108 protein-coding genes and 2 tRNA genes (2 of these 110 cut by a window edge) are annotated in these 113,464 nt (G+C 54.8%); 68 read left to right on the forward strand and 42 right to left on the reverse strand.

The features are described 5' to 3' along the window. Positions 1 to 157: the end of a polyprenyl synthetase family protein gene (locus tag CSR02_RS11230; protein WP_042786648.1), read on the forward strand. The gene continues 914 nt to the left of window position 1, outside the view; the window shows 157 of its 1,071 coding nt (coding positions 915–1,071); its start codon lies beyond the left edge, outside the window; the stop codon is at positions 155 to 157. A 26-nt stretch (positions 158 to 183) separates the two neighbouring features. Here CSR02_RS11230 and CSR02_RS11235 read toward each other — a convergent pair whose 3' ends face one another. Further along, entirely contained in the window at positions 184 to 1,038 is an 855-nt protein-coding gene (locus tag CSR02_RS11235; protein ID WP_244176954.1) for a glutamate racemase, read from the reverse strand. Positions 1,039 to 1,042: 4 nt separating this feature from the next. Next, a complete protein-coding gene (locus tag CSR02_RS11240) occupies positions 1,043 to 1,798 on the reverse strand; it encodes an orotate phosphoribosyltransferase (protein ID WP_042786647.1) in 756 nt (251 codons plus the stop codon). A 246-nt stretch (positions 1,799 to 2,044) separates the two neighbouring features. On the opposite strand from CSR02_RS11240, the gene CSR02_RS11245 reads away from it, so the two are divergent. After that, on the forward strand, positions 2,045 to 2,284 hold the full coding sequence (locus tag CSR02_RS11245) for a hypothetical protein (protein WP_042786645.1): 240 nt from the start codon (positions 2,045 to 2,047) through the stop codon (positions 2,282 to 2,284). A gap of 178 nt (positions 2,285 to 2,462) precedes the next feature. Here the strand turns inward: CSR02_RS11245 and gltA are convergent, their stop codons facing one another. From gltA to CSR02_RS11265, 4 genes are all read right to left on the reverse strand, one after another. Then, positions 2,463 to 3,773 carry a citrate synthase gene (gltA, locus tag CSR02_RS11250; protein ID WP_099541676.1) on the reverse strand — a complete coding sequence of 437 codons (1,311 nt, stop codon included), beginning with the start codon at positions 3,771 to 3,773 and terminating at the stop codon, positions 2,463 to 2,465. Positions 3,774 to 3,925: 152 nt separating this feature from the next. Beyond that, a complete protein-coding gene (locus CSR02_RS11255) occupies positions 3,926 to 4,450 on the reverse strand; it encodes a SixA phosphatase family protein (RefSeq protein ID WP_099541677.1) in 525 nt (174 codons plus the stop codon). A gap of 9 nt (positions 4,451 to 4,459) precedes the next feature. Continuing rightward, complete coding sequence (locus tag CSR02_RS11260; protein WP_042786642.1) at positions 4,460 to 4,789, reverse strand: chorismate mutase; 330 nt, start codon at positions 4,787 to 4,789, stop codon at positions 4,460 to 4,462. Between the two features lie 66 nt (positions 4,790 to 4,855). Then, positions 4,856 to 5,587, reverse strand: a complete 732-nt coding sequence (locus CSR02_RS11265; RefSeq protein ID WP_042786641.1) for a metallophosphoesterase — start codon at positions 5,585 to 5,587, stop codon at positions 4,856 to 4,858. Positions 5,588 to 5,893: 306 nt separating this feature from the next. Here CSR02_RS11265 and CSR02_RS11270 point away from each other — a divergent pair, with 306 nt between their 5' ends. Further along, positions 5,894 to 7,411 (forward strand): acetyl-CoA hydrolase/transferase family protein, encoded by a 1,518-nt coding sequence (locus CSR02_RS11270; RefSeq protein ID WP_099541678.1) that lies wholly within the window; start codon positions 5,894 to 5,896, stop codon positions 7,409 to 7,411. A gap of 80 nt (positions 7,412 to 7,491) precedes the next feature. On the opposite strand, the gene CSR02_RS11275 is transcribed toward CSR02_RS11270, so the two are convergent. The 8 genes from CSR02_RS11275 to CSR02_RS11310 form a co-directional block, all read right to left on the reverse strand. Then, entirely contained in the window at positions 7,492 to 8,250 is a 759-nt protein-coding gene (locus CSR02_RS11275; protein ID WP_042786639.1) for a hypothetical protein, read from the reverse strand. Further along, entirely contained in the window at positions 8,237 to 12,784 is a 4,548-nt protein-coding gene (locus CSR02_RS11280; protein ID WP_099541679.1) for an AAA family ATPase, read from the reverse strand. The genes CSR02_RS11275 and CSR02_RS11280 overlap by 14 nt, the downstream gene beginning before the upstream one ends. Before the next feature lie 39 nt (positions 12,785 to 12,823). After that, on the reverse strand, positions 12,824 to 13,444 hold the full coding sequence (locus tag CSR02_RS11285) for a thioredoxin domain-containing protein (protein WP_042786837.1): 621 nt from the start codon (positions 13,442 to 13,444) through the stop codon (positions 12,824 to 12,826). A gap of 69 nt (positions 13,445 to 13,513) precedes the next feature. Continuing rightward, positions 13,514 to 14,458 carry a hemolysin family protein gene (locus CSR02_RS11290; RefSeq protein ID WP_042786637.1) on the reverse strand — a complete coding sequence of 315 codons (945 nt, stop codon included), beginning with the start codon at positions 14,456 to 14,458 and terminating at the stop codon, positions 13,514 to 13,516. After that, positions 14,455 to 14,961, reverse strand: coding sequence for an rRNA maturation RNase YbeY (ybeY, locus tag CSR02_RS11295; protein WP_099541778.1), 507 nt, complete (start codon positions 14,959 to 14,961; stop codon positions 14,455 to 14,457). Before ybeY ends, CSR02_RS11290 begins: the two co-directional genes overlap by 4 nt. Before the next feature lie 16 nt (positions 14,962 to 14,977). After that, positions 14,978 to 16,075 (reverse strand): PhoH family protein, encoded by a 1,098-nt coding sequence (locus CSR02_RS11300; RefSeq protein ID WP_183172559.1) that lies wholly within the window; start codon positions 16,073 to 16,075, stop codon positions 14,978 to 14,980. Then, on the reverse strand, positions 16,060 to 17,478 hold the full coding sequence (gene miaB, locus CSR02_RS11305) for a tRNA (N6-isopentenyl adenosine(37)-C2)-methylthiotransferase MiaB (RefSeq protein ID WP_099541680.1): 1,419 nt from the start codon (positions 17,476 to 17,478) through the stop codon (positions 16,060 to 16,062). Before miaB ends, CSR02_RS11300 begins: the two co-directional genes overlap by 16 nt. 171 nt (positions 17,479 to 17,649) lie before the next feature. After that, the gene (locus tag CSR02_RS11310) at positions 17,650 to 18,741 is read right to left on the reverse strand and encodes a lysophospholipid acyltransferase family protein (protein WP_099541681.1); all 1,092 of its coding nucleotides are present in this window, start codon (positions 18,739 to 18,741) and stop codon (positions 17,650 to 17,652) included. 250 nt (positions 18,742 to 18,991) lie between these two features. Here CSR02_RS11310 and CSR02_RS11315 point away from each other — a divergent pair, with 250 nt between their 5' ends. Then, complete coding sequence (locus tag CSR02_RS11315) at positions 18,992 to 20,914, forward strand: autotransporter assembly complex protein TamA (protein ID WP_042786635.1); 1,923 nt, start codon at positions 18,992 to 18,994, stop codon at positions 20,912 to 20,914. Then, complete coding sequence (locus tag CSR02_RS11320; protein WP_099541682.1) at positions 20,914 to 25,143, forward strand: translocation/assembly module TamB domain-containing protein; 4,230 nt, start codon at positions 20,914 to 20,916, stop codon at positions 25,141 to 25,143. Before CSR02_RS11315 ends, CSR02_RS11320 begins: the two co-directional genes overlap by 1 nt. A 55-nt stretch (positions 25,144 to 25,198) precedes the next feature. On the opposite strand, the gene CSR02_RS11325 is transcribed toward CSR02_RS11320, so the two are convergent. Further along, positions 25,199 to 26,011, reverse strand: coding sequence for an exodeoxyribonuclease III (locus tag CSR02_RS11325; protein ID WP_099541683.1), 813 nt, complete (start codon positions 26,009 to 26,011; stop codon positions 25,199 to 25,201). Between the two features lie 105 nt (positions 26,012 to 26,116). Between CSR02_RS11325 and CSR02_RS11330 the strand changes: the two genes are divergently transcribed. From CSR02_RS11330 to CSR02_RS11355, 6 genes are all read left to right on the forward strand, one after another. Beyond that, positions 26,117 to 27,178, forward strand: coding sequence for a dipeptidase (locus CSR02_RS11330; RefSeq protein ID WP_099541684.1), 1,062 nt, complete (start codon positions 26,117 to 26,119; stop codon positions 27,176 to 27,178). Positions 27,179 to 27,435: 257 nt separating this feature from the next. Next, entirely contained in the window at positions 27,436 to 29,349 is a 1,914-nt protein-coding gene (gene uvrC / locus CSR02_RS11335; RefSeq protein ID WP_099541685.1) for an excinuclease ABC subunit UvrC, read from the forward strand. 101 nt (positions 29,350 to 29,450) lie between these two features. Next, a complete protein-coding gene (gene pgsA, locus CSR02_RS11340) occupies positions 29,451 to 30,020 on the forward strand; it encodes a CDP-diacylglycerol--glycerol-3-phosphate 3-phosphatidyltransferase (RefSeq protein ID WP_042786630.1) in 570 nt (189 codons plus the stop codon). Positions 30,021 to 30,204: 184 nt separating this feature from the next. Continuing rightward, positions 30,205 to 30,732 carry a hypothetical protein gene (locus CSR02_RS11345; protein ID WP_099541686.1) on the forward strand — a complete coding sequence of 176 codons (528 nt, stop codon included), beginning with the start codon at positions 30,205 to 30,207 and terminating at the stop codon, positions 30,730 to 30,732. A 63-nt stretch (positions 30,733 to 30,795) separates the two neighbouring features. Continuing rightward, positions 30,796 to 31,059, forward strand: coding sequence for a molybdopterin converting factor subunit 1 (gene moaD, locus CSR02_RS11350; protein WP_099541687.1), 264 nt, complete (start codon positions 30,796 to 30,798; stop codon positions 31,057 to 31,059). 6 nt (positions 31,060 to 31,065) lie between these two features. After that, the gene (locus CSR02_RS11355; protein ID WP_099541688.1) at positions 31,066 to 31,536 is read left to right on the forward strand and encodes a molybdenum cofactor biosynthesis protein MoaE; all 471 of its coding nucleotides are present in this window, start codon (positions 31,066 to 31,068) and stop codon (positions 31,534 to 31,536) included. 12 nt (positions 31,537 to 31,548) lie between these two features. On the opposite strand, the gene CSR02_RS11360 is transcribed toward CSR02_RS11355, so the two are convergent. After that, the gene (locus tag CSR02_RS11360; protein WP_099541689.1) at positions 31,549 to 32,832 is read right to left on the reverse strand and encodes an adenosylmethionine--8-amino-7-oxononanoate transaminase; all 1,284 of its coding nucleotides are present in this window, start codon (positions 32,830 to 32,832) and stop codon (positions 31,549 to 31,551) included. A 56-nt stretch (positions 32,833 to 32,888) separates the two neighbouring features. Between CSR02_RS11360 and CSR02_RS11365 the strand changes: the two genes are divergently transcribed. Genes CSR02_RS11365 through bioD form a run of 3 tightly spaced genes read left to right on the forward strand, consistent with a single transcriptional unit; the run spans position 32,889 to position 36,156 of the window. Next, complete coding sequence (locus CSR02_RS11365) at positions 32,889 to 34,070, forward strand: aminotransferase class I/II-fold pyridoxal phosphate-dependent enzyme (RefSeq protein WP_099541690.1); 1,182 nt, start codon at positions 32,889 to 32,891, stop codon at positions 34,068 to 34,070. Beyond that, entirely contained in the window at positions 34,070 to 34,762 is a 693-nt protein-coding gene (locus CSR02_RS11370) for an alpha/beta fold hydrolase (protein ID WP_099541691.1), read from the forward strand. Before CSR02_RS11365 ends, CSR02_RS11370 begins: the two co-directional genes overlap by 1 nt. Further along, a complete protein-coding gene (gene bioD, locus CSR02_RS11375; RefSeq protein ID WP_099541692.1) occupies positions 34,759 to 36,156 on the forward strand; it encodes a dethiobiotin synthase in 1,398 nt (465 codons plus the stop codon). Before CSR02_RS11370 ends, bioD begins: the two co-directional genes overlap by 4 nt. 53 nt (positions 36,157 to 36,209) lie before the next feature. Here the strand turns inward: bioD and lexA are convergent, their stop codons facing one another. Together lexA and CSR02_RS11385 are read right to left on the reverse strand one after the other, a co-directional pair. After that, entirely contained in the window at positions 36,210 to 36,860 is a 651-nt protein-coding gene (gene lexA / locus CSR02_RS11380) for a transcriptional repressor LexA (protein WP_099541693.1), read from the reverse strand. 86 nt (positions 36,861 to 36,946) lie between these two features. After that, positions 36,947 to 38,146: a molybdopterin molybdotransferase MoeA gene (locus CSR02_RS11385; protein ID WP_099541694.1), complete on the reverse strand. Its 1,200-nt coding sequence runs from the start codon at positions 38,144 to 38,146 to the stop codon at positions 36,947 to 36,949. A gap of 145 nt (positions 38,147 to 38,291) precedes the next feature. On the opposite strand from CSR02_RS11385, the gene rpmG reads away from it, so the two are divergent. Continuing rightward, positions 38,292 to 38,459 (forward strand): 50S ribosomal protein L33, encoded by a 168-nt coding sequence (gene rpmG, locus CSR02_RS11390; protein WP_003623017.1) that lies wholly within the window; start codon positions 38,292 to 38,294, stop codon positions 38,457 to 38,459. Positions 38,460 to 38,567: 108 nt separating this feature from the next. Here rpmG and CSR02_RS11395 read toward each other — a convergent pair whose 3' ends face one another. Further along, positions 38,568 to 38,897: an FtsB family cell division protein gene (locus CSR02_RS11395; protein ID WP_006115173.1), complete on the reverse strand. Its 330-nt coding sequence runs from the start codon at positions 38,895 to 38,897 to the stop codon at positions 38,568 to 38,570. Positions 38,898 to 39,066: 169 nt separating this feature from the next. Beyond that, positions 39,067 to 40,347, reverse strand: coding sequence for a phosphopyruvate hydratase (gene eno / locus CSR02_RS11400; protein ID WP_099541695.1), 1,281 nt, complete (start codon positions 40,345 to 40,347; stop codon positions 39,067 to 39,069). 183 nt (positions 40,348 to 40,530) lie between these two features. Between eno and CSR02_RS11405 the strand changes: the two genes are divergently transcribed. From CSR02_RS11405 to CSR02_RS11425, 5 genes are all read left to right on the forward strand, one after another. After that, complete coding sequence (locus CSR02_RS11405) at positions 40,531 to 41,007, forward strand: DUF3429 domain-containing protein (protein WP_099541696.1); 477 nt, start codon at positions 40,531 to 40,533, stop codon at positions 41,005 to 41,007. An 89-nt stretch (positions 41,008 to 41,096) separates the two neighbouring features. After that, positions 41,097 to 42,068: a glycine oxidase ThiO gene (gene thiO, locus CSR02_RS11410; protein ID WP_099541697.1), complete on the forward strand. Its 972-nt coding sequence runs from the start codon at positions 41,097 to 41,099 to the stop codon at positions 42,066 to 42,068. A gap of 13 nt (positions 42,069 to 42,081) precedes the next feature. Next, positions 42,082 to 42,279, forward strand: coding sequence for a sulfur carrier protein ThiS (gene thiS, locus CSR02_RS11415; RefSeq protein ID WP_042786618.1), 198 nt, complete (start codon positions 42,082 to 42,084; stop codon positions 42,277 to 42,279). Positions 42,280 to 42,283: 4 nt separating this feature from the next. Next, positions 42,284 to 43,060 (forward strand): thiazole synthase, encoded by a 777-nt coding sequence (locus tag CSR02_RS11420; protein ID WP_042786617.1) that lies wholly within the window; start codon positions 42,284 to 42,286, stop codon positions 43,058 to 43,060. Continuing rightward, positions 43,057 to 43,662, forward strand: a complete 606-nt coding sequence (locus CSR02_RS11425) for a thiamine phosphate synthase (RefSeq protein ID WP_099541698.1) — start codon at positions 43,057 to 43,059, stop codon at positions 43,660 to 43,662. Before CSR02_RS11420 ends, CSR02_RS11425 begins: the two co-directional genes overlap by 4 nt. 12 nt (positions 43,663 to 43,674) lie before the next feature. On the opposite strand, the gene recG is transcribed toward CSR02_RS11425, so the two are convergent. After that, positions 43,675 to 45,822: an ATP-dependent DNA helicase RecG gene (recG, locus tag CSR02_RS11430; RefSeq protein WP_099541699.1), complete on the reverse strand. Its 2,148-nt coding sequence runs from the start codon at positions 45,820 to 45,822 to the stop codon at positions 43,675 to 43,677. A gap of 69 nt (positions 45,823 to 45,891) precedes the next feature. On the opposite strand from recG, the gene CSR02_RS11435 reads away from it, so the two are divergent. Together CSR02_RS11435 and mfd are read left to right on the forward strand one after the other, a co-directional pair. After that, the gene (locus tag CSR02_RS11435; protein WP_099541700.1) at positions 45,892 to 46,221 is read left to right on the forward strand and encodes an FAD assembly factor SdhE; all 330 of its coding nucleotides are present in this window, start codon (positions 45,892 to 45,894) and stop codon (positions 46,219 to 46,221) included. A gap of 78 nt (positions 46,222 to 46,299) precedes the next feature. After that, positions 46,300 to 49,776: a transcription-repair coupling factor gene (mfd, locus tag CSR02_RS11440; protein ID WP_099541701.1), complete on the forward strand. Its 3,477-nt coding sequence runs from the start codon at positions 46,300 to 46,302 to the stop codon at positions 49,774 to 49,776. Positions 49,777 to 49,827: 51 nt separating this feature from the next. Here the strand turns inward: mfd and CSR02_RS11445 are convergent, their stop codons facing one another. Further along, the gene (locus CSR02_RS11445) at positions 49,828 to 50,778 is read right to left on the reverse strand and encodes a hypothetical protein (RefSeq protein WP_183172587.1); all 951 of its coding nucleotides are present in this window, start codon (positions 50,776 to 50,778) and stop codon (positions 49,828 to 49,830) included. A 36-nt stretch (positions 50,779 to 50,814) separates the two neighbouring features. On the opposite strand from CSR02_RS11445, the gene CSR02_RS11450 reads away from it, so the two are divergent. Next, positions 50,815 to 51,822 carry a bile acid:sodium symporter family protein gene (locus tag CSR02_RS11450; RefSeq protein ID WP_095045797.1) on the forward strand — a complete coding sequence of 336 codons (1,008 nt, stop codon included), beginning with the start codon at positions 50,815 to 50,817 and terminating at the stop codon, positions 51,820 to 51,822. 41 nt (positions 51,823 to 51,863) lie between these two features. After that, the gene (locus CSR02_RS11455; protein WP_099541702.1) at positions 51,864 to 53,309 is read left to right on the forward strand and encodes a pyridoxal phosphate-dependent decarboxylase family protein; all 1,446 of its coding nucleotides are present in this window, start codon (positions 51,864 to 51,866) and stop codon (positions 53,307 to 53,309) included. Between the two features lie 31 nt (positions 53,310 to 53,340). Here CSR02_RS11455 and CSR02_RS11460 read toward each other — a convergent pair whose 3' ends face one another. The 3 genes from CSR02_RS11460 to CSR02_RS11470 all read right to left on the reverse strand — a co-directional run bounded on the left by CSR02_RS11460 (position 53,341) and on the right by CSR02_RS11470 (position 56,993). Next, positions 53,341 to 55,257 (reverse strand): cobaltochelatase CobT-related protein, encoded by a 1,917-nt coding sequence (locus tag CSR02_RS11460; protein WP_099541703.1) that lies wholly within the window; start codon positions 55,255 to 55,257, stop codon positions 53,341 to 53,343. A gap of 13 nt (positions 55,258 to 55,270) precedes the next feature. Beyond that, positions 55,271 to 56,278, reverse strand: coding sequence for a cobaltochelatase subunit CobS (gene cobS, locus CSR02_RS11465; RefSeq protein ID WP_099541704.1), 1,008 nt, complete (start codon positions 56,276 to 56,278; stop codon positions 55,271 to 55,273). Between the two features lie 94 nt (positions 56,279 to 56,372). Next, positions 56,373 to 56,993 (reverse strand): J domain-containing protein, encoded by a 621-nt coding sequence (locus CSR02_RS11470; protein ID WP_095045796.1) that lies wholly within the window; start codon positions 56,991 to 56,993, stop codon positions 56,373 to 56,375. A 51-nt stretch (positions 56,994 to 57,044) separates the two neighbouring features. Here CSR02_RS11470 and CSR02_RS11475 point away from each other — a divergent pair, with 51 nt between their 5' ends. Beyond that, complete coding sequence (locus CSR02_RS11475) at positions 57,045 to 57,383, forward strand: BolA family protein (protein ID WP_042786608.1); 339 nt, start codon at positions 57,045 to 57,047, stop codon at positions 57,381 to 57,383. An 11-nt stretch (positions 57,384 to 57,394) separates the two neighbouring features. Next, entirely contained in the window at positions 57,395 to 57,955 is a 561-nt protein-coding gene (locus CSR02_RS11480; RefSeq protein ID WP_244176958.1) for a LolA family protein, read from the forward strand. Here CSR02_RS11480 and lipB read toward each other — a convergent pair. Further along, positions 57,936 to 58,637 (reverse strand): lipoyl(octanoyl) transferase LipB, encoded by a 702-nt coding sequence (gene lipB / locus CSR02_RS11485; RefSeq protein ID WP_099541706.1) that lies wholly within the window; start codon positions 58,635 to 58,637, stop codon positions 57,936 to 57,938. The genes CSR02_RS11480 and lipB overlap by 20 nt on opposite strands. Before the next feature lie 72 nt (positions 58,638 to 58,709). On the opposite strand from lipB, the gene CSR02_RS11490 reads away from it, so the two are divergent. The 4 genes from CSR02_RS11490 (at position 58,710) to moaA (ending at position 62,592) form a co-directional block, all read left to right on the forward strand. After that, positions 58,710 to 58,796, forward strand: a tRNA-Leu gene (locus CSR02_RS11490). A 342-nt stretch (positions 58,797 to 59,138) separates the two neighbouring features. Beyond that, complete coding sequence (gene galU / locus CSR02_RS11495; RefSeq protein WP_042786605.1) at positions 59,139 to 60,029, forward strand: UTP--glucose-1-phosphate uridylyltransferase GalU; 891 nt, start codon at positions 59,139 to 59,141, stop codon at positions 60,027 to 60,029. Then, positions 60,029 to 61,438: a phosphoglucomutase/phosphomannomutase PgmG gene (pgmG, locus tag CSR02_RS11500; protein WP_099541707.1), complete on the forward strand. Its 1,410-nt coding sequence runs from the start codon at positions 60,029 to 60,031 to the stop codon at positions 61,436 to 61,438. The genes galU and pgmG overlap by 1 nt, the downstream gene beginning before the upstream one ends. A 137-nt stretch (positions 61,439 to 61,575) precedes the next feature. Then, positions 61,576 to 62,592 carry a GTP 3',8-cyclase MoaA gene (moaA, locus tag CSR02_RS11505; RefSeq protein WP_099541708.1) on the forward strand — a complete coding sequence of 339 codons (1,017 nt, stop codon included), beginning with the start codon at positions 61,576 to 61,578 and terminating at the stop codon, positions 62,590 to 62,592. Between the two features lie 11 nt (positions 62,593 to 62,603). Here moaA and CSR02_RS11510 read toward each other — a convergent pair whose 3' ends face one another. After that, entirely contained in the window at positions 62,604 to 63,479 is an 876-nt protein-coding gene (locus tag CSR02_RS11510; protein WP_042786602.1) for a methyltransferase domain-containing protein, read from the reverse strand. 72 nt (positions 63,480 to 63,551) lie between these two features. Here CSR02_RS11510 and CSR02_RS11515 point away from each other — a divergent pair, with 72 nt between their 5' ends. The 5 genes from CSR02_RS11515 (at position 63,552) to CSR02_RS11535 (ending at position 67,082) form a co-directional block, all read left to right on the forward strand. Continuing rightward, positions 63,552 to 64,319, forward strand: coding sequence for a ComF family protein (locus CSR02_RS11515; protein ID WP_099541709.1), 768 nt, complete (start codon positions 63,552 to 63,554; stop codon positions 64,317 to 64,319). A 57-nt stretch (positions 64,320 to 64,376) separates the two neighbouring features. Beyond that, the gene (grxC, locus tag CSR02_RS11520) at positions 64,377 to 64,637 is read left to right on the forward strand and encodes a glutaredoxin 3 (RefSeq protein WP_042786600.1); all 261 of its coding nucleotides are present in this window, start codon (positions 64,377 to 64,379) and stop codon (positions 64,635 to 64,637) included. A gap of 26 nt (positions 64,638 to 64,663) precedes the next feature. Continuing rightward, positions 64,664 to 65,146, forward strand: coding sequence for a DUF1178 family protein (locus CSR02_RS11525; protein ID WP_099541710.1), 483 nt, complete (start codon positions 64,664 to 64,666; stop codon positions 65,144 to 65,146). 129 nt (positions 65,147 to 65,275) lie between these two features. Beyond that, positions 65,276 to 65,788, forward strand: coding sequence for a DUF2147 domain-containing protein (locus CSR02_RS11530; protein WP_042786598.1), 513 nt, complete (start codon positions 65,276 to 65,278; stop codon positions 65,786 to 65,788). 31 nt (positions 65,789 to 65,819) lie between these two features. Then, complete coding sequence (locus CSR02_RS11535) at positions 65,820 to 67,082, forward strand: lactonase family protein (protein ID WP_099541711.1); 1,263 nt, start codon at positions 65,820 to 65,822, stop codon at positions 67,080 to 67,082. 51 nt (positions 67,083 to 67,133) lie between these two features. On the opposite strand, the gene ubiG is transcribed toward CSR02_RS11535, so the two are convergent. Then, positions 67,134 to 67,874 (reverse strand): bifunctional 2-polyprenyl-6-hydroxyphenol methylase/3-demethylubiquinol 3-O-methyltransferase UbiG, encoded by a 741-nt coding sequence (ubiG, locus tag CSR02_RS11540; protein ID WP_042786596.1) that lies wholly within the window; start codon positions 67,872 to 67,874, stop codon positions 67,134 to 67,136. Positions 67,875 to 68,046: 172 nt separating this feature from the next. On the opposite strand from ubiG, the gene CSR02_RS11545 reads away from it, so the two are divergent. From CSR02_RS11545 to prfA, 6 genes are all read left to right on the forward strand, one after another. Next, positions 68,047 to 69,300 (forward strand): aspartate kinase, encoded by a 1,254-nt coding sequence (locus CSR02_RS11545; RefSeq protein WP_042786830.1) that lies wholly within the window; start codon positions 68,047 to 68,049, stop codon positions 69,298 to 69,300. After that, positions 69,293 to 70,375, forward strand: coding sequence for an NAD(P)H-dependent flavin oxidoreductase (locus tag CSR02_RS11550; protein ID WP_183172586.1), 1,083 nt, complete (start codon positions 69,293 to 69,295; stop codon positions 70,373 to 70,375). The genes CSR02_RS11545 and CSR02_RS11550 overlap by 8 nt, the downstream gene beginning before the upstream one ends. Further along, positions 70,368 to 71,633 (forward strand): helix-turn-helix domain-containing protein, encoded by a 1,266-nt coding sequence (locus CSR02_RS11555; protein ID WP_183172558.1) that lies wholly within the window; start codon positions 70,368 to 70,370, stop codon positions 71,631 to 71,633. Before CSR02_RS11550 ends, CSR02_RS11555 begins: the two co-directional genes overlap by 8 nt. A gap of 136 nt (positions 71,634 to 71,769) precedes the next feature. Further along, complete coding sequence (gene ispG, locus CSR02_RS11560) at positions 71,770 to 72,930, forward strand: flavodoxin-dependent (E)-4-hydroxy-3-methylbut-2-enyl-diphosphate synthase (RefSeq protein ID WP_099541713.1); 1,161 nt, start codon at positions 71,770 to 71,772, stop codon at positions 72,928 to 72,930. A gap of 124 nt (positions 72,931 to 73,054) precedes the next feature. Next, positions 73,055 to 74,305: a histidine--tRNA ligase gene (gene hisS, locus CSR02_RS11565; protein WP_167384135.1), complete on the forward strand. Its 1,251-nt coding sequence runs from the start codon at positions 73,055 to 73,057 to the stop codon at positions 74,303 to 74,305. Then, positions 74,302 to 75,360: a peptide chain release factor 1 gene (prfA, locus tag CSR02_RS11570; RefSeq protein WP_099541715.1), complete on the forward strand. Its 1,059-nt coding sequence runs from the start codon at positions 74,302 to 74,304 to the stop codon at positions 75,358 to 75,360. The genes hisS and prfA overlap by 4 nt, the downstream gene beginning before the upstream one ends. Here prfA and CSR02_RS11575 read toward each other — a convergent pair. Then, positions 75,357 to 75,821, reverse strand: coding sequence for a hypothetical protein (locus CSR02_RS11575; RefSeq protein ID WP_099541716.1), 465 nt, complete (start codon positions 75,819 to 75,821; stop codon positions 75,357 to 75,359). The genes prfA and CSR02_RS11575 overlap by 4 nt on opposite strands. A 37-nt stretch (positions 75,822 to 75,858) precedes the next feature. Between CSR02_RS11575 and prmC the strand changes: the two genes are divergently transcribed. Both prmC and CSR02_RS11585 read left to right on the forward strand, forming a co-directional pair. After that, positions 75,859 to 76,737 (forward strand): peptide chain release factor N(5)-glutamine methyltransferase, encoded by an 879-nt coding sequence (prmC, locus tag CSR02_RS11580; protein WP_099541717.1) that lies wholly within the window; start codon positions 75,859 to 75,861, stop codon positions 76,735 to 76,737. 259 nt (positions 76,738 to 76,996) lie between these two features. After that, positions 76,997 to 77,428, forward strand: a complete 432-nt coding sequence (locus tag CSR02_RS11585) for a DUF4167 domain-containing protein (protein ID WP_042786589.1) — start codon at positions 76,997 to 76,999, stop codon at positions 77,426 to 77,428. A 173-nt stretch (positions 77,429 to 77,601) separates the two neighbouring features. On the opposite strand, the gene CSR02_RS11590 is transcribed toward CSR02_RS11585, so the two are convergent. Beyond that, a tRNA-Met gene (locus CSR02_RS11590) sits at positions 77,602 to 77,676 on the reverse strand. Positions 77,677 to 77,775: 99 nt separating this feature from the next. Continuing rightward, a complete protein-coding gene (locus CSR02_RS11595) occupies positions 77,776 to 78,234 on the reverse strand; it encodes an MlaD family protein (RefSeq protein WP_042786588.1) in 459 nt (152 codons plus the stop codon). A 122-nt stretch (positions 78,235 to 78,356) separates the two neighbouring features. On the opposite strand from CSR02_RS11595, the gene CSR02_RS11600 reads away from it, so the two are divergent. Together CSR02_RS11600 and CSR02_RS11605 are read left to right on the forward strand one after the other, a co-directional pair. Continuing rightward, a complete protein-coding gene (locus CSR02_RS11600; protein ID WP_099541718.1) occupies positions 78,357 to 79,205 on the forward strand; it encodes an undecaprenyl-diphosphate phosphatase in 849 nt (282 codons plus the stop codon). 15 nt (positions 79,206 to 79,220) lie between these two features. After that, positions 79,221 to 80,747, forward strand: coding sequence for an amino acid permease (locus tag CSR02_RS11605; RefSeq protein WP_099541719.1), 1,527 nt, complete (start codon positions 79,221 to 79,223; stop codon positions 80,745 to 80,747). Here the strand turns inward: CSR02_RS11605 and CSR02_RS11610 are convergent, their stop codons facing one another. Both CSR02_RS11610 and CSR02_RS11615 read right to left on the reverse strand, forming a co-directional pair. After that, positions 80,748 to 81,812, reverse strand: coding sequence for an ATP-grasp domain-containing protein (locus CSR02_RS11610; RefSeq protein ID WP_099541720.1), 1,065 nt, complete (start codon positions 81,810 to 81,812; stop codon positions 80,748 to 80,750). Next, a complete protein-coding gene (locus tag CSR02_RS11615) occupies positions 81,809 to 82,375 on the reverse strand; it encodes a DedA family protein (RefSeq protein ID WP_052013476.1) in 567 nt (188 codons plus the stop codon). The genes CSR02_RS11610 and CSR02_RS11615 overlap by 4 nt, the downstream gene beginning before the upstream one ends. 227 nt (positions 82,376 to 82,602) lie before the next feature. On the opposite strand from CSR02_RS11615, the gene CSR02_RS11620 reads away from it, so the two are divergent. Genes CSR02_RS11620 through CSR02_RS11655 form a run of 8 tightly spaced genes read left to right on the forward strand, consistent with a single transcriptional unit; the run spans position 82,603 to position 90,458 of the window. Further along, positions 82,603 to 83,598: a lytic murein transglycosylase gene (locus CSR02_RS11620; RefSeq protein ID WP_099541721.1), complete on the forward strand. Its 996-nt coding sequence runs from the start codon at positions 82,603 to 82,605 to the stop codon at positions 83,596 to 83,598. Beyond that, positions 83,595 to 84,461, forward strand: coding sequence for a septal ring lytic transglycosylase RlpA family protein (locus CSR02_RS11625; RefSeq protein ID WP_099541722.1), 867 nt, complete (start codon positions 83,595 to 83,597; stop codon positions 84,459 to 84,461). Before CSR02_RS11620 ends, CSR02_RS11625 begins: the two co-directional genes overlap by 4 nt. A gap of 6 nt (positions 84,462 to 84,467) precedes the next feature. Next, a complete protein-coding gene (locus tag CSR02_RS11630; RefSeq protein ID WP_042786583.1) occupies positions 84,468 to 85,688 on the forward strand; it encodes a D-alanyl-D-alanine carboxypeptidase family protein in 1,221 nt (406 codons plus the stop codon). A 3-nt stretch (positions 85,689 to 85,691) separates the two neighbouring features. After that, a complete protein-coding gene (tmk, locus tag CSR02_RS11635; RefSeq protein WP_099541723.1) occupies positions 85,692 to 86,336 on the forward strand; it encodes a dTMP kinase in 645 nt (214 codons plus the stop codon). Positions 86,337 to 86,340: 4 nt separating this feature from the next. Further along, entirely contained in the window at positions 86,341 to 87,285 is a 945-nt protein-coding gene (locus CSR02_RS11640; protein WP_099541782.1) for a DNA polymerase III subunit delta', read from the forward strand. Next, a complete protein-coding gene (gene metG, locus CSR02_RS11645; protein WP_099541724.1) occupies positions 87,282 to 88,820 on the forward strand; it encodes a methionine--tRNA ligase in 1,539 nt (512 codons plus the stop codon). The genes CSR02_RS11640 and metG overlap by 4 nt, the downstream gene beginning before the upstream one ends. Next, on the forward strand, positions 88,820 to 89,632 hold the full coding sequence (locus CSR02_RS11650; protein ID WP_099541725.1) for a TatD family hydrolase: 813 nt from the start codon (positions 88,820 to 88,822) through the stop codon (positions 89,630 to 89,632). Before metG ends, CSR02_RS11650 begins: the two co-directional genes overlap by 1 nt. Before the next feature lie 31 nt (positions 89,633 to 89,663). Beyond that, the gene (locus CSR02_RS11655; protein WP_099541783.1) at positions 89,664 to 90,458 is read left to right on the forward strand and encodes an MBL fold metallo-hydrolase; all 795 of its coding nucleotides are present in this window, start codon (positions 89,664 to 89,666) and stop codon (positions 90,456 to 90,458) included. 48 nt (positions 90,459 to 90,506) lie between these two features. On the opposite strand, the gene CSR02_RS11660 is transcribed toward CSR02_RS11655, so the two are convergent. Together CSR02_RS11660 and pdxH are read right to left on the reverse strand one after the other, a co-directional pair. Next, the gene (locus CSR02_RS11660) at positions 90,507 to 91,385 is read right to left on the reverse strand and encodes a universal stress protein (protein ID WP_042786579.1); all 879 of its coding nucleotides are present in this window, start codon (positions 91,383 to 91,385) and stop codon (positions 90,507 to 90,509) included. A gap of 46 nt (positions 91,386 to 91,431) precedes the next feature. Beyond that, complete coding sequence (gene pdxH / locus CSR02_RS11665) at positions 91,432 to 92,112, reverse strand: pyridoxamine 5'-phosphate oxidase (protein ID WP_183172557.1); 681 nt, start codon at positions 92,110 to 92,112, stop codon at positions 91,432 to 91,434. Positions 92,113 to 92,257: 145 nt separating this feature from the next. Between pdxH and fabI the strand changes: the two genes are divergently transcribed. Further along, a complete protein-coding gene (gene fabI, locus CSR02_RS11670; protein WP_099541726.1) occupies positions 92,258 to 93,097 on the forward strand; it encodes an enoyl-ACP reductase FabI in 840 nt (279 codons plus the stop codon). Positions 93,098 to 93,106: 9 nt separating this feature from the next. After that, positions 93,107 to 94,177 carry a chorismate synthase gene (aroC, locus tag CSR02_RS11675; protein ID WP_099541727.1) on the forward strand — a complete coding sequence of 357 codons (1,071 nt, stop codon included), beginning with the start codon at positions 93,107 to 93,109 and terminating at the stop codon, positions 94,175 to 94,177. Positions 94,178 to 94,202: 25 nt separating this feature from the next. On the opposite strand, the gene CSR02_RS11680 is transcribed toward aroC, so the two are convergent. Further along, positions 94,203 to 94,637, reverse strand: a complete 435-nt coding sequence (locus tag CSR02_RS11680) for an OsmC family protein (protein WP_099541728.1) — start codon at positions 94,635 to 94,637, stop codon at positions 94,203 to 94,205. Positions 94,638 to 94,884: 247 nt separating this feature from the next. On the opposite strand from CSR02_RS11680, the gene CSR02_RS11690 reads away from it, so the two are divergent. Further along, positions 94,885 to 96,423, forward strand: a complete 1,539-nt coding sequence (locus tag CSR02_RS11690) for a malate:quinone oxidoreductase (RefSeq protein ID WP_264820531.1) — start codon at positions 94,885 to 94,887, stop codon at positions 96,421 to 96,423. A gap of 48 nt (positions 96,424 to 96,471) precedes the next feature. Here CSR02_RS11690 and CSR02_RS11695 read toward each other — a convergent pair whose 3' ends face one another. From CSR02_RS11695 to bioB, 4 genes are read right to left on the reverse strand one after another with little or no spacing between them, the layout of a single operon-like run. Beyond that, entirely contained in the window at positions 96,472 to 97,020 is a 549-nt protein-coding gene (locus CSR02_RS11695) for a 6-pyruvoyl trahydropterin synthase family protein (protein ID WP_099541730.1), read from the reverse strand. After that, on the reverse strand, positions 97,013 to 97,753 hold the full coding sequence (queC, locus tag CSR02_RS11700; protein WP_099541731.1) for a 7-cyano-7-deazaguanine synthase QueC: 741 nt from the start codon (positions 97,751 to 97,753) through the stop codon (positions 97,013 to 97,015). The genes CSR02_RS11695 and queC overlap by 8 nt, the downstream gene beginning before the upstream one ends. Before the next feature lie 2 nt (positions 97,754 to 97,755). Then, positions 97,756 to 98,406 carry a 7-carboxy-7-deazaguanine synthase gene (gene queE / locus CSR02_RS11705; protein WP_099541732.1) on the reverse strand — a complete coding sequence of 217 codons (651 nt, stop codon included), beginning with the start codon at positions 98,404 to 98,406 and terminating at the stop codon, positions 97,756 to 97,758. Positions 98,407 to 98,409: 3 nt separating this feature from the next. Continuing rightward, positions 98,410 to 99,420 carry a biotin synthase BioB gene (gene bioB, locus CSR02_RS11710; RefSeq protein ID WP_099541733.1) on the reverse strand — a complete coding sequence of 337 codons (1,011 nt, stop codon included), beginning with the start codon at positions 99,418 to 99,420 and terminating at the stop codon, positions 98,410 to 98,412. 169 nt (positions 99,421 to 99,589) lie between these two features. Between bioB and CSR02_RS11715 the strand changes: the two genes are divergently transcribed. From CSR02_RS11715 to CSR02_RS11770, 12 genes are all read left to right on the forward strand, one after another. After that, positions 99,590 to 99,865 (forward strand): putative hemolysin, encoded by a 276-nt coding sequence (locus CSR02_RS11715; RefSeq protein ID WP_042786571.1) that lies wholly within the window; start codon positions 99,590 to 99,592, stop codon positions 99,863 to 99,865. Positions 99,866 to 100,186: 321 nt separating this feature from the next. After that, entirely contained in the window at positions 100,187 to 100,951 is a 765-nt protein-coding gene (locus CSR02_RS11720; protein WP_099541734.1) for a phosphoadenylyl-sulfate reductase, read from the forward strand. A 65-nt stretch (positions 100,952 to 101,016) separates the two neighbouring features. Continuing rightward, positions 101,017 to 101,811, forward strand: a complete 795-nt coding sequence (gene cysD, locus CSR02_RS11725) for a sulfate adenylyltransferase subunit CysD (RefSeq protein WP_042787347.1) — start codon at positions 101,017 to 101,019, stop codon at positions 101,809 to 101,811. A gap of 28 nt (positions 101,812 to 101,839) precedes the next feature. Beyond that, the gene (cysC, locus tag CSR02_RS11730; protein WP_099541735.1) at positions 101,840 to 103,720 is read left to right on the forward strand and encodes an adenylyl-sulfate kinase; all 1,881 of its coding nucleotides are present in this window, start codon (positions 101,840 to 101,842) and stop codon (positions 103,718 to 103,720) included. Between the two features lie 180 nt (positions 103,721 to 103,900). Continuing rightward, positions 103,901 to 104,242, forward strand: coding sequence for a DUF2849 domain-containing protein (locus CSR02_RS11735; protein WP_042787345.1), 342 nt, complete (start codon positions 103,901 to 103,903; stop codon positions 104,240 to 104,242). Between the two features lie 33 nt (positions 104,243 to 104,275). Next, positions 104,276 to 105,967, forward strand: a complete 1,692-nt coding sequence (locus CSR02_RS11740) for a nitrite/sulfite reductase (RefSeq protein WP_099541736.1) — start codon at positions 104,276 to 104,278, stop codon at positions 105,965 to 105,967. Next, positions 105,954 to 106,442, forward strand: a complete 489-nt coding sequence (locus tag CSR02_RS11745) for a DUF934 domain-containing protein (protein ID WP_183172556.1) — start codon at positions 105,954 to 105,956, stop codon at positions 106,440 to 106,442. Before CSR02_RS11740 ends, CSR02_RS11745 begins: the two co-directional genes overlap by 14 nt. Positions 106,443 to 106,457: 15 nt before the next feature. After that, positions 106,458 to 108,485 (forward strand): glycosyltransferase N-terminal domain-containing protein, encoded by a 2,028-nt coding sequence (locus CSR02_RS11750; RefSeq protein ID WP_183172555.1) that lies wholly within the window; start codon positions 106,458 to 106,460, stop codon positions 108,483 to 108,485. Further along, positions 108,479 to 109,474, forward strand: coding sequence for a tetraacyldisaccharide 4'-kinase (lpxK, locus tag CSR02_RS11755; protein ID WP_099541739.1), 996 nt, complete (start codon positions 108,479 to 108,481; stop codon positions 109,472 to 109,474). Before CSR02_RS11750 ends, lpxK begins: the two co-directional genes overlap by 7 nt. Further along, complete coding sequence (locus CSR02_RS11760) at positions 109,471 to 110,394, forward strand: lysophospholipid acyltransferase family protein (protein WP_099541740.1); 924 nt, start codon at positions 109,471 to 109,473, stop codon at positions 110,392 to 110,394. The genes lpxK and CSR02_RS11760 overlap by 4 nt, the downstream gene beginning before the upstream one ends. 92 nt (positions 110,395 to 110,486) lie before the next feature. Then, positions 110,487 to 111,314: an inositol monophosphatase family protein gene (locus CSR02_RS11765; protein ID WP_052013518.1), complete on the forward strand. Its 828-nt coding sequence runs from the start codon at positions 110,487 to 110,489 to the stop codon at positions 111,312 to 111,314. Positions 111,315 to 111,405: 91 nt separating this feature from the next. Next, the gene (locus CSR02_RS11770) at positions 111,406 to 112,251 is read left to right on the forward strand and encodes a lipid-binding SYLF domain-containing protein (protein ID WP_042787339.1); all 846 of its coding nucleotides are present in this window, start codon (positions 111,406 to 111,408) and stop codon (positions 112,249 to 112,251) included. Between the two features lie 45 nt (positions 112,252 to 112,296). Here the strand turns inward: CSR02_RS11770 and mltG are convergent, their stop codons facing one another. Together mltG and fabF are read right to left on the reverse strand one after the other, a co-directional pair. After that, entirely contained in the window at positions 112,297 to 113,331 is a 1,035-nt protein-coding gene (gene mltG / locus CSR02_RS11775) for an endolytic transglycosylase MltG (protein WP_099541741.1), read from the reverse strand. Then, on the reverse strand, positions 113,321 to 113,464 hold the 3' end of the coding sequence (gene fabF / locus CSR02_RS11780) for a beta-ketoacyl-ACP synthase II (protein WP_183172554.1). It continues 1,167 nt past the right edge of the window; the window shows 144 of its 1,311 coding nt (coding positions 1,168–1,311); the start codon falls outside the window, past its right edge; its stop codon occupies positions 113,321 to 113,323. Before fabF ends, mltG begins: the two co-directional genes overlap by 11 nt.

A 113,464-nucleotide genomic window follows, 5' to 3' on the forward strand; every position in this document is an offset into this window, starting at 1 on the left:
GGACCGTATTGCAGCAACCAATGCCATAGGGATTACCCTGAAATGTGCGGAAGATTACGCTGCCAAGGCGCGTGAAAATCTTTCCATGTTTCCAGAAAGCACACTCAAAAATCTGTTGCTGGAAACAGCCAGTTATTCTGCAAGCCGCGAGCGTTAAGGCGGCTGCATATTGGGGGCTGGCCATTACATCTGGTAATGGCTGGCTTCCAACTGATCCATATTTTCCCACAAGGTGGCGGCACTAAACCCAAAGTGCCTGAGATGCATCAGCAAAGGCTGATCATCTGGTAACGCTGTAAACCATGCACGTGGTTGTGCGTAGGTCTTGTCTGGCAGGTTGGCCAGCAGGTTACAGGTGTGCCGTGCGACTGCGGGTGCGGGGTCCAGCCACGTCAGGTTGGGGGGGGAGAGCCTGCGCAGGCGATCCAGCACAAAGGTATAATGCGTGCAGCCAAGGCCCACGACATCCAGCCTGCTGGAATCCGGGTGAATGAACAACCCTTCAATTTCACGCAAAATAGCGGCATCCGGCACATCTTGCCCCCGAAAAGCCAGTTCTGCACAGCTTGCCAGCCCCGGTGCGGCATGGGCAATAAGTGTACATTCTGGCGCGTAAAGCGCATGCAGGCGGGAAAGATAGGGCCGCCGTATTGTGGCACGTGTGGCCAAAAGCCCAATAACTTTGGTTTGGGTGATACGCGCAGCCCAACGAATGGGAGGCACACACCCTACAAAAGGCATGTTTGGCCACGCCGCGCGCAAAGCCTCCAATGCCAATGTGCTGGCCGTATTGCAGGCAACCACCACGGCTTGAGGTTTCAGGCGTGTAATGGCTTGAGAAAGCAGAGAGACGATTCGTTCAATTAGGAATGTATCGTCCTGCTCGCCGTAAGGAAAAACGGCGGTATCGGCCAGATAATCTATACAAACTTCTGGTGCCAGTGTTTGAATGGCCCTGACAATGCCTAACCCCCCAATTCCGGAATCAAACGCCAGAATATGCCGGGGAGCAAAAAAAGCAGGGCCATGTGTGTGCACCGCTTTATTTATCCTTACCTGCCTTGAATGCTGCGGCTTCTTCCAGACTGGCAACGCCACCATGGCGGGCGGACCAAGCGCAGGGATCTTCCAGAAAACGGCGCACTTCTGATGCGGCTTCTTCTGAGAAGTATGGCCGTGTGGAGCATGCTTCCAGCACATCCCACCATGTGCACAGCGCGTGCAAGGATACGTTCATTTCCGCCAGAGTGTTCTGTGCACCGGGGAAAACACCGTAGTAGAACACCACAAACGCGTGGTTGATAATGGCCCCGGCATTACGCAATGCGTTGGCAAACTGCACTTTGGAGCCACCATCTGTGGTCAGATCTTCTACCAGCAGGGTGCGCATGTTTTCGGGCACATCGCCTTCAATCTGGGCATTGCGGCCAAACCCCTTGGGCTTTTTGCGCACATAGGCCATGGGCAGCATCATGCGGTCTGCCATCCATGCAGCAAACGGAATACCTGCAGTTTCACCCCCAACCACAGCATCCAGGCTTTCATACCCCACGTGGCGACCAATTTTTTCCACGCCCAGTTCCATAATTTTGGCGCGGGCACGGGGGAAAAAGATAATGCGGCGGCAATCAATATAGACGGGGGATTTCCAGCCAGAGGTCAGGGTATAGGGATCTTCTGGGCGGAAATTCACGGCCTTGATTTCCAGCAGCAGGCGTGCGGTGGTCAAGGCCGCGTCGCGGTCCCAGTCACTGGTCTCGGCTGGGTGGGCAGAGGCCACGCCTGAGGGTGATGTCATGTGCGCATATCCTTAAATTTAACGGTTGTGCATATATGTTTGGAATAACGCCGCAAGCGTGGAAAATCCATGCCTGATGGAAGGGTTTTCCTGCAAATACATCCTGTATTGATGTGTAAATGGCATAAGAGTGAAAAACTTGTGATGTGCAAAAGTCTGGGAATTGCTTTTTCCACCTTGCGCACAGGCCGGATGTAGCGTTTAATCAACGCTAGTTAAGATTGATTATCAGTTAAGGAACATGCCGTGGCCGCCGAAGCTAATCGTATTGCGCGCAAGTGTGAGCGGGCCGTTATAACGGCTTACAAGGAACTGCGCGAAGTTGGGACAGCAGATGTTACGGCGTTTAATGCCTGCACAACCCTGTACCGTATTCATCATCCCGAATCTTCTGTGAATGAGGCGCGGCGCCTTGTTTCCGAATGGATTGATCATCACGTTGTCCGTATGGATTCCGGCCCAACCAAAGGGTGTGATTGCAACTAGGCACTTAACGGATCGTTCAACGTTATCAAACGCATGTTCCGGCAATGGGCATGCGTTTTTTTATGCTTGAAGGCTAGGTAGCGTTTATTCGCTCTGCCGCCCTATTTTTTTGGAAAGAGCGTGCAAACAAAAAGCCGACTTCCCGTAAGGAAAGTCGGCTTTTGGGGGTTAGTCTGTTTTAGCGTTTGGCAAGCGGCACATAGTCACGCTGCGGTGCGCCAATATAAAGCTGGCGAGGGCGGCTGATACGCTGGCCCGGTTCTTCAATCATTTCCTTCCACTGGCTCACCCAGCCGGTGGTGCGGGCTACGGCAAACAGCACAGTAAACATGCTGGTGGGGATGCCCATGGCCTTGAGAATGATGCCAGAGTAGAAATCCACATTCGGGTAAAGTTTGCGCTGCACGAAGTAATCATCGCTCAGAGCAATCTTTTCCAGCTCAACCGCCAGATCCAACAGCGGATCATCCTTAATGCCAAGTTCTGTCAGCACTTCGTGGCAGGTCTGCTGCATGATCTTCGCACGAGGGTCGAAGTTCTTGTAAACGCGGTGGCCAAAGCCCATCAGCTTTACGCCGCTGTTCTTGTCCTTCACCTGTGCGATAAAGGCAGGAATATTTTCTTTCTTGCCAATACGGGCCAGCATTTTCAGCACAGCTTCGTTTGCGCCACCATGTGCAGGTCCCCACAGAGCGGCAATGCCCGCAGCAATACAGGCAAACTGATTGGCCCCTGTAGAACCAGCCAGACGTACGGTGGAGGTAGAGGCATTCTGCTCATGATCGGCATGCAGAATCAGAATCCGGTTCATGGCGCGGGCCAGAACAGGGTTGACCTTGTAAGGTTCGGACATGCGCGCGAACATCATGGACAGGAAGTTTTCTGCGTAGTTCAGATCATTCCGCGGGTAGATAAAGGCTTCACCCTGCGTGTATTTGTAAGCCCATGCCGCAATGGTTGGGATTTTGGCAATCAGCCGCATGGCTGCCAGATCCCGATTGGCGGGAATGGCAATATCGTTGGCATCTGGGTAGAAGGCAGACAAAGCCCCAACCGTACCACACAGAATGGCCATGGGATGGGCATCACGCCGGAAGCCGTTAAAGAAGTTACGGATCTGCTCGTGCAGCAGCGTATGGTTTGTAAGGGTATTGGTGAAGGTGTCGTACTGCGCCTTGTTGGGCAGTTCGCCATTCAAAAGCAGATAAATAACTTCTTCGTAGGAAGCATTTTCGGCCAGCTGCGCAATAGGGTAACCACGGTGCAGCAGAACGCCTTTATCACCATCAATAAAGGTGATTTTGCTGTTGCAGGCCGCTGTTTCCCCGTAACCTGGGTCAAACGTGAAAACGCCCAGTTGCGCCGGAAGTTTGCGGATGTCGATAACATCCGGTCCCAGAGTGCCTGAAAGCACAGGCATTTCGGCGGATTTTCCATCAACCGAAATGGTAGCGGTAGATAGCTTACCTTCTTTCTGCGACGCGCTCATTAGTGTTTCCTTCTGCATGGTTGGGCCACGGTCGCTGCTGCGGCCTGCTCGTCGCACTTTGTCACTCATTCAAAAGGAAACCGGAAGGTTGCCAGCGATAAACGAAGCGTTATCGGAAAGGAGTATGCTTGGAAAACCACAGTTTTTTGGGTTTAGGGTCGCGCGAATGTGTGCAAATGCATGCTTTGGGCATCGCACATTTGCCAGCGTGTTATATCTGGCAACGTTTCGCTACCGTACATTTCAAAAACAGCAACAGAGGCTGGAGCGAATCCCTGATCCAGCGCACTGGCCTGCATGTCTAACTGATGCGCCAGCAAGGAAATACCGGGGTTATGCCCCACCATCAGCACTGTGTGGGCTGAATCGGGAACGCGCTGAATTTGTGCCAACAAAGCTTCAGGCGTGGCGTCGTAAATATCTGCACAATATTCGGGCGTGGGAAGGGGGCATGCCAGTGCCGCCACAACGCCTGCCAGAGTCTGCCGTGTGCGCACTGCCGGGCTACATAAAATGGTATCGGGCACAATGCCGTGCGCTGCCAGCCAGTGCCCACAGCGCTGTGCCGCCTCTTGCCCTGCGGGCGTAAGTGGGCGATTCATGTCAGCATCAACGCTGAAATTTCCCAAAGGGGCGGAAGCGGCTTCAGCGTGGCGAAGCAGAACAAGGCGGCGCATGCGTGGGGCTTATGCTTTGGGGGCTTCGGCTGTGTGCCGGGCTATGGCTTCATGGTGGCGGATCACTTCATGGATAATGAAGTTCAGGAACTTTTCAGCAAAATCCGGGTCCAGATGTGCGTCTTCTGCCAGTTTACGCAGGCGGGCAATCTGCTGAGCCTCACGTGCAGGGTCTGCTGGGGGCATGTTGTAGCGTGCTTTAAGTGCACCTACAGCCTTGGTGCAGCGGAAACGTTCCGCCAGCATGGAAACCAGGGCAGAATCGATATTATCAATACTACAGCGCAGGTCCTGAAGGGCCTGAGTGGGGGAGATGGGCTGGTCGTCTGTCACGGTCATGCTGTTCCGGTTCTGTCACAATAGGCATCAGCGCCTGCAAGGGGCGCTGTGGTTGGTAGGGTTTAATCAGGCTTTTTCCACAAAAGGAGGGGGCAGGTCCAGCCATGCCAGATGTCCCCCTTTGCCAGCGCCTGTATCTACAAAAACGGCCTGCCCACCAGAACGCCCGGGAATGGCAAGCGGGCAGCCATTGGTGGAGCGCTGATCATGCCCACAATAGATAGTGTAACCGGCGGGAATGGTGTTTACCCAGTTGAGTGTACGTTCCGGGTATCCATCTGGCTGCATACGGTTTGTGGTTTCCCCAAACAATGCGCGTGAAAGCAGATAGGTCACACGGCCCAGTGGCGGCGGTGGGGGTTCCATCAGCATGCGTGGGTCAAATGCGCCATGCACAAAAATGGTCTGGCCCATAACCAGCCATGCGGGTGCGCTTTCCAGCACGGGCAGAAGGGTTTGCAGTACATCTGCATTTTCTGGCTGGTAAAGTTGCGCCAGTGTTTCTTCCAGATGTGGGGTGGAGCGTAAACGTTTGCCCATAAGGGCGCGCCCCAGCTTGCGATCATGATTGCCAATTAAAAACAGGCCACGCTTTTCATGCATCACTTGCAACATCAGCCGCAAAACGCCTGCGCTGTCTGGGCCGTAATCTACCAAGTCCCCCAGCTGTATAACAAAGCGGTCCGTGGCCACGGCGTGGCGGAAAGCGTCCAGATCTCCATGCACGTCCCCCACAATGCGGAGTCCGTTTCGCATTGCATTTTTCACGTTTCCGTCAGGGGGAAGCTGTTCAAACATGGTGTTTTAATCCGTTATTTCCTTACTTCCATGTAGGCTTTCCGAGATCAAACAGGAACTGGAAGGGCAAGTTTTTTTTCACTTTCCTCCTGATCGTGCACAAGTATGTGACGCGCCAGCACGATGTGTTTGCGCTTACGTTATACGGGCAATCGGGTTTTTGAAAAACAGCCTGAAACGGAAGGACAACATGCCACAGAGAGAAAAATGCGTTGGAACAGCCTTACACTGTTGCCGCCGTGTTTGCTTGGTGGTGTGTGCTTTCGGAAATTCGGAACAGTTTGAAAAAGAACAGGAAGCCCTCTCATGACAGAGCGCATTCGGAACGTCGCGCTGCGCAGTAAAGTATGTCCGGCAGAAACCGCATCCGAGTTGATCAAGCACGGAGACGTGGTGGGGACCAGCGGTTTTACCGGGGCAGGTTACCCCAAGGAAGTACCCAAGGCGCTGGCCCAGCGGATGGAAGCTGCGCATGATCGGGGCGAAAAATACCAGATCAGCCTGATTACGGGCGCATCCACGGGCCCTCAGCTGGATGGTGAGCTGGCCAAGGCCAACGGGGTGTATTTCCGCTCGCCATTCAATACGGATGCCACCATGCGCAACCGTATTAATGCGGGTGAAACGGAATATTTTGATAACCATCTGGGGCAGGTGGCTGGCCGTGCCGTGCAGGGCAATTACGGCAAGTTCAATATTGCGCTGGTGGAAGCCACAGCCATTACGGAAGATGGCGGCATTGTGCCCACATCTTCTGTCGGCAATTCCCAGACATTCCTCAATCTGGCCGAAAAGGTCATTATCGAGGTAAATGAATGGCAGAATCCGATGCTGGAAGGCATCCATGATATCTGGGATGGCAACGTAAGTGGCGTGCCTACGCGTGATATTGTGCCGATTGTACGGGCAGATCAGCGCGTGGGTGGCCCGGTTTTACGGGTGAACCCGGACAAGATTGCTGCCATTGTACGCACGAATGACCGGGATAGAAATGCCCCGTTTGCCGCGCCGGATGAAACAGCAAAAGCTATTGCGGGCTATTTGCTTGATTTCTTTGGGCATGAAGTCAAACAGAACCGTTTGCCGCCCTCACTTCTGCCGCTCCAGTCTGGTGTGGGCAATGTGGCCAACGCCGTGCTGGAAGGGCTGAAGGAAGGCCCATTTGAAAATCTGGTGGGCTATAGTGAGGTGATTCAGGATGGCATGCTGGCCATGCTGGATTCTGGCCGTATGCGTATTGCCTCTGCCACGTCTTTCTCGCTGAGCCCGGAAGCTGCGGAAGAAATCAATAACCGGATGGATTTCTTCCGGAGCAAGATCATTCTGCGCCAGCAGGATGTCAGCAACAGTCCCGGCATTATCCGCCGTTTAGGGTGTATTGCCATGAACGGCATGATTGAGGCGGATATTTACGGCAACGTAAACTCCACCCGCGTGATGGGCTCCAAGATGATGAATGGTATTGGGGGATCGGGTGATTTTGCCCGGAGTTCCTACCTGTCCATCTTCCTGTCTCCCTCCACAGCCAAAGGTGGCAAGATTTCAGCCATTGTGCCGATGGCTGCGCATGTGGACCACATCATGCAGGATGCGCAGATTTTTGTAACCGAGCAGGGGCTGGCGGATCTGCGTGGGCTTTCACCGGTGCAACGTGCGCGTGAAATTATTTCCAAATGTGCGCATCCGGATTACCGGCCGATGTTGCAGGATTATTTTGATCGTGCGCTTAAAAATTCCTTTGGTAAGCACACACCGCATCTGCTGACGGAAGCTCTGTCTTGGCATCAGCGGTTTATTGATACGGGCACCATGCTCCCATCATAAAAAAAGGGGTGGATTTCCACCTCTTTTTTTCGGCTTCTTCCCATGTTCCTTATGAGGGTGGGAGGAAGCCTTTTTTACAATCAGCTTTTATTGGTGGTTGTATCGGCGAGTTGCGTGGGTTGTTGGGTAATCATGATATCCACAGGGCGTTCAGCCAGAAACTCGCTGGTAGAGCCTTGGGGGGAGCCTGGGTTATCCGTAATAATGGCTTCAGCATCACGGTGTGTCAGTGCAAACAAATGCGGTGTTGCAGAAGGGGAAATATAGGCTGCATAGGGGTGGCGGCCCGCCAGTTTATGCGCGGCATAGGCATCACGCTCTGAATTTACGGGAATGGCCACCATAATTTTGGAATCCGCATGCAAAACGGTTTCTGTGTCTTTATGGTCTGAAGGCACCAGAATAACCCTGTCCCGCATCCGGGTTTTGCGCACCAGCTTGACCACCTCATCCGCGTTGGTGGTGTTCATATCCAGCATTAACAGGGTATTAGACCGGTGGGCAGAGGCCAAAACGCCCCCCAGCTCATTAGAGCCGGGTTCCACCATAATCCGACCATCTGGCCCGCTGGCCAGCTCCAACCGCAACATGGAGGGCACACCCTCATGCGGGGATGATGCTGAAACCGGCGTAGTGACAAGCCCTGTGCCCGGTGTGCACACAATCAACCCATGGTGGATGCGTGCCATAATGCCATAGGCCTTGGAGTGCTGCACAACCAGTGTTGTGCCCACGGCCACGCACAGGCCCACAGCCAGTGCGATTTTTTTAAGGCAACCAGAAGAGGATTTGCCACTTTGTTTTACAGAGATGTCAGCCGCCTTTTCAGGGTGCGACATTCGGTTCTTCCTTATCATTCTGGCCAGCCATGGAAGCCGCTCGTGCCAAATCAACTGAAAGCACGCGGCTTACGCCTCGCTCCTGCATGGTTACGCCAAACAGGTGGTCCATATGGGCCATAGTTAACTGGTGGTGGGTGACTACCAGAAAACGGGTTCCCGCTTCGGTTACCATATCACCAAGTAGAGCACTAAAGCGGCCTACATTGGCATCATCCAGCGGTGCGTCCACTTCATCAAGGACGCATACAGGAGCAGGATTACAGCGGAAAACAGCAAAAATCAATGACAATGCGGTTAAAGCTTGTTCACCTCCTGAAAGAAGAGAAAGGGTTGCAAGCTTTTTACCGGGAGGTTGTGCGTAAATTTCTAACCCGGCTTCCAGCGGGTCATCACTCCCAACAAGGCCCAGATGGGCACGTCCACCCCCAAACATACGGGTAAACAAAGACTGGAAGTGGTGGTCCACCTGCGTGAACACAGCCATCAGCCGTTCACGCCCTTCTTTGTTGAGTGTGCCAATAGAGCCACGCAGACGGCTGATGGCGGCTTCCAGGTCAGAAATTTCATCTGCCAGTGTACGCGCTTGGGTAGAAGCTTCCTCAGCCTCAATTTCTGCGCGCAGGTTAACAGGCCCCATATCTTCACGCTCCCGCGTCAGACGGGATATTTTGCGGCGGAGGGCGTTTTCTGCAGATTCTGTCAGATCCCCCGTGGGCTGACGCGGCGGAGTGGGTGTATCCGCCAGAAGTTGGTCCAGAATGGCCTGTGCCTGCTCACTTTTGGCATCGGCTTTCAGCAGGTTTTCACGTGCTGTATTCAGTTCGGCTTCTGTGCGGCGGCGCTGTTCATTGGCGGCATTTAAGGCTGATTCGGCTTCAGCACGTATTTTATCGGCCTGTGCGTAGGCTTCTTCTGCATCTTCCAAGGCTGAAAGGGTTTGCTGTTTCTGGCGTTGCGCCTCAGCCGGAAGTTCTGAAACCTTACTGTGATCACTCTGTGCCGTTTTGACGCGTTGCGCCGCATTTTCGGCCTCTGTGTGGGCTGTTGCGGCGCGTTGGCGCCATTCTTCTTCTGCAGCCACAAGAGATGTCAGGCGTGCTTCCAGCGTTGTGGCTTCGGCCAGAAGTGTGGCGCGCAGTTCACGCGTTGCTTCTAGCTGAGTGGTAAGAGCAGCACGCTGCGTGTGCAGTTGGGCAAGTGTGTTCTCTGCATCTTGTGGCATGTCTGCGGCTGTTTGAGCCTCGGCCTGTGTTGCAGATATGAGCTTGTCTTGGGCATCCTGCTGCTCATGCTGGAGTTCTTCAAGCCGAGGGGTCAGGGCGGCAATTCTGCTACGCAGGGCAAGGGCCTGTTCCTGCATTTTCTGCTGCTGCTGAGTGGTGGTTTGCACAGCCTGTTCGGCCTGGATAAAGGCAGACGTAGCCGTTTGAAAAGCCAGTTGTGCCTGTTCCAGATTGTTTTGAGCGTCTTGCAAGGCTGCGGCTGTGGCATTTTCTGTTTGCGCAGCTGTCAGCCGTTGTTCCAGTTCAAGAACAGTTGCTGCTTCCACATCCAGATTTTGTTTGAGGCGTTGGCGTTCTGGGGCAAGTGTTTCCAACCGAGTGGTGGCGGCTGTGTGCTGGTTTTCGGTTTGAGTCTGTTTGTGCTGCACACGCTGAAAGGTCTGTTCCGCCAGTTTAAGGGCTGTGCGGCAGTCCTGCTCGGCCTTCTGTGCGGCTGTATGCTGTGCCCGTGCGGTGGAAAGGGCTTGCTGAAAGCTTTGCAATGGGGGCAGTGCCTGTTGCGCTGCTGTGGCGCTTGCCAAAGCAGCTTCGGCTTCAGCCTTGGCGGCAAGTGCACGTTCCTGTTGGGGGCGCAACGCATCTAACCGTGCGCGGAAAGATGTATGCTGGCGTTCCAGCTCGGATTCCTGCGTACGGGCCTTTTGCAAGCTTTGTTCCAGCTTGCCGCGTTCTATACGTTGTTCCTGCGCCAGCTTTTCTCCAGCCTGCACGTTAGCACGGGCAATTGCGGCTTTTTCTTCGGCTTGCGGAACGTGCTGTTCCATTTCTGCAATGCGGGCCGAGGTTTCACGCAGAATACGGCGTTGGGCCAGACGGCGAGCAGAGGCATCAGGCTCTCCCGCACGGGTGTAAAAACCATCCCACCGCCATAAATCCCCGGCGCGAGACACCAGGCATTGGCCCGGCAGAAGCTGCGCCTGCAAGGCTGTGCCATCTGTGCCATCGGGCACAACACCAGTATATGCTAGCACTCTGTTCAGTTCTGGCGGTGCGGTGATAACGGATTTAAGGGCAACAGCTTTGCCGGGTAGAGGAACGGTAGAAGTATCTTTCAGTAAATGCCAGCCGCGTGGGGCGTTATCAGCCGCAGGCGCATCCAATCCGTCTGTGAGTGCTACGGCCAGCGCGACCTCATATTCTTCGGGAACAGTGATCTGAGCTGATATTGGTTCAGCCGAGGCTTCTTTTTCATTCCCCAGAGCTTCCGCCAGCCCTTCTGCCTGAGCACGCAGGCGCGTCAGCTCGGTTTGCAAAGTGGTGAGCGTCTGCTGGGTTTGTGTTTGTTCCTGCCGATGGTGTTGCAGGTTGCGTTCGGTTGTTTCCAGCGCCTGCACAACTTTTTGCAAGGCCTGTTCTTGCGTGGTGCGCTGTGCTCGCGCTTGCTTTAGCGCATCTTCGGGCGGTGCTTCTGCCTGTGTTTTTTCCAGCGCCTGCGTAAAGGTCTGGGCCTCCTGCGTTGCGCGTTTGAGAGAGGATTCGGCAGCCCGCAGGCTGTTTTCTGTATTACGGCGCTGGGCTTCGGCCTCCTGCGCCGCGCGGCTGGCATCTGTAAGGGCTGTATTGGTGTTTAGCCGCTCTGTTTCAGCCTTTTCCAGTGCTTCACGGGCAGCCTGCACGGCTTGTGCGGCGGCATCGGTTTCCTGCTTGAGTTGAAGCCTGATGCTTTCATCAACCAAAGCGCTTAGCGTATCAGCATGGCGTTTTTCAGCCTGGGCCAGATCAGCCTTGAGGGAAGCCAGCCGAGAACGCGCTTGTTCTAACGTGCGGCGGAGTTCCGTAAGTGCTTGTTCCGCAGCCTGTGCGTTATTGCGCGCAACAGAAAGCGCTACATTGCATTCAGACCGCGTGCGTTCTGCCGCATCCAGTGTGGTTTTGGCGTTCTGGAAAGTTGTCTGGGCTTTTTCAACAGCTTTTTCTGTCGCCTGAATAGTTTCAGACACCGGAAGCTGTTGCTCCAGAGATGCCAGTTCTGCCTGTAATGCTGTGTAGGCTGCGGCAATGCGTGTATGATGGTTTTGTGCTGCGGCCAGATTTTCAGCCGCACGTTCATGAGCAGCGCGGGCTGTATTCAGGTCTGCGGTCAACTGGCCAAGAGTCTGTTCCGTTTTTGCCAGTTCTTCCGTCAACGCTTGCTGCTTGGCTTCTGCCAGGGCTGTGCGCGTGGGGAGTGAGGTAATGGCAGCTTCTGTTTCTGCTTTTTCGGCCTTCAGGCGTTCAAGCGTTGCTGTGGCGTCATCCAGCCGGGTTTTTGCAGCCTTGGCATCTGCTTCATGTTGTTTCAGGCGTTCGGCGGCATCTTGTGCCTGTGTGGCAGCGCGTTCTTCTTCACGCGCAACGCCTTCGGCCAGCACGCGGCACCGTTCCAGCGCAGTGCGGGCGGCATCTGCCTTTTCTCTGGCTCCTGGTAAAACCTTGTTGGCTTCAAACTCGGCAACTACGGCACTTTCCGCAGCTTCCTCATGTTCTGTCAGGGCTTTGCGGGCGCGGGCGGCGGTATCAATCGCGCGTTCCACAGCAAGCCGGGCACGGGCATGTAATACGGCCAGCAGCTCCGCTTCGGCATCCCGTAAAGCGGCAGAAAGCTCGCGGTAACGGCTGGCATCGCGAGATTGTTCGGCCAGCCCATCCAGCCTGTCTGTCAGTTGCTGGCGGCGGTCTTCTGCACGTGTCAGGTTGGATTCTGTGGCGCGTAGCTTCAGTTCCGCTTCATGCCGGCGGGCGTGCAGGCCGGTAATGCCTGCGGCTTCTTCCAAAATGGTGCGGCGTTCTTCTGGCCGTGCGCCCACCAGCATGGCCACACGGCCTTGGCTGACCATGGCGGAAGACCGTGCGCCAGATGCCAGATCTGCAAACAGAGTTTGCACATCTCGCGCACGTACGGAGCGGCCATTTATGCGATAATCGCTGCCAGACCCGCGTTCTGCCCGGCGGGTAATTTGCAGCTCATCCAGATCAGCAAAAGCAGCGGGGCCAAAACCCTTGGTGCCTTCAAGTGTGACAGTGACTTCAGCAAGAGATCGGGCAGGGCGGCCTGTGGTGCCTGCAAAAATAAGATCATCCATTTCCCCCCCGCGGAGGGAGCGAGCGGAAGATTCACCCATCACCCAGCGCAGGGCTTCCACCACATTGGATTTGCCGCACCCATTGGGGCCCACAATGCCTGTTAGCCCAGGCAGAATTTCCACCGTTACCGGATCCGCAAAACTTTTGAATCCGACAATGCGCAGACGAACAAAACGAACTGTCATGCAGGTATAGGGCGTGGGCTCAGGAAAACATGCGTAAGCTTAGCTGGCTTTTGCCAAATATTTGGTGAAGTCATCATAAGACAATGCGCTGGACACCTGCTCCTTGTTATTGAAGCGGAAAGTGGGAGTGGAATCAAAATGGAATTTGTCCTGCGCTTCAGACTGCTGGTTCAGAATGAACTGCATAAGCTGCTGGTCAGCAATGGCTTTTTCAAATGTATCAGCGGGCATGCCAGCAAAGGCTGCCATTTTCTTTAGCTCATCCTTTGGGCTGCCTTCCTTGGTGTAAGCCCAGCGGTCTAGGCTGGAAAGCAGGGAGGAGCAGAAGGGTTCATACCGTTCTGGCGGCAGAGTGCGGGCCACCATGGCGGCAACTGTTGCGAGCTGATCTGTAGGGAAATCATGAAAAACGTAGCGGATTTTCCCGGTATCAATCAGCTCTTTCTGCACTTGTGGGAAGGTGTTTTCTGCAAAATGTGCGCAGTGGATACAGGTGAGGGAGAACCATTCTTCCACAACAATCTTGGCGTTTGGGTTGCCCAGTTCACGCGGGGTAAAGCGCGTATCCGTGGCATCTGCTGCCAGGGAAATACCGCGCAGGGCGGTGGAGGCAACGGCCAGGCTTCCGGCAGCTAGAATGGAACGGCGGGTGAAAGACATGGAAATCCGGTCTCCCTCAGGGGTGCAAATCATAGGCGTTAAAGGCATGACGGCAGATTTGCTCTGCCGTCAACCCACAGATTTATCTGTAGTGGCAGATGTTTCTGTCTGCGTGGGCGTTGCGGGCTGTTCTGCCAGCTTGCGCACGCGCACACGGCGAATGTGCCGGGCATCTGCATCCAATACGCGGAAGAGATAGCCATTTTCATGCGTGAGCACTTCACCACGGGTGGGCACATGCCCCGCCATGCGGAACACCAGGCCGCCAATGGTTTCAATTTCGGCCTCTCTCTCACTCTCGGTCAGAATGGGGCCGATGGTTTTTTCAAACTCTTCAATCGGGCAGCGGGCATCAATATCAAAAGAACCATCTGGCCGCGGGGTGATCATGACAATAGCGGGCTCATCATGCTCATCCGAGATATCACCCACAATGGTTTCAATCAGATCTTCAATGGTCACCAAGCCATCAATGCCGCCATATTCATCAATCACCAGTGCCATGTGGGTCTGGCGCTGGCGCATTTGCAGCAGCAGATCCAACACCGGAATTTGCGGCGCAATCATAAGCGGTTGGCGCAAAAGCACTTCCAGATTAAAGGCCTCGCTGGTGCCAACATAGGCGATCAGATCCTTCACATGGATCATGCCCACAATATCATCCAACTGGTCCCGATAAACCGGCATGCGGGAATGGTTTTCCCGCCGCATCATGGCCAGTGCTTCGTCCAGACTGATGGACACCGGCATGGCCACAATATCGGCCCGTGGTACCATCACATCATCAGCGGAAATGTTGCGCAGGCGTAGCACGTTGGCAATAAGCGCGCGCTCCTGCCGGTCCAGTTCCGGTTTTTCACCCGTTGCAGACTCTTCGGGTTCATCCGCCGCCTGTTGCACCAGGGCCGCGATGGAACTGCGCAAATCGGTCTGATGTTTTTTACGATGGAAAAAGGAAAACAGGCCGCGATTATTGGTTTCCTGCTTGTCGGACGCAGAATCGTTTTCGCTCATGATCGGGGTTTCCAAGGGTTGGGAACCCTGAGCCGCGAAAGCAGGCGGGATTCCAGCATTTCCATTTCACGCGCTTCACCGGGGTGGTGGTGGTCATACCCAGCCAGATGCAGGCTGCCATGGATGACCAGATGCGCAAGATGGTCTGCAACAGGTTTGCCGGCTTTGTGAGCTTCGCGCACCACGGTTTCCAGCGCCAGAATAATGTCTCCACCAGTAATGCCGGGCGGAGGTTCAAACGTGAGCACATTGGTGGGGCGGTGCTTGCCACGGTGGCGACCGTTCAGTTCACGCACCTCCCGATCTGTTGCAAGCACAACAGTATTGGGCAAGCCGCCATATTCTGAACAGGCGGCCAAAGCGCGCCATACCAGCTGCTCCGGGTTATGCACGTAAGAGCGCCAGCGCCTATCCCGGACAAGGATTTCAGGGCCTTCGTTCTGCTCATCGGAAAAAACGGCCTGAAAAGGCAGGATTTTTTCAGGGGCATCCATATCCTGCATAGGGATATGGGCGGGGCTACTTGGCGGTTCCATTTTTCTCCTGACGGCCCTTGCTACGGGAGGGTTCCCTTACAGCCGTCGCCTTTGCATCATAGGCTTCAATAATGCGGGCGACCAGCTTATGGCGCACCACATCGGTTGAATCAAAGCGGGAAATGGTAATTCCCTTGACATTTTCAAGCGTTTCCACCGCATCACGCAGGCCGGAGGTGGTGCCTGCGGGCAGGTCGATCTGCGTGAGATCACCCGTCACCACCATGCGGGAGCCGGGGCCAAGGCGGGTTAGGAACATCTTCATTTGCGCAATGGTGGTGTTCTGAGCTTCATCCAGAATAACAAATGCGTGCGAGAGTGTGCGCCCGCGCATAAAGGCCAGCGGCGCGACCTCAATATCTCCCGATGCCATACGCCGCACAACCTGATCTCCCGGCAGCATATCGTAAAGGGCATCATAAAGTGGGCGCAGGTAGGGGTCGATCTTGTCCTTCATGTCACCGGGCAAAAAGCCCAGCCGCTCGCCGGCTTCCACAGCCGGGCGGGAGAGAATGATCCGATCAATGGAACCAGCCTGCAACATGGCCACAGCTTGCGCTACAGCCAGATAGGTTTTGCCTGTACCTGCAGGGCCAATACCAAACACCAGCTCTTTTTTTGCCAGTGCCTTCATATACGTGGCCTGCCCGGGGGAGCGCGGCTCAATGTTGCCATGCCGCATGCGGATAACAGGCAGATCGCCTTCTATTTCCGGGGCAGCCTGCGGGGTGTTGGAAAGAATGCTGGTGGTGTTCTGTGGCGGGCGGGACATGCGTATGGCGGCCTCTATGCAGCTGATATCCACATTTTCGCCTGCTGCCAGTTTCTGGTACAGCACGCTCAGCACCGCACGGGTGCGGGCTGTTTGTTCAGGAACACCCTGAATGGAAATGCGGTTGCCACGCCGGGCCACCTCCACTTCCAAACCTTCTTCCAGGCAGCGCAGGTGCTTGTCGTGGTCTCCCACAAGGCGCGCCAGAAGGGTGTTGTCTTCAAACTGCAGGGTCGCAGAGGCATGGGGCATTTCTGCAGCCATGCGGGGTGAGGCGGAAATACGCGTGCTGCTCAAGCGGACACACACTCCTCTTCTAAAACGCCGGACAGGGAATTGGTCAGGCGTTCAACAATACGCACGGGCAGTTCCTTGCCAATCAAATGCTTGGGCCCAGAAACGTGCACAGGCTGCAACCACGGAGAACGTCCGGCAATCTGCCCCGGTTTCCGTCCTTCTGAGGTAAACAGAACAGGAATGGTTTTGCCAACAAGTGTTGCATTAAAGGCATCCTGCTGTTCACGCAGCAGGGCCTGCAAGGCTTGCAGGCGGGCATCCTTCACATCCTCTGGCACCTGCATGCCAGCGCCTGCGGCCGGGGTGCCGGGCCGGGGGGAGTATTTGAAGGAATATGCCAGCGCAAAGCCAACATCACGCACAAGCTGCATGGTGGCTTCAAAATCCTCATCCGTTTCACCGGGGTGGCCCACAATGAAGTCGGATGAAAGAGCCAGATCAGGCCGTGCATCACGCAGGCGGCGCACAATATCCCGATACTCATCAGCCGTATGGCCACGGTTCATGGCGCGCAGGATGCGGTCAGACCCCGCCTGAACCGGAAGATGCAGGAATGGCATTAACTGCGGCAGATCACGGTGAGCGGCTATCAGTGCATCATCCATGTCCCGTGGGTGGGATGTCATGTAACGGATGCGCGAAAGGCCGGGCAGTTTGGCCAGCTCATAGGCCAGTTGCGCTAACCCCCATATGGAGCCATCCGGGCCTTCTCCATGATAGGCGTTTACGTTCTGCCCCAGAAGGCTGATATCCTTTACGCCGCTTTCCACCATGCGGCGTGCCTCTGCCAGCACAGAAAGAACAGGACGGCTGCTTTCCGCCCCGCGCGTATAAGGCACCACGCAGAAGGAGCAGAATTTATCGCACCCTTCCTGAATGGTCAGGAAAGCCGTGTAATTGCCTGCGGTTTGTGGGGCTTCCGCTTCTGGCAGAAAATCGAATTTCTGCTCTGCGGGAAAATCCGTTTCAATAACGGCGCCACCGGCGCGCGCTGCACGGGCCACCATTTCTGGCAGGCGGTGATAAGTTTGCGGCCCCAGCACAATATCTACATACGGTGCACGGGCCAGAATTTCCTGCCCCTCGGCCTGCGCCACGCACCCGGCCACGGCAATAATGGTTTGCTGCCCGGCTGTTTCCCGCGCTTCTTTGATTTTGCGTAGGCGGCCGAGTTCTGAAAACACTTTTTCTGCCGCTTTGTCCCGAATGTGGCAGGTGTTCAGGATAATCATGTCTGCCGCATCTGGTGTGGCAACTGGCTGATAGCCGAGTGGCCGCAGAACATCCCCCATACGTGCACTATCATACACATTCATCTGGCAACCCCACGTAATAACGTGCAGGCCACGGGCAGGGGATGTGTTGGCTGGGGTTCCGGTCATGATGGCAGGCGCTCCGCTATGCCGCTGGCCCATTCCATGCGGCAAGTGGAGGAAATCGGGCCAGAGAGCGTGCAGGTCAAGTCTCTTTTCCCACCACGGTGAGAATAGTGGGAAGATAAGAACGGCCAAACAGCATTCTGGCGGTTAACAGACCGGAGATTCCTTATAGGTTTGGCGGCCCGTAACAGCCACCTGGTTTCTGACCTAAAGCCGTATACGTATTGAAGCAAAAAAGGAGGCGGTTTTGTCAAGTACGCTTTTGGCTTTCCTGATATAAGGCGGCAGAAAATTGGCAGGCAAGGTGGCAGGGTTAAACCGGCCCTTTACAATTTTTGGCGTGCGGTTTTGCCGTAGTTCCGCAGCGCCTTCTGCCACGGCTTTCCATGCTGCTTGTGCCAAAGCCTTGCGGCTGGGGAACATGTCCGGGTCCAGCGGTTCGTGCAGTAGCACGGTTGCGCGCGAGCGCTTCCATTTCAGCAAGGCCCATACATGCGGGCCAAGGTCCATATCTCCGTACCATGAAAACACCGGGCGGCGCAGGCGGGAAATGGGCAGATCTTCCAGCCGGTCATACACAAGAGAGACAGGTTGGATCAGCGGTGTCATACCCGGTTCAAACGTTATGGGCAGAAGGCTTTTATCCATTCCTTCCTTCAGCCGAGGTAATTTGGCGATGGCAAAAAAAGCGGACATGAACGGCAACACGCGCGAACCATCGGAGGATGTGCCTTCAGGGAACAATACCAGATTATCCCCTTCCACCATGCGGCGGATCATCTCATCACGCTCACGCCCTGTGGTGCTGCGCTGGCGGCTGACAAAAATGGTACGCCCGATTTGTGAGACCAAGCCCATAATGGGCCATTTTTCAATATCGCCCTTGGCCACAAACACAGAGGGCAGAATGGTGCCCAGTACTGGCACATCCAGCCATGACATATGGTTGCAGATATAGATAACTGGCCGTTCACCCCGTTTGCGGGCTTTTAGGCCACCAACAGTGCCCACGCGCTGCCCCACAACATGGATCTGCAACCCGATAATACGGCACAGCACCCCCCAGATAACCCGCGTCCAGCGGATTTTGGGTGTGCCGGGCACAAGCAGAAGGCATGCCTCAAACCCTACGGAGAGCGGCACCCACACAACCAGCGCGCCAAGGCGCAGGGCCGCCCTTAAATCTGCCGTGCGGCGAAAATAGGCTTCTACCCACGCTGGCAGCGGGGAAAGGCCATCGGGCTTCTTGGGGGGGGAAGCATAAGGGGGGCGGGGTTGGTCAGACGGGCGTGGTGTCATCGTTTCATTTCTGCCAGACACAGCTCTGTCGGACAAACGCGCCTAGCAGCGCAGATGGAATGAAAAAGCATGCGCTCTCTTACCGCGATTTTAGGCGGCGGGACAATCCATCACCCAATTTATGCGTAACAGAAGTTGTTTTGGACGTCGGCACCGCATTTTTGTCATGGTATGTGCATAAAAGGATTTGTAAGCAGAACATTCGCAAATAGGTGCAGGCAGATTATTGGTGAGGACACGCAAGAACAACATGCTGAACAGGCTTGCCCTTACCGCGAATCGTGTTCTTGCAGGTGCGGCCTTGTGGGGGGCATCCTCCTGCCTGACCTGGGCGGCAGACCCGCAGCCTTACACCACCAAGCTGGTACCAACCGGAGAATCTGATCTGGATACGGCTATCAAAAGCTCGTCCGATCTTCTGTCTCTTCAGTCCACGCATGCGGTGGGGCCATTTGCTTTGGCGGGGCGCGTGCATAATGAATATGAGCGTTTGCGCACGGCGCTGGAAAGCTGTGGCTATTATGCGGGCACGGTGCACATTACCCTCAGCCGGAATGGCGGGAAGGATGCCGTGAAGATGGACGGGATGTCTCCCGCTCTGTCGCAATGGATCGAATCTGTACCTGCGGGTGAAAAAATTCAGGCCGAGGTGAAGGTGGACAAAGGGCCGCTTTTTCATCTGGGTACGGTTACGCTGGTGGATGATAAAACCGGCAAGCCCCCAACGTTAACGGAAGACCAAAAAAAGGCTTTTGGTCTTGCACCGGGCCAGCCAGCCGTTGCCAAAACTGTGCTGGATAGCGGCAGTAACCTGATGGATGCCTTGCGTGAAGATGGGCATGCGTTGGCAACGGTGGAAAAACCCAAAGCCTATCTGGAGCCTGCCACACATACGCTGAACATTACTTACCCGGTTACCCCCGGCCCGGTGCTGAATATCGGCAAGATAGACACAACAGGCTTAAAGCAGGTGCATGAAAAGTTTGTGCGCCGCCGTATGACCATACAGGAAGGGCAGCTTTATCAGCCTTCCAAAATTGAAAATGCCCGGCAGGATCTGGCCTCTGTTGGCGTATTTTCCAATGTGACAGTGCAGGATGCCTCCACCTACGCGGTGGACGGCACCATGCCGCTGGACTTCAGCTTTAAGGAAGCCAAACGCCATTCCGTGGCGGCAGAAGGCGGGTATTCCACAGATCTGGGGGCGCGCGCCGGTGGATCATGGACACATTATAACCTGTTGGGTAATGCAGAGCGCCTGCGCCTTACCGCTTTGATTACCGGCCTTGGTGGCTCTGCCCAGCAGGGGTTGGGTTATGATATTTATGCTGATTTCTTCAAACCCGATTTTTTGCAACGCAACCAGAATTTGAGCGCACGTATTGAAGGGCTGCGGCAGTTGTTCTGGTCTTATCGGCAGACGGCATTTTTAATTCGTGGTGGCATTACGCGCCCATTGGCCAAAAACTGGAACGGCAGCTTTGGGCTGATGGCAGAGCAGGAAAAGATTGAGCAGTTTGACGTAACGCGTGATTACACCATTGTTTCCGCACCACTTTCCGTCATGTTTGATAATACAGGGGTCGGCAACCCGATTGAACCTGCAACCCACGGCGTGCGGGCCAGCATCAGCATTACGCCTTCTGTTTCCTTGGGTAACAAGGGCAGTGGCACCTCGTTCTTTGCCATTCTGAATGGCATGGCCTCCACGTATTATGATCTGCACCATCTGGGTATCAGCAAACCGGGCAACAGTGTTTTGGCCTTTCGTGGCATGATCGGCAGCATCCAGGGGGCGAGTACGTGGGATATTCCGCCAGATCAGCGCCTGTACGCCGGTGGCAGCTCTACTGTGCGTGGCTTTCGCTGGCAGGGTGTGGGGCCACAATACAAAAACACCCGCTATGCCATTGGGGGCACATCGCTTGATGCCGGGAGCGCTGAATTCCGCCAGAGGCTGATCGGGAACTTTGGTATGGCGGCGTATATAGATGCAGGTCAGGTTGGCAGCAGCAGTTTGCCGTTTACCGGCAAGCTGCGCGCGGGCACAGGTGGGGGGGTGCGCTATTATACGCCTATTGGCCCCATTCGGCTTGATGTGGCCGTGCCAATTAACCGCGCCCCGCGGGGCGATAAGTGGGACCTGTATATCGGCCTTGGGGAGACATTCTGATGCCCGATAGGCCAGAACCCATTCTGCCACGCACGCCAGATAAACCAGCCCGTCCGTTATGGCGGCGCGTGGGCCGCATTGCCCTGATAACCGGGGGTTCTCTGGTGGGTGTGGCCGGTCTGGCTGTGGCGGTTTTGCTGGTAGGGGCCAATACCGGACCGGGGCGCAAAATGCTAATGCACCAGACATCTGCCCTGACAGGCGGAATGATCGGGCTTTCTGGCATGTCCGGGCGTTTCCCCGATAACTTCCGGCTGGATACGCTGGAAATTCGCGATAAGCAGGGGGCGTGGCTTACGCTGCATAATGTGGCGCTTGATTGGTCCCCTTTGGCCATTGTGGGGCGCACGGCACGTATTTATGCCGTTACGGCTGATGAATTGGATATTCCGCGCCTACCTGTTTCTGACCCGTCCAAGCCTGCGGCACCTTCCAAAAGCTCACCTTCTGCGCTGCATCTGGGGGTGGATATACGTAAACTTGCGGTGGGGCGCATAAATGTGGGGGCCGCACTTGCGGGTTCTCCAGCCAGTTTTTCCCTGTCCGGGCAGGGAAAGCTGTCCAATATTGATCCGGTTATCAATGGGCTAAGCCTGCCATCTCTGCCGGGTGCGGATATCGCGTTGCACCTGAAAAGGCTGGATGCTGCCGGGCAGATTGATCTGGCCACAACCACGGGTAAGGGCAAGCTTGGCCTGCATCTGGATGCTAGCGAGGGCACAGATGGTTTTGCCGCCACGCGCCTGAAAATGCCGCAACTGGTGCCTTTGGCGCTCAAACTGGATATTAACGGACCGCCTTCTGCTGCCGTTTTGGGTTTTGCGGCGACTGCGGGAGATATCAAAGCCCATGCAGATGGCGTGCTGGACTTGCTTGCAGAAAAGCTGGGCAAGCTGAATGCAGGGGTGGATGCCCCCGCCATGTCACTTTCGCCCGATCTTGCATGGGGCGGTATCCATCTAGATGCACAATTGCATGGCAAGATGGCCGCGCCACTGGGCACGGCACAGGTGCAGGTTGATCAGCTTGCTGCATCTGGCGCTGGCGTGGGCACGCTAAAAGTGCAGTTTTCTGGCGAGAACGGCAGTGCCGATATGGCCAATTTGCTGCATGTAATGGCCACGGCAGATGGCGTGCGCCTGCCCGGAAAGGCCCCAACGCTGCTGGCTTCCGCCCCGTTGCAGCTTGATGCCCGGCTGGAGCCACAAAAGCCGGGTAAGCCGCTGGCTTTTACACTGTCTCACCCTTTGCTGGATCTGTCAGGAAACGTACAGGCAGCCGCGCCACAACGCGGCACGGTAGCATTAAAACTGCCCGATCTGCTTCCGTTTGGTGAAATGGCAGGAACGCCCTTGCGTGGCAGCGCAGGTATGAACGCACAGTTTGACCTGCCAGCAAAACCGGAAGGAGATACGCACCTTACGGCAGATGGCACCTTGGCTATTACAGGCGGGCAGCCTCAGGCTGCCGGGCTGATTGGCCCAGATGGCAAGTTTGCTCTTACAGCTACTATGCGGCCTTTGGCGGCCCAGGATAAACTGCCCGCCTCCAAACAGATTGATCTGCAAAATCTGAGTGTGGATGGCCGTGCCCTCAACCTTAAAGGGGGTGGGCAGGTGAATACAGGCCGAGACATGGATCTGGCGTTTGATCTGGGCCTGACCGATCTGGCACGGGCATTGCCCTCCCTGCGCGGGGCGCTCACGCTGGCTTTGCAGGCTAAAGGCCCGATGCAGGATTTTACTGCCACTCTGCATGCAAAGGGAGACCCCGGCACTCCCACCATGCCGCGCGGCCCGATAGAACTGGATGCCAATGTGCAGCATCTGCCTACGGCGCCAGAAGGTACAATACAGGCGCAAGGCACATTAAACCGCGCACCGCTGCTGCTGGATGTGGCTCTGGCCCAGAGTGCACAGGGAGACAGGCAGGTTGATATTCGCAAACTGTCCTGGAACAGCGTGGCCGGGCAGGGGCAGCTTTCTCTCCCCACGGGTGAGGTGGTGCCGCTGGGTACGCTGGACCTGAAGGTGGGGCGTTTGGCAGATTTCCGCCCACTTATCGGGCAGGCCATATCTGGCGCGCTGGCGGCTTCTGTTAAAACCACGCAGGTGGCGGATAAGCCTCAGGTAGCCCTCAAGCTGGATGGCAATGTGGCCATGCCCAATGTCAAAATTGGATCTCTGGCTTTGGCTGGCACGGTCAAAGACCCCGCAGCACACCCCAATGCGGATCTTACGCTCAAACTGGGTGGGTTGTCTGCTTCAGGCGTAACCGGGCAGGCGCGCTTAAGCGCCAAGGGGCCGGATAACGCCATGGCGTTAACAGCTCAGGTAGGGCCTGCAAGCTGGTCTGGCAGCCCCTTGATTCTGGATACTGCCGCCCTGCTGAATCTGCCTGCCAAACAGGTCAAGGTGCAGCGCCTGAATGCCACGGCCAAGCAGGAAACATTGCGCCTGTTGGCCCCGGCGCTGGTCTCATTTGGGCCGACAATGGGGGTAGATCGGCTGCGGGCCACGTTGGTAACAGCAGGTAGCCAACCCGCCACTATTGATATTGCGGGCAAGGTCAAACCTTCTTTGGCGGTTACGGCAGATATTCGTAATCTTACGCCTGCGCTGGCGCATCCATTCGCGCCAGATTTCAAGGCATCTGGCACAGTTTCCGTTCAGGCCAAGGTGGCAGGAACGTTAAATGCTCCACAAGGGCAGGTGAAGCTAACCGGGCGCGATTTGCGTATGGCGGGCAGTTCTGCTGCCGCTTCCATTCCGCCGTTGCATGTAGATGCTGCCGCCAATCTGGCGGGCAGTTCCGCCAAGGTGCAGGTGGCGGCAGGTGCTGGCCCCAAGTTGAATGTGAATGTGGGCGGCACAGCTCCGTTGAATAAAACCGGCCCCATGAACCTGCGTGTTAATGGCAATCTGGATTTAAGTATTGCCAATGGCATTTTGGGTGCGCAGGCTCGGCAGGCGCTGGGGCAGGCCCAGATGGCGCTGCTGGTTGCGGGCACCGTGTCCTCTCCTCGTATAACGGGCACAGTTGATCTGCGTGATGCCGATGTGCAGGATTTTGCCCAGGGCTTCCATTTGGCCAATATCAACGGTCGCGTGGTGGGTGAGAACGACCGGGTGGTTATTCAGAACCTTACGGCCAAGGCGGGTGATGGCAGTTTGAATGTAACCGGCTTTGTAGGCATTGGCGCTCCCGGTATGCCGCTGGATATTCATTTGCAGGCGCATGATGCTCAACCCGTTTCCAGTGATCTGCTGACTGCGGTGATGAATGCGGATATTGCCGTAAAAGGGCAGGTGCAAACCCGTATGGATGTTGATGGCACGGTGGATTTGCGGCGTGTAGAAATCAATATTCCCAATTCTTTGCCATCTTCCGTGGCGCGGCTGGATGTTGTGCGCCCCGGTGATGCGCAAAAGCAAGTAGAAGCCGCCAAGGCAGAAGCCACAAAGGCAGCCGTTATTGGGCTAAATCTCAGCCTGACATCCCCCGGCAAGTTTTTTGTGCGTGGGCATGGCCTTGATGCAGAAATGGCCGGTAGGCTGAAAGTGGCCGGCACAACACAGGCTCCGCTTATAAGTGGCGGGTTTGACCTCAAGCGCGGCAACTTTGATCTGGCAGGTATTTCGCTCAACTTCACCAAAGGGCGGGTGGCCTTTAATGGGTCTGGCGTTGGCCACAAGATGGATCCGACGCTGGACTTTGAGGCCGACCGTGCCGTACAGGGCCAGACAGCCATGCTGAAAGTGGGCGGTTATGCCAGCGCGCCCAAAATTACATTTGAATCCATGCCGCCTCTGCCGCAGGATCAGGTTCTGGCTATGCTGCTGTTTGGCACAGATGCGCACTCGCTTTCCTCCACGCAGATGGTGGAGCTGGGCACGGCGCTGGCCACACTTACAGGGCTTACCCCGTTTGACCCCATGGGCACCATTCGCAAAACCTTACATCTGGACCGTCTGGCCATTGGCGGCGGTTCTGGGGTGGGGAATGGTGGCACCAGTGTTGAGGCCGGTAAATACGTGATGAAAGGCGTTTACGTAGGCGCCAAGCAGGCCACTTCTGGTTCTGGCACGCAGGCGCAGGTGCAGGTTGACCTTACCAAACACCTCAAGCTGAACACAACGGTGGGCACAGGCGGCACCGTAACCGGCTTTACTACCCCGGAAAACGATCCGGGCAGTAGCGTTGGGCTGTTGTGGCAGTATCGTTATTAAGCATTCAGACGGATATTTGAGACGCCCGTAAAAAGGAGCGTCTCAAAACCGTGCGTTAGTCTGAAAGGCTGAAATCTACCACGACAGGCACATGGTCGGAGGGGCCTTCCCAATCTCGTGCCTCACGCACAACTGTCATGCCGTGCAGATTGGGCAGGAGGTCGGGCGTCATCCATACGTGGTCCAGACGGCGGCCGCGGTTAGATTTTTTCCAGTCCCGGTTGCGGTAAGACCACCACGTATAAAGTTTTTCGTCTGCTGGTACAAAATGGCGCATGGCGTCCACAAAGCCGGTTTGCAGCCAGCGGTTTAGGCGTTCTGTTTCTGCTGGTGTATGGCTGACAATTTTAAGAAGTTGCTTGTGGCTCCATACATCGTGCTCAAGTGGCGCGATGTTGAAGTCTCCCACCAGCACCGTACGACTGAGAGGGCGAGACTGAAACCACTCGGTCACTTCTTCAACAAACGCCAGTTTATGGGCAAATTTGGGGTTGGTTTCCGGGTCTGGCTCATCCCCACCTGCGGGGATGTAAAAGTCGTGCAGCTCCACATCGCCTTCTGGCGCGCATACGGTGGCCGCCACGTGGCGGCAATCTTCCTTGCCGTACCATACAGGTGTTTGCGTGACAGGCTTTAACGGATGGCGCGAAAGAATGGCAACGCCATTATAACCTTTCATGCCCCGATAATGCAGATGCTCAAAACCCAGAGCCTTTACGCCATCTTCGGGAAACAGGGGGTCTGGTACCTTGGTTTCCTGTAGGCACACAACATCCGGGGCGAGGTGCCGCACCAGCTTTTCAAGCAGAGGCAGGCGCAGGCGGAGGGAATTGATGTTCCATGTTACTAATCGCATGTGCCGTGGCATGACGGATTGCAGTTTGCAGGGCAAGCAAAAACAGGCGCATAAGTGGGGCAGATGGAACCCGGCTGTTCCCTTGTAATTTCATGTAACAGGGCCATTTTTTAGATTATGACAACCCAACCTTCTTCCGTATCTGCGGATGCAGTTGCGCTGCATCGTGCCTTGTTCACTCTGGATAGCCATATCGATATTCCGTGGCCTGATCGGAATGATGCGTTTGAAGATACGGCAGACAGGCGGGTGGATCTGCCCAAAATGCAAAAGGGCGGTATGTCTGCCGGGTGCTTTGTGGCGTATATCGCTCAGGCAGCTATAGACCGGGAAGGACATGCGCAGGCGCAGCAGCAGTGCTTGGCCATGCTGGATGCCATAGGCCGCATGCAGGGCACTCATAATGGCGTCAGTGCACGTGTTTGCTCTACTGTGGCGGATATGCGCGCTGCGTTTGATGAAGGTGTGCTGGTTGTTGTTCCGGCCGTGGAAAATGGCTACGGCATGGGGGATGATCCCGCATTGCTCAGGCAGTTTCGGGCCAAAGGTGCGCGGTATGTCACCCTCACTCATAATGGCCATAACGCACTGGCAGATGCGGCCATTCATCGCCCTAGCCTAGGGGATGCGCCACAGTGTCACCATGGCCTTTCTGCCCTTGGGCGTGAAGCGATTGCTGAAATGAACCGCCTTGGCATTGTGGTGGATGTATCTCACTCCTCCAAACAAACCATGCTTCAGGCTGTGCAGGTTTCTGCTACTCCTGTTGTGGCTAGCCATTCCTGCGTGCGTACCTTGTGTGATCACCCGCGCAATCTGGATGATGAGCAGTTGGATGCGCTGAAGGAAAGTGGCGGTGTTATCCAGATTACGGCCATGCCCGCGTTTTTGAAGCCCAAGCCGGAGGAAGGCAAACGGCAGGGTTTTGTAGCTGATCTGGTGGACCATATTGATTACGTTGTGCGTAGGCTGGGGCCAGAATACGTAGGTATTTCCTCAGATTTTGATGGTGGTGGTGCGCTGGAAGATTGGCAGAATGCCACGCAGGGCGTGAACATCACTTCTGAGTTGATGCGCCGTGGTTATGACAAAAGTGAAATTGCGGCTTTCTGGGATGAAAACTTTTTGCGTGTACTGGAAAAGGCGGAACAGGTGGCAGAACAAAGCAGGATTGCATGAGAACAAAAAACTGCAAAAATTGTCCACTTCCTCTCTTGACACCCCGTATTTTCAACAAAAAGTTCAAAAACCACAGGGTGTCAAAAAACCGCAACACATTAAATCTTTTGAAATCAGTGAGTTGGTGGGAATGACCAAAAACTGTGCAATCTGCTGAAAGGGCTGACTTTCTGCGGTTTATGATGAGTCAGCCCCAGCTGTTCCACAGAGTTATCCACAAAAACGGTGGATGAAATTTCTCCCACGACCAAGAGCGTATAATGACAGGTGATTCTTCCCCTACAGATATCCGGCCTGTGGCGCAGGAACAGGCAACTCCGGCTTTAAAAGGGGTGGAGGCCATTCGGCATGCGCTTAAAACCATGCCGCTTTCGCCCGGTGTGTACCGTATGCTCGGGGCTAAGGGGGAGGTGCTGTACGTTGGTAAGGCGTTAGCGCTTAAAAAGCGCGTAACATCGTACACCCATATCAACCGTCTGCCTGAACGGCTGCGGCGCATGGTTTCTGAAACGGTGGCAATGGAAATTGTGATCACCCATACAGAAGCCGAAGCCCTGCTGCTGGAGGCCAACTACATCAAGCGCATGAAGCCGCGCTTCAACATTCTGTTGCGGGATGACAAAAGCTACCCGTGGCTGATGCTAACAGATGCACATGCTTTTCCGCAAATTGCCAAGCACCGCGGCAAGGCCGTTAAAGGGGCCAGCCTATGGGGGCCTTTTGCCTCGGCGTGGGCTGTTAACCAGACGCTCAACCTGATCCAGCGTGTTTTTTTGCTGCGTTCCTGCACAGATGCGGTTTTTAACGCGCGCACCCGGCCATGCCTGCTTTATCAAATCAAACGCTGTTCTGGCCCATGTGTGGACCGGATAGATCAGCAATCCTACGGGCAACTGGTAGAACAGGCGCGGGATTTCCTGTCCGGCAAGGATACAGCGCTGCGTGAAACTTTGGGGCAGGAAATGAATGCCGCTGCAGAAGCGCTGGATTTTGAGCGCGCTGCCGTGTTGCGAGATCGTATTCGTGCGCTGGCACAGATGCAGGAATCCAGCGTGATCAACCCTGCATCTCTGCAGGATGCAGATGTGCTGGCTCTGTGGCAGGAGGCCGGACACGCCTGTATTCAGGTATTTTTCATTCGCGGGGGGCGCAATAATGGCAGCCGCTCATTCTTTCCGGCCCATACGCAGGATGCCGCGCCCGCAGATGTGCTTTCGGCCTTTATCGCGCAGTTTTATGATGACAAACCCTGTCCGGCCCAGATTTTGGTGAACTACGAACTGCCAGAATCTTTGCTGCTCACAGAGGCGCTCTCTCTCCGTCGTGGGCGCAAGGTGGAAATTCTTACCCCGCAAAGGGGAGAGAAAAAGCAGGTGCTGGATCATGCTGTAACAAACGCGCGCGATGCACTCAGCCGCAAATTGGCCGAAACCGCAGGGCAGGCCAAATTGCTGCAAGGTGTGGCTGATGTTCTGGGGCTGGATGCACCACCAGAACGTATAGAAGTGTACGATAACAGCCATATTCAGGGCTCGCACGCCTATGGGGTGATGATTGTGGGCGGGCCGGAGGGCTTTAACCGCAAGGCGTATCGCAAATTCAAAATCAAAGGCCCTGTTACACCGGGGGATGACTTTGGCATGATGCGCGAAGTGCTGGAGCGTCGCTTTGGCCGTGCCCTGAAAGAAGCGGAAGAAGGAGATACTTCCAACTGGCCGGATGTGTTGCTGATTGATGGGGGCGCTGGGCAATATTCTGCCGTGCGCAGCGTGCTGGATGATCTGGGCGTAACAGGCGTAAAACTTGTGGGCATTGCCAAGGGGCCAGACCGTGATGCCGGGAAGGAATGGTTCTACACAGAGGACAAAGAGCCCTTCCAGCTCGATTTGCGTGACCCCGTACTGTACTATCTGCAACGGCTGCGTGATGAGGCCCATCGTTTTGCCATTACCACCCATAGGTCTGGCAGATCCAAAACACTGGTAACATCGGAACTGGATGATGTGCCCGGTATTGGGCCAGCACGTAAAAAGCTGTTGCTGAACACATTTGGTTCAGCACGAACCATCAAACAGGCTGGTTTGGCAGAGCTGGAGGCCGCTCCTGGTATCAGCAGGGAAACCGCACGGGCCATTTATGGCCATTTTCATCCAGACTGGACACCAGAATAAAATTGGCAGGTGAGCATTGCACAGGAATTCTGGGTGCCTGACATCTTTGCGATGGCATAAGCCATTCCAGCGGTGCAGGAAATAGGTTACTATATTCCGCAATGCTGACAGATCTGCCGAATGTCCTGACAATTTCGCGTATTGTAGCCATACCCATAGTGGTCGCTCTGGCTGCATGGGGAAGCCCGCGCACAGATGCCTTGGCGTGTCTGCTGTTTATTCTGGCAGGCATAACTGATTATTTTGATGGCAAGCTGGCGCGTTCCCGCCATCAGATGTCAGATTTCGGGCGCATGTTTGATTCCATCGCAGATAAGTTACTGGTTGGGGCCTGCCTGATGGTTCTGGCTGGTTTTGCGCGCCTGCCTTATCAGGGGCTTTGGCCAGCCATTATCATTCTGTGTCGTGAAATTCTGGTTTCCGGCATGCGGGAATATCTGGCCGAACGGCGCGCGCGCTTACCCGTAACCCGTCTGGCAAAATGGAAAACCGGCTTCCAGATGACAGCTATCGGATTTTTGCTGGCGGGTGATGGCACCGGGGCGCTGCTGGGTATGCCATGGCTGCCTGTTGCATTTATTGGTGCTGTATTACTTTGGATTTCTGCGGTTCTTACATTGATAACTGGGTGGGATTATTTAACAACTGGCCTACGCCATGTTGAAATGTAAAAAACTTTGTTACTATTTTAGTAATAGCCTGTATCTATTCCGGAAAAATAACTTCATTTTGCCACATCGACTTGTGTCTGGTGTATAAACCGTTATTTAGCATGGGTGCGGTTATAAAAAGCCGTGATCACAGATAGTGAATGATTCGCTGGCTGTTGAGAGATGATGATTGCGGAGTCAGGGTATGCGGAAAGCCGCTCTTCTAGGTTTATGTATGATCGTGAGCGGATGTGCAGGCTTTGACAAGTTTTGCTCGGATACAACAACTCTGCCGGGTGAAAATCCTAATGCCCCATCGGGGGAAGATCTGAACATGCGGCGGATCAGGGGGCAATCTGCCGTAGATGTTCCCATTCTGCCAGAAGGTGGCAATATGTGGCCCGGCCCTCCAACGCCACTCCCTACATTGGAAGATGTTGAAAAAGATCGTGGCGGTACCGTGCTGGGTGGTGAAGCAGTAACCGGCCCGCAACTGTCTGACGGTCAGGAAATGAGCATTGGCGAAAAGGAAGATATTCGCCACGGGGTTGTCGGGGGTGGTGCAGCCGGCAAACTGCCAGATATGGAACCGGATGTTTCCAGCAAATACGGCGCACATCGGGGCGTGGGCGCGCCTATTGAAATCCCGAATGATGATGGCACGATTACCTTGATCCAACCAGATGGATCCGTTAGCACCATCAAGGATAACCGTTCCACCGTGCATCATTAATTGCCACGTTGCCTCGGGCAGGGTTGGTGAACGGATGAAAACGCAAACCACAACAGGCAGATCATGACGGGCCATGTAAATATTCTTTATTTTGCTGCCCTGCGGGAGCAATTGGGGCGCGAAAGCCAACAGGTTCCCCTGTCCGCCAATGGTCAGTCTGTGGCGGACCTGCTGCGTGTACTCCGCCAGCATGATGCCATGCTGGATGAGGTGTTTGCTGCTACGCCACGTATTCGTGTTGCCGTTAACCAAAAGCTGGGTGGGTTTGATACGTGCGTACAACCCGGTGATGAGCTTGCATTTTTTCCCCCCATGACAGGCGGCTGATATTTCATGTCTGTGCGTGTTCTAGTGCAGCAGGCGGCTTTTGATACAGGGGCCGAAACAGCACGTCTTTCCAGCCTTTCTGATCATATTGGCGGTATGGGCCTGTTTATTGGCCAAGTACGCGGGGGTGATGGGTTGCTTAGCCTCACGCTGGAACATTATCCGGGTATGACAGAAACAATCCTTAACCAGCTTGCGCAGGAAGGCATGCAACGTTTTAGCTTGCTTGGGTGCACGGTTATTCACCGTGTTGGCAGGTTGAAGGTGGGGGAGCCTATTGTGCTGGTTGGCACGGCTGCGGCACATCGGGGGGCTGCGCTTTCGGCCACATCGTTTTTGATCGACCGGCTTAAAACAGGTGCGCCTTTCTGGAAGAAAGAAGAATTCGCCAATGGCCACGCCGCGTGGGTGGATGCGCGGGAGGAAGATGAGCATGCAGCAGCCACATGGGGGCAGATGCCGCCTTCATCTTCCTGAACCCTGCTGTTTTTAAGCCAATACTTTGTAAATAGAATTTGTGAGTTTGCGTAAATCCTGTTCTTGAATGGTAAAGGCAGGAGTGAGGTAAACAATATTGCGGAATGGGCGTATCCACACGCCTTCTGCAATAAAACGCTGCCGCAATGCATCGGGGTTGTCTATTTTTTCCAGTTCCACAACGCCAATGGCCCCAAGGGTGCGTACATCCTTTACATCGGGTAGGGTACGGCAAGGTTCCAGCATTTCCGTTAAAAACGCATTAATGGTTTGAACCTGCTGAAGGCGCGGTTCGGTTTCAAACAGATCAAGCGAGGCATTGGCGCAGGCACATGCCAGTGGGTTTGCCATAAAGGTTGGCCCGTGCATCAGCGCATGTTCGGGGTTATCGGAAAGAAAAGCCTCAAACACATGCCGTCGCGCCACTGTGGCGGCAAGGGCCATGGTGCCGCCTGTAAGCGCTTTGGAAAGCGTGATAATATCGGGCACAATACCAGCCTGTTCGCAGGCAAACATGGTGCCGGTACGACCAAAGCCGGTAAAGATTTCATCTAAAATAAGCAGAACATCATGGTCATCTGCGGCTTTGCGCAAGGTGCGCAGGGTTTGGGGGGAATGAAACAGCATGCCACCAGCACCCTGCACCAAAGGCTCGGTGATAATGGCGGCAAGTTCATGCGCATGTTTTGCCAGCAGATCCAAAAACACAGCGGTGCTGGCTTCATCCACTGGCAGCGGGGAGATCACATGCTCCATCAGGGCCGAGCCATAAAGATGATGCATGCCTTCTTCCGGGTCACAAACAGACATGGTGGCCAATGTATCCCCATGATAGCCACCCCGGAATGCCAGCATTTTGGTGCGTTTGGTCTGCCCTTTGTTCAGGCGGTACTGAATGGCCATTTTCATGGCCACCTCCACGGAAACCGAGCCTGAATCTGTAAAAAACACCCGTTCCAGATCTCCCGGCAGCATGGCGCATAATCTACTGGCCAGCCGCAGGGCGGGTTCGTGCACCATACCGCCAAACATCACATGCGGCATGGTTTCCATCTGCTGGCAGACAGCTTGGCGAATATGGGGGTGATTATACCCGTGGCAGGCTGTCCACCACGCAGCCACACCATCTACCAGTTCTGTGCCGTCTGTCAGGGTAATGCGTGTATTATGCGTGCGTGCGGCGGCAAGTGGGGCCGGAGCCGTTTTCATCTGGCTATAAGGCAGCCAGATATGGGGCAGGCCCTGTGTGTACCATTCCGGCATGGAAGATAAAGGTGAGCCGGAAGCTTCTGTCATGGAATGTTCCCTGTAGATGATTGACCCGCCCTTCAGGCTGCGGCACCACATGTTACATGACGCGGTTTGATAATCTTTTCCAGAAGGGGCTGGCGGATCTGTCTGCCCAAGGGCGTTTGCGCACCTGTCAGGAATGGCGCTATGCGGGCGATGCGCGGCTTCAACGTCCAGATGGCGTTGTGGTGACAGATTTTTCGTCCAACGATTATTTGGGTTTGCGCATGCACCCTTTGCTGCGTGAGCGTGCGTTTGCGTGGGCGCAGGCAGAAGGCAGTGGCAGCGGGGCCTCCCGACTGGTAACGGGCACATCTTCCCAAGCTTATTTGCTGGAAGAACGGGTGGCGCGGTTGAAGCACATGCAGGCGGCGCGCCTTTTTTCTTCTGGCTGGCAGGCCAATGCGTCCCTGGTGCCCGCATTGGCGCGGCTTTCTGCACAGGTTTGTGGCGCACCCGCCGTTATTCTGGCAGATAAGCTTATCCATGCCAGCCTTTATCATGGATGTGCGGCTGCGGGTGTGCGCCCGATTCGGTTCCGGCATAATGATGTGACGCATCTTGAAAGCCTGCTGCAAAAAACAGAAGGAACTGGCCTGCGTATTGTGCTGACAGAAAGCGTGTTCAGCATGGATGGTGATGTGGCAGATATTGCCGCATTACACACTGTTGCCCAGAAATATGATGCCCTGCTGTGTGTGGATGAAGCCCACGCAACCGGTATATTGGGCCCAAAAGGGGCCGGGCTGGCAAACGGGCTGGCAGATGTGGTGGTTGGCACCTTCAGCAAGGCTTTGGGCAGTATGGGCGCGTTTATTGCGGCATCAGAAAGCCTATGCAGATGGCTGGATAATACAGCTTCCGGGTTTATTTATTCCACAGCGCCTTCGCCTTTGGTGCTGGGGGCTGTTGATGCAGCGCTTGGCCTGCTGCCGCATATGGATGCCCAGCGCGCTCATGTTGCCGCACTTGCTGCCAGTTTCCGCCAGAAAATGCACGATGCAGGGCAGGATACCGGGCCATCCAGCACCCAGATTGTGCCCATTCTGGTAGGGCAGGAGGCACAGGCACGCACGCTGGCCCACAAGATGGAGGAAGCCGGTTTTCTTGCCGTGGCCATTCGTCCCCCCACCGTGCCGCCGGGCGGCTGCCGTTTGCGGGTGGTTTTTCATGCCAACCATACATGGGCGCAAATGGAGGCTTTGGCCGATGCGTTCATACGCGCCAGCAAAGGTATGGCATAATGGTCCGGCTTTTACCCGTATTTGTGCATGGCTGGGGGTTTGGGCCAGAGTTCTGGCAAGCTGTGCTTGCGCAACTGAACTGGCCAGATGCCGTAACGCTGGATCTGGGTTTTTTGGCACCGGCAGTCAGTGGTGCAGGCAAAACAGTCACGTTGGAGAATATTCTCCAACAGCGGCGGCCTATATTGGGAATTGGCCATTCCCTTGGCTTCATGTGGCTAATGATGCAACGCAGGCACGGCATTTGGTCAACCGGCAGCCAGTTTACGGGTATCAACACATTTGCCTGTTTTGCCAGCCGAGAGGATTTTCCGCAGGGTGTTGCACCACGCATTGTGCACCGCATGAAGCGCGGTTTGGGGCGTGAACCCGCCGTGGTGGTGAATGATTTTCGGCAACGTTGCGGGGCGTTACCCGTGCAGGCAGAACGTTGCCAACCAGCAGAACTGGCGCAAGGGTTGGATATTCTCCTGACCGCGGATGTACGGGCAGATTTACCCTCTGCTCCGTTGGATATACTGGCCGGGCGGCAGGATGAGATTGCCCTGCCAAGCATGACAGCCGCCTCTTTTCCTGCGCCAGCGCATATAAGATGGGTGGAGAACGGGGGCCATGTGCTTCCCCTTACGCATCCGGTTGAATGTGCCCGTTTTTTGGAAATGTTGCGCAACACGATGGAAAAACAACCATGACAAAACTCTCTCGTGCCGCGCGTATATGCCAGAGTTTTGATACTGCCGAAAAATATGATCAGGCTGCCACGGCGCAGCGCATTGCAGCGCGTACATTGTTCCGGCACATACAAACCAGCTTGGCCGAAAAAAAGCCCCTGCGTATTTTAGAAATTGGATGTGGCACAGGTTTACTAACAGAATATTTATGCACCAAGTGGCCTGATGCGGAAATTCTGGCAACAGATTTTGCGCCAAACATGCTGGCACGTACCAAAAGCCGCTTAGGAGAGCGTGTTTTTTATCATCTGATGGATGCTGCCGCGCCTGATGTATCTGGCCCGTTTGATCTGATCTGCGGCAATCTGGTTCTGCAATGGCTTCCTGAACCTGCAAAGGTTTTGCAAAACCTCGCGCGGCTTTTGGCGCCTGGTGGTGTGCTTGCGGTCTCAACAGTGCTGGATGGCACGTTTGCTGAGTGGCAGCAGGCGTGTCAGCAGGAAGGGGAGCAGGCGGGAACGCCGGTTTATCCAAAACTGGCTGAAGTGCAGAACTGGCGTTTGCCTGCTTTTTCTGGCGGTTGGGGCGTGCAGGATATTGTGCAGGCTTTTGCAGATGGGCTGGATTTTGTGCGTCATTTAAAAGTTACAGGCGCATCTGTCCCGCGTGAAGGTGTGATGCCTTTATCGCCTGCGCGTTTACGTCGTGTGGCCATGCAGTTTCAGAAGGCAGGATGCGCTATAACTTGGCGTATTGGATATGCCTGTTTTCGTAAACCACCGCGTAAGGGTGTGTTTGTAACAGGCACGGATACCGGTATTGGCAAAACACTTGTTTCGGCCTGCCTGGTGCGGCGCTGGCAGGGAGCATATTGGAAGCCCCTACAAAGCGGCTTGGCGGATGAGGAAGGCGATACGCCTACAGTGCGCCATCTTGCAGGAAATGTGCCCTGTTTTAAACCTGCCGGGGCATTTCTGGCCTCGCTTTCCCCCGATGCGGCAGCGCGGGCAGAGGGTGCGCGAATTGATCCTGCGCAACTTGATTTACCACGAGATGAAGCAGATCGACCATTGGTTGTAGAAGGCGCAGGAGGGCTGATGGTGCCCGCCACGCCAGATCTGATGATGATTGATCTGGCTCAGCGCTGGGGGTTGCCCGTGGTGCTGGTGGCACGTAGCGGGCTGGGGACTCTTAACCATACGTTGCTGAGCTTGGAAGCCTTGCGCGCGCGGCAGATTGCTGTGGCCGGTGTGGTGCTAAGTGGCCCACTAAATGCAGAAAACCGTGCCACCATAGCGGAAAAAGGCCAAGTGCGTATTTTGGCGGAAGTGCCATTTTGCGCAGAAATTACGCCAACAGTGGTTGCAGAACTGGCAAAGCTTTTCCCGAAATGGAATGATATATGCGTGGAGTAAAATAGGCAGCAGCCTGCATGAAAGGTTACTTTCTCAACATGCAGGCCATTTGCTTAATACTGTCTGATTAACCCGGCCAGACATCCCTGAATACGCAGTTTTTCTGCTGGCACAATACGGGTTTCATAGCTGGAATTGGCAGGCTCCAGCGCAATCATGTTTCCTTTGCGGCGCAGACGTTTGAGCGTTACTTCATGCTCATCAATCAGTGCTACCACAATTTGCCCGTTTTCGGCTTGGTCTGTGCGGCGGATAATAACACTGTCACCGTCCAGAATACCGGCATCCACCATGGAATCCCCAGCCACTTCCAGCGCGTAATAATCTCCAGTACCCAGCATTTCAGCCGGAACAGTGAGTGTATGGGCGCTATCTGGCACGGCTTCTATGGGCAGGCCTGCGGCAATGCGCCCATAAAGTGGAATTCTTACCGTTTCAGCCTTGGGGCGCGTAAAGCTGGCGCGCACCACATTGGGGGGCAGTTCCTGCATTTCAGGCAGTTGAATCACTTCCAATGCCCGTGCCCGATGATGATGGCGGCGCAGAAAACCGCGTTCCTCCAGCCCGGAAATAAGGCGGTGAATACCAGATTTGGAACGTAGGCCCATGGCTTCGCGCATTTCATCAAAGGAAGGCGAAAAACCTGTCTGTTTGAGGTGCGAATCAATAAAAAGCAGAAGTTTGTGCTGTTTGCGCGTTAGCATATCGCACCTCGAAAAGCGGCTGTCGTTATGAAAAGAAAATCTTGCCCTTGTTCTATATAAGTTCTCTTTTTATGTCAAGGGAGAGATCACGGCAGGCGCACAATCTGGCAGGATGTACCAGCTTTTTGTGCCGGGGCAAAAGGGGCACGCACAACCAGAGCCTGACTTTGCCTTAGTATATTCAGTTGGGCTGAATCCTGCCGGGAAAAAGGCGTGGCCACAGGTACAGCGCCTTGTGGGGAAGGCGCAAGGGTTGCGCGTAAAAAATCTTGCCGGGCATCATTTTCTTTAACATCGCACCCCAGAATGGCCGGTTCTGTTTGCAGTTCCGTGCCAACAGGAAGCCCCATAAGCGTGTGGAGGGCAGGTGTTACAAAAACAATAGAACATACCATGGCCGCTACAGGGTTGCCGGGCAGGCCGATAATGGGCGTATTGCCCAGTTTGCCAAACATCAGCGGTTTGCCAGGGCGCATGGCAATCTTCCAGAAATCCTGCTGGAGCCCGATTTCGGCCAAAGCCGGGCGCACCAGATCATAATCGCCCACACTGGCGCCACCAATGCTTACCAGCATGTCTAAAGTGGCAGCTTGGCGGAACTGGGTTGTCAGGCTTTCCATATTGTCGCGCGCTATGGGCAGCATAATGGTTTCTGCGCCCTGTTGTTGTAGCAGAGCCGCCACCATAAAGGAGGCAGAATTGAAAATGCCATCTACGGGGGCTGGGTCTCCGGGCAGGATAATTTCATCTCCCGTGGCCAGAATACCCACACGCGGGCGGCGCGAAACCGTAAGCCAGACATGCCCACCCGCAGCAGCCAGCCCAATATCACGCGGGCCGAGTCTGCGCCCGGCGGGCAACAGCTCATCATTTTTTTGGAAATCCTGTCCTTGTCGGCGAATATACTGCCCCTGCTGTGCGGGGGCTGTCAGTTTGGCGAAGTCACCTTCACGCTGCACGTTTTCCTGAATAATGACCGTATCTGCGCCTGCGGGAATTTGCGCGCCAGTAAATAGCCGAATGCATTCCCCTTTCTGCACGGTAACAGCAGAGGGATGTCCTGCGGGCACTTCATCCACAATGCGTAAAACTGCGCCTTCCAGCGCATCTTCAGCTTTTGCGGCGTACCCATCCATTGCAGAAACAGATACAGGTGGATTGGCTGTGTGTGCGTAAACAGGCTGGGCCAGCACACGGCCACAGGCCTGCGAAAGAGGCACAATTTCCTGCCCGCATGGTTTCAGGTTTTCAAGAATTCGGGCGCGTGCAACAGCCACATCCAGCATAAAAAATTCCTCCTTTTTGGGTCTGTAGCACCGCTTTGATGCAAGAATACTTGACCTTTTGCACTTGTATGCGCATTTTGCCGGCACTTGAACACCGTCGGTGCCGTTTAGGTGGCGCCGCACATCATGCTCTGCTGAGGAAGTCATGGCCAAGACCAACGTTATCAAGATCCGTCTCGTCTCCACGGCGGACACCGGTTACTTCTACGTGACCAAGAAAAATGCTCGTGCGCACACCGGTAAAATGGAACTGAAGAAGTACGATCCGGTGGCACGCAAGCACGTCGTGTTCCGCGAAGCCAAGATCAAATAATCTGCATTTTTCGGAATGTGGATATGAAAAACGGCGCTCTCGGGCGCCGTTTTTTTTTATGCCCGCCAAGAAGAAACAAGATCTTGCAGGCACCAAATATTAAACCGCTTAAAACAGCGGGTCACGCCTATCATAAGGCACCACAATATCATTCCGGTCTGCCATGTTCAGCATGGCGCGGGCACGTTCATCCAGAATATCTGTATCCAGAGATTGCTCACGCAAGCCATTTACGCGGCGATGCCACGCAGCCTGTTCCGCAATGGCATCCTGTTTGGATTGTTTGGCCTGTTCCAGCAGCCCCAATTGCTGCTTATAAGCCTGAATGCCGTGATCACCCTGCGTTGCATTCCAGCCAAAATAGCCAGCAATGCCAAGAAAAACCAACGGGGGCACAACCGCCCGCACTGTGCGACGAATGAAACGACCGATCTGCACTCTGGCGCTGCCTTTTTTCTGGTTTCGTGCAGTTTGGCCTGCACTTGGGGTCTTTCTCTTTGTGTAAACCATGAAATGTGGCAGCGCCAAGGCATGAGGGCACGAAAAAAGCCGCCCTTTTGGGGAAAGGCGGCTTTTTTGCAATGTGTTGCGCCAAAAACGCTGTGGGTTAGGCGTTTTTCAGAATAGTGCGGCCTGCATAGCGTGCGGCGGTGGCCAGTTCCTGCTCAATGCGGATGAGCTGGTTGTATTTGGCTGTACGGTCAGAGCGGGAAAGGGAACCGGTTTTGATTTGCCCGCAATTTGTGGCTACGGCCAGATCAGCAATGGTGGAATCTTCTGTTTCACCAGAGCGGTGGCTCATAACCGCTGTGTAACCCGCGCGCTGGGCCATCTGCACGGCTTCCAGTGTTTCTGTTAGCGTGCCGATCTGGTTGACCTTCACCAGCAAGGAGTTAGCAATGCCGGCCTGAATGCCACGGCGCAGGCGTTCTGGGTTGGTCACAAACAGATCATCCCCAACCAGCTGGATTTTCTTGCCCAGTTCCTGCGTCAGCAGGGCCCAGCCTTCCCAGTCATCTTCGGCCATGCCGTCTTCGATGGAAACAATCGGGTAACGGCCCACAAGGTCAGACAGGTAAGAGACCATACCAGCGGAATCGAATACCTTGCCTTCGCCCTTCAGGTTGTATTTGCCGTCCTTGAAGAACTCGGTGCTGGCGCAATCCAGCGCAAATGTAACGTCTTCACCCGGGCGGTAGCCTGCAGCTTCCACGGCACGGGTGATAAAGCCCAGTGCTTCATCGGCAGATTTCAGGGCAGGGGCAAAGCCGCCTTCATCCCCAACATTAGTGTTGTAGCCAGCAGCGCTCAGGGCCTTTTTCAGCTGGGCAAAAATTTCCGAACCCCAGCGGATGGCATCGGCCACAGTAGGCGCACCCACCGGCTGCACCATGAATTCCTGAATATCAATGGGGTTATCTGCATGTTCACCACCGTTGACAATGTTCATCATCGGCACGGGCAGAACATGGGCAAACACGCCGCCAATGTAGCGGTAGAGCGGTACGTGCAGTTCGGCTGCCGTGGCTTTGGCAATGGCGAGGGACACACCCAGAATGGCGTTGGCACCCATACGGCTTTTGTTGGGTGTGCCATCCAGATCGATCATGGCGTTGTCGATATCAATCTGATCTGCCGATTCGGCACCCTGTAGTGTGGGCAGAATTTCGTTTTCAATGTTCTCGACAGCCTTAAGAACACCCTTGCCACCAAACCGCTTGGGGTCACCATCGCGCAGTTCTACGGCTTCATGCGCACCGGTTGAGGCACCAGAAGGAACAGCCGCACGCCCTCTGGCGCCAGATGCCAGCTCCACATCTACTTCAACCGTAGGGTTGCCGCGGCTGTCCAGAATTTCACGTGCGATAATGTCAACAATGGCACTCATTGGTGTTTCCGTTCCTTTATTGTCTGGCCTCTGGCAGGCAGAAGCCGATGTTATTCTTTTTGGTTCCGGGCGGAACACGGTGGGCAGGGTAAACCAGCCCGCGGTTGCTAGTGGCCGCTTGTTGGGCTTTTCTGTCAACCATATTGGGTATGAAATTATCAGGTAAGGGCCTGCTGCACGTTCATGAAAAAACTTCCATTTCTGGCTGTGGTGCTCATGGTGGCAGGGCTTTTGCCCTTTGTTGCCTGCACATGCGGCATTGTGTTTTTCGATTCCGGCGTGCCTGTGCCCAATCTGCTGATGGCATTGGTCATTTACGGGGCTGTGTGCCTTTCCTTTACAGGGGCCGTGCATTGGGGGCTGGCGTTACAGCTTGACCGCGCCATTCTTACAAACGGGGCAGACAGGGCCGATAATCTGCGTTTGGTTTTGGGTGTGGTGCCCGCTTTTGCAGGGTGGATTGCGGCTTATCTGGCTTATGCATGGGTGCCGCTTGCGGGGGTGATGATTCTGGCAGGGCTTTACCCACTGGTTGCATTGGCAGAGCGTGGAGCATGGCAGCGTGGGTGGTTGCCGCCCGGCTATATGGGCATGCGCTGGATTGCCACGGCAGTAACGGAATGTTGCCTGCTTATGGTGCTGCTTGTGCGGGCATTCTGAACACTAACGCGGCATAACCCCTTGCAGAAGCAGGGTTAGAGGCGTGTTATAACGCCTACAGAGCCAGTAACGGAGGCAAAGTAGAAAGTATGAACGGCAAACCGCGCATTCTGGTAAAAGGGGCCGGTGTGGCGGGTATGACAGCCGCCGTGGCTCTGGCTGAACGGGGCGGAGATGTCACCCTGTATGAGAGCGGAGGCCGCGTGGGGGCCGGGGCTTCATGGATGGCAGGTGGCATGCTTGCCCCGTGGTGCGAGGCCGAATCTGCGCCAGAGGAAGTCACCGCCCAATCTATCGATTCGGTAGATTGGTGGGCGGACCATGTACCCGATGTCACGCGTGAAGGCAGCCTTGTGCTGGCACCTGCGCGAGATGTGGGGGAAATTGCCCGCTTTGGCCGCCGCACATCGCATTTTCAGACAGTAGGCACAGTAGAAATTACCCAGCTTGAGCCCGATCTGGCAGGCCGTTTCCATAAAGGGCTGTTCTTTCCCGATGAAGGGCATGTGGACCCGCGCAAGGCCTTGAAGGCCCTTTTGGCAAGGCTGGAACAACTTGGCGGTCGTGCCGAGTTTGGTGAAATTTGCCCGGATGAAGCCACGTTTGATTGGGTGGTGGAGTGCACCGGTCTTGCTGCGCGTGAAAAACTGGACAATCTGCGGGGCGTGCGGGGTGAAATGCTGCTGCTGCGCTGCCCGGATGTCACCTTGCACCGGCCTGTGCGTATGCTGCACCCGCGCATACCGGTTTACATTGTGCCAAGGGCTGACCATGTGTTCATGGTCGGGGCCACTATGATTGAAAGCGAAAATGCTGGCGGCATGACAGTGCGTTCCATGATGGAACTTCTGAACGCGGCATGGACCTTGCACCCCGGTTTTGCCGAGGCGGAAATTCTGGAAATGGGCACAGGTTTGCGCCCATCTTACCCAGATAATATGCCCCGCGTGGTGCAGGATGGAAAACGCATTTATATCAACGGTATGTACCGACACGGTTTTCTGCTTTCTCCCGCTCGGGCGCGGGAGGCGGCAGACTTGATATTTGGCCCACAGGCCTAAGGAGCAACGCCCGATGAAAGTTGTGGTTAACGATACAGCGCACGAGGTTTCCGCTAAAACACTGGCGGCCCTGATAGATGAGCTCGGCTATAGCGGTGCACGCATTGCCACGGCGCTGAATGGTCGGTTTGTGCCCAAGGCAACACGCGATGAAACGCCGCTGGAAGAAGGGGCGCAAATTGAAATTGTAGCCCCTATGCAAGGGGGCTGAAGGCATGGCTGTTTCATTTTATGGGCAGGATGTTGTCTCGCCACTCATGCTGGGTACGGCCCAGTATCCATCCCCCGAGATTTTGCGTGATGCCGTGCTGGCTGCTCAGCCGGGTGTTGTCACTGTTTCCCTCCGCCGCGAATCTGCGGGGGAGCGTGCCGGGCAGGCGTTCTGGTCTCTCATTCAGGAACTCAAGGTGCCGGTGCTGCCAAACACAGCGGGTTGCCACACGGTTAAGGAAGCCGTCACCACAGCGCACATGGCGCGGGAAGTGTTCGGCACGGATTGGGTGAAGCTGGAAGTGATTGGTGAACTGGATACGCTCCAGCCAGATGTGTTCGGGCTTGTAGAGGCCGCGCGTATTCTTACTGAAGATGGCTTCAAGGTATTCCCCTACACCACGGAAGATTTGGTGGTGGCGGAAAAACTTCTGGCCGTGGGGTGCGAGGTGCTGATGCCGTGGGGCGCGCCCATTGGTTCTGGCAAGGGTTTGAACAACGTGTTCGGCCTGCGGGCCATGCGGGCGCATTTTCCCGGTGTGCCATTGGTGGTGGATGCAGGCATTGGTGTGCCCTCCCACGCCGCGCAGGCGCTGGAGTTAGGTTATGATGCGGTGCTGATAAACACCGCCGTGGCCAAGGCGGGAGACCCCGTAAATATGGCCCGTGCGTTTCGTCTGGCGGTAGAGGCCGGGGAGCTGGCCCGTATTGCAGACCCAATGGAAGAGCGCGATATGGCTGTTCCTTCTACTCCCGTTGCAGGAAAGGCCATGCTGGCATGACAGCTCTGCCCCAAAAGATTTATCCCGTTGTTGATAGCGCCACATGGGTGGACAGGCTGGGCGGTGCAGGTGCACGCTTTATTCAGCTCCGCCTGAAGGACATGGAAGAAGACGCCCTGCGCGCAGAAATTAGCCAAGGCCATGCCTATGCCAAACAGCACGGCGTATGCCTTGTGTTAAACGATTATTGGCAGATCGCGCTGGATGAAGGCATCGATTACATTCATCTGGGGCAGGAAGATCTGGATACGGCAGATCTGGCCGCCATCCGCAAAGGCGGTATTCGTCTTGGCATCAGCACCCATTGCCACGAAGAGCTTGATCGCGCCCTAAGCTGCAACCCGGATTACGTAGCGCTTGGCCCTATATGGGAAACCAAGCTGAAAAAAATGGCGTTTGGTCCCCAAGGTCCGCTGAAGCTGACAGAATGGCGAAAGTTGATTGGCAACCTGCCACTGGTCGCCATTGGCGGCATTACGCTGGAACGCGCATGGGCGTGTATTGAGGCCGGGGCCGATAGTGTTTCTGCCGTATCTGCCTTTATTCGCCACCCAGACCCGGAAGGGCAGGTTAAGGCGTGGTTGGCAGCCGTAGAAGGCTAAAGCTGCAACCGTTTAGCCGCCGCTGAAAATGCGTGCGGCATCGGTTTTGTTAAACAACGTTAGCAAAATGCGGGCCGCTATAGGCAGATTCTTTTCCGGCGTGCTGGTGGGTGGGCCATCGGGCAGAAGCTCCGTGGCTTCATCATGTGCTGTTTCTAACAGCATATCCACCAGCATTTCCGGCGCCATGCGGTAATCGGGCAAGCCAGATTGGCGACGGCCCGTTGCCTCACCTCCGCCACGTAGGCGAAAATCTTCATCTGCAATTAAAAAGCCGTCTTCCGTTTCCTTCAGGCAGGAAAGCCTGCGGCGTGCCGTCAGGCCCAAGCCTTCATCATGCAGCATAAGGCAGAAGGAGGCATCCGCCCCACGCCCCACACGGCCACGGAGTTGATGCAACTGTGCCAACCCAAAGCGTTCTGCATGTTCTATCACCATAATTGTGGCGGAGGGCACATCCACGCCCACTTCAATTACGGTGGTGGCCACCAGCATCCGGGTTTCACCTTTGGCAAAGGCTTGCAGCACGTCCTCACGCACATTGGCATCCTGCTGCCCATGCGCCAGCCCGATTTTATCTCCAAAACGCTCAACCAAAGCCGCATGCCGGGCCTCGGCGGCGGCCAGATCCATGGCTTCGCTTTCAGAAACCAGAGGGCACACCCAAAAAATCTGCGCGCCCTTATCTAGCGCGCGGCCAATGCCTGCCAGCACATCTTCAAAATTGCCAAGGCTGTGTAGGGATGTGCGCACGGGCTTGCGGCCAACCGGTTTGCCTTCCAGCCGGCTGATCTGCATTTCCCCAAAGCGGGTGAGCAGCAGCGTGCGGGGGATGGGCGTTGCCGTCATCACCAGCATATCGGCATCACGGCCTTTTTCCACCAATGCAAGGCGTTGATCGACCCCAAAGCGATGTTGCTCATCAATCACGGCCAGCCCCAGATCAGCAAATTTTACGCCATCCTGCACAAGCGCATGGGTGCCTATCACCAGCTTGGCGGTGCCATCGGCAATATCCTGCAAGGTTTGTTTGCGCGCCTTGCCTTTGACAGAGCTGGATAAAAACGCCACCGGCACGGGGGAAAGGCGGCGGAATGTAGCGGCGTGCTGGCGTGCCAGAATTTCCGTAGGCGCCATAAGGGCCGCTTGAGTGCCAGCTTCTACCGCACGCAGCATGGCCATAAGAGCGACAAGCGTTTTGCCTGCGCCTACATCGCCCTGCAAAAGGCGGCTCATGCAGTGCGGGGTGGCCATATCGGCTTCAATTTCACGCAGAACGTGTTTTTGGCCGTAGGTCAGCTCATGCCCAAAGCTGGCGAGCGCCTGCTTTTGCAAGTGGCCATCACCATTCAGGCTACGGCCGGGCCGGGCGCGGGATGCCTGCTGGGCAATGCGCATGGCCAGTTGGTCTGCCAGCAGTTCATCGCACGCCAGTCTCGCCTGCGCACGTGTGCGGTTTCCGTGCCACGCATCCCCTTGTGCGCTATCGGGGATGGTGTCTGGAAAATGCATCCAGCTCAGGGCTGTGGCAAAATCCGGCCAGTTTTTTTGTTTGATAAGGGCCTTGTCATGCCATTCGGGCAGGTTGGGCGGCAAAAGGCGCAGGGCGGCTGTCATGGCCATGCGCACCTGCCCGGTAAACAGCCCAGCGGTAAGAGGCCAAACGGGGTCTAGCAGCGGAATGCGCTCTATCTGGTTTGCGGGCACCAGATAATCGGGGGATGTGATGGTGAGTTTCTCGCCAAACCGTTCCACCTTGCCAGAAAGGGCAATGCTTTCTCCCTTAACAACCTGTTTGGCCTGCCAAGGGGAAAAGAAGGCGACTTCCAGCACACCCGTGGCATCATCAATCGTCACCCGCCATGGCTGGCGGGTGCGCGGTGCAGGGCTGCGAATATCCTGCACCACGCCGGTAACGGTTGCGATTGTATCGGGCCTGAGTTGCGCCAATGTGGGGCGCAGCCTGCGGTCTGTAATGCTTTCGGGCAGGCAGAACAGCAGGTCCATCACCCTGCGGCCACCCGCAATGCGGCCCAACAGCTTGGCGCGTGCGGTGCTGATGCCGGGCAGGCTTTCAAGCGGAGCCAGTAAAGGCGCTAGGGCAGAATTGCCATCTTGCCCCGTAACCGGAGAGGATGTGAAGGAAAGGGGGCTGGACACAAGCGATACACAAGCCTCTGTTTGGCAGGCTGACAGACAGGTTTAGCAACGGTATAGGACATCTGCGCCATGCAAGACAATTTTACAGCTTCTTTTCCCGCATCTTCCTCCAGCGCATCTGGCGTGGCGGAAGATAATCTGGCTGCCCGCAGACGGCGGCTGAAGTTTCGTGCCAACCATAGGGGCACGTTTGAAACGGATATTCTGATTGGCGGCTTTGTAGAAGCCAATGCAGATACCATGACGGCAGAAGAACTGACGGATATGGAAAACATTCTGGAAATGCCAGATCCGGAACTGACAGACTGGCTGTTTGGCCGCCTGCCATTGCCGGAAGAGAAAGCCACCCCCATGTTACGCCGTATGGTGGAAGATAGCCGTATCAGGCGCGGCGGTTAATAAAAACCCTTCAGGCTCCGGCAGAGGTATGCTGGTGGCTTGCGGGGTTTGCGTATTTAAGAACAGGCGGATACCGGGATGACAGCACAGACAGGCGCACAAAAGCGGATAGCAACCGTATGGGGCGTGCCAGAAGGGTATGATGCCCTTTTGCTGGCGCGCCGCGCGCGGGATCATAAAGGCCCGGTGTTGCATATTGCCCGTAGTGATGCCGCCATGGCCCGCCTGAATGATATGCTGGCCTTTGTGGCGCCTGATGTGGATGTACTGCGCTTTCCCGCATGGGATTGCCTGCCGTATGACAGGGTTTCTCCCAACCCTGCCATTGTGGCCGAGCGTGTTTCCACCCTTACGCGCCTGCTGGAACCCGCAAAAGGCCGCCCGCGGCTTGTGCTGGCTACGGTTAATGCCGTGGTGCAGCGTGTGGCCCCACGCAAAACGTTTGAGGGGCAATCACTTTCCATCCGCACGGGGGAAAGTCTGGATCAGGGCTTTCTGATCGAGTTGCTGATTGCCAATGGTTACACTCGGACAGATACGGTGATGGAAGCCGGGGAGTTTGCAACCCGCGGCGGTATTTTTGATCTGTACCCCGCTGGTGCGAGCGAACCCCTACGGCTTGATCTGTTTGGGGATGAGGTTGAAAACATCCGCGCGTTTGATCCCGGTTCTCAACGCTCTACGGCCAAACGCGATGGGCTGACACTTTGCCCCGTTTCTGAATTCTCGCTGGACAAGGAAAGCATTTCACGCTTCCGCACCGGCTGGCGTGATGCCTTTGGCCCTGCTGCTACGTCTGACCCGCTTTATGAGCATATTTCAGATGGGCGCAGGCATCCGGGTATTGAACACTGGCTGCCTCTGTTCCATGATCATCTGGAAACTCTGTTTGATTATCTGCCAGATGTTGCCGTCTCGCTCGAACATCAGGCCGAGGATGTCTTAAAAACCCGCCTGGAAATGATAGAGGATCACTATCAGGCCCGCCGCCAGCCTGTGCGGGAAGGGGAAATACCCTACCGCCCGCTGCCACCGCATCTGCTCTATCTGGATGAAAAAGGGTGGGATGCCTGCCTGTCTCGCGTGCCTGTGGTGGCATTTAGTCCCTATGCACAGCCCGATGGTGCCGGAGGGGTGGATGTAGGTGGCCGCCCCGGTAAGATGTTCTCCAAAATTGTACCCGGTGCCCAGCGTGAGCAGGTGTTTACGCTGCTGGGTGATCAGGTAAAGGAATGGGCACAGGTTAAGCGCCGCGCCTTTGTGGCTGCATGGACCAAAGGTTCACGCGAGCGCATTGCCACATTGCTGCGTGAACACGGCGTGCCCACCCAGACATATGAGACATGGGAACAAGCCCATAAAGCCAAGCCCGGCCCGGTGGGTTTGCTTACACTTGGGCTGGAACGCGGCTTTGTAGCAGATGATCTGGCATTTGTTTCCGAACAAGATCTGCTGGGTGAACGTATTGGCCGCCCACCGCGCCGCCGCCGCCGTGCAGATGAACTGATTGCCGAAGCCAGCGAACTTTCTGCTGGTGATCTGGTCGTGCATCAGGATTACGGGATTGGCCGTTATGATGGGTTGGAAACCGTAAGCGTAGGCGTAGCCCCGCATGATTGCCTGCGCCTGCTGTATGATGGCGGGCAGAAGCTCTACCTGCCGGTAGAAAATATTGAACTGCTCAGCCGCTTTGGGTCAGACCAAGCAGGTGTGGCGCTGGATAAGCTGGGCGGCACGGCATGGCAGAACCGTAAATCGCAAATGAAAAAGCGCATCCGCGATATGGCGGGTGAGCTTATCAGAACCGCAGCAATGCGTGCCTTAAAGGAAGCCCCAGAGCTGGTTCCGCCGGAGGGGCAGTGGGATGAGTTCTGTGCCCGCTTCCCATTTGTGGAAACGGATGATCAGGCACATGCCATTGCCGATGTGCTGGCGGATATGTCCTCCGGGCGGCCAATGGATCGTCTGGTATGTGGTGATGTGGGCTTTGGTAAAACCGAGGTAGCGTTGCGCGCGGCCTTTGTGGCGGCCATGTCTGGCGGGCAGGTGGCTGTTGTGGTGCCTACTACGCTGTTGGCCCGGCAGCATTACCGCACCTTTGCCGCACGGTTTGAGGGCTTTCCTATCAAGGTGGCACAGCTTTCCCGTATGGTAACGGGTAAGGAGGCCACAGCCGTGCGCAAGGGCATTGCAGATGGTAGCGTAAATATTGTTATTGGCACGCACGCATTGCTGGCCAAAACGGTTCAGTTTGCCTCGCTCGAATTGCTGATTATTGATGAAGAACAGCATTTTGGCGTGTCCCATAAGGAAAAGCTGAAAGCTCTGCGCGAAGATGTGCATGTGCTTACACTTTCCGCCACACCATTGCCGCGTACGCTCCAACTCTCGCTTTCCGGCGTGCGTGAAATGAGCCTGATTGCCACCCCACCAACAGACAGGCTGGCGGTGCGCACCTTCATCATGCCGTTTGATAGCGTGGTGATAAGGGAAGCCATCCAGCGTGAACGTTTCCGCGGTGGACAGATTTTCTGTGTGGCCCCACGTATTGAGGATCTGGACAGGTTGGCTGAACGGCTGACCGCTATTGTGCCCGATGCTCGGCTGATACAGGCGCATGGTCGCCTTTCCGCTACCGAGCTGGAACGGGTGATGACCGAGTTTTCAGACGGTAAATACGATATTCTGCTCTCCACCAATATTGTGGAAAGCGGGTTGGATATGCCTGCGGTGAATACGCTGATTATCCATAGGGCGGATATGTTCGGCCTTGGGCAGCTTTACCAGCTGCGCGGGCGCGTGGGGCGTGGCAAACAACGAGGCTACGCTTATCTCACATGGCCACAAACCCATGTGCTTTCAGCTTCCGCAGAAAAGAGGCTGGAAGTGATGCAAACGCTGGATACGCTGGGCGCTGGCTTTACGCTGGCCTCGCACGATCTGGATTTGCGCGGTGCGGGTAACCTGCTGGGCGATCAGCAATCCGGCCATGTGCGCGAAGTGGGGATCGAACTTTACCAGCAAATGCTGGAAGATGCTGTGGCTGATCTTCGCTCAGATAAAAACCGTCGTGCCGCAGAGGATCGGGACTGGACACCCAACATTGTTATGGGCCTGCCGGTGTTGATCCCCGATGAGTATGTCACCGATCTGCCCGTAAGGCTTGGGCTCTATCGCCGTATCAGCGCACTGGCATCGGATGCGGAACTGGAAGCTATGGAAGCCGAGCTGATAGACCGCTTTGGTGCCCTGCCGCCGGAGGTCAAGAACCTTCTGGATATTGTGGAACTCAAGCGTCTGTGCCGTCAGGCAGGGGTAGAACGTGTTGAGGCTGGCCCCAAGGGTATGGTGCTGCAATTCCGCAATAATACCTTCCGCAACCCGGCCGGGTTGGTGCAGTGGATGGGGAAATGGAAGGACGGCACAGTGCGCCTCCGGCCAGACCACAAAATGGCGGTTGTGCGTGAACTCACCAACGTGCAGCGCATAGATCTGGCCCGGCGCGTGCTGAAGGATCTGGCCGGTATGTGCGAAAAGGTTATGGAAATGGCCTGAAAAGGCCAAGTGGCCGGAGGGGTTTGAAAGTATTCCCTCCGGCGGTTTTGTTTATTTAAGCGGAATGGGGAAGCCGTTTACGGTCAGTACGCCGCTTTCCCATTTGGTATCCCACGTATTCTGCTCACCATGCTTGTGGCTGACAAGGCGGGCCACAACCATGCCTGCGGCCAACTTCATCTGCTTGGCGGTGCGGGCTTTATCAATCAGTGTTTCCAGATTGGTAATTTCCAGATGTCCGGAAGCCGAGGTGTCGTTCACATTGCCTGTAAGCGTTGCTACGCCATTGCCATGTAGCGAGGCATCGCCCTGTGTGGCATCAAAGCTGGAAATGGTGGCATGTACGGCTGGCGCACTGGCGCTGCGCCCACCAATGGCGCTCATAAGGGCAGGCACTTCCGCCACCGGAAGTGAAAATGTGGCGTGTGCTGCTGTGGGCAGCAGATCCTGATTGGCCACGTTATGGAAGCTAACGCCATCCATCCCCAATGATGCAGAGGCCGTCGCGCTGCCGCCCTGCATCTGGTAGCGCGCAGTGTTGACATTCACCTGTGCGGCTCCATGCGTGAGTGTGGCGTTCTGCCATGTCAGATCATAGCTTTTGCCCGCTTTCAGGCCTGCCAGAACCTGCTTGCCTTGCGTGTTCAGCCATTCTGTGCACGCGGCATTGTGATGTCCCGTCATGGCGGACATCAGGAGAAGAGAGGCCGCATCTGCCAGATCATGCGTGGCTTCTGGTGTTTCTCCAGATCCATGCAGGGTCACCTTGCCTGCCTTAAAGGTTGTGCCACCATCTGGGGTGCGCAACATCAGATTCTGATACGTAACGCCTTGCGCCGTTTCCTGCCCGGAAGCGCGGGAAACTACCGCGCAGCCAGAAGGAGGAGCCGCAAAAGCCGGGGCCGCGGAAACTGTGGCATAAATGCTCACAGCACCGAGAACGGAGAGGGACAGGAAAGTATACTGCTTCATTTCATTCAAAGGGTGCCGTAAGTAAAACAGGCAGGCAACCAGAAAGAAGAACGAAAGGGCAGGCGCGTGCGGTTTTTAAAATTGGACCCCTTTTTAATGGGGTTGGTCAGCGCTGTGTTGCTGGCAACGTTCTTTCCCTGTCATGGGGCGGCGGTTCCGGTTTTCAGGTGGCTTTCCATTGGCCTGATCGCCCTGATGTTTTTCTTGCAGGGTGCAAGGCTTTCTCGCAAGGCTGTGGTGGATGGTCTGGTGGCTTGGAAGCTACATTTACTTATTTTGTGCTGCACTTTTGTGCTGTTTCCGCTGCTGGGGTTGCTGGCGCATGCGCTGCTGCCTAACTTGATGCAGCCAGAAATTTGGATGGGTGTGCTGTTTTTGTGCTGCCTGCCTTCTACTGTACAGTCTTCCATTGCCTTTACATCCATTGGCGGCGGCAATGTGCCTGCGGCGGTCTGTGCGGCTACGGCCTCCAACGTTTTGGGCATTTTTATTACGCCTGTGTTGGTGGGGCTGATTCTCAGCAAGCATGGGGGCACGGCTGGTAACCCGCTGGATATTGTGTACCAGCTTTTGCTGCCCTTTATTTTGGGGCAGGTGTTGCAACCATGGCTTGGCCCGTGGGCGCACCGCAATAAAAAGCTGCTTTCTTTTTCCGACCGAGGCTCTGTGCTGGTGGTAGTGTATGCGGCGTTTAGTGATGCCGTTATGCAGGGCCTGTGGCACAAGCTGCCAGTGGCGGAAATGGGCGTTATTGCTTTGGTAGATGCCGTATTGTTGTTTGTTGTGCTGGGCATTACCATTTTTGCGGGGCGTGCCTTTGGCCTGCCACTTAAAGATGAAATTGCCGTGGTATTCTGTGGCTCTAAAAAAACACTGGCATCTGGCGTGCCTATGGCCAACGTGTTGTTTCCGCCCGCATCTGTGGGGATGATTGTTCTGCCACTTATGATGTATCACCAGATCCAACTTTTTGTGTGCGCCGTTCTGGCCCGCCGTTTTGCCCGCATGACACACCAGGCAGAGCAGCATGAGCCGCAGCCAGAGATACGCCACGCGTCGTCGTCGTCATCGTAATCGTAATCGTCCTGAAAATATATATTGGAGAAAAATAGAACGTGGCCGGGTTAGATCCAGAAAACTGGGAAGAATTGCGCACGCTTGGCCACCGCATGTTGGATGACATGCTTTTGTCCATAAAAAATGTGGCAAAGGGCCCGGTATGGCAGCCTATGCCCGATACGTTGCGGCAAAACTTTAAGCAGGCCCCATTGCCCCAAGGTGCACAGGCGCTGGAAGAACTGTACAATCAATTTTCCCAAGATGTAGCGCCATATGCCGTAGGTAATCGGCACCCACGGTTTATGGGGTGGGTGCATGGCGGGGGCACTGCACAGGGCATGCTGGCGGAAATGCTGGCCGCCGGTCTTAATGCCAATTTGGGCGGCCGCAACCATGCTCCGGTAGAAGTGGAACGCATGGTGATCCGCTGGGCTGCGGAAATGTTCGGTTTTCCAGAGTCAGCCAGTGGTGTGCTGGTAACTGGGTCTTCCATGGCCAATTTCATTGCCATTCTTACAGCCAGTCGGGCCGTGTCAGATGGTACGATGTTACGAGAGCAGGGTGTGGCAGCGCGGAAATTGGTAGGATACGCCGCACAAACAGCGCATGGCTGTGTAGCCCGTGCATTTGATATGGCTGGGCTGGGCATGAAGGCCCTGCGCCGTGTGCCGGTGGACAGTGCATTCCGTATGGATCTGCAGGCTCTACGCCGCATGGTTGCTCAGGACCGGGCAGATGGGTACGAGCCTTTTGTGGTTGTTGGCACAGCAGGCACCGTGGATACGGGCAGCATAGACCAGCTGAACGCACTGGCAGATTACGCAACGGCCGAAAAATTGTGGTTCCATGTTGATGGGGCCTTTGGCGCATTGGCACAGTTGGCGCCAGAATATGCGCCGTTGCTCAAGGGGCTGGAACGGGCAGACAGCCTTGCTTTCGATTTTCATAAATGGGCGCAGGTGCCTTATGATGCAGGCTGCGTATTGGTGCGTGAGCAGGGGCGGCAGGCGGCAACCTTTGCGCAGTCATTAGCCTATCTCTCGCGTGAGGATCGAGGTTTGGCAGCAGATGCCCCGTGGTTTTGTGATCTGGGGCCAGATCTTTCACGCGGTTTCCGGGCTCTTAAGGTCTGGTTTACGCTTGCCGGTTTTGGCACGCAGGGGCTGGGGAATGTGGTGGCGCAATCCTGTGCTGTGGCGCAGCATCTGGCAAAACGTGTGCAGGCCACGCCCGGCCTGACGCTACTGGCGCCCGTTACGCTGAATATTGTGTGTTTTCGGGTAGATATGCCCAATGTGGATGATCTGGATACGCTGAATGCCGAACTGGTGAAGGATCTGCAGGAAAGCGGCATTGCGGCCCCTTCTACCACGCGTATTCATGGCAAGCTGGCCATTCGCGCAGCGATTGTAAACCACCGCACAACCCAAAAAGATGCCGATATTATGTTGGCGGGTTTGGCAGATCTGGCGCAAGCGCGTCTGGGCCGCCCGCTGGCCTAAACCAAAGGCCGCGCAGGCAGCGCGTTTACCCTTAACGCGCGCGTTTGCGTGGGCGGCGTTTTTCTTCAAACAATGCGGAAAGGGACTGGAGCATGGTGCCCCCCAGTTCCTCCGCATCTGTAATGGTCACGGCTTTCTGGTAATAGCGTGTGACATCATGCCCAATGCCAATGGCTGTAAGTTCCACCGGGCTGCGGTTCTCAATCATGTCAATTACAGCGCGCAGATGGTCTTCCAGATAAGAGGCCGGATTGACGGAAAGCGTACTGTCATCCACTGGTGCGCCATCGGAAATCACCATCAGAATCTTACGGGCTTCCTGCCGGTTTTTCAGGCGGTTCCAGGCCCATAGCAGGGCTTCACCATCTATGTTTTCCTTCAGCAGTCCTTCACGCAGCATCAGGCCCAGATTGGTGCGGGCGCGTCGCCACGGCATATCTGCCGATTTGTAAATAATATGGCGTAAATCATTCAGCCGGCCCGGTTCTGGGGGCTTGCCGTTTTGCAACCAGAGTTCCCGGCTTTGCCCGCCTTTCCATGCGCGGGTGGTAAAGCCCAGAATTTCCACTTTTACGCCGCAGCGTTCCAGCGTGCGGGCCAGAATATCCCCGCAGGATGCCGCAACGGAAATAGGCCGCCCCCGCATGGAACCGGAATTGTCTATCAGCAGCGTGACAACCGTATCGCGGAATTCCGTATCTTTTTCCTGCTTGTAGGACAGGGAAAGCATGGGGTTGACCACAATGCGGGATAGGCGGCCCGCATCCAGAATGCCTTCTTCCAGATCAAAAGACCACGAACGTGTCTGCTGTGCCATCAGGCGGCGCTGGAGCCGGTTGGCAAGGCGAGATACTACACCCTGTAAGGTAACCAGTTGCAGATCAAGCTGATGCCGTAGGCGGGAGAGTTCTTCAGGGTCACACAGTTCTTCTGCGCGAATTTCTTCATCAAACTGGGTGGTGTAGGGGTGGTAGCCTCTGGCAGTCAGGCCCGGCGGGTTTTCCGGCAGGCTGCCGGGGCCTGCGGCTTCCCCCGTGCCTTCACCCATATTGGCATCACGGTCTTCTTCCGCAAATTCCGAGGATGTTTCACTGCTTCCCGCCATGAGCTGAGGTTGAGAGATTTCCTCTTCCTGCTCTTCTGGCTGTGGGGGTGTGTTTTCTTCCTGATCCGGGGGCGGTGGGTTTGAATCCTGCTGTGTATCAGCTGCCTCGGAAGAATCGTTGTTGGCATCCATGTCTTCAGATGCCGTGTCATCTTCTGTCAGGGCACAGGCCGCCATGAGCTGACGGCTGGCACGGGCGTATGCGGCCTGATCCGTCTGATACCTGGCCATTTCATCCAGCGCGCTCAGCGCTTCTGGTGAAAGGGTCTGCTTCCATTTTTCCAGCCTGCCCCGTGCAGGTTCCGGGGCAGGCTGGCCTGTCAGTTTTTCTCGCGCCAGTAGCTCTAGCCCCACAACTGGGGAAAGCTGCGCGGCATCTGTCATGCGGTCTAGGCCAGCAGCACGTATATCCTGCTCCAGACGGTGCCGCAGGTTGGCGGCCACGCCTTTCATATGGCGTGCGCCTACGGATTCGATACGGGCCTGTTCCAGCGCATCGTACACATCACGCGCCTGCGTTTCGGCTGGCTGGCGTGCCGCGTGCAGGGCGAAGTCATGATGTTTCAGGCGCAATGCCTGCGCATCTGCTGCACCACGAATGCGCTGCTTTTCTTCCGCACTCAAACTGAGGGAGGGAGATTGCAGGCGTACTTTTTCCCCAAGGCTGATCGGGGCCAGCGGCATGTTGCCACTATGGAAGGAAACATCTGCCTCTTTCTGCCCACCAATGGCGCGCAAGGCGGCAGATGTGGCCTGCTTGAAAGCATCCGCCCGTTTTTCTGCCTGCTCCCGGGAGAGAGGCGGCGTATTGGGATGAGAAGAACCTTTGGTGCGATCAGCCATGAAGAAATCCGATTCAGGCGTTGCGGCCGGGCAGCGGGCTTGCGTTGAAGCAGCGCTGATAATATTCGGCCACCATGCTGCGTTCCGCTTCATCACACTTGTTTAAAAAGGTGACGCGGAAGGCAAAGGCCACATCCTTGAAGATGCGATCATTTTCCGCCCATGCAATCACCCCGCGCGGAGACATGACGGTAGAAAGATCTCCCGCCATAAAGCCGGAGCGGGTGAGGGCTGCCAGCGCGACCATGTTGTCAATTTTATCACGCGCGGCCTTGTCATCTTCCGCAATACCCAGACGCGCACAGACAATGCCAACTTCTTGCTGATGGGGCAGATAGTTCAGCGAGGTGACAATATTCCACCTGTCCATCTGGGCCTGATTGATCTGCTGCGTGCCATGATAAAGGCCGGTTGTATCACCCAGCCCAACCGTGTTGGCCGTGGCAAACAGGCGAAAGAAAGGGTTGGGGGAGATGACACGGTTCTGGTCCAGAAGGGTCAGTTTGCCTTCAACTTCCAGTATGCGCTGGATCACAAACATCACATCAGCGCGGCCTGCATCGTATTCATCAAACACCAGCGCGCAGGGGCGTTGCAGACACCACGGCAACAGGCCTTCCTGAAACTCGGTAATCTGCTGGCCGTCCTTCACCACAATGGCGTCCTTACCAATCAGATCAATACGCGAAATGTGGCTATCCAGATTGATACGGATGCACGGCCAGTTCAGGCGCGCGGCAATCTGTTCGATATGGGAGGATTTGCCAGTGCCATGAAAGCCCTGCACCATCACACGGCGGTTGAAGGCAAAACCTGCCAGAATGGCCAGCGTGGTATCATGATCAAACAGATAGGCTTTATCCACTTCCGGCACATGTTCCGTACGTATGGAAAATGCGGGCACCTTCATGTCAGAATCAAGGCCGAACACATCACGCACGCTCACTTCCATGTCCGGCACGGAAATGGCTGAAATGGGCGGGAGTTCGGAAGCGTTGGACTGGCTGGAAATATCCATCATGGCTATATGTCTGCGCTCTTTGTCTGACAGGAAAGAAAAAAGGCAAAGTGTTTGAAAAATGTATGATGCCTTATGGTAAAGGCAGCATACATCATCACAACGCTTTTTCGAGGCTTTCGGTTAAGAGATGTGTCTTCACAATTGTGAAGGCAACATTGATTTTCTTAAGGCGTTCTTCCGCATTCCGGTCTCCGTTATTGGTGTCCGGGTGATGCTTGCGGGCCAATGCGCGATATCGGCTTTTGGCTTCTTCCATGCTTACGGGCCATGAAAGGCCCAGAATAGCCAAAGGCTCCCGCAACGTGGCCGGTGCTGAGCTACGCTCCTGATACGCTTGCGCACGGGCACGCTCTGCCCGGGCACGGCGGTTCTGGCCCAGAATATCCAGTGGGTCCAGAATGTCTTCCTCATTGGGTGTAGCACGCTGCGCACCTTTGGCGCTTTGGCCAAAAGCCCATGTTGGCCTGTCCCAGCCGATATCTGCGCGCAGGTGCGCTTCAATCTGGCCGGGGCTCATGCCTTTGTAATAATCCCACCGCGCATTATATTCCCGAACATGGTTGAGGCAGAACCAGTAATACTGGTTCAGCGTATCGCGCGAGCGGGGTGCGCGGTAACCTGCCGGTTCCTGACAGCTTGGCATGTCACAGCAACGCGCTGGCGCATCAGGGTCGGGGTCGAACGCGCGGGGGCGGGTGTTCCTTCGTTTGATCATTTAGCGTTATGTGCGGTGCAAAAGCATCTGTAGCAAGAGGTGAATAAGGATATGACCAGTCTTTCAGATTCTTCTGCTCTTTCCAAGGTAGAAGGTGTGCGAATGCAGCGGGTTCGGAATGTTCTGCAAAAAACATTCAGCCCCATTGTGCTGGAAATTGAAGATGAAAGCCACCGTCATGCGCACCACAAGGCCATGGTGCGTGGGCCAGAAGCTGGTGCAACAGAAACGCATTTCCGGGTTTTGATGGTTTCCGCCGCTTTTGAAGGTGTGAATCGCGTTAATCGTTCCCGCATGGTGCATGAGGCACTGGCTCCGGAGTTTTCCAGCGGCTTGCATGCTCTGGCGCTTACCCTGCGCACACCGCAGGAAGCCGAGAAGGTGGCATAATGCACAAAGGTATGCAGTTAAACCGCCGTGCATTTACCTTATTGGCCCCATTGGCCCTGGCCGCATGTGCAGGGCAGGGCATGCAAGGTGCATCTGGCGTAAAAAATGCCGATGTCGCCCGTGTGGAAACCTATTTCCGCACGGTAGATCTGGAAGGTGCCCCCTTCCAGCAAACATGGCCCAATGGCAGCCGTGGCGGTGGGTTGATAACCTATAAGCCCGGTTCCTTGTACATGCATTACACAGCGCCGCATGAAATGGAGCTGCGGGCTTCTGGTCATCATGCTGTATTCACAGATGCCCAGCAGGACTCCCAAACCCGTATTGGTCTGGCCCATAACCCGCTGGGTTTGTTGATGGGCAACCCTGTTGTGCTCTCTGGCCCTGTCACTGTTACCAACGTGCAAAAGCAACCGGGTGTGTTACAGCTTTCGCTGACACGCACAGATAACCCTTCACAGGGCTTGGTGACGCTGGTTTTTCATGACGTGGACAACAGGCTTGCACTCTCTTCCATCCAGATTGTGGATGAGCGCAGGCACGTTATTTTCATCAGTCTGGACCCTGTGTAACGTCCACTTCCTGTAAGGGAGAAGGTGTGCTGCCAAACGTGTTGGCCCAAGATTGGGCCAGCGCGTAGTCCAGCTCCTGCATGGTGGTGGAAAGCCCCAGTTTGCGAAAGCTGGTTACGCCGTATTCCCTGATTCCGCACGGTACAATGCCTTCAAAATCCGCCATGTTGGGGTCTAGGTTGATGGCAACACCGTGCCAGCTTACCCAGCGGGAAACACGCACCCCAATGGCGGCAATTTTTTCCTCTTTTCCGGTTTTGGGGTCCGTTACCCAAACTCCCACACGGCCTTCGCGCACTTCACCATGAATGCCAAAATGGGCCAAAGCGCCAATCACCCACGATTCTAAAGCATGCACATAAGCGCGCAGGTCTCTTCCCGGTACGGGGCCGTGGGCGCGTTGCAGGTCTAGCATCACGTAAGCGGTTCTTTGTCCTGGGCCATGATAAGTCCACTGCCCACCGCGGCCTGCGTGATAGGTGGGGTAATGTGCAGGGTTAAAAAGATCTTCTGCCTTGGCGGATGTGCCTGAAGTATAAAGGGGTGGATGCTCCAGTAACCACACGCGTTCTGTAGCTTCATCTGCACGAATGCTGCGGGCCATGCTTTCCATGCGGCTGAGTGCAAGGGGGTATGGAACCAGTTTTTTGCTGATTTCCCATAAAATCTGTTCTTTTGTCATTGCCGCACGTTCCTGCTTCGGCTATAGGGCTGTTCACCAACGGTATCGCTCTTCTGGTGCCGATTGTCACGTGCGGCCGTGGCGGAATGGTAGACGCGCAAGCTTGAGGTGCTTGTGGGGGAATACCCCGTGGAAGTTCGAGTCTTCTCGGCCGCACCATATTTCTTCAAAAACAAAATCCAATCAGAGCACGGTTTCAACCGGGTATGAAATGACATGCCTGTTTGGTGCATGTCTGTTCTGCTTACGTATAATTCCGCATTTTTGTGCACGAATTGTCATATTCACGCCTCTCTTTTCCAGTTTTTGGAATAGGCGCGTGGCTTTTGATGTGTAAAATAAAAGCTATGTAGAGTGTGACTTAAAGCACACACACGTGTTTTGGCGTGTTGGGTGCGTTTTGCCGCATTGTTGCGGGGCCATATTGTCGGCAGATATTTCTGTGTGGCAGGGTGGTTCTAATGGTTAAGGTCTAACCCGTTTTTTAAAGGTGCTGTATTCGTGTCTAACCCCAAGCCTTTACGTAAAGCAGTCCTGCCTGTTGCAGGATTGGGAACGCGCTTTTTGCCTGCAACCAAGGCCATGCCAAAGGAAATGCTGCCTGTTGTTGATAGGCCGCTGATTCAGTACGCGATTGATGAAGCGCGTGAAGCCGGGATTGAAGAGTTCTGCCTGATTACAGGCCGCGGCAAGGACTCCCTTATTGATTATTTTGATATTGCATACGAGCTGGAAGACACGCTGAGAGAACGCCACAAGCTGGATTGCCTGAAAGCGCTGGAACCCAGTTTTATTGAGGCCGGGTCTCTTATTGCTGTGCGCCAGCAGGAACCTCTGGGCCTTGGGCATGCCATCTGGTGCGCGCGCGCCTTTATTGGTGATGATCCGTTTGCCATCCTGCTGCCCGATGACATCGTGCAGGCGGCATCTGGCAAGGGTTGCCTGAAGCAACTGGCCGATGCCTATCATGAAACCGGCGGGAGTGTTGTGGCCGTTACAGAAGTGCCGCGTGAGCAGACAAACCGCTACGGTATTCTGGATGTTGGCAAGGATGATGGGCGCCTTGTGGAAGTAAAAGGGCTGGTTGAAAAGCCTAAACCTGAAGATGCCCCTTCCAACCTTTCCATTATTGGCCGTTACGTCCTTACGCCAGAAGTCATGCCCTATCTTTCCAAGCTGGAAAAAGGCGCGGGTGGAGAAGTGCAGCTGACAGATGCCATGGCAAAAACCATTGGTGAGGTGCCTTTCCACGGCTTGCGGTATGAAGGTACCCGTTATGATTGTGGTAACAAGCTTGGCTTCCTTGAAGCGCAGGTGGCCTTTGCTCTGGAACGGCCAGATCTTGCCGATGGCGTAAAGACATTTTTGAAAAAGTATATAGATAAAGTCTGATGTCTTTTACGCATAGGTTTGAAGCAACCAGCCTGCGTGAATACGATATTCGCGGAATTGTTGGTAAAACCCTTTCAACCGATGATGCGTTTGCCATAGGCCGCACATTTGGCAGTATTGTGCGCCGTAATGGGGGAAAAAGGCTGGTTGTTGGCTATGATGGCCGCCTGTCTTCCCCCTTGCTGGAAGAAGCATTGGTGCGCGGTGCTTTGGAGTGTGGTCTGAATGTGGTGCGTGTGGGGCGTGGCCCCACACCCATGCTGTATTATGGGGCCGTGGCGCTTAAAGCCGATGGTGCGATTATGGTAACTGGCAGCCATAATCCGCCAGACCACAACGGTTTTAAAATAACCTTGGCTGGCAAACCTTTTTTTGGTGCCCAGATCAGGGAACTGGGTAATCTGTCAGCCAGAGGCGATGTGGTGCCAGCAGGAAAAGGCACCGTACGCGATGTGGATATTCGTGAAGAATATGTGGAACGCCTTGTAAAGGATTACATCGGCGGACAGCGCAAGCTGAAGGTTGTCTGGGATAACGGCAACAGCTCCGCCGGTGAAGTTCTGGAAATGCTGGTGGAAAAACTGCCGGGCGAGCATATTGTGCTGAACGCCAAAATTGACGGCACTTTTCCCGCACATCACCCTGATCCAACAGTTGCCAGCAATCTAGAACAGCTTATTGCTTCTGTGCGTGAGAACAAGGCTGATCTGGGTATTGCCTTTGATGGGGATGCAGACCGCATTGGCGTGGTGGACAACACAGGCGGCATTCTGTGGGGTGATCAGCTTCTGATTCTGCTGGCGCGGGATGTGCTGAGGTCGCATCCCGGTGCCACTATTATTGCTGATGTAAAAGCTAGCCAGGTGCTGTTTGATGAAGTGGCACATGCTGGCGGCAAGCCACTGATGTGGCGCACAGGCCATTCGCTCATCAAATCCAAAATGGCGGAAACAGGTTCACCGCTGGCGGGTGAAATGTCTGGTCATATCTTTTTTGCAGATAAGTGGTACGGGTTTGATGATGGCCTGTACGCTGGCGTACGGGTGCTGGATATTGTTGCCCGTATGGATGCGCCGCTTTCTGCTTTTCGTGAAGCGCTACCCAAAACCATCTCTACTCCAGAAGTGCGTTTTGAGTGCGATGACCGCCGCAAGTTTAAAGTGATTGAGGACGTTGCCGCTCGCCTGCGTAAGGAGGGTGCAGATGTTTCTGAAATTGATGGTGTACGTGTCAACACGCCAAATGGTTGGTGGCTGCTGCGGGCTTCCAATACACAGGCCGTTCTGGTTGCGCGCGCAGAAGGCCGGACAGAAGCTGATCTGGCATGTCTGAAGGATGCATTGATAAAGCAGCTTGAGCTTTCTGCCGTGCCATGCCCTGATTTTTCAGGCAACAGTTCCGGGCATTAAGTTTTTAGCTTAGGCAGTAAGATCAGGCGGGCGGCTTTTCGGGGCCGCCCGCTTTGCTTTTGTGGGGTGTATGTTTTTCCGTCATCATCCTTCAAACTCTCGTTTAATGTGGTGTGGATTTCTGTTATAGAGAACCAATGTTGTCCTCTTTAACGGACCCTGCCGGGCGGCGGATTTCCTACCTGCGTGTATCGGTAACAGACCGGTGCGACATGCGGTGTACATACTGCATGGCCGAACGCATGACCTTTCTGCCGCGCTCAGATGTTCTGGATTACGATGAACTGCTGCGCCTATGCCGTGTGTTTGTGCAGCACGGTGTGCGCCGCCTGCGTATAACAGGCGGAGAGCCTTTGGTGCGTCGTGATATCGGCCCGTTTTTTCAGGAACTGGGCACGTGGCTCAAACAGTCCGATAATCGGGGCCGGTTGGAAGAACTGACACTGACCACCAATGGCAGCCATTTGGCCCAATATGCGCAAACATTGTTTGATGCCGGTGTACGCCGTGTGAATGTTAGTCTGGATACGCTGGATGAAGCACGGTTTGCGCAAATAACCCGCAGGGGTAAGCTGGCCGCCACGCTGGAAGGTATACGTGCGGCGCGTGAGGTTGGCTTGGCGCTGCGTATCAATACCGTTGCCATGGCCGGTGTGAACGATGATGAATTTGATACGCTGCTGGCATGGTGTGGAGAAATAGGTGCAGATCTGTGCCTGATTGAAACCATGCCAATGGGGGATACGGGAGAGGATCGCACATCCCGTTATCTGCCATTGCTGGATGTGAAGGCAGATTTATCTAAACGATGGACACTCACACCTATTCCAGATGTCACCGGCGGCCCGGCGCGATATTTGCGGGTAGGGGAAACAGGCCGACGCTTGGGGCTTATTACCCCTATGAGCCACAATTTCTGTGCAACCTGCAACCGCGTCAGATTATCGTGCACGGGGCGGCTTTATACGTGTTTGGGGCAGGAAGATGGTGCTGATTTACGTAGTCTGATGCGCGCAGGCGCAGATGATGCTGCGTTGGAAAACGCCATTCAGGATGCCATTGCACGCAAACCTAAAGGACACGACTTTTTACTTGGCGCATCGGAAGGTGATGTCTCCGGCCCGCAACGGCATATGAGCGTTACGGGCGGGTAAAATCTGCTGTGTTAGTCTTTGGTTAAAGGTTGGGGCTGCTTTTGTAGCACTTCATGCAGGGAATGTGTGAACTGCCCCGGTGTAAGGGGTTGTGGCTGATTGCCAGAGGGTGACCACGCCGCCAATATGGCCATATGTAATGGCATGCAAAAGCTTTCAGCCTTTTTATCTTCCAGTTCATGCGCTGCGGCAGCAAACATCAGTCGTGGGGGAATGGTACGCGGGCGCAAGGCGAGGGCATTGCTTTCTCCCGCTGCGCGTAAATCTGCCATCAGCGCGCGTAAGGAGCGATAACGCAGTTCCAGCGTTTCCGTATCCACAACAGGCAGGGCGAATCCTGCGCGTTGCAGTAGGGATACACAGCTTTGCTGCGTAGGTAGGGGCGATACACGGGGGGAAACGCCATCGCTTACTGCCAGCTCCGCCATTTCCAGCGCCTGCCGTAATGGCCGCAGTGTGGGTAAAATAGGAATACTGGCTAAAAACAGGCCATCTGGCCGCAGAATAGAACGGATTTGGTGAAATAGCCCAGGCAGATCATTCACCCAATGCAGGGAAAGGTTGGCAATCACCAAATCAAAACTGCCAGGTGCAAAGGGTAGATGTTCTTCATCTGCGCAAATGCTTGGGGCTGCGGCACAACGTGCCTGTGCTTCGGAAAGATCGCACGCAATGGTCGGAATCTTTCGGCGCTCCAGCCCCTGACAGATAATGCCGCGCCCACCAATATCCAGCGCGCATGAAAACGAACGCATGACATCATCCAGCCGATCCAGCAAAATATCAGCAGCGGCTTCCAATATGGGCGCTGTGGCATGCTGTGTACGGGCTGCACGATCGCGGTGCAGTTTTACAGCTTTGCGGTCAAAAATTACGGGCACATTCATTTAACATTATGTGCGTGCGTGCTTGCCATTTGCCAAGGATGAAGGGTTGGAAATTTTGTGTGAACCCCAGATATGCAGATGAAGATACGCAAGCTGGGTACAGCCCTCTTGGATGTTTTGTATCCACCATCGTGCTTGTTATGTGGGGCAGATGTAGCACAACATGGGCTGACCTGCGTTTCCTGTTTTGGGCGCCTTCAACCTATTACACATCCGTTTTGTGATGCTTGTGGGGCTCCACAGTCTTCTCAGGAAAATTTGGGGCGTACCGGTTTATGCGCAGCGTGTGAGCAGCATCATCCAGCATGGCAGCATGCACGTGCGGCTTTTGTATATACGGCAGCAGCCAGAGATCTGATTTTACAGTTAAAATATGCAGATAGAATAGAAAATGCTCGTTTTCTGGCACAACGTATGGCGCAGATTGGGCAGGATATTCTACAGCCTGGTACTGTACTGGTGCCTGTGCCAGTACATCGGTGGCGATTGCTCCGGCGGAGATACAATCAGGCTGCATTGCTGGCAAATGAAGTGGCCCGCATAAAACATTTACAGGTGGCGCCAGATGCCCTTATGCGTACGCGCGCCACAACAAAACTAGCAGGATTTTCCCGCAAGGAACGTCAGCAGGAAATGCAAAGTGCAATGACATTTAAGCCCAAATGGCAGCAAAAATTGCAGGGCCGGTCAGTTGTGCTGGTGGATGATCTGCTGACAACAGGCGCAACCGCAACAGCCTGTGTGCAGGCATTGCATCTGGCAGGCGTGCATGACATCAGCCTTCTTGTTGCCGGGCTGGTGCCTGCGCGGCCGGAAGTTGATATAAACCTGCCAGAATAACTGTGTGCTATATAAAGCCACATAAGCCTGAAATATATATGCAGAAGGATACTGTTTATGCCTGAAATCGAGATTTATACGCAGCCGGGGTGCCCTTTTTGCATACGGGCTGTTTCATTGCTGGAAAGCAAAAAGGTGCCGTTTAAAGAAATTAACGCGCCGCGCGGTACCCCGGAACGGGAAGATGCCATCCGTCGTTCAGGTGGGAGCACCACTGTCCCACAAGTGTTTGTTGGAGATCGCTGCCTGGGGGGATGTGATGATCTGATGTCATTGCAGCGGCAAGGCAAACTGGATGCGGCTTTGGGTTTGGATTGAATCGGGAACGGCAGGAGTAAAAGCGGATGATTTGTTATCAGCTCTGCTGTGCGAATGGGCATACGTTTGAAGGCTGGTATCGGGATAGCGCCGCTTTTGCACGTCTGAAACAGGAAAATCTGCTCAGTTGCGCCGTTTGTGGCTCGCCCAAGGTGGAGCAGGCACTTATGGCGCCTGCCATTGTTAAGGGAAGTTCGCGCCCGAAAAAGGCAGAAACACCTGCGCCAGAAGCAACACCGCATCAGCCTGAAGCATCTGTGGCTGAGCAGCCACCTCACTCAAGGCAACCAGATAATCTGATGGAGGCTTTGCGCCAGATCAGAGCTGTGGTGGAAGAAAACTGCGAAAATGTGGGTTCCAATTTTGCGGATGAAGCCTTGCGTATTCATCATGGCGAAGCCCCGGAGCGGGGCATCTATGGGGATATGACGGCCGCAGAGCGCGAAATGCTGGAAGATGAAGGGGTTGATGTGCTGCCGTTGCCATGGGTACGCAAGACCGACAGCTGATTTTTCGGGGTTGTCGGAATGGTAAAAGGGGTGGCAGGCAGGGCGTATGGTGCCCAAATTAATGGGCAGACTGGCCCGTTACACAGAATGGTATGTTGGAAACAGGGCCGGGCGAAGGAGAAAAAGAGCATGAAAAACTTCATGGCGCGTGGCGTTCAAACTGGTGTCAGGGCTTTTTTTCTTTCGTCTCTGTTAGGTATGGCTGCTGCGTTTTTGCCGGTGGCTGCGCAGCCAGCCATGGCAGATTCTGTTGCAGCGGGTGGGGAAGAAAGCCTGATGGGCTACTGGCTCAGTCAGGATCATGATGGTGTTTTCAAGATTGAAAAATGTGGGGCAACCATTTGCGGGCGATTGATCGGGTTGCGCTATGATGGCACGGATGTTCCCAAGGGGCATGACGGAAAAACCGAATGTAACCTGCTGATGTTAACAGATTTTCGCCCCCTGAAAGACGAAAAGAACAAATGGGAGGGAAATATTCTGGATCCTGATAGTGGGCACAAATACGATGCCCGGATCTGGTCTCCCCAATCAGGCGTAATGAAGCTGCGCGGGTATCTTGGGCTTCCCATTTTTGGTGAAACGCAAACATGGACACGTTATTCCGGGCCGCCAATGGGGCCGGTATGCAAAATGCCCTGAGCCAACGCGTGTGAAGGAGAAAAACAGGGTTATGAGCGGCTCGTTTTCGCGTCGTGCTTTCGGGCTGTGTGGTCTGGCATTTGGTTTTGTGGGAAGTGCATATGCGCGGGCGGATGATGATACGCCTGCACCAGATGCGCAGGATACAACAGCACCTGCGCCAGCAGAGCGTATTTTATGCTATGTAGGCGGTTATACGCAGCATGGCCCGCCAGGTGGAAATGGTGATGGCATTACGGTTTTTGAAATGGACCAAAAAACCGGCCAACTGCACCATCTCAATACGTTTACAGATATTGCCAGCCCATCTTTTATTGCGTTTTCTCCGGATAAGCGTTTTCTCTACGCTGTTAACGAAATCAATGATTTTGAAGGAAAAAACACCGGGGCCGTTACAGCTTTCTCGGTAGATCAGGGCACGGGTGCTCTTACAAAGCTGAATACGGTCTCTTCTGGCGGTGCAGATCCAGCGCATCTTAGCGTGCATCCATCTGGCCGATACGTAATGGTTGCCAATTACACCGGTGGAAACTTTGCGCTGCTGGCTGTGCAGAAAGATGGTTCCCTAGGGCGGATGACAACCCTTATCCATAACACAGGCCCACGTATGCCAGATCGGGCTGCGGATAATCCACCGGGTAACTTTGCAGTGAGTGACCATTCCGGTTCTCACCCTCATATGATCCACACAGATCCATCCGGCCGCTTTGTTGTTGTGGCAGATGCCGGGCTGGATCGGATGTATGTTTACAGTATCAATCTGGATACAGGGCGTTTGTTTCCGGCCCAAAAGCCTTTTACCACTATGACAGAAGGTTCAGCTCCACGGCATTTTCAGTTTTCTGCCGACGGTTTGCGCCTGTACATTCTGTGCGAGCAGGATTCCAAAGTGGTGGTGGCAACCTTTGATGCCAAAACGGGGAATATTGCGCCCCAGCAGGCTGTAAGCAGCTTAACAGCACATTTTAGGGGCAGCACGCTGGCGGCCGGTATACTGTTTTCCCCCGATGAGCATTTTCTTTATGTCTCAAACCGTTTGGGCGATTCTCTGGCTGTGTTTCAGGTTGCCAACGATGGCGGCCTGACATTGGTGGATGAAATCTGGACACATGCTGATTATGGGCGTGCGCTTAAATTTGATCCAACCGGTAGCTATTTGTATGTGGCCAATCAGCGGAGTGATTCAATCACATCTTTTCGGGTGGATAAAACCACAGGCAAGATTGGCTTTACATGGGATTTTACACCCATTGGCAGCCCAACATGCTTTGAGTTTCTGACACTTTCTTCTTAATTTCATAAGCAAGAAAGTGTCAGAATACATTGATGTTAAAGTAATTAGGTATCAGTCTTTTTTGAACGCGGCGATATAGTTAATGCCCAGATCCCGCGTTTCTTTCCAGCCACCAATGCTGGGGGCCATGCCAGAAATGGCCACCATGCGCAGGCCAGCAGCACGGGCATAGCGCCCCAGTTCGGAAGGCTGAATGAACTTGCGCCATTCATGCGTGCCCACAGGCAGCAGGCGCAGCAGATATTCCGCACCAATTTTACCAACAGCCAAGGAACGCAAAGTACGGTTCATGGTGGAAACAATGACTGTGCCATTGGCTTCCACAAGTTGCGCCAGCATGACCATAAATGCTTCAGGATCAGTGACATGCTCTATAATTTCTAAGGCCATAACTGCATCAAATATGGCATGTTCGGCCACCAGCTCTTCCGCGCTGCCCTGACGATAGTGGAGTGTGCCGGAACCGGCGGGCAGTGGGTTGGCTGCCAGATGTGCTTGTGCAGCCGCAATGCCGTTGGCCGATGCATCCAGTCCCACCACGTCGTATCCGGCTTTTGCCAAGGCCTCGCTGGCCAGACCGGCCCCGCAGCCAATATCCAGCACATGTGGCCTGCGTGATTTGCGGCCCCGCAGGGGCAGGTGGCGGCTGGCCCATTCAATCCGCAGTCCGTTCATGGCATGCAGGGGGCGCATGGGGCCTGTTGGATCCCACCACTTGTCTGCCAGAGCACTAAAGCGGGCAATTTCCTCGGAAGAAACAGAGGAAGGCGCTTCCTCTTGGGTGGCGTGCATACAACAAATTCCTTTCCTGCTGGTCTCCCCGCTGGACGAAAGGGGGCCGGGAGAGGTATGTGACGCGGCTTGTGAAGCAGCGCAACCGTTCCCATGCGTCTTTTCCGCTATGCAGGTGGCGGAAAGGGCTGGTGCAATGCGTTTTACGGCCTGTTTGGTGGAGAATAAAGCTATGTCCGGTTCCGCACCCCGGATTGTCATGAAATTCGGCGGGACATCCGTAGGGGATCTTGACCGTATCAGAGCCGTGGCCGAACGCGTCAAAAAACAGAAAGACGCAGGCTGCGATGTGCTGGTGGTTGTTTCTGCCATGGCAGGCACAACCAACCAGCTGGTTGGGTTCTGTCAGTCTCTCTCTCCTTTGTATGATGCGCGTGAATACGATGCCGTTGTGGCAACGGGTGAGCAGGTAACCAGTGGTTTGCTGGCTATTGCCCTGCAAAAGCTTGGCGTGCCTTCGCGCTCCTTTGCCGGCTGGCAGGTGCCCATTCTTACGGATTCCCAGCATGGCAAGGCCAGCCTCGATTCGATAGATGGCGCGCGTCTGCTGGGCTGTATGGCAGAAGGCATGGTGCCGGTTGTAGCTGGCTTTCAGGGTGTTGGGCCAGATGGCCGCGTAACCACGTTGGGGCGTGGGGGCTCGGATACATCAGCTGTTGCACTTGCCGCGGCCATCAAGGCAGATCGGTGCGATATCTACACAGATGTGGATGGTATTTACACCACAGACCCCAGAATCGTGCCCAAGGCACGCAAACTGGATAAAATTACCTATGAAGAAATGCTGGAGCTGGCATCTGTTGGCGCCAAGGTGCTGCAAACACGTAGTGTTGGCCTTGCTATGCGTGAGCGTGTGCGCGTGCAGGTGCTTTCCAGCTTTGAAGATGGCCCCGCAGTAACGGAAGGTCACCTTCCCGGTTCTATGGTGGTGGATGAGGACGAAATCGTGGAAAAGAAACTGGTCACCGGCATTGCCTACTCCCGTGATGAAGCCAAACTGTCGGTTCGGCGTATTCCAGACCGTCCGGGCATTGCGGCGGCAATTTTTGGCCCGCTGAGCGAAGCTAACGTGAATGTGGACATGATTGTGCAGAGCACAGGTGCCGATGGCACCACGAACATGACCTTCACCACCAGCAAGACCGATCTGCCGCGCGCTATCAGCATTCTGGAAAGCGTGCGTGGCGCTGTGCAGTATGAAGAACTGCAAACAGACCCGGATATTGTGAAGGTGAGCGTGGTGGGCAGCGGCATGCGTTCCCACGCTGGTGTTGCCAGCACCATGTTCCGCACGCTGTCTGAACGCTCCATCAACATTCAGGCTATCTCCACCAGTGAAATCAAGGTGTCCGTACTGGTGGCCGCCGAATATGCCGAACTGGCAGTGCGTGCGCTGCATACGGCCTATGGTCTTGATGATGTCTGATATTGCAAGCAGCCTGAATCCCGCCCCAACGGCTGAAGAATGGCAACGTGCCCGCACCCGGCTGGATAAGCTGTGGCAGCGTGGAACGGATTTTCTGGGCACGCCTTACGCCATTCTGGCTGGGGCGATGTCCTGGGTGAGTGAACGCCACCTTGTATCCGCCATTTCCAATGCTGGCGGGTTTGGTGTGATTGCCTGTGGCGCAATGGAACCGGCCCGTCTGGCTGAAGAAATTGCCGCCACTCGCGCGCTGACAGACCGGCCCTTTGGCGTGAACCTGATTACCATGCACCCCAAGCTGGATGAGCTGGTGCAGGTGTGTCTGGATGCCAAGGTGGGCCATATTGTGCTGGCAGGTGGTATTCCGCCCAGTTCAGCCATTAAGGCTGCCAAGGATGGTGGCGCCAAGGTTATTGGTTTTGCCCCCGCATTGGTGTTGGCCAAGCGGCTGATTAAAATGGGTGTGGATGCACTGGTAATTGAAGGCGCAGAAGCAGGTGGCCATATTGGTCACGTTTCCCTGACCGTTCTGGCGCAGGAAATTCTGCCGCATATTCAGAACGTACCGGTTTTTGTAGCGGGCGGCCTTGGCCGGGGTGATGCGCTTGTTTCCTATCTGGAGCAGGGTGCCGCAGGCGGCCAGTTTGGCACGCGTTTTGCCGCAGCAGAGGAAAGCATTGCCCACGAAAACTTTAAAAAAGCTTTTGTGCGGGCCAATGCGCGAGATGCCACAACCTCGGTGCAGCTTGATGAACGTTTTCCGGTTATTCCGGTACGGGCCATCAGTAATGAGGGCGGGCGTAAATTTGTGGCCCATCAGGCTGATGTTATCCGCCGTTTTCAGGCAGGTGAACTCACGCGGGAAGAGGCACAGCTTGAAATTGAACATTTCTGGGCTGGCGCTTTGCGGCGTGCAGTGATTGATGGGGATGTGGAAGAAGGCTCTGTTATGGCCGGGCAGTCTGTTGGCATGGTAAAAGCTGTGCAGCCGGTGGCCCAGATTATTGCTGACCTGATAGATCAGGCCGTGATAGCGCTGATCCGTCAACAACGCCGCATGGATGCTGATGGCTGAAAACGCCCCAAGTTCTGAACAGGAGCAGCCAGTTGCTCTGCCTCCGCTCCCCGATATTGGTACATACGGGGTAGGGGGCGCGCTGCGTAAGCGCCGCGAGCAGCTTGGCTGGCCGTTGGAGGATGTTTCTGCGTATCTGCGCATTCGTGATGCGTATTTGGATGCGCTGGAAACCGGCAAGGCAGACGTGCTGCCGGCAGAAGTTTATACACTTGGGTTTTTGCGGGCGTACGCACAGGCTTTGGGGTTTGACCCCAACCTTATGGTGGAGCGTTATCGGCAGGAAACGCGCAACGCCATCAAGCAGCCGGAACTTGTGTTCCCAGATCCCCCCCCAGACCGGCGTATTCCGCCGGCTGTTTCCATTTCTCTGGGGCTTGCTGTTGTTCTGGCCAGCTATGTTGGCTGGTATTATTTTACGGGGCATACACCACCCGCACCAGAACGCGTGCCACCCGTGGCAAGCCTTCTGCCCGGGGAGCAGACGCATAATGCACCCTCTCCGCAGGTGGCTTCCATTCTGCCAGATAAAAGTGCTGTTCCTGCGCCGTTGCCGCTCTCTGCGCAGCCTCAGCCGCCTGTAGCTGAGCAGACCGCAAACGCGCCATCAACAGATCACACCGCACCGGAAAGTGTTGGCGCGCCCGCTGCACTCCAGCCATCAGATGCCAATACGCAGCCAACTCCGCCACAGCCAGCGGAGCAGGCGCCAGCTTCCGTAACGCCAACAGTACCATCTGAGGCCGTTGCGGATGATCAGATTGTGCTCAAGGCGCTTGCGGCCACATGGGTGCAGGTAAAGGATGCCAGCGGAAAGGTTGTTTACGACCATATTTTACAACCTGATGAAGAATGGAATGTGCCGCTTGAAGGTGGTCCTTTTCTTCTAACTGTTGGTAATGCAGGCGGTATTGTTTTGCGTGTGGGCGATGTAACCACCGCTCCCTTGGGGCGTAATGGGGCCGTACGCCGCAAAATGGTGCTGACACCCCAAAGCGTGCGTGATGGCACATTGGCAGCACCTGCTGCGCAAAATAACGTTGCATCTCCACCTGCGCATGCAGATGTTGCAGCGCCTGCGCCCAATACGGTATCAGGAACCACAACAGATGCGCAGACAGATCTGGCAGCCTCGGAACAGGTGCTTAAGCCCAAGGAAACAGCCCCCCGGGCACGCCGCAAGGCAGCGCCAGTGCAAGCCGAGCCCAGCGCGGATGATTTGAATGCACGCCAGCTTCAGGGCATGGGTTCGCACTAGAATGGCACCCTCGCGCGTATTATGTGTAGCCAAATGGTCCTGATTTTGGCAGGAAAACACCAAACGCAATGGAGAACGCCGTGTGGCCGAACACGGCAGCTTCCCTCAACTGTCGTTTTCGACAAAAGGATGTAAAATGAGCGGCTACCGGCCTTATCAGCATATCGAGCGTCGGAAATCTCGGCAGATCCATGTCGGCAAGGTAGCCGTCGGTGGTGATGCGCCGATTTCCGTCCAGACCATGACCAACACCCTGACCACAGATGCACAGGCCACAATCGAGCAGATTCGGCGCGCAGAAATGGCGGGTGTGGATATTGTGCGTGTGTCCTGCCCAGATGAGGAAAGCACCAAGGCGCTGGAAGAAATTGTAAAGGAAGTGAACGTGCCTATCGTGGCCGACATTCACTTCCACTACAAACGCGCCATTGAAGCCGCAAAAGCAGGTGCCGCCTGCCTGCGTATCAACCCCGGCAACATCGGCAGCGCCGAGCGTGTGCGTGAAGTGGTTAAGGCTGCCAAGGATTACGGCTGTTCCATCCGTATTGGTGTGAACGCCGGGTCACTGGAAAAGCATCTGCTTGAAAAATACGGTGAGCCCAACCCCGATGCGCTGGTGGAAAGCGCTCTGGAACATGCCAAGATTCTGGAAGATCATGATTTCCGTGAATTCAAGATCAGCGTGAAGGCATCGGATGTGTTCATGGCTGTGGCGGCTTACCAGCAGCTGGCAGAAGCCTGCGATTACCCGCTGCACATCGGCATTACAGAAGCAGGCAGCAAACGTGCCGGCACTGTAAAATCCTCTATTGGTCTGGGTAATCTGCTGTGGGCCGGTGTGGGTGATACTATGCGCGTTTCTCTTTCCGCAGCACCGGAAGAAGAAGTGCTGGTGGGCTGGGATATTCTCAAATCCCTCGGCCTGCGCCATCGCGGTGTTAAAATTATTTCCTGCCCATCCTGCGCACGTCAGGGCTTTAACGTGGTGGAAACAGTGCAGACGCTGGAAGACCGGCTGGCACATATTAAAACCCCGCTTACCCTATCCATCATCGGGTGCGTGGTGAACGGCCCCGGTGAAGCCCTGTTGACAGATCTGGGCGTAACCGGCGGTGGTTCTGGCCGCCACATGGTGTATTCAGGCGGCAAGCAGGATCATACTGTGCCAGCGGCCGACATGATCGAACATGTTGTGGAACTGGTAGAACAGCGCGTTGCTGCTATTCAGGCAGAAGAAGCCAAGGAAAAGCAGGAAGGCAAGGCGCAGGAACTGCCAGACATGGCATCCGCCAACTAAGCATTCAACATTCTCCCCCTGCTTTGCGCCAAAAGGTGCGGGCAGGGGCAGACGTGCCATTTAAACAGCAAAAAACACCACGCCAGCCAAGGTGACGGGTGCCGTGGTGTGGGAATATGTATTCGTGAGCAGCATTCAGCCCGTAAGAGGAACGCACGATCTTATTGGAGAAGACCAGCGCCGCCACGCGCATGTGGTAGATACAGCGCGCCGGATTGCAGGTGTTTACGGGTTTGATGAATGGGCAACCCCGATTTTTGAAGATACGCGGGTTTTCTCCCGTTCCTTGGGGGATACGTCCGATGTTGTTTCCAAGGAAATGTATTCCTTCAGTGATCGGGATGGTGAAAGCCTGACATTGCGGCCAGAAGGTACGGCAGCCATTTGCCGCGCTTTGGTGACCAATGCGCTTACGCAGTCTCTCCCACAAAAAGTGTTTTATGCTGGCCCCATGTTCCGGCATGAACGGCCCCAGAAAGGTCGGTATCGCCAGTTTCACCAGATTGGTGCCGAACTTTTGGGCGCAGCTGAGCCTCTGGCGGATGCAGAAGCCATTGCCATGGGGTACGAAGTGCTCAAGGCGCTGGGCATTGCAGATTACGTCACCCTTGAACTGAATACGCTAGGCGATGCCGCCAGCCGTGATGCGTGGCGAGATGCATTGGTAGCTTATTTTTCCGCCCACAAGGATAAGCTTTCAGAAGATAGCTTGGCCCGTCTGGAAAAAAACCCACTACGTATTCTGGATAGCAAGGATGCCGGAGATAAGGTTCTGGTAGCTGATGCCCCCATGATGGCAGAGTTTCTGACACCCGAAGCACGTGCGTTTTGGGATGATCTGCGCAACAAGCTGGATGTGTTCGGGATTGCCTACACCGTAAACCCCAGCATTGTGCGTGGGCTGGATTACTATAACCACACCACGTTTGAGTTTGTGACCAACCGCTTGGGGTCTCAGGGCACAGTGTTGGCCGGGGGCCGGTATGATGGCTTGGTAAAGCAGATGGGTGGTCCAGAAGTGCCCGCCATTGGTTGGGCTGCGGGTATTGAGCGCCTGTCCATGTTGTTGGAACAGGTACCAGCAGCACCGCGCTCGGTTGTGCTGGTGCCCGTTGGCACGCCGGATGAAAGCGCAGTAGTGCAGATTTTGCAGGGTTTGCGTGCGCAGGGTATTCGCACAGAAATTGGTTATAAGGGCTCGCTGCGCAAACGCATGGAGCGTGCGGGCAAGCAGAACGCCAGCCACGTGCTTTTCCTTGGTGAAGATGAACTGGCCAAGGGCCTGTTTCGTGTCAAAAACATGGAAACCGGGGCCGAGCAGGAAGTCTCGCGCGATATGCTGCTCTCCAAAGCGCAAGACGTATTTGCGGCATGACGTTTGACGAACGGCTAGACCAGATTGTCAGCCGCGCGCTGGAGCTGGAAGCGCAGCTGGCAAGTGGGCTGAATGGTGAGGCCTTTACCCAAGCCTCACGCGAGTATGCTGAAATCGAACCCGTTGTAGCGCGTATCAACGCTCTGCGCGGGGTGGAAGATGGCATTCAGCAAGCCGAGCAGCTTTTGGCAGATCCGGAAATGAAGGAGCTGGCAGAAGCAGAGCTGGCTGAACTGCGTGAGCAACTTCCGCAGTTGCAAAAGGATGTGCGCCTGTCTCTGTTGCCAAAAGATGTGGCAGATGCGCGCAGTGCTATTCTGGAAGTGCGCCCTGCAGCAGGGGGCGATGAAGCAGGCCTGTTTGCGGCCGAATTGTTTGATATGTACCGCCGCTATGCCGATCTGAATGGTTGGCGCTTTACCGTTATGGATTATGACGAAAGTGAGCTGGGCGGCCTGCGTGAAGGTATTGCCGAAATTAATGGCAAGGGCGTGTTTGCGCGGCTGAAGTACGAATCCGGCGTGCATCGGGTGCAGCGTGTGCCAGCCACGGAAAGCCAGGGGCGTATTCATACATCCACAGTTACGGTAGCTGTGCTGCCAGAAGCTGAAGAAGTGGATGTAGAAGTTAATGAAACAGACCTGCGGGTAGATGTGTTTCGGGCCTCTGGCGCTGGTGGGCAGCACGTGAATAAAACGGAAAGTGCGGTGCGCCTTACCCATATGCCCACAGGCATTGTGGTTTCCATGCAGGAAGAAAAAAGCCAGCACAAAAACCGCGCCAAGGCCATGAAAATTCTGCGCGCGCGTTTGTACGAGCGTGAACGGGCGCAGGCTCATGCCAACCGTGCGGCAGACAGGCGCTCCCAAGTGGGGACGGGTGACAGATCAGAGCGTATTCGCACCTATAACTTCCCGCAGGGGCGTGTCACAGACCACCGGATTAACCTGACACTCTATAAAATCGACCGTGTAATGTTGGGCGAGCTGGATGAGTTTGTAGATGCTCTCACGCAGGAAGAACAGGCAGCCCTGCTGGCAGCGGAAGGCTTTTAACTAATAGGCGCAGCACATACGCCAGAACGGCCGGGATGATGTTCTGAAGCTTCTGGTGCATTGGGGTCGGTTAGAAAAAATTCGGTAAAGTTGTCAGACCCCAGAGCGTAAAAATGGTGGCCATCCGGGTTGTGGAGCGTGCCATCACTATCCACTTCATGGGTTTCCACCCGGCCTTCGGGGGAGCGAATGGTGATTTCACCGCATAAGGTATAGGTGTGGTCCAATCGGCCCATAGGGGTTGTGACTTTAACCGTTTTTTCCTGGTTTTTATCATCCAGCCGAATCACGCTGACAAGTTTGCCATCCAGATAGATGCGTGAAACTTCAGAAATTTCAGCGTCTGCCTTGCCATCGGTCACTGTAAATTCACCTGCATAGGCGTAAGAAAAGGGTAATGCCCCCATAAGGCCCAACAGGCAAAGTGTTGTGTTCTGGATACGGCGGAAAAATTGGAGCATTGATGTTTAACCAGATCAATCCATCAAGGTTGCGTGTGTGATTACTGCAGAAAAAACAGTTCCGTGCCAATCCATAGCGCAATTGCTGCGTGAGGGAACACACCTGCTGGCGCAGGCCGGTATTGAAGGCCCGCGGCGGGAAGCGCGATTACTGCTTATTCATGCGCTTTCCCTAACGCCAGAGCAACTTTTGGCACGCTCTCCATCTGATAATGTGCCGAATGAGCCTTATTTTTCTTATATAAAGCGTCGGGCCGCGCATGAACCGTTTGCCTACATAACAGGCAACAAAGGGTTTTGGAGTTTGGATCTGGCAGTATCTCCTGCAAGCCTGGTGCCAAGGGGAGATACAGAAACACTTATAACAAGCCTGCTGGAATATCGGCCTAACCCAACATCAGTGCAGAATATTCTGGATTTGGGTACAGGTACCGGCTGTTTGCTATTGGCCGCATTGGCGGAATATCCTCAGGCCTATGGGGTAGGGGTGGATATTAACCCGCCAGCCGCCATGTTGGCATATGCCAATGCCCAACGGTGTGAGATGCAGGATCGCACATTGTTTATGGCTGCCGAGTGGGATGCCGCTTTGGCCCCACATATGCGCTTTGATGTGGTGCTGAGCAATCCGCCATACATTCCAACAGCTGATCTGGCAGACCTTATGCCAGAAGTGCGAGAGCATGAGCCTGTGCGTGCGCTAGATGGAGGGGCAGATGGGCTGCATGCTTACCGTTACCTATGCCGCCGCCTGCCGCATTTACTGGCAGAAGGCGGATTGGCTGTGTTGGAAATAGGGATAGGGCAGGAACAGGCTTTGCAGAACCTGGCAGCCGCCAATGCCTTGCATGTGGTGGATGTAAAGGCCGATCTGGCAGGCATTGCACGTGCAGTAGTGCTGGAAAAACAGGTATGAAAAATAACTTGGCTTTATGCGCGTAGGTTGCTAAGCTGCCCAAGCTTGCTTCTGTAGCAGATGTAATAAAGCTAAAATCACTGCACCAGAAACTAAAGCAGCAAGGGGGCCTTTCACTAGGTAACAGTTTTTGTGTTGCCTTACCTAAAGCCCATCCCGAAAAAACAATTCGGCCTTCACTCAGGAAGCATACCTTTTTAATACAGGACTGTTTCTTTATGCCAAAGTGCCCTGAACAGGAAAGCGCTGTGATAAACCCATGAACGTAAAACGGATGCGGACAAGACACCATCGTTCCAACGGGAACAATGGGAGTTCCCGACAACTGAATGGACAGATTCCGATGAACAGGAATCATGTTTTTGATAGTCATGGCCCGGATGTGCGCGTAAGAGGCACAGCCCAGCAGCTTTTTGAAAAATACCTCCAGCTTGGCCGTGATTCCACAGGTAGCGGAGACCGCGTGGCAGCGGAAGCTTACTTCCAGCATGCCGAACATTATTTCCGCATTATGAATGCCATGGCGCAAGCTGCGCAGCAAAGCCAGCAGGAACGTGCCGAGCGCCTTGCCGCACGCCAGCAGCGGGCTGCTGCGCATGCGAATGAGGAAGGTGAAGATCGGCAGGAGCAGGACCCTCAGCCCGATGTTCGGGAAGAATCTGCGCCTCAGCCTGAGCTTTCCGAAGGCTAAAAATCTTCAGATTTCTTGCTGCCCTGCTTCTGATTTCTGGAAGCGGGGTAGGCGAGCCATAAAAGATGTATAGGCCGCAACATTCGGCTGATTACAGATTGTGTGTAAAACACACAAACAGCTTTACAAGTATTTACTTGTTAGAGCTTTAACCTATTGATTTTTAGGGAATTTGGTAGCGGCGGAAGGATTTGAACCTCCGACCAAGGGATTATGATTCCCCTGCTCTACCACTGAGCTACGCCGCCATCATGTGATGGCGCTGATCTACCTGATTCTTCGTGATGCCGTCAACCCGGTTTGGAGGATTTTGTCATAAAAATAATCAGGTAAGAGAATAAAAGGGCTTACTGGCCCAAATTTCCCGCGCCAAAAATGTAATTGCTCACCTGTTGCTCAAGGCTTGTGGGTTCCAGCGTATGTGTCAGCATACCGCCGGGGGAGACCATGGTGGCGGATGTGCCGGGTTCAATCATCAAGGCATTTTCGGATGAAAGCGTGGCGCTGCTAATTGTCAGCGTGCTGTCCTGCGGCAGATGCAGGGCACCATCCAGTGTAAAGTGCACAAAAGCCAACTGGGTGGCAGGGTCCAACACAATGGATGAAACCCGACCCACTTTTACACCGGCAATATCAACATCTGCCCCACGTTCCAGCCCGTTGGCAGATACAAAGCGGGCAGAAAGGGCATAACTGTCTGTTCCGGGGGCTTTTTGGGTGCCATGTGCATAAACGGCAAAACCCAAAGTGGCTGCCAGAACTGCTCCACTAAAAAGACACGCGCCTGCACGATTTTGCCTGCTCATGAGTGTGTTTTCATCCTGAATAATGATGTTGTGTTACAAGATTAGCATGAATCCTTGCAGCATGGGGGCGCATGGTGCAAGGACAGGCAGCAAAGTTGTGCCAGCGTGGGTTGTAACTGCATATGTCGTTTCTTCAGGCTATCATTATCGCTCTTCTTCAGGGAGCAACAGAACTCTTTCCCGTAAGTAGCCTTGGACATGCTGTTATTCTGCCGGCGTTGTTCCATTGGTCTTATGATCCGCATGACCCGGCATTTCTGCCGTTTCTGGTTATGCTGCATCTGGGCACCTCTGTGGCGCTGCTGGTTTTTTTCTGGAAAGACTGGCTGGCCATATTCAAAGGGGCCAGTGGCAGCTGCGGCCAGCGCATGCAAATGGAAAGCCTGCATATTTTATGGTTGCTGATAGTTGCCACCATTCCTGCTGTTGTGGTGGGGGGACTGTTTGAGCATTTTTTGCGTAATCTGTTTGGGTCTGCCTCATCTGCTGCCATCTTTCTGTTTTTGAATGGCCTGCTTTTGCTGGTGGTCGAACGTCTGCGCAGCACTATGGTGCGCAAAAACGTCAATTCCGTTGCCAGCATGACATCACGTGATGCGGTGATTATTGGCCTGTTTCAGTGCCTTGCATTTTTTCCGGGCCTTTCACGCTCTGGGGCCACCATTTGTGGTGGTCTGCTGCGGGGGCTGCACCATGATACAGCAGCACGCTTTTCCTTTCTGATGGCGCAGCCAGTCATTCTGGCCGCCACAGTGCGTGAAGCCTTCAAGATGCGGCATCTGGAACTGCAACCGGGGCAGATGCGCATTGCCGTGGTGGCGGCTGTTGTTTCCGGCCTGACAGCGCTGCTCAGCACTGCGTTTTTAATGCGGTATTTCCGTGATCATGATAGATGGGCGCTTTCTCCCTTTGCGTGGTACTGCATGGGTGTGGGCGGTATTGCGACCATTCTGTTCCATTTTATGCACTGAGCCAGAAACAATTTGATGGAAGATCTTTCTGGTTCGCCACGGCGCAAGTCCTTACAGCGTATTGAAAAAGAAAACAGCACGCAGCGTCTAAGCCGGACACTGGGGCCTTTACAACTCACCATGTTGGGGGTGGGCTCTACAATTGGTGCTGGTATTTATGTCATGACAGGTACAGCGGCGGCCAATTATGCGGGGCCGTCCATTTTACTGTCATTTATTGTGGCGGGCATTGCCTGCCTTTTTACCGCTCTTTCCTATGGGGAGCTGGCATCTTCCATGCCGGTTTCCGGCTCTGCCTATACCTATGCTTATGTTTCCATGGGGGAACGCTGGGCGTGGGCCGTTGGCTGGTTGCTTTTGCTGGAATACGGCATTTCCTGCGCGGGGGTTGCTGCCGGGTTTTCGGGCTATGCGGTCAGTCTGTTGCAGGATTTTGGCGTGCATGTGCCATCTGCATTTTCCAACACCACGCTACAAGTGGCGTTTGAGGGCGCTACCCGTCATGTTGCCGCAGGCTGGCGAGTAGATGCAGTGGGAGCATTTTCTATTCTGGCAGTTTCTTTTCTGCTGGTTTTGGGGGTGCGTGAATCTTTTAAAATCAATGCCCTGATTGTTTTTCTCAAAGTGGGTGTCTTGGCCCTGTTTGTCGCTCTTGGCGTGTGGCAGGTGCATCCGTCTTACTGGTCTCCCTTTATTCCAAGGTATGAAGGGGGGTTCCGTTTCGGCTTTCCCGGTATTTTTCGTGCGGCATCGGTTATCTTTTTTGCCTATGTCGGGTTTGAGGCCGTTTCCACCGCTGCGGGAGAGGCCCGAAACCCACGGCGGGATATTCCGGTAGGTATCGTGCTTTCGCTCATTATCTGCACGGTTGTGTACATGATTGTCGCGGCCGTGCTGATAGGCGTGGTGCCGTGGCAGACACTGGATGTGGCAGACCCTCTGGCCATAGCCGTTAACGCCATGCATCAGCCGTGGCTGGCTTTGTTTGTAAAACTGGGCGCCGTTATTGGCCTGTGTTCTGTTTTGATGGGCCTGTTATATGCCCAAAGCCGCATCTTTTTTGCCATGGCAGAAGATGGGTTGCTGATGCCGATGTTCAGTAAATTGCACCCGCGTTTTCAAACGCCGTGGATTGGCAGCATTGTGCTGGGGCTTGGTGTGGCGCTGGCTACCGCCACATTGCCAATTGATATTATTGGGGATCTTGTCAGCCTTGGTACGGCAGTGGCGTTTGGGATTGTCTGCTTTACCGTTATCTGGGTGCGCAACAAGGCGCCGGAAATTCCACGCCGTTTCAGTGTGCCTGGGGGTGGCTTTACCGTAAAGGGCATCTGGTTGGGCTATGTACCGCTGTTGGGTATGTTCTTTTGCGCGGTTATGGTTGCCCCACTTTGTGTGGATATGCTTCTGGCCCTGTATAAAGGGGACCCCATACCGTTGCTGTTGTTGCTTACATATGCCGGAATAGGGTGGGCCAGCTATCGCTTTTATGGTCATGTCCATTCCCGCCTAGGGCGGGAACAGCGTGAAAAAGCCAAATAATCAGTCGTTCAACGGGTAAGAGGCCAACAGCCGCTTTTGGCGCTGCCAGAGGCGCACGCCCTCCCACAAATTGGTGGGAGACCAGCCAGCTTTCTTCTTTTTGGCACCAATACGGAAACTTTCCCGATAATGGTGGAACTGGGCAGCATAGGCCTCGCGCAATGTGGTGCGGGAATCCCAGATATGGATAGCTTCCGAGCCTACGCCATTGATTTCGATAATTTCGAAATCCTTGCCTTCACGCAGCGCTTTGGCTGAGCGGAATTTCACATCAATGCGCCCGAAGTGAAAATCGGGAATATCCTGCATGATGGCATCAATCTGGCGGGTCAGTTCCGGTGTAATATCTGCCTTGCCGTTGCGGAAAATGGCGCCTTTGCAATGGTTGCCGGCAAACACCAGTTCCAGTTCTTCACCATCTGGCAAAACTTCGTGCAGGCAGTGGGCAAGGCGTGGCGTGTAGATATGCAGCACTTTACTGGTGCGGCCATCTTTTTGCAGCAGTTGCAGCACGGTATCACGCCCGTTCCCCCGTAGGGCAGGAATATCCTTATAAGTGAGAGACGATATTTCCCCCACGGGGCTGTCAGGATGGCGAATATAGAACAGCCCGGCTTCGTGCTTCCACGGAATCAGCTTTTGTATCACCAGCCGGATCTTGCGGGGGAAAGCAGCAAGAGCTGCTTTAAGTTCTTCCTCCGTGCGCACAAGTTTTACGCCTGTGCCATTACACCCAATATCGGGCTTAACCACCACTGGCAGTGCCAGCCCCTTGGCCTGCATAGCTGTGTGGGCGCGTGCAAGATCATGCTTGCCTGTTGGCATTGTCACATAAGGGGCAATCCAGCGTTTGGCATAGTTGCCCGCCATGTCCAGAATGCTGCTTTTGCTTTCCCCGCACAGGCCGCCGGTTTCAATACGTGGGTTGGCGGCTGTGGGCAGGGTTACGTCTCCGTACCGCACGCCCAGCAGAATCCAGTACGCCACAACGGGTGTGTAAAAAACCCAGCCGGGCCAGAATTCAAAAAGGGAGAGAGGAGAAGGCTGTTTTTCGGCCTGTGTCATGTCTTCTGTTTCTGTGATCGGGCAATCAAACGGCCCATAAAGAAAATAACCAGCACAAACCCCACCAGCCCAGCCCAGCGCCATGCGCCAAGATGGTCCAGAATAAACCCGCCAACATGGAGCGAAAGCGCAAACAGAGCGGTTGTCCAGATAAGCGTGGCCAGAAATGTGGCGGCGGTAAATACAGGCAATCCTGCGTTAAAAAAACCGCTTGCGGTATAAAGTGGCAACCGGGTGCCGGGAATAAAGCGGCTGACAAATACAACCCAGAACAGGTTTTTGGAAAGCCAGATTTTTTTGCTTTCTATTTGTGATGTGTTGACCCATCGCTGGGCCGGCTTCCATCGCGCAGCCAGATAGCCCAGGCCATAAAGCCCTACATCACCCACCACAATGCCAATATAGAGGGCAATTAGCGCTGTAATGGGGGAAAGTGTATGGAGATTGACCTGAATGGCCGTAATAACCGTGGCCGCATCTTCCAGCACAAATGTGGCCAGAATAACGATAAAAACCTGCACAAGGGGGTACGCGGCGGTAAGTTCCAGAAACTGATCCAGCAAAGAAGGGCATCTCTCTCCGGCCAGAACAGCACGGTCTAAAAGGTTTTAAAGTATCAGCAGGGCTGCAACAGGCTCTTTTGTGACAATATTGTCAAGGGATGGCAACCTGTATTGGGCCGCCAAAGGGCAACCAAAAGTGTGGAATAAAGAAGATGGCCTGACAAAGCCCGTATTCCACTCTATTCTATGGCATTGAATGTTACACAGATCAGAAGCGTGAAGCCTGAATGCTACGAAGAAAACTTCTTGTTGGTGGGGCTTCTGCTCTGTTCGCCACACCTGCGTTGGCCCGCACATCTGCGGCTACTGCGCCCCATCCTGCTGCATCATCCAGTTATGCCACCTTCCTTGCCGGTGTGCGGCGTGAAGCTATAGGGCAGGGTATTTCCGCCGCCATTGTAGATCAGGCCTTGGCGCTTACCTCCCAGCCAAACGCCAAGGTGCTGAAGGCAGACCGGCACCAGCCGGAATTCACCCTGACATGGGCGCAGTATAAAGACCGGGTGCTGACAGAAAAGAAAATTTCCGATGGATTAACCGCCGTTGGCCAACGTGCGGCGCTGCTCAACCGTATCAGTTCCACATATGGTGTTGCTAAAGGGGCCATAGCGGGTATCTGGGGGCTGGAATCTGCTTACGGCACACGTATGGGCACATTCCATGTGATCGACGCTTTGGCGACTCTGGCTTACGATGGCAGGCGTTCTGCCTTTTTCCGTTCAGAACTCATGAAAGCGCTGAGCATTCTGGGGCAGGGGGATATCACTCCTGCAGGTATGCTGGGCAGCTATGCAGGGGCCATGGGTCAGCCGCAGTTTATGCCCAGTGCCTATTTGCGTTACGCAGCCAGTTACCCGGAAGGCGGGCGGCGTGATATCTGGCATAATGAGGCCGATGTTTTTGCTTCTATCGCCAATTATCTGGCCAAATGCCACTGGCAGCCTGGTCAGCCATGGGGTGAGGAAGTATTGCTGCCCGATACCATAACGCAGGCTCAGATTGGCCGTACGGCTGTGCATCCCATTGCATGGTGGGCACAGCAGGGCGTACGGCCCCGCGCCGGGCAATTTTCAAGCGCTGTGCAGGAAGGTGCCATTATCCGCCCCGATGGGGTGGGAGGCGAAGCTTTTATTGTCTATCATAATTTCAACGTGATCCGCCGCTACAATCCATCAGATTTCTATGCGTTGGGGGTAGGGCTTCTGGGTGATGCAATAACGTGAAAAAACTCGCGCTTGTAGGGTGTCTGGCTGTGCTGGCCTGTTCGCGCCAGCAGCCTGTGGCACAGCAGGATCTGCATTATACAGTTGGGCCAGCGTGGCAGGCAGCTGGCAAGTGGTTTTACCCGCGCGAAGACTTTGCATGGCAAGGCACAGGCTTGGCTGTAAGGGAACCTGCACAGGCAGAAGGACATCTGACAGCGGATGGTGAGGTCTGGCACGCTGCCAGCATGACAGGCAGCCATCAGACATTACAACTGCCCGCCGTGGTGCGTGTGACCAATCTGGATAACGGGCGGCAGATTGTGATCCGCCTAAATGATCGTGGCCCGAATGATCCGGGGCGTATGATCGGCCTAACCCCACGTGCTGCAGATTTGCTTGGCGTGGGCAAGGAGCCTGCGCGTGTGCAGGTGGTGGAAGATGAAATGGCCAGCAGGCAGTTTGCCGAGGTACTGCCCGGTGGCCCCATGTTGCAGATTAGTGCAGCCCCGCTGGAAAAAGTGCAGCAAACGGCATTAGGTAACGCGGTGGTGGATAGGCAGGGCGTAACAGTTCTGGCAGATAACACCACGCAGGAAACACCTGTGCCGGGCAAGGTAGTGCTGGCAGAGCTGCCAGCCACTGTTCTGCAGGGCGCGCCTGTGTCCACCATGCTGTGGGTGGAAACCATGGATTTTACATCCCGCTTGGCCGCCATGCGGCAGGCGGCCGCACAAGGAGCCAGCGTTCGGCCTGTGTTTTTTGGCCACAGCACAATGTGGGCTGTGCGCTATGGGCCTTTTGCGACTATAAGCGAGGCAGATGCCGCCCTGAAGCGGGCACTGACTACTGGTTTAACCGGATCTCATATCGTCGTCGAATAGGGAAAAATGTTGCAGACTCGACGGTTCTTACTCGCAGGGGGCGCTGCCCTTTTCTCTGGTGCCTATGCGCTTAATGCCATGGCACGGCCTCGCCACCACGGCGCGGCGGCCAAAGGTGCAGCACCTGCGGCAGCCCAGCCTGCTGTGCCGGGGGCGGATACACCCGCCACCACGCCCGTGGGGCCGGTGGACACACAGGCACGCTGGGCCTGCATTCTGGATTACAATAGCGGTGCCACACTGCTTGAGAAAAATGCAGATGAGCGCATGCCCCCATCATCTCTCACCAAGATGATGACGGCGTATGTTACATTCGGCATGCTCAAATCTGGCCGCCTAAAGCTGGACCAGATGTTGCCCGTAAGTGAACGCGCATGGCGTATGCAGGGTTCGCGCATGTTTGTGCCCCTAGGGCAAAGCGTGAGTGTGCAGGATCTTATTCAGGGCATGGTCATCCAGTCCGGTAACGATGCCTGTATTGTTATTGCGGAAGGTATTTCCGGTTCGGAAGAACAGTTTGTAGCGCTGATGAACGATACAGCCACCAAGCTGGGGTTGACCAATTCACACTTCATGAACGCAACCGGCTGGCCGGCAGAAAATCATTATATGTCTGCGCGGGATGTGGCCTATCTGGCCCTGCGTCTGATCCATGATTTTCCGGAATATTACCATTTCTTCTCGGAAAAAGAGTTCCTGTTCAATAAAATCCGGCAGGAAAACCGGAACTCTCTGGTGGTTAAAGGTCTGGCCGATGGCCTGAAAACCGGCCACACAGATGCAGGTGGTTTTGGCCTGTGCGCTTCTTCCGAGCGGGAAGGGCGGCGTGTTGTGCTGGCGGTGAACGGTCTGCCATCTTCCGCAGCGCGGAGCCGGGAGGCTGAACGCCTGATGGGCTGGGCTTTTGCCAATTTTGAAACCGCGCAGATTGTCAGCAAAGGTGATGTGCTGGAGCAAGCACCTGTATGGATGGGGGTTACCCAAACAGTGCCATTGGTGGCGGCGCAGGACTTCAAGATTCTTCTGCCGCATGGCTGGCGCAATGGTACACATCTGGCGCTGGATTATAACAGCCCGATTATTGCGCCGGTGCAGGCTGGGCAGGTTGTGGGGCAGCTTACGGTTTCTCTGCCCGGTGGGCGGCAGGCCAGTATACCGGTGCAAGCCGGGCAGAGCGTGCCTGCATTGGGCTTTTTGGGGCGGGCTGCACGTCGGCTGCACCTGTAATTCATGGCTTGTGGCATGTTCATAACGTTGGAAGGCGCAGAAGGGGTGGGGAAGTCCACCCAACTGCGGCTTTTGAAGGAAAATCTGGAAGCGCGTGGCCAGAAAGTTCTGGCCACGCGTGAGCCGGGTGGTTCTGCCGGGGCGGAAGATCTGCGCCAGCTTTTGCTTTTTGGTAAAAATCCGCTCTCTGCGCGGGCAGAAATTCTCACCCATTTTGCCGCACGGTATGATCATGTTGATCAGGTTATTCTGCCCGCCCTCAAGGCCGGACAGATTGTGCTGTGTGATCGCTTTACCGATTCCACCATGGCGTATCAGGGCTACGGGCGCGCCAATGGTGATCCGGCTATTTTAAGCCTGATTGAAACATTGCAAAAACAGCTTGGCTTTCAGCCGGATATTACCTTTCTGCTACAGGCGCCGCGTGCCATCTCCCGCCAACGTCTGGCTGCGCGTGGTGCGCCAACAGACAGATATGAGCGGGCGGATGAGGATTTTCATGCCCGTTTGGCAGATGGGTTTGCACATATAGCCAAGGCCGAGCCGCAGCGGGTGAGGGTGGTGGATACCTCCGTCCATTCAGCCGAGCAGGTGAACGCCCAGATCCTGAAAGTTATCCAGTCTCGTCTGGCTCATGCCAGGGGCTGAGGGCGTGCAGGAACCACGCTCGGCATCATTGCACCTGCATGGGCATCAAGCGGCCTTACAGGCATTTCGTCAGGCCATGCAGGGGGGGCGCCTGCCGCATGCGTGGCTGATTACGGGGCCACCAGGTATTGGCAAGGCCACATTCGCGTTTCGGCTGGCACGTATCTTGCTGGGCGGGGAAGATGAGGCCAGCCCCGCTGGGCGGCGCGTTTCTGCCGCCACCCATGCAGATTTGCTGGTGGTTGCACGCGGGTTTGATGAAAAACGCCATAAATACCGCAGCGAGATTGTGGCGGATGACGTGCGCCCCATTAACTCCTTTTTGCGGCGTACAGCGGCAGAAGGTGGGTGGCGCGTTGTAATTGTAGATGGTGCGGAATACATGAACCGCAGCGCTGCCAACGCCGTGCTGAAAATTCTGGAAGAGCCGCCACCCGCTACGGTATTGTTGTTAACCTGTTCCGCTCCCGGGCGGCTTTTGCCCACCATCCGTAGCCGATGCCGCAAGCTGGAACTTGCCCCGCTGGATACAGCAGATATGTCTGCCGTGCTGCATGCGCAGGCACCAGAAACCTCGGCCGCAGAAATACAGCGCGTTATGGCAGAAGCCCACGGTGCGCCGGGGCGGGATCTGGCGTTACTGGCTGATAAAGGCGGGGAGATTGCCAGCCTTGTGCACGAGGTAGTGCAGGGTGTAACGCCATTACGCAGCTATGAGATTGCTGAAACCATTTTACGCAGGGATTATGGTTTCAGTCTGTTTTTCAGCCTGTTATCAGATACTCTCCAGATGCAGGCCCGTCAGGCGGCGCGGCTGGGCAACCCGCAATGTGTGGCCCTAGCCAGTGCGTGGGAAGCCACCATGCGCAAGCACGCCGAGACGGAACGCTTTAATCTGGATAAACAGGAAGCCCTGCTTGAAGCTATGACGATTGCGAGCCGAGAATGACCCGTCGTTTCTATGTAACTACGCCCATCTATTACGTGAACGGAGCGCCCCATATCGGCCACGCTTACACGTCTATTGCTGCGGATGTGATGGCCCGCTTTCATCGTCTGGCAGGGGATGAGGTGTTCTTTCTGACGGGCACGGATGAACACGGCCAGAAGGTAGAGCAAGCCGCGCAGGCCAATGGCACGGATGCCAAAAGCTTTGCAGATAAGGTTTCGGCCGATTTCCGCAACATGGCCGATGCCATGAACATCTCATACGATGATTTTATCCGCACCACAGAACCGCGTCATATTACCAGCACGCAGGCATTGTGGAAGAAAGTGGCGGATAACGGGGCCATTTATCTGGGCGCGTATGAGGGCTGGTACGCCCTGCGTGATGAATGCTTTTACGGTGAAGACGAACTGGTGCCCGGCCCGGATGGCAAAAAAGTTGCCCCCACAGGCGCGCCGGTAGAATGGGTGAAGGAACCTTCCTACTTCTTCAAGCTGTCCGAGTATCAGGATCGGCTGCTGGAGCTGTATGAAAACAACCCGGATTTTCTGGGCCCACACGGCGCGCGGAACGAGATTGTCAGCTTTGTCAAACAGGGCCTGCGCGATCTTTCCATCAGTCGTACCAGCTTCAAATGGGGCATTCCTGTTCCGGGTGATGATAAGCACGTTATGTACGTGTGGTTTGATGCGCTCGCTAACTATCTAAGCGCTCTGGGCTACCCAGATACCAATGCACCGCGCATGGCGTTCTGGCCTGCCAACCTGCATCTGGTTGGCAAGGATATTGCGCGCTTTCATGCTGTTTACTGGCCAGCCTTCCTTATGGCTGCTGGTATTGAACTGCCGCGCAAGGTGTTTGCCAATGGCTGGTGGACCATTGAAGGCCAGAAGATGAGCAAATCTCTGGGCAATGTGGTGGACCCGCGTGATCTGGTGAAGGAGTTCGGGCTGGATGCGGTTCGCTTCTTCCTGCTGCGTGAAGTGCCTTTTGGTGGGGATAGTGATCTTTCTCGCAAGGCGCTGATCATGCGCAACAATGTGGAACTGGCGAATGATCTGGGCAATCTAGCTCAGCGTACGCTTTCTCTGGTAGCGCGAAACTGCGGCGGTATTCTGCCAGAACGGCGCACGCTGACAGAGGAAGACACGCATCTGCTGGGGCAGGTGATGGTGCTGCCAGATCTGCTGAAATCTCAGATCGAGCGGTGCGCCCTTACAGATGCGCTGGAAGATGTGTGGAAGGTTATCCGCGCCTGCAATGCGTATATCGATCATCAGGCCCCGTGGGCGCTGCGCAAAACAGACCCCGAACGTATGAAGGATGTGCTGCGCGTGTTGGTGGATGCCCTGCGTGGTATTGCCACCATGCTCCAGCCCTTCATGCCGCAGAGCATGGAGCGCATGCTGGATCAGCTTGCCGTTACGGCAGAAGAGCGCAGCTTTGCCGCATTGGAAACGCCGCTGCCCGGTGGGCGTCAGCTTCCCGCGCCGCAGGGCATCTTTCCCCGCTATGTTGAGCCCGAACAGGCATAATGATGACAGAGGACGTTACAAAGCTGGCAGGGTTAATAGATTCTCACTGCCATCTTGACCATTTTTCAGGCGAGGAAATGCCAGAACTGCTTGAGGCCGCCAAAGAGGCGGGCTTGAGCGGGATGGTCACCATCGGCACCCGCTTGGCCCGTGCGCCGGAACAAAAGGCGCTGGCCAAGCTGGATACGCCAGATATGCGCGTATGGTGCACCGTTGGCACACATCCGGACCATGTGGAGGAAGAACCTCTGCCCACTGTGGCGGATATTGTGGCCATTGCTGATGTGCCCGAAGTGATTGGCATTGGTGAAACCGGGCTGGATTACTTTCACGGCAAGGAAGATGTGCGCCCGCTTCAGCATGAATATTTTCGCCAGCATATTCGTGCCGCGCGGGAACTGGATGTGCCGGTTATCATCCACGCTCGTCAGGCGGATGAGGATGTCGCCAGCATTTTAGAGGAAGAACATGCCAAAGGGGCTTTCCCCATTTTGTTGCATTGTTTTGCCTCTGGTCCGGAGCTGGCGAAGCGTGTGGTCGATCTGGGCGGATATGTCAGTTTTTCTGGCATTGCCACGTTCCCGAAATGCGATGAAATCCGGGCTGTTGCGCGGGATCTTCCGGCAGATCGCATTGTGGTGGAAACGGATTCTCCCTATCTGGCACCCGTGCCAAAGCGGGGCAAACGGAACCAACCTGCCTTTGTGGCACATACCGCAGCCCGCATTGCGCAGGAACGCGGCATGGAATTGCCTGATTTTACACGCATGACCACAGAAAATTTCTACCGGTTATTCCGCAAGGCAGTGTGATGGTTGCCAAGAGAATGCGGGGGAAATGGGTATGAAAATTACAGTTCTGGGCTGTGGTGGATCTGCTGGTGTGCCCATGGTGGGTGGGGCCGATGGCCATGGGATCTGGGGAGCCTGTAACCCTAAGGAGCCGCGGAATACACGTACCCGTTCCTCCATTCTGTTGCGGCTCAAAAATGGTGCTGGTGTGCTGGTGGATACAGGGCCGGATTTACGCGCCCAGCTTTTGGCAAATGGCATTAGGGATTTTCAATCCATCATCTTTACCCATGCCCATGCAGACCATATTTCCGGGCTGGATGAGGTGCGTGCCATTAACCGCATTATTCAAAAACCTTTACATGCTTACGGCACAGCGGAAACGCTGGAAGATATTCAGCGGCGGTTTGATTATGTGTTCAAACCATGGACACCACCAAACTTCTTTCGTGCGGTGGTAGAGGCGCATCCGGTAGAAATGGGGCAGCCGGTTACCATAAGTGGTGCAGACTTTATCTTGTTTGATCAGGTACATGGGCGTGTTGGATCAACAGGGGTGCGCTGTGGCAATTTTGCCTACAGCACAGATGTAATGGAGTTTCCCGAAACATCTCTGGAAATTCTGCGTGGGGTGGATACATGGATGGTGGACTGCTTCCAGCGTCAGCCGCACAGTGCACATGCGTGGCTTGAGCGGGTGCTGGAATGGCGGCAGGCTCTTAACCCACGCCGCATGATACTTACCCATATGGGGCCAGATATGGATTGGCAGTGGATGCAGGACCATTTGCCCGAAGGTGTGGAACCTGCATGGGATGGCGCAGTGTTTGAAGTGGCCGATCCTTGAAAGTATTAGAGGGTCTGCTTTGGCAAACCCTCTATGCATTTGGGCGTATTAGCGGCTCATCAATACCGTAATATCGGCATGTTCCAGCGTATAACGGGTAACGCCGCCCAGAATAAGCTGGCGCAGGCGGGAATGTGAATAAGCACCCATTGCCAGCATGTCGGCATCAAAATCCTTACACGCAGCTTCCAGTCCTTTCCCTACGTCCCGGTCCACAGGTGGGAACTCCACGCAGTCCGCCGTAATGCCATGAATGGCCAGATAATCCACCACGTCCCGCGCAGTGGGGCCGCGGCGCTGGTAATCTCCACAATGCAGCACGCGCACAGCATCGGCCGTTAAGGCCCAAGCCAAAGCACCGCGCAATGCAGATGAGGCCTCTGCCGTGCCATTCCATGCAATGCACACACGCTTGATAAGCCCCTTGGGCGGTGTGCGCGGGGCGATCACCACCGGGCGCCCGCTATCAAACAATACGGCATGCAGAGTTTCGGATGAGGAAACGGCATCGCCGGAATCTGGGTGCGGGACGAGTGTAAAGTCGGAAAGGCGAGCCTGAGCAGGCACAATTTCACTTTCCGCACCACGTAGAATGTTAAAGCTTATGGTTGGTGTATCCATAGGGAAGGGGCCACGCGGGGGCACAACCTTGATATCTGGGTATGCCGCCACAAAGCGTTCAAACAGGGCATGTACCTCATGCGCATGGCGCGCGCCTTCATGTTCGGCAGAACGCATCAGGTCTTCCACCATGGCGCCGGAAAGACCCTCACCGGCCAGCGGTGCCATTTCTCGCCCATCCGGGCGTACATGCAGTACCGCCAGATGAGCCCCAAAGCGGCGGGCAAAATTGTAACCTCGAATAAGTGCGGCTTCAGCATTGGAGGTGCTGGGAAGCGGCAGCAGAATTTTACGAACATCTTTCATTCTTATTTTTTCTCCGCTGGCGTAATGTTAATGGCCATGTGTGCGTTTACGGATATAAACGCGTGACATCCCAATTGTTTCCATTGCGAGCCCATACTGCGCGATCATGCAGGCGGAAGCGCCGTTCCTGCCAGAACTCAAAATATTCAGGGTTCACCCGGTAGCCAGACCAGTTGGCTGGCCGTGGAATAGGATCTTGTGGGTATGTTGCTTCCACCTGTTTCAGGCGTTCTTCAAATATGGCACGGTCTGCCAAAGGGCGGGACTGATCTGATGCCACAGCGCCAAGGCGGGAAATACGGCTCCGACTCGCAAAATACGCATCGGCTTCTTCTGGCGTTACGGGGGTAACGGCCCCTTCAATGCGGATCTGGCGGCGCAGGCTTTTCCAATGGAACAGCAGGGCCACATGCGGGTTTTCTTCCAGCTCACGCCCCTTGCGGCTATGCGTGTTGGTATAAAATACAAACCCGTGGTGGTCCATTCCCTTCAACAGCACAATACGTGCAGAAGGCCTGCCATCCCGCGTGGCTGTGGCCAAAACCATGGCGTTGGGGTCGTTCACCTCTGTCTTTTCCGCCTCCTTCATCCATGTTTCAAACAGCGTAAATGGGCTGGCTGTCAGGTCAATCAGGGGCTGGCTGTCTAATGGAAGGGCAGCAGGAGAAGGTGAGGTTTCCGTCATGCTCGGACTCAATTCGTGTTCGTGTGCGCAAAGCTGCAGCATTGCAGCTTTCTGCCTGTTATCATACTCCTACGTTCATCGGGTTTGAAGCATGCGTGTCGCTTTGCTCTTGTTTCAATAGCGCGTGTATGCGACCAACCAACTCACACTCGGATATTTGAACAACAGAAATAGGTTGAGGTCACGCATGTCTTCTCCCAACGCCACATTGCCTGCTCACGGAACGCTCATGAAGGGCAAGAAGGGTCTGGTAATGGGTGTCGCTAATGATCGTTCCATTGCATGGGGCATTGCCTCCGCCGTTGCGGCACAGGGTGGGGAGCTTGCATTTACGTATCAGGGCGAAGCTCTGGGCAAGCGCGTACAGCCTTTGGCAGAAAGCGTGGGCTCCAGCCTGGTTCTGCCCTGCGATGTCACAGATGACGCCGCTATTGATGCCGCGTTTGCCGCCATTGAAAAAGAATGGGGTGAACTGGACTTTGTGGTGCATGCTATTGGCTGGGCAGATAAACAGTTCCTGCGTGGGCGGTATCTTGATACCCCGCGTGAAGCGTTTTTGAAGGCGCTAGATATTTCGTGCTATTCTTTCACGGCTGTTGCGCAGCGCGCTTCCAAGCTGATGAAAAATGGTGGCTCCTTGCTGACTCTGAGCTATCTGGGCGCAGAACGTGTGATGCCACATTATAATGTTATGGGCATTGCCAAGGCCGCGCTGGAAGCCTCTGTACGATATATGGCAACAGATCTGGGGCGTGATGGTATCCGTGTGAATGCCATTTCTGCAGGCCCTATCAAAACGCTGGCTGCCAATGGTATTGGGGATTTCCGCTATATTCTAAAGTGGAACCAGTATAACTCTCCGCTGGAACGCAACGTGGCGTTGGAAGAAGTGGGCGGCGCTGGTTTGTATATGGTGTCTGACCTTTCATCCGGCGTAACGGGTGAAGTGCATCATGTGGATTGTGGCTACCATGTTGTGGGCATGAAAAACCCGACTGCCCCTGATATTTCTGTAGCTGGGGACTGAGGGCGCGCCGTGTCTTACAATACCTTCGGACAACTTTTTCGTGTCACCACTTGGGGCGAAAGCCACGGCCCGGCCATTGGCTGTGTTGTAGATGGCTGCCCGCCGCGTCTGGCCCTGACAGAGGCAGATATTCAGCCGTTTCTGGATAAACGCAAGCCGGGGCAATCCGCCTTTACCACACAGCGTAAAGAGCCGGATCAGGTGCGGATTCTGTCCGGTGTGTTCGAAGGTCAGACCACAGGCACGCCAATTTCCCTGATGATCGAAAACACAGACCAGCGCTCGCGTGATTATGGTGATATCGCCCGCACATATCGCCCCGGTCATGCTGATCTGACATATGATCTTAAATACGGTATTCGTGATTATCGTGGGGGTGGCCGCTCCTCTGCGCGTGAAACAGCTTGCCGTGTGGCGGCTGGTGCTGTGGCGCGCAAGATACTGGGTGATGGTGTGCGTATTCGTGCGGCATTGGTGCAGCTTGGCCCAAATGATATCGACCGCACACGCTGGGATTGGGAAGAAGTAAACCGTAACCCGTTTTTCTGCCCCGATGCAGGCGTAGTGGCAGAGTGGGAAGAATACCTTGCGGGTATCCGCAAGGCGGGTTCTTCCATTGGTGCGATTATTGAGGTTGTGGCTGAAGGCGTGCCAGCTGGTTTGGGGGCACCCGTTTACGGTAAACTGGATTCAGATCTGGCTGCGGCTTTGATGAGCATTAACGCTGTAAAAGGCGTAGAAATAGGTGATGGCTTTGCTGCTGCCTCTCTGACAGGGCAGGAAAATGCAGATCCGCTTTATATGCGTGACGGCAAGCTGACTTTTGGCGCCAACCATGCGGGTGGTATTCTGGGTGGTATTTCCAGCGGGCAGCCCATTGTGGCGCGCTTTGCCGTTAAGCCTACCAGTTCCATGCTCACACCCGTTCCATCCATCACAACCGATGGTAAGGAAACGGAAGTCATTACCAAAGGGCGGCATGACCCGTGCGTGGGTATTCGTGCCGTCCCAGTGGGTGAAGCCATGATGGCCTGCGTATTGGCAGACCATCTTATGCGGCACCGGGCCCAGCTGGGCTAAACAGCCCACCCATTTTACATATGGTTTAATCCAGCAAGGTGGCTTCCAAGGTAATGGAAGCCCCTTTGAACAGTTTGGAAACCGGGCAGCCTTCCTTGGCTTTTGTGGCCAGCTTTTCAAACTGATCCGTTGTGGCTCCCGGAATACGCGCCTTAAGCGTGAGGATGATTTTATCTATCTCAAACCCACCGTCTTTTTTATCCAGGCTGACGTCTGCGCGGGTGTCAATGGCAGAGGCAGTCAGCCCCGCTTCCCCTAAAATGAGCGAGAAAGCCATAGAAAAGCAGGCCGCATGGGCCGCGCCCAGAAGTTCCTCCGGGTTGGAGCCGGGCTTGCCTTCAAAACGGGTGTTAAAGCCGTAAGGCTGGTCTTTTAAGGCCCCACTTTCAGTGGAAATAGTGCCTTTGCCTTCTTTTATCGGGCCTTCCCAATGTGCTGTGCCGTATTTGATAATGCTCATGTCAAAGCCTTTTTGTTGCTGTGTGGGTATCCAAAACCATTCTAACGGTTAGCAGCCCAAACGCCTTTAAGGGGGAATGGTTCAAGAAAAGCAGCCATGCTCTCGCAGAGATGAGCAGGCGAGAGCGCAACGATGTGCCTATAATGCTTTCCAGTAAAAGGCCTGCCGCGTGCGCATACTTCTTTCTTGCATGCAAAAGAAGTTGGGAGCATGTGCAGGTATGGACCCAGCCCTGCCTGCATGTAAGATGCAAAAGGCAGATGCGGCTGACAATGCGGAGACCACGATGAGTTCCACCACGACCGATACCGCTTCTTCTGTTGATGTCGTCCTGATTGGTGGTGGCGTGATGAGCGCCACACTGGGAACCCTGCTGCGGCAGCTTCAGCCGGATTGGAGCATCAGCATTTTTGAACGCCTGGATAGCGTGGCGGAAGAAAGCTCCAATGCCTGGAATAATGCCGGCACAGGCCACTCCGCCCTGTGTGAGCTGAATTACACGCCACAGCGGGCAGATGGTAGCGTTGATATTACCAAGGCTATCAACGTAAACGAACAGTTTCAGGTTTCCCGCCAGTTCTGGACATATCTGGTTGAGCAGAACATTCTTGAGTCTGCGCGTGATTTCCTGACCCCCGTGCCACATATGAGCTTTGTCTGGGGGGATAAAAATGTGTCCTTCCTGCAGGCACGTTACAAGGCGTTAAGCGCACATCCGCTGTTTTCCGGCATGGAGTTTACGCAGGATCAGGGGCAGATTGCACAATGGGCGCCGCTGGTTATGCGCAACCGCCCAGCAGGGCAAAATCTGGCGGTTACCCGCAGCCTGCGTGGCACAGACGTAAACTTTGGTGCGTTAACGCGTCTGCTGTTTACGTATCTGGTCACCACGCCAGCCTGCACATTGCATACGCGGCATGATGTGCATGATATCCGCCGTGATTCAGACGGCCGCTGGGTGATCAAGGTGCAGGATACACGCCTGAACACGGAGCGTGAGGTTAAGGCGCGGTTTGTGTTTATTGGGGGTGGTGGGGGTGCGCTGCCGCTCCTGCAAAAAACGGGTATTCCGGAATCTCGCGGCGTTGGTGGTTTCCCGGTGAGCGGGCAGTTCCTGCGCTGCACAAATCCGGATCTTATTGCCCAGCATCATGCCAAGATTTACGGCAAGGCCTCTGTTGGTGCGCCGCCCATGTCTGTTCCGCATCTGGATACACGCATGATAGATGGCACGCCCGCATTGTTGTTTGGCCCATATGCTGGTTTTTCCACCCGGTTTTTGAAAAATGGTTCTCTGCTGGATCTGCCACGTTCCATTCGGGCCAGTAACCTTGGTGCCATGCTGGCTGTGGCGCGTGATAACTGGCCACTTACCAAGTATCTGATCGAACAGGTTTTGCAGTCTCACAACGATCGGATCAAGGCGCTGCGGGACTTTATACCCGATGCACAGGCCAAGGATTGGGAACTGGTAGTGGCTGGCCAGCGTGTGCAGATTATTAAGAAAGATGCCAAAAAAGGCGGTGTTCTGCAATTTGGCACGGAAGTTATTTCCAGCGCAGATGGCTCTGTGGCGGCCCTTCTGGGGGCTTCTCCGGGGGCATCAACCGCAGCCCCAATTATGCTGACAGTGCTGAAAAAATGCTTTGCCAGCAAGTTGCCTGAGTGGGATGCAAAGCTGAAGCAGATTATTCCATCCTATGGTCAGAAACTGGCCGATAATCCGGAACTTTGTAAGCAGCTCTTTGATAAAAGCACCAGTGTTCTGGGGTTGAAAGAAGTCTGATTTCGTGTTGAGCCTGCTTTTTTTATAAAGCAGGCTCAACAGGCGGTATCAGATAAAGGTAACCGGGCTATTAAGGTCGGATATGCTCATATCTGCCCGGTTCCACCAGCAGTTTTCCGGCGCGCGTGGGGTGGGAATAAACTCTGCCGGGTTGCCAGAAAAGGAAACTGTATTGGTGGGTGTTTCCTGAATACTTAATTCAGAACACCACAACGCGCCGCCTTCTGCGGCCAGAAATGCGTTAATCTTGGCCATAAGCAAACATGTCATCAGCTCTGTTGTGGGGTCTCCCGGCGTAATGACAATGCGGGCCGCACGGGCAGGCTCGTTTGTTTGAAACCATGCCAGTAGTGGGTCATCCTCAGCAAGCTGCAAGGCATGATCCAGCTTTTCATCCACAAAACGATGCCACGTGCTTTTGGCTTTCTGAAAAGAAACAGGCATGTTGCCTTTACCGTCCAGCGGCGCAAAAGCCGTGGGTTTCAGGCGCACGGTTACAAATTCATTATGGCCGTGGGGCAGGGCGCAGCTTTCACTTGCACCATGAATAAGCCGGTGCCCCATGGAAAAACGGCGGGTAAAAACAAGATCAGGCATGTGTCTGTGTGCCTTTTTTGTGGGCTATATATGCATCCCACCCGGATTTACGCAGTTGGCAGGCAGGGCAGGTGCCGCATCCATGCCCCCATGCATGCAATGTGCCTCGTTCCCCCAAATAACAGGTGTGGCTTTTCTGGTTGATCAGTTCAACAAGCGCTTGTCCGCCCAGTTCTTCTGCCAGTTCCCACGTTTCGGCCTTATCCAGCCACATCAGGGGAGTGTGCAGAACGTAGCGGGATTCCATGCCGAGGTTGAGCGCAACCTGTAGAGCCTTGATGGTATCATCCCGGCAATCTGGATAACCTGAATAATCGGTTTCGCACACACCGGTAACAATGTGTTTGATGCCGCGACGGGCAGCCAAAGCGGCTGCAAAGGTGAGAAAAATCAGGTTTCGGCCCGGCACAAACGTATTGGGCAGACCATTTTCCGCCATACTGATTTCAGCATCCCGCGTGAGGGATGTTTCAGAAACCTCGCCCAAAGCATGCAAGGGCAGGGTGTGATCTGGCCCCAAACGCTGTGCCCAAACGGGATTCTGCTCAGCAAGCCCTTGGCGAATACTGGCCCGGCATTCCAGTTCAACCGCATGGCGTTGGCCGTAATCAAACCCCAGTGTTTCTACGCGCCCGTAACGTTCCAACGCCCATGCCAGACACGTTGCAGAATCCTGGCCACCAGAGAAAAGAACAAGGGCGGATTCCTGTTTATCACGGGCAGGAAGAGGCATGATTAAGGTATTCCAATAAGCTTGTGTGTCTGGAGTGAAAGCCCCCATAATGGATGTTCCAGACAGTATTCAATAGCCGTCTGCGTGTTAGCGGCCTGGTGTGGGCCATCCATAGGCTGAAGCCAGAAATGTTGGAAATCAAGATTTTCCAGAGCGGCAGGATCTATACCCGGCTGCGGGAACACGAGCTTCAATTCGGTACCCGTTTTCTGCACCAGTTCAGCCCCGGCTTTGGGGCTGATGCATAGCCAGTCTATTCCTTCGGGCGCAAGTATTGTGCCATTGCTTTCTACAGCAATGGTAAAACCGCGGGCGTGCATGGCATCTATAAGGGCAGAATCAAGCTGGAGCAGGGGTTCACCCCCTGTAAAAACAACCAGTTTTTGGCCGTTTGCTTTTGTATCCTGCGTAGGATGTGGCCAGAAACCGGCAATGGTGTTGGCCAGTTCGGCCGCGTTTTCAAACTTTCCGCCGTTGATGCCATCTGTGCCGATAAAATCGGTATCGCAAAACTGACAGATGGCTTTGGCCCGGTCTTCCTCCCGCCCAGACCACAGGTTACAGCCCGTAAAACGGCAGAAAACAGCCGCACGGCCAGCTTGTCCGCCTTCACCCTGAAGGGTAAGGAAAATTTCTTTAACCGAATATGTCATGAATTATGCAGAAGGCAAACCAATGCCTGTTGTGTGCATACCAAGCTTATCTAGCAAAGCGCGATCACGCGTGGCTTGTGGGTTGGGGGTGGTCAGCAGACGTTCACCATAGAAAATGGAGTTGGCACCGGCCAAAAAGCAGAGTGTCTGGGTTTCATCACTCATGTTTTCACGGCCAGCGGCAAGGCGTACGCGGCTTTTGGGCATGGTAATGCGGGCGGCGGCAATCATGCGCACAAAATCAAGCGGCTCAACTTCATCCGCTTTGGCTAGAGGTGTGCCTTCCACTTTTACCAGCAGGTTGATCGGCACACTTTCAGGGTGCGCGGGCAGGGTGGCAAGGGCCGTAATCAGGCCAGCCCGATCAGTTTCGTTTTCACCCAGACCGACAATGCCGCCACAGCAGACATTGATACCGGCATCCCGCACGTTGGAAAGCGTATCCAGCCGTTCCTGATAGGTGCGAGTGCTGATGATTTCTCCATAATATTCAGGCGAAGTGTCCAGATTATGGTTGTAGTAATCCAGCCCGGCATCATGCAGTTTATGGGCCTGTGCATTATCCAACATGCCTAGTGTCACGCAGGTTTCCATACCCAGTTGTTTTACGCCTTCAATCATGGCGCACACGGTATCCAAGTCGCGCTCTTTGGGGGAACGCCAGGCCGCACCCATGCAAAAACGGCTGGCACCAGCGGCTTTGGCTTTTTTGGCCTCGGTTAGCACAGCTTCCACAGCCATTAGCTTGTCGGCCTTTACGCCTTGTTCATGCTTGGCGCTTTGTGGGCAATAGGCGCAATCTTCCGGGCAGCCGCCCGTTTTAATGGACAGCAATGTGGAAATCTGGATTTCCGTTGGATCAAACGTGGCACGATGCAGTGTTTGCGCCCTGAACATCAGCTCAGGAAACGGCAGGTCAAGCAAAGCCTGAACTTCTGCGACCGTCCAGTCATGGCGGACTTCCGGGGAGGAAATGACAGAAGAATGAGCGAGCGGAGAAGAACCATCAGGCATGGAGGGCAAACCGAACCAGATTTATAGAGAAGGAAAATGATTTATAGCCTTTTTATGGAGGCAAGGCCAGTTTTCACGTTGCTTGTTAAAGACATATTCGGGCCTATACGTCATACTAAATGTTTATAATTCAGCCTGCCACAAAGCGGCTGGGATAAGGGAGAATAAAATGTCTGCAAAAAAAGGCGTTCCCGGCGTGATGCTAGCTGTTGCAATGACCGGTCTTCTGGGCGGCTGCCATGAACAGCATGAAGAAAATGCCAATCGCGCAGTACGGCCGTTGCGGATGCCAAATCCGGCTGCGGTCTATTGTATCAAGAAGGGTGGCACGCTGAGCACCGAAAGCACGGACAAAGGGCAGATCAGCTATTGTCATTTGCCAGATGGTAGCGTGATGGAGGAATGGGCGCTGTTCCGCAGGGACAATCCAGCGCCGAAAAAGTAATTTGATCGATCGAACAGGATTTTTGGTCCGATGCAGGGCATTTTTACCCGTGAGGGGGCTTTGCATCGGTCATTTTGAGCACTTTAGGCGGTAGGGTGGATCGATTTCAGGATTTTAGGGCGCCAGAATACGCATGTGAGAGGATGCTGCGTGGATATGATTGATTGGTCAGAGTATTTTTAAAACGGCCATAAATTGCATAAGATATATTATGCCAACAAAATACACTATAAAACATGCGGCGTGAGGGATCGTGTATATAACGATCGTTTATGATGTTTAATTTGATGGTGTGGCTCTTGTATCGTTGAATTTTGGGTTGTGACTTCCTTATTATATCTGTATCACGTCGTTAAATATATTTTCTGCCATACGGATTTGTGTGTAGTGAACGCTCTTTCTGATGATACAGCGACCATAGCAAAGCAGCTTGTGCCCGTGCAGGAGAACCCCGTTCTGTTGCTACGCAAGGCCAGTGCACTTTTGGGAGACAGGCTGGCTGTCCTCTCCTCTTTCGGGGCGGAATCTGCGTTGCTTCTGGCTATGGTGGCGGAAGCCAACCCGGCCATGAAAGTGCTGTTTTTAAATACCGGCAAACACTTTCCGCAAACGCTTGAATATCGGCGGAATTTGGCGGATTTTTTGCATCTTTCCAACGTTCAGGATGTTGCACCGCAGCCCCAACAGGTTGAAAATCGGGACCCTACGGGGGAATTGTGGGCGTTTGACCCAGATGCCTGTTGCGCCTTGCGTAAGGTAGAGCCCCTGAAAATAGCATCTCTGCCCTATGAGGCATTGGTAACAGGGCGCAAGCGTGGGCAGGCTGCCACCAGATCCACGCTGGAAATTGTGGAATTGCGGGAGGATGGACAGTTACGGCTGAACCCTCTTGCTTTTTGGAGTGCAGAGGAAATCACGCAGGAAATGCAGCGCCGCGGGTTACCTCCCCACCCATTGGTGGCGGAAGGCTATCTCTCCATCGGCTGCGCCCCGTGCACGCAACCCGTTCATGGGGATCAGGATGCACGGGCCGGGCGTTGGGCGGGCTTGAATAAAACGGAATGCGGCATTCATATCAAACACTAGCGGGTTCTGGCTGATTTTACCCTCAGTCGCATCATGTCATAAACAGGGTTACGGAAACGAAAAACATGGATCATCTTGATCAACTTGAAGCTCAGAGCGTTTTTATTCTGAGAGAAGCCTATAGAAAGCTTAAGCCTCTGGCCATGCTGTGGTCTTTGGGTAAAGATTCCAATGTTATGGTCTGGCTGGCTAAAAAGGCGTTTCTGGGCCGGGTTCCCTTCCCTGTCATGCATGTTGATACCGGCAAGAAATTTCCTGAAATGTACAAGTTTCGGGATGAATATGCCAAAAAGTGGAACCTTGATCTGCTGCTGGGTGAATGCCCACCGGTAGAGGAAATGGATCCTTCCCTACCGCCTGCTGCGCGTTCTGCTGCACGTAAAACAGCCGGGCTGGCTGCCATGATTGAAAAATACAAGTTGCAGGGCGTTATTGCCGGTATCCGCCGTGATGAGCAGGGAACGCGCGCTAAGGAACGCGTTTTCAGCCCCCGTGGTGCCAGCCATAAATGGGATATCCGCAATCAGCCCCCAGAATTCTGGGACCAGTACGCAACCCCGCATGAAGAAGGCATGCATATTCGTGTGCATCCGCTGCTGGCTTGGCGTGAAATTGATATCTGGCGCTATATTGAGCGTGAAGGTATTCCGCTGGTTGATCTGTATTTCTCCAAAAACGGCAAGCGCTACCGTTCCCTAGGTGATTCAGACATCACTTTCCCGGTAGAAAGCAATGCTTCCACCCTGGCGGAAGTGATTGAAGAACTGGAAACAACCAAAACATCCGAACGCGCAGGCCGCGCAATGGATCATGAATCCGAAGATGCTTTTGAACGCCTGCGTGTGGCGGGTTACCTCTGATTACGGCGTGGACTGGAACTAGAATATCATGAGCGAAAATATCTCTTCATCTCAGGATGCCGCCACGCCAATTGTGATTGTGGGGCATGTTGACCACGGCAAATCTACCCTGATTGGCCGCCTGTTGCACGATACGGACAGCCTTCAGGAAGGTAAGGTTGCCCAGATTATTGAATCGTCCAAAAAGCGCGGTCTGAAAATTGAATGGAGCTTCCTGCTGGACTCCCTTCAGATCGAGCGCGATCAGGGCGTTACGGTTGATTCTACCCGTATTCCGTTCCGTCTGGGTCAGCGCGAATTTGTAATTGTGGATGCACCGGGACACCGCCAGTTCCTGCGCAACATGATTACAGGTGCCGCCGATGCAGAAGCCGCCGTGCTGGTGGTGGATGCGCAGGAAGGTGCGCGTGAACAGACACGCCGCCATGCCATGCTGCTGCACCTTATTGGTATTCGCCACGTTATTGTGCTGCTGAACAAGGTGGATCTGCTTGATTTCGATCAGGCCAAGGTGGAAGCGGTCGAAAAATCCGTAACGGAACTGCTGAACAAACTGGGGCTGGAAGCCGCCCTGTTTGTGCCGGCTTCTGCGCGTGATGGTGATAACATTGCCAGCCGCTCAGAACGCTCCCCGTGGTATAAAGGCCCTACGCTGACAGAAGCTCTGGCCAGCGTGCCCTCACCCGCTTCCCGCTCCGAGCTGGCGCTGCGCCTGCCTGTGCAGGATGTGTATCGGTTTGATAACACCCGCTATGTGGCTGGCCGTGTTGAACGTGGCCGTGTGCGCGTGGGCGATACGGTTATTATCGGCACACAGAAAACCCCTGCCCGCATTGCTTCGATCGAAAGCTGGCATACGGCACCGCATGTGTCTGCCTCTGCCGGGCAGTCCATTGCAGTAACGCTGGAACCAGACGTTATTCCCGATCGTGGTGACCTGTTGCACCATGCCGATGCTGCGCCTATGGAAGCCTCCCGCGTGCGGGTGCGCCTGTTCTGGCTGCGTCAGGAACCGCTGCGTGTGGGTGAACATTTCCGCTTGCGTCTGGCCACGGCAGAACATGCCGTTACCGTAACTGCCATTGATAAAGTGGTGGATCTGGATGATCTGACAGAACATCCCGGCACCGAAGTTCCGCCCGAAGGCTTTGCGGAAATCGTGCTGTCTGCGGCAGAAAATATTCAGTTTGACCCGTTCACCCCCGGCACGACGGATGGCCGCGGTGTACTGGTTGACCGCCAGCAACGTATTGTGGGTGGTGCGCCCATTATTGGCCCAGCCAGCATTGCAGATGGTGAAAAGGTTATTCACCCAAGTGCCAGCACTGTTACCGTGCAGGACCGTGAACGCGCCAAGGGCCATAAAGGCGCTGTGTTCTGGCTGACAGGTCTGTCTGGTTCTGGCAAAAGCACGCTGGCCCGTGCCGCAGAAACCCGTCTGTTTGCAGATGGTGTGGACGTGACTGTGCTGGATGGTGACACATTGCGTGCCGGCCTGTGCAAGGATCTGGGCTTTTCTGAAGCGGATCGCACAGAAAACGTGCGTCGTGCTGCGGAAGTGGCGCGCCTGCTGCGTGATGCCGGGCAGGTTGTGATTGTGGCGCTGATTTCCCCATTGCGTTCTGACCGTGATCTGGCCCGTCAGATTATTGGGGACGGGTTTGAGGAAGTGTTTGTGGATGCCGATCTGGGTACCTGCGAACAGCGTGACCCCAAGGGTCTGTATGCCGCAGCACGTGCAGGAAAAATCAGCGGCTTTACGGGTATTGACGCCCCGTATGAAGCCCCTGCCACACCTGCCCTGCACTTGGTAACGGGTAAGGATAGCGTAGAGGCTGCTACAAAAACGCTGGTGACTTTTGTAGAGAGCACCGTGCGCCATAAAGCGGGGGTCCGCGCGCAATCCTGATTGTGTTTAAGGCGGGTGTAAAACCCGCCTTATTGCGCCTTGTCAGAGCACGTTAAGTGCTTATGTGTATCTTGAAGCGCATCGGGGGCTTCAAGATACGCTTTTGATTCGTGATATATTGATATTCTCGCGTCTGTTGTGTAATTCTGAACCTGCACACGGGGCAGAAAGGGATAAGCGTTGGATCGGAGAAATAATCGGCGGGATGCAGAAGGGCTGAGTGTTGTCACAGCCAACCGTCTGCTTGATGGGCGCATTGTCTGGCTAGATGCACAAGGCAAGTGGCAGCTTTCTATCCAGTTGGCACATCCTTTCCCCAATGCGGAAATGGAACAGGTTCTGGCCCGGCAGACTGCAAAAGCAGGTGCAGATGAAGTGGTTGGGGTGTATGGTGTGCAGGTTGAGCAGACACCATCTGGCCTGCTGCCCATTACCACGCGGGAGCGTATTCGTGCGCTTGGGCCAAGCGTTCATGCCCAGTTCACACCTGCATGGCAACCTACGCAACACGCCAGCGCCTGATACCAGCAGAGCAAGACGGACACAGTTAAAGCCATGTCTTATTCCACCCAGCCTGCCCTTCCGGTTGGCCGTTATGCGTATGATGATGTTGATCGTACGTTTCTCAAGCAGCGTGTTGAGCAGTTTCGGGATCAGGTCCAGCGTCGTATTGCTGGGGAGCTGACCGAAGAAGAGTTCAAACCCCTGCGGTTGATGAACGGCCTGTATCTTCAGTTACATGCCTATATGCTGCGTGTAGCCATTCCGTATGGTACGCTGAGTTCCCCCCAAATGCGTGCTCTGGCACATATCGCCAGAACGTATGATCGGGATTACGGGCACTTCACCACACGGCAGAATATCCAGTTCAACTGGATCAAGCTGGAAGATACGCCCGATATCCTGAACGTGCTGGCCGATGCAGAAATGCACGCTATCCAAACCAGTGGTAACTGCATCCGTAATGTCACGTCAGATCAGTTTGCTGGCGCAGCGGCGGATGAAGTGCTGGACCCACGCGTGCATGCTGAAATTCTGCGTCAGTGGTCTACCCTGCACCCAGAATTCACGTTTCTGCCGCGTAAGTTCAAGATTGCCATTTCCGGCAGCAAGCAGGACCGTGTAGCTGCACGCTTTCATGATATCGGCCTGCTGGCCCGTAAGGGTGAAAATGGCCGTGCCGTGTTTGAGGTGTATGTTGGCGGCGGCTTGGGCCGCACCCCGATTGTGGGTGTAAAACTGCGTGATGACCTGCCAGAAGAAGACCTGATTGCGTATCTGGAAGCCGTACTGCGTGTTTATAACGAATACGGCCGGCGCGATAATATGTACAAGGCCCGTATCAAGATACTGGTGCAGGCCTTGGGCGCAGAGGCTTTTCTGGCCAAGGTGAACGCAGAGTTTGCGGCTATGGATCGGGCGCGGTATCGCCTGCCAGCAGAAATTGTTGCGGCTATTCAGGCTCGTTTTGGCACACCAGAGTTTCAGGCTGAAAATGGCGCAGCAGACGCTTTGGCGGCCCAGCAAAAAGCCGATGCGGCATTTGATGCATGGGTGCGCACCAATACGCATGCTCACAAACAGCCTGGCTATGCGTGCGTGACCATCTCCTGCAAACCGGTGGGCGGTATTCCGGGGGATGTAACTTCTGCTCAGATGGATCTGCTGGCAGATCTGGCGGATAAGTACAGTTTTGGTGAATTGCGTATTACGCATTTGCAAAACGTGGTGCTGGGCCATGTGCGCCAGGATGCGCTGCATGAACTGTGGCAGATCCTTAAGGCAAACGGGCTGGGTACGGCCAATATCGAGATGGTGACAGACATTATTGCCTGCCCGGGTCTGGATTATTGTGCACTGGCCAATGCGCGTTCCATTCCCATTGCGCAAAAGCTGAGCGAACGCTTTGGAAATGCCACACTCCAGCAGGAAATTGGCCACCTGCGGCTGAATATCTCTGGCTGCATCAATGCCTGCGGGCATCATCATGCGGGCCATATCGGTATTCTCGGTGTTGATAAACGGGGTGAGGAAGCATTCCAGATCACTCTGGGCGGCAGTGCGATGGAAGATGCCTCTGTTGGGCAGATTCTGGGTTCTGCACTTTCTGAAGATGAAACGGTTGATGCCGTGGCGCGGATCATAGATACATATCTGGCCCAGCGTGAGGCCGGAGAACGATTTATTGATACGTGCCGCCGTCTTGGCACAGCCCCCTTCAAGGATGCAGCTTATGCCCCTGTTTGAAAACGGCCAGATTATTGAAGATACATGGCTGATTGCACAGGATGATCAGCCATTACCAGAAGGTGATGTGCTGGTGCCGTTGGCGCGCGTGGCTGAAGGGCTGGGCCGTAATGGTAATGGACGTCTGGGCGTTCTGCTCAAGCAGGATGAACAGGTTGAAGACCTTAAAACCATCCTGCCCCGGTTGGATGTTGTCTGCCTCACATTCCCCATTTTTCGTGATGGCCGGGCCTTCACGCAGGCGCGCAGCTTGCGTGAGCATCTGCATTATGCTGGCAAAATCCGTGTTACCGGGCATTTTCTGCCTGATCAGTACGAATTTTTGCTGCGTTGTGGGGTTGATCAGGTGGTTATTCCTGATGGCAGCAAGATTGATGTGTGGGAAAAAGCGCATCATCGCTTCACCATTGCCTATCAGCCATCTGTGTTGAACGAAAAGCCAGAAGGTTTTGCGTTCAGGAGATTTCTTTCCTGATCAGGCTACGTGGTTATGTTGCGTGGCCTGAAGACAGACGGCAAAAATCTGGCCCGTAAGGCTGGCGTATGGAGTTTGCGCCAGTATTTGGGGTTTGCACTTAAAACAACGCGCTGGACGTTTTTGGTTAACGAGCGGGCATGGCCACTGTTAACCAGCCAGAACGGACAAACAGCTGTTGTGGCGTTCTGGCATGAAGTGCTGCCCTTAACACCCGCTTTGTGGTGGTGGGCAGAGCCCCAAAACCCCCATATTCGCCTGCATGTGCTTATCAGCCGTAATCGCGATGGCCGCATGATTGCAGATGTGGTGGCGCCGTGGCGTATCTGGTCCATTGCCGGATCTTCAGATTCCAAAGGTAAAAACAAGGGAGGCGCCGCTGCGCTGCGGCGTATGCGTGCAAGCCTGCGCCATGGCAGCCTTGTGGCTATTACGCCAGATGGCCCGCGCGGTCCGCGCAGGCAAGCACAGCAAGGGGCACTGGCGCTTGCAGAACTGGCAGGCAAGCCAATTGTGCCTGTGGGGGCAACCTGTTTTGGGCTGCATCTGAAATCATGGGACAGAATGATCTTTCCCCTGCCATTTGGGCGTGGGGTTTTTGCGTGCGCTGCGCCCATAGAGATGCGCCGCCAGAAGGCCGCAGAACACACAGATCAGCAAGCCACCCCAGCCCAACAGCTGGAACATGCGCTTGATACGATGATGCACCTTGCGCAAACCCCCGTAAACGCCCCCTTACCTTCTGGTTATATGCGGGAAAAAATTGTGCTGCGTCCCCTTTCTCTTATGCCGTCTCGTGTATGGCAGGTTGCCGCAACCGTTCTCTCCCCCGCTTTGCCTTTTTTCTTGAGATGGCGGCAGACAAAAGGAAAAGAAATTCCAGCACGTGTGCGGGAAAAAATGGGTTTTCCCTCACAGCCGCGAGGTAGCGGAAATCTGCTATGGTTTCATGCCGCCAGTGTGGGAGAAACTGTTTCCATCCTGCCACTTGTTTTGGCATGTCTGGCGCAGAAATCTGATGTACGCGTGTTGGTTACAACAGGCACGGTTACAGCTGCACGCGTGTTGGTGCAGCGCCTTGCGCATCCGCGTGTGATACATCAGTTCATGCCATTAGATGTGCCGCGCTGGGGCAAACGTTTTTTGGATTACTGGCAACCCAAGGCTGCTGTTTTTACAGAAAGTGAGTTATGGCCCAACATGCTGGGGCTGTGCCATACACGTAATCTTCCGGTTATGCTTGTTAATGGCCGTATGTCTGCATCTTCCTTTAAAGGTTGGCAGCGTATGGGGCCTGTAGCCCGGCGCATGTTGGAGCGTTTTGCGTGGGTTTCCGCCCGATCTGATGAAGATGCACAACGGCTACAACAACTGGGTGCCACCAAACAGCTTGAGACAGGTGATCTGAAAACCGCAGCACCTCCCTTACCGGTAGATGAAGCCGAACTGGCACGTTTGAAGGAACGCCTGGCAGGACGCAGAATTTTTGCAGCCGTTTCCACCCATCAGGGGGAAGAACAGCAGATTGCACAGGCAGCCAAGCTGATCCGGCGTGATAACCCAGACGTGTTGGTGCTGGTTATTCCTCGTCACCCAGAACGTGGGGCGGATTTAAGTGTGATGCTGGGCTATGTGCCGCGCCGTGGTGCTGGTCAGATTCCGACAGAAGATGACCTGTTTTGGGTGTGCGATACGCTGGGCGAATTGGGGTTGTTTTTCCGTCTGGCACCCTGTGTGTTTATTGGCAATAGTCTGCCCGGTGTATTGGGTGGTGGCGGTGGGCATAATCCATTTGAACCGGCTCGTTTGGGATGTGCCATTGCATCTGGCCCACTGGTGCAGAATTTTACAGATGCGTTCCGCCACATGGCGGCGGGCGTTACAATTGTGCATAATGCGCAGGAATTGGCTGCGTGGGTGCGGGATATGTTTGCCAATCCGTCCAGACGCCAGCAACTTGCGCAAAGTGTGCAGCAAGTCGCGACTGCTAATGCAGATTTGCCCGAACGCTTGGCAAAACATATTCTTGCACAGATATGGTAAAGCTGTGTGCCCCTGTATTTTGGAGCAAGCCTTCTGCCAAAATAAGGCCATTACTGTTATGGCCGTTTTCCGCCATTGTGGCGGCTGTAACGGCATATAAACAACGCCAGCCGGGCGAGTATGCACCCGTGCCTGTGTTGTGCTGTGGCAATATTTCTGTAGGCGGCACAGGTAAAACCACTGTGGTTCTGGACTTGGCGGCCCGTCTGCTCCAACGCGGTAAAAACCCTCATATTCTCACGCGAGGATACGGTGGACGTTTACGCACAACAACACAGGTGAATCCTACCCTACACAGTGCACAGGATGTGGGGGATGAACCCTTGTTGCTGGCTCAGATTTGCCCTGTATGGGTTGGTGCAGATCGTGCTGCTTCTGCGCGTGCGGCTGTTGCGGCAGGTGCCGATTGTTTGTTGATGGATGATGGTTTTCAAAATCCATCTTTGCACAAAAATCTGTCTTTATTGGTGGTGGATGGCAGCGTGGGCTTGGGGAATGGCCATGTATTGCCTGCCGGTCCGTTAAGAGAGCCGCCATTGCAGGCTTTTGCCCGTGCGCAGGCCACACTTTTGATTGGGGCAGATAAAACAGACTTTCAAACGCATTTCGGGCAAGTGGCACCGCACTTTATGCGCGCAGAACTCAGGCAGTCTGAAACTGTCAAAACTTTGCAGGGGCAGCGTTGTGTGGCCTTTGCTGGGCTGGGGCGGCCAGAAAAGTTTTTTGAAGGTCTTAAAAACTGCAATGTCACATTGGCGCAGGCGGTGGCCTTTCCCGACCATTATTTTTATAAACATCAGGATTTGAAGCGTCTGGCAGAAATGGCTCTTTCCTTGCAGACGCGTCTGGTAACAACACCCAAGGATGCCGTGCGTTTGCCTGAATACTTCCGCCAGAAAGTGACAGTTATAGGGGTGGATCTGGTATGGCAGAACCCGACCGCGCCAGACGCCTTGCTGGATCTGTTTTTGAATGGATCAGCAGGATGAGCAGCAAAGTTCTTTCAACAGCCTTGATGCAGGCTGAGGCTCTGCTGGCCGGTGGTCTGTTAAAATGTCTCACATGGCTTGGGCCTTCTGCCGCTTCCAATGTTGCGGGTGGTATATGCCGCTTTATTGGCCCCAAACTGCCGGTTTCCCGCGTGGCCTATCGGAATCTGGAACTCGCCATGCCGGAGCTGAACCCACAGCAGCGTCGCCAGATTGTACAAGGTGTGTGGGAAAATCTGGGCCGCACGGTTGGGGAACTGCCCCATATTGCAGCCTTGCAGGAAAATACGCCCAGAGGCCCAGGGTTTGAGGTTCAGGGCGCTGAATATCTGGAGGAACAGGCCCGTAAAGGTGGCTCTGTTCTGTTTGTATCCGGCCATATCGGAAACTGGGAAATGTTGCCCCCAGGTGTTGCGCGGCATGGCACACCTTTTGCGTCTTTTTACCGCGCCGCAGGTAATCCATTGATAGATGGTATGATCCGCCGTTTGCGCGATAAAGCCATGGGCAATACGCCTGTGCCATTATTTGCCAAAGGTGCCAAAGGTGCGCGGGAAGCACTTTCCTATGTCTCCAAAGGTGGTCGGCTGGGTATGCTGGTGGATCAGAAAATGAATGATGGCATTGAGGTCTTATTTTTTGGGCGTCCTGCCATGACAGCCCCTGCCCTTGCCGCCATGGCGCTGCGTTATCGCTGCCCAGTTATTCCCGGATATGTGGAGCGCCTTGGCCCAGCCCGTTTGCGTATTGTGGTGGAACCGCCGCTGGATCTGCCGGATACGGGAGACCGCAAGCAGGATCTGCACGCATTGGCGCAGATGATCAATGATCGTCTTGAAACATGGATAAGGCGCAAGCCAGAAAGCTGGCTGTGGTTGCATAGGCGTTGGCCCAAGGAACTTTATAAGCGCAAAGCCTAGTTTTTGGGTGTGTGCATGTAAAGCATGGGCCGAATGCAGGCCTGGCTGCTCGTCTTGCTGCATGGAACGGCGTATGGTGCATGTAATCCTTAATGTCTTGTTTTATCAGGAGTTACAGCAACATGTCTTCACCCAGCCCTGCTCTTGCCACACGTTTGGAAGCCGCGCGGGCTGTCGTGCATGATGCCGCACAGATGGCCATGGCCATGCGGCCGCCGCCGGGTGGGCCTCAGGCTTCGCAGAAATCTGCGCAGGATTGGCTGACAGAAACAGATGGCGCAGTAGAAGCCTTTATTGCCAACCGTATGAAAGCTCTTTTCCCCGATGATGGTTTTCAGGGGGAAGAAGGTGGTGTAGCGCGCACGGGCAGCCTGCGCTGGGTGGTGGACCCTATTGATGGTACATCCAACTATGCGCGAGGCCGTTGCCGCTGGTGTATCTCACTTGGTCTGCTGGATGGAGATGAACCCGTTGCCGGTGTGATTGATGCCCCTGCTTTGGGTGAAGTTTATACGGCCCTACGTGGTTATGGTGCGTTTTTGAACGGCAAGCGTATTCAGGCTTCCCCCGTGAAGGACCCTGCCTGCTCGATGATTGAAATGGGCTGGAGTAACAGAGTACCCAAGCCCGTATTTATGGAAAAAATGGATGCCATTATGGCATTGGGCACCATGCCGCGTTCTGGTGGCTGTGGCGCACTGGCATTGGCAGACGTGGCCAGCGGGCGTCTGGATGGTTATATTGAAATTGTGATCAACTTGTGGGATGTGGCTGCCGCCCTGCCCCTGTTGGCAGAAGCCGGGGCGCGCGTTTCCCCTTTCTTGCAAGAAGGTGGGCTCACGGGGCCAGCCACAATTATGGCAGCAAACCCGCATATTGCGCAGGTTCTTTCCAAGGCGGTATCCATTCCGCTGGCATAAATGAAAAACATGCACGCTGGGCCTTTCTGCGGCCACAAAAGCGTGCTTTCTAGCAGATCATATTTACCGGCTTATTGTGGAGAATTCCGGCATGCGTCTGGTTACTTACCTTTCTTCTGCTTCTTTGGCTCTGGCTGCTGCGGTTTCTCTGTGTGTTGTGGCACCAGCACAGGCGGCTGATAAGACTCAGGCGCTGGTTGATAAGGCTGCCCTGAGCGTACAGGACGTTTTTGTAGGCGCCACCAGCCAAAGCCCAATGGTAATCAATCTGGCCAAAGCGCGCGCCGTAATGGTGTGCCCGGATATGTTCCGTATGTCTATTGCATTTGGTGGTGCGCATGGTGGTTGCTTGCTGCTGGCGCGAGATGCACGTGGATCATGGTCTGATCCGGCATTCTATACGCTCAGCACGGCATCCTTTGGCTTGCAGTTTGGGGTGCAGAGTTCCGAAATTGTCTTTTTTGTCATGACAGATCGCGGGTTGCAGGCTTTGCTGGATAGCCAGTTCCAGTTTTCTTCCAATGCAGGTGCCTCTTTTGCCAGCATGAGCACAGCAATTGCCAAGGGAAACGCTGGCGCGCGTAATACGGATATTCTGATCGCCCAGAAATCTCAGGGTGTATTTGCAGGTGCTTCTCTTGGTGGCAGCAAGCTGACTGTGAACAGCGATGAAAACCGGGAATATTACAAGCAGAGCGTTGGCCCGGAAGATATTGTTGTTAGCATGCGTGTGAACAATCCGGATGCTGACCCATTGCGTAGTGTTCTGATGCGTTATGCTGCTATGGCAAAAAGCACGGGTAGCTCTGCCACATCTTCACGCGCATCTACCAGTAATGCAGTTTCTCAGAGCGATGCCGATGCGCTTGCGGATGACACTGTTGGGGCATCTGGCGGCGGTGGCATTAAGCAGGAAAGCCTGGGCCCATCTAAATAAGCTTGCGGCACTAAGCGCTTTCCTTCTTACAGAAGAAGAAAGCGCTTAGTGCGTATTATGCTGCCGAAAAACAGAAACATTCCGATTATGTTCGGCCAGCGTGGTGGAAAAATTATGCCCACCATTGCCATTTGCCACAAAGAAAAGAGCATCCCCACTGGCAGGGTGTGCCGCAGCCTCCAATGAAGAAAGACCGGGAGAACAGATAGGCCCAGGCGGTAGCCCTGTAACAACATAAGTGTTGTAAGGGTCTGGCGTAGCAAGATCTGTGCGTGTCAGTGCACGGCCCAGCGGCGGGTTCCCATGTGTGATGGCGTAAATAACCGTGGGGTCTGTTTGCAGCTTCATCCCCTTTTGCAGACGGTTTAGAAAAACACGCGCCACAACAGGTCTTTCCGCAGGCAAAGCGGTTTCTTTTTCTATCAGAGATGCCAGAACCAGCAGAATCTGAGGAGATGGTAAAATGCCATCAATGGCCGAATCACGCTTTTGCCAAACAGTAGCAAGTGCCACTTGCATGGCGTTTTGTGCACGCTTTACAAGTTCGGCGCGCGTACTGTTGCGCAGATAATTGTAGGTTTGCGGCAACGTACTGCCTTCTGCGGGCAAAGGCGTATCACCATTCAAAAATGGCGCTGTGGCAATAAGTGCCTGAATCTGGTGGGCAGAAAGCCCTTCAGGAATGGTTAGTTTATGTAAAACGGGTTTGCCATGCCGCAGAATAAACAATACATTCTGCATGGAAACATGCTGCGGAAAATGAAGTTCTGCCGCATGGAGCTGCCCATCTTTACGTGTCAGAGAGATAGCCGTAACAAACAGCTTATCCGTTAACCAGCCAGATGGGAGAACCTGCGCTTGCTGTAGTGCTGCTAAGGTGCTGGCGTAATTGCCATGTGGCACAACAACATCCGTGGCCTCAACCAAAGGCCCCGGTTGTATATAGGTATACCATGCAAAAAAACCTGTTCCTCCCCCTGCCAAGGCAGAAAGAAGAAACAGGCTCCCTAGCCATTTCAGGGCAGCACGGCCTTTTCTGGCAGGCTGTTTTGCTGGCTTTTTTTTAGGTTTAGACGCCACGCACAATCAGGCTGGCATTTGTGCCGCCAAATCCAAAGCTGTTGGAAAGAGCCACATTGATTTCCCGCTGCTGCGCCGTATGGGCAACACGGTCAATCACACTTTCACGTGATGGATTGTCCAGGTTCAATGT

The sequence above is a fragment of the Acetobacter pomorum genome (assembly GCF_002738225.1).
Lineage (GTDB): Bacteria > Pseudomonadota > Alphaproteobacteria > Acetobacterales > Acetobacteraceae > Acetobacter > Acetobacter pomorum.

Bases quoted from the DNA above. Each gene is read 5' to 3' on its own strand.
- CSR02_RS11260 (WP_042786642.1), bottom strand. From the start codon at position 4,789: ATGACCGTGACAGACGACCAGCCCATCTCCCCCACTCAGGCCCTTCAG.
- CSR02_RS11315 (WP_042786635.1), top strand. From the start codon at position 18,992: ATGCTGAACAGGCTTGCCCTTACCGCGAATCGTGTTCTTGCAGGTGCG.
- cysC (WP_099541735.1), top strand. From the start codon at position 101,840: ATGAGCGAAAATATCTCTTCATCTCAGGATGCCGCCACGCCAATTGTG.
- CSR02_RS11605 (WP_099541719.1), top strand. From the start codon at position 79,221: ATGGAAGATCTTTCTGGTTCGCCACGGCGCAAGTCCTTACAGCGTATT.
- rpmG (WP_003623017.1), top strand. From the start codon at position 38,292: ATGGCCAAGACCAACGTTATCAAGATCCGTCTCGTCTCCACGGCGGAC.
- CSR02_RS11240 (WP_042786647.1), bottom strand. From the start codon at position 1,798: ATGACATCACCCTCAGGCGTGGCCTCTGCCCACCCAGCCGAGACCAGT.
- CSR02_RS11475 (WP_042786608.1), top strand. From the start codon at position 57,045: ATGACCAGTCTTTCAGATTCTTCTGCTCTTTCCAAGGTAGAAGGTGTG.
- CSR02_RS11425 (WP_099541698.1), top strand. From the start codon at position 43,057: ATGACAGCTCTGCCCCAAAAGATTTATCCCGTTGTTGATAGCGCCACA.
- CSR02_RS11545 (WP_042786830.1), top strand. From the start codon at position 68,047: ATGTCCGGTTCCGCACCCCGGATTGTCATGAAATTCGGCGGGACATCC.
- CSR02_RS11550 (WP_183172586.1), top strand. From the start codon at position 69,293: ATGTCTGATATTGCAAGCAGCCTGAATCCCGCCCCAACGGCTGAAGAA.
- thiO (WP_099541697.1), top strand. From the start codon at position 41,097: ATGAACGGCAAACCGCGCATTCTGGTAAAAGGGGCCGGTGTGGCGGGT.
- CSR02_RS11480 (WP_244176958.1), top strand. From the start codon at position 57,395: ATGCAGTTAAACCGCCGTGCATTTACCTTATTGGCCCCATTGGCCCTG.
- CSR02_RS11275 (WP_042786639.1), bottom strand. From the start codon at position 8,250: ATGTCGCACCCTGAAAAGGCGGCTGACATCTCTGTAAAACAAAGTGGC.
- CSR02_RS11330 (WP_099541684.1), top strand. From the start codon at position 26,117: ATGACAACCCAACCTTCTTCCGTATCTGCGGATGCAGTTGCGCTGCAT.
- moaA (WP_099541708.1), top strand. From the start codon at position 61,576: ATGTTGTCCTCTTTAACGGACCCTGCCGGGCGGCGGATTTCCTACCTG.
- CSR02_RS11650 (WP_099541725.1), top strand. From the start codon at position 88,820: ATGATGACAGAGGACGTTACAAAGCTGGCAGGGTTAATAGATTCTCAC.
- CSR02_RS11460 (WP_099541703.1), bottom strand. From the start codon at position 55,257: ATGGCTGATCGCACCAAAGGTTCTTCTCATCCCAATACGCCGCCTCTC.
- metG (WP_099541724.1), top strand. From the start codon at position 87,282: ATGACCCGTCGTTTCTATGTAACTACGCCCATCTATTACGTGAACGGA.
- eno (WP_099541695.1), bottom strand. From the start codon at position 40,347: ATGAGTGCCATTGTTGACATTATCGCACGTGAAATTCTGGACAGCCGC.
- CSR02_RS11280 (WP_099541679.1), bottom strand. From the start codon at position 12,784: ATGACAGTTCGTTTTGTTCGTCTGCGCATTGTCGGATTCAAAAGTTTT.
- thiS (WP_042786618.1), top strand. From the start codon at position 42,082: ATGAAAGTTGTGGTTAACGATACAGCGCACGAGGTTTCCGCTAAAACA.
- grxC (WP_042786600.1), top strand. From the start codon at position 64,377: ATGCCTGAAATCGAGATTTATACGCAGCCGGGGTGCCCTTTTTGCATA.
- miaB (WP_099541680.1), bottom strand. From the start codon at position 17,478: ATGGGCCAGCGGCATAGCGGAGCGCCTGCCATCATGACCGGAACCCCA.
- CSR02_RS11695 (WP_099541730.1), bottom strand. From the start codon at position 97,020: ATGCCTGATCTTGTTTTTACCCGCCGTTTTTCCATGGGGCACCGGCTT.
- CSR02_RS11405 (WP_099541696.1), top strand. From the start codon at position 40,531: ATGAAAAAACTTCCATTTCTGGCTGTGGTGCTCATGGTGGCAGGGCTT.
- queC (WP_099541731.1), bottom strand. From the start codon at position 97,753: ATGCCTCTTCCTGCCCGTGATAAACAGGAATCCGCCCTTGTTCTTTTC.
- pgmG (WP_099541707.1), top strand. From the start codon at position 60,029: ATGTCTTTTACGCATAGGTTTGAAGCAACCAGCCTGCGTGAATACGAT.
- CSR02_RS11575 (WP_099541716.1), bottom strand. From the start codon at position 75,821: ATGCTCCAATTTTTCCGCCGTATCCAGAACACAACACTTTGCCTGTTG.
- cysD (WP_042787347.1), top strand. From the start codon at position 101,017: ATGGATCATCTTGATCAACTTGAAGCTCAGAGCGTTTTTATTCTGAGA.
- tmk (WP_099541723.1), top strand. From the start codon at position 85,692: ATGGCTTGTGGCATGTTCATAACGTTGGAAGGCGCAGAAGGGGTGGGG.
- CSR02_RS11690 (WP_264820531.1), top strand. From the start codon at position 94,885: ATGCAAAAGGCAGATGCGGCTGACAATGCGGAGACCACGATGAGTTCC.
- lpxK (WP_099541739.1), top strand. From the start codon at position 108,479: ATGGTAAAGCTGTGTGCCCCTGTATTTTGGAGCAAGCCTTCTGCCAAA.
- lexA (WP_099541693.1), bottom strand. From the start codon at position 36,860: ATGCTAACGCGCAAACAGCACAAACTTCTGCTTTTTATTGATTCGCAC.
- mfd (WP_099541701.1), top strand. From the start codon at position 46,300: ATGACAGCACAGACAGGCGCACAAAAGCGGATAGCAACCGTATGGGGC.
- moaD (WP_099541687.1), top strand. From the start codon at position 30,796: ATGACGGGCCATGTAAATATTCTTTATTTTGCTGCCCTGCGGGAGCAA.
- gltA (WP_099541676.1), bottom strand. From the start codon at position 3,773: ATGAGCGCGTCGCAGAAAGAAGGTAAGCTATCTACCGCTACCATTTCG.
- CSR02_RS11535 (WP_099541711.1), top strand. From the start codon at position 65,820: ATGAGCGGCTCGTTTTCGCGTCGTGCTTTCGGGCTGTGTGGTCTGGCA.
- CSR02_RS11765 (WP_052013518.1), top strand. From the start codon at position 110,487: ATGTCTTGTTTTATCAGGAGTTACAGCAACATGTCTTCACCCAGCCCT.
- CSR02_RS11360 (WP_099541689.1), bottom strand. From the start codon at position 32,832: ATGACAGAAGCTTCCGGCTCACCTTTATCTTCCATGCCGGAATGGTAC.
- CSR02_RS11510 (WP_042786602.1), bottom strand. From the start codon at position 63,479: ATGAATGTGCCCGTAATTTTTGACCGCAAAGCTGTAAAACTGCACCGC.
- CSR02_RS11595 (WP_042786588.1), bottom strand. From the start codon at position 78,234: ATGAGCAGGCAAAATCGTGCAGGCGCGTGTCTTTTTAGTGGAGCAGTT.
- CSR02_RS11530 (WP_042786598.1), top strand. From the start codon at position 65,276: ATGAAAAACTTCATGGCGCGTGGCGTTCAAACTGGTGTCAGGGCTTTT.
- CSR02_RS11770 (WP_042787339.1), top strand. From the start codon at position 111,406: ATGCGTCTGGTTACTTACCTTTCTTCTGCTTCTTTGGCTCTGGCTGCT.
- CSR02_RS11290 (WP_042786637.1), bottom strand. From the start codon at position 14,458: ATGAGCGAAAACGATTCTGCGTCCGACAAGCAGGAAACCAATAATCGC.
- CSR02_RS11610 (WP_099541720.1), bottom strand. From the start codon at position 81,812: ATGACACAGGCCGAAAAACAGCCTTCTCCTCTCTCCCTTTTTGAATTC.
- CSR02_RS11385 (WP_099541694.1), bottom strand. From the start codon at position 38,146: ATGCTGGATGTGGCTGTTGCACGCGCCCGAATTCTTGAAAACCTGAAA.
- CSR02_RS11750 (WP_183172555.1), top strand. From the start codon at position 106,458: ATGTTGCGTGGCCTGAAGACAGACGGCAAAAATCTGGCCCGTAAGGCT.
- pgsA (WP_042786630.1), top strand. From the start codon at position 29,451: ATGCTGACAGATCTGCCGAATGTCCTGACAATTTCGCGTATTGTAGCC.
- CSR02_RS11525 (WP_099541710.1), top strand. From the start codon at position 64,664: ATGATTTGTTATCAGCTCTGCTGTGCGAATGGGCATACGTTTGAAGGC.
- CSR02_RS11270 (WP_099541678.1), top strand. From the start codon at position 5,894: ATGACAGAGCGCATTCGGAACGTCGCGCTGCGCAGTAAAGTATGTCCG.
- CSR02_RS11515 (WP_099541709.1), top strand. From the start codon at position 63,552: ATGCAGATGAAGATACGCAAGCTGGGTACAGCCCTCTTGGATGTTTTG.
- CSR02_RS11325 (WP_099541683.1), bottom strand. From the start codon at position 26,011: ATGCCACGGCACATGCGATTAGTAACATGGAACATCAATTCCCTCCGC.
- CSR02_RS11285 (WP_042786837.1), bottom strand. From the start codon at position 13,444: ATGTCTTTCACCCGCCGTTCCATTCTAGCTGCCGGAAGCCTGGCCGTT.
- ispG (WP_099541713.1), top strand. From the start codon at position 71,770: ATGAGCGGCTACCGGCCTTATCAGCATATCGAGCGTCGGAAATCTCGG.
- CSR02_RS11555 (WP_183172558.1), top strand. From the start codon at position 70,368: ATGGCTGAAAACGCCCCAAGTTCTGAACAGGAGCAGCCAGTTGCTCTG.
- CSR02_RS11310 (WP_099541681.1), bottom strand. From the start codon at position 18,741: ATGACACCACGCCCGTCTGACCAACCCCGCCCCCCTTATGCTTCCCCC.
- CSR02_RS11740 (WP_099541736.1), top strand. From the start codon at position 104,276: ATGTCTTATTCCACCCAGCCTGCCCTTCCGGTTGGCCGTTATGCGTAT.
- CSR02_RS11630 (WP_042786583.1), top strand. From the start codon at position 84,468: ATGTTGCAGACTCGACGGTTCTTACTCGCAGGGGGCGCTGCCCTTTTC.
- CSR02_RS11345 (WP_099541686.1), top strand. From the start codon at position 30,205: ATGCGGAAAGCCGCTCTTCTAGGTTTATGTATGATCGTGAGCGGATGT.
- fabI (WP_099541726.1), top strand. From the start codon at position 92,258: ATGTCTTCTCCCAACGCCACATTGCCTGCTCACGGAACGCTCATGAAG.
- CSR02_RS11470 (WP_095045796.1), bottom strand. From the start codon at position 56,993: ATGATCAAACGAAGGAACACCCGCCCCCGCGCGTTCGACCCCGACCCT.
- bioD (WP_099541692.1), top strand. From the start codon at position 34,759: ATGACAAAACTCTCTCGTGCCGCGCGTATATGCCAGAGTTTTGATACT.
- CSR02_RS11600 (WP_099541718.1), top strand. From the start codon at position 78,357: ATGTCGTTTCTTCAGGCTATCATTATCGCTCTTCTTCAGGGAGCAACA.
- prfA (WP_099541715.1), top strand. From the start codon at position 74,302: ATGACGTTTGACGAACGGCTAGACCAGATTGTCAGCCGCGCGCTGGAG.
- CSR02_RS11760 (WP_099541740.1), top strand. From the start codon at position 109,471: ATGAGCAGCAAAGTTCTTTCAACAGCCTTGATGCAGGCTGAGGCTCTG.
- CSR02_RS11370 (WP_099541691.1), top strand. From the start codon at position 34,070: ATGGTCCGGCTTTTACCCGTATTTGTGCATGGCTGGGGGTTTGGGCCA.
- CSR02_RS11745 (WP_183172556.1), top strand. From the start codon at position 105,954: ATGCCCCTGTTTGAAAACGGCCAGATTATTGAAGATACATGGCTGATT.
- CSR02_RS11660 (WP_042786579.1), bottom strand. From the start codon at position 91,385: ATGAAAGATGTTCGTAAAATTCTGCTGCCGCTTCCCAGCACCTCCAAT.
- ybeY (WP_099541778.1), bottom strand. From the start codon at position 14,961: ATGCAGGATATGGATGCCCCTGAAAAAATCCTGCCTTTTCAGGCCGTT.
- CSR02_RS11420 (WP_042786617.1), top strand. From the start codon at position 42,284: ATGGCTGTTTCATTTTATGGGCAGGATGTTGTCTCGCCACTCATGCTG.
- pdxH (WP_183172557.1), bottom strand. From the start codon at position 92,112: ATGCTGCAGCTTTGCGCACACGAACACGAATTGAGTCCGAGCATGACG.
- bioB (WP_099541733.1), bottom strand. From the start codon at position 99,420: ATGCCTGATGGTTCTTCTCCGCTCGCTCATTCTTCTGTCATTTCCTCC.
- CSR02_RS11585 (WP_042786589.1), top strand. From the start codon at position 76,997: ATGAACGTAAAACGGATGCGGACAAGACACCATCGTTCCAACGGGAAC.
- queE (WP_099541732.1), bottom strand. From the start codon at position 98,406: ATGACATATTCGGTTAAAGAAATTTTCCTTACCCTTCAGGGTGAAGGC.
- lipB (WP_099541706.1), bottom strand. From the start codon at position 58,637: ATGACAAAAGAACAGATTTTATGGGAAATCAGCAAAAAACTGGTTCCA.
- cobS (WP_099541704.1), bottom strand. From the start codon at position 56,278: ATGATGGATATTTCCAGCCAGTCCAACGCTTCCGAACTCCCGCCCATT.
- CSR02_RS11255 (WP_099541677.1), bottom strand. From the start codon at position 4,450: ATGCGCCGCCTTGTTCTGCTTCGCCACGCTGAAGCCGCTTCCGCCCCT.
- CSR02_RS11320 (WP_099541682.1), top strand. From the start codon at position 20,914: ATGCCCGATAGGCCAGAACCCATTCTGCCACGCACGCCAGATAAACCA.
- CSR02_RS11715 (WP_042786571.1), top strand. From the start codon at position 99,590: ATGTCTGCAAAAAAAGGCGTTCCCGGCGTGATGCTAGCTGTTGCAATG.
- CSR02_RS11365 (WP_099541690.1), top strand. From the start codon at position 32,889: ATGACGCGGTTTGATAATCTTTTCCAGAAGGGGCTGGCGGATCTGTCT.
- CSR02_RS11265 (WP_042786641.1), bottom strand. From the start codon at position 5,587: ATGTTTGAACAGCTTCCCCCTGACGGAAACGTGAAAAATGCAATGCGA.
- CSR02_RS11655 (WP_099541783.1), top strand. From the start codon at position 89,664: ATGAAAATTACAGTTCTGGGCTGTGGTGGATCTGCTGGTGTGCCCATG.
- CSR02_RS11435 (WP_099541700.1), top strand. From the start codon at position 45,892: ATGCAAGACAATTTTACAGCTTCTTTTCCCGCATCTTCCTCCAGCGCA.
- CSR02_RS11680 (WP_099541728.1), bottom strand. From the start codon at position 94,637: ATGAGCATTATCAAATACGGCACAGCACATTGGGAAGGCCCGATAAAA.
- CSR02_RS11355 (WP_099541688.1), top strand. From the start codon at position 31,066: ATGTCTGTGCGTGTTCTAGTGCAGCAGGCGGCTTTTGATACAGGGGCC.
- CSR02_RS11620 (WP_099541721.1), top strand. From the start codon at position 82,603: ATGCTACGAAGAAAACTTCTTGTTGGTGGGGCTTCTGCTCTGTTCGCC.
- ubiG (WP_042786596.1), bottom strand. From the start codon at position 67,874: ATGCACGCCACCCAAGAGGAAGCGCCTTCCTCTGTTTCTTCCGAGGAA.